The 115,343-nt window shown below is 38.3% G+C and carries 90 protein-coding genes and 3 riboswitches (1 of these 93 running past the window's edge); of the genes, 34 read left to right on the forward strand and 56 right to left on the reverse strand.

Translation table 11 applies throughout. From position 1 onward, the window contains the following. Positions 1-521: 521 nt before the first annotated feature. A complete protein-coding gene (locus AC27GZ_RS11705; protein ID WP_487095271.1) occupies positions 522-3,650 on the forward strand; it encodes a S8 family serine peptidase in 3,129 nt (1,042 codons plus the stop codon). Between the two features lie 457 nt (positions 3,651-4,107). Here the strand turns inward: AC27GZ_RS11705 and AC27GZ_RS11710 are convergent, their stop codons facing one another. Beyond that, positions 4,108-4,632, reverse strand: a complete 525-nt coding sequence (locus AC27GZ_RS11710; RefSeq protein WP_487095272.1) for a PEP-CTERM sorting domain-containing protein — start codon at positions 4,630-4,632, stop codon at positions 4,108-4,110. Between the two features lie 201 nt (positions 4,633-4,833). Then, entirely contained in the window at positions 4,834-5,616 is a 783-nt protein-coding gene (gene pssA / locus AC27GZ_RS11715; RefSeq protein WP_487095273.1) for a CDP-diacylglycerol--serine O-phosphatidyltransferase, read from the reverse strand. Positions 5,617-5,734: 118 nt separating this feature from the next. Between pssA and AC27GZ_RS11720 the strand changes: the two genes are divergently transcribed. Next, entirely contained in the window at positions 5,735-6,193 is a 459-nt protein-coding gene (locus AC27GZ_RS11720) for a DUF4124 domain-containing protein (protein ID WP_487095275.1), read from the forward strand. Positions 6,194-6,305: 112 nt separating this feature from the next. Here AC27GZ_RS11720 and clpB read toward each other — a convergent pair whose 3' ends face one another. From clpB to rluD, 3 genes are all read right to left on the reverse strand, one after another. Beyond that, entirely contained in the window at positions 6,306-8,876 is a 2,571-nt protein-coding gene (gene clpB, locus AC27GZ_RS11725; RefSeq protein WP_487095276.1) for an ATP-dependent chaperone ClpB, read from the reverse strand. 110 nt (positions 8,877-8,986) lie between these two features. Continuing rightward, on the reverse strand, positions 8,987-9,793 hold the full coding sequence (pgeF, locus tag AC27GZ_RS11730) for a peptidoglycan editing factor PgeF (RefSeq protein ID WP_487095278.1): 807 nt from the start codon (positions 9,791-9,793) through the stop codon (positions 8,987-8,989). A gap of 1 nt (position 9,794) precedes the next feature. Beyond that, positions 9,795-10,769 carry a 23S rRNA pseudouridine(1911/1915/1917) synthase RluD gene (rluD, locus tag AC27GZ_RS11735; RefSeq protein ID WP_487095279.1) on the reverse strand — a complete coding sequence of 325 codons (975 nt, stop codon included), beginning with the start codon at positions 10,767-10,769 and terminating at the stop codon, positions 9,795-9,797. A 179-nt stretch (positions 10,770-10,948) separates the two neighbouring features. Between rluD and AC27GZ_RS11740 the strand changes: the two genes are divergently transcribed. Further along, on the forward strand, positions 10,949-11,710 hold the full coding sequence (locus AC27GZ_RS11740) for an outer membrane protein assembly factor BamD (RefSeq protein WP_487095280.1): 762 nt from the start codon (positions 10,949-10,951) through the stop codon (positions 11,708-11,710). A 62-nt stretch (positions 11,711-11,772) separates the two neighbouring features. Here the strand turns inward: AC27GZ_RS11740 and AC27GZ_RS11745 are convergent, their stop codons facing one another. Continuing rightward, positions 11,773-12,111, reverse strand: a complete 339-nt coding sequence (locus tag AC27GZ_RS11745; protein WP_487095281.1) for a P-II family nitrogen regulator — start codon at positions 12,109-12,111, stop codon at positions 11,773-11,775. A gap of 133 nt (positions 12,112-12,244) precedes the next feature. On the opposite strand from AC27GZ_RS11745, the gene nadE reads away from it, so the two are divergent. The 3 genes from nadE (at position 12,245) to AC27GZ_RS11760 (ending at position 14,516) form a co-directional block, all read left to right on the forward strand. Next, entirely contained in the window at positions 12,245-13,075 is an 831-nt protein-coding gene (nadE, locus tag AC27GZ_RS11750) for an ammonia-dependent NAD(+) synthetase (RefSeq protein WP_487095283.1), read from the forward strand. A 109-nt stretch (positions 13,076-13,184) separates the two neighbouring features. Continuing rightward, positions 13,185-13,808 (forward strand): GspH/FimT family pseudopilin, encoded by a 624-nt coding sequence (locus AC27GZ_RS11755; protein ID WP_487095285.1) that lies wholly within the window; start codon positions 13,185-13,187, stop codon positions 13,806-13,808. A 96-nt stretch (positions 13,809-13,904) separates the two neighbouring features. After that, entirely contained in the window at positions 13,905-14,516 is a 612-nt protein-coding gene (locus tag AC27GZ_RS11760) for a GspH/FimT family pseudopilin (protein WP_487095286.1), read from the forward strand. 74 nt (positions 14,517-14,590) lie between these two features. On the opposite strand, the gene AC27GZ_RS11765 is transcribed toward AC27GZ_RS11760, so the two are convergent. The 12 genes from AC27GZ_RS11765 to murJ all read right to left on the reverse strand — a co-directional run bounded on the left by AC27GZ_RS11765 (position 14,591) and on the right by murJ (position 29,455). Beyond that, a complete protein-coding gene (locus AC27GZ_RS11765; protein ID WP_487095287.1) occupies positions 14,591-14,914 on the reverse strand; it encodes a TapY2 family type IVa secretion system protein in 324 nt (107 codons plus the stop codon). A 1-nt stretch (position 14,915) separates the two neighbouring features. Beyond that, on the reverse strand, positions 14,916-15,320 hold the full coding sequence (locus tag AC27GZ_RS11770) for a type IV pilin protein (protein ID WP_487095289.1): 405 nt from the start codon (positions 15,318-15,320) through the stop codon (positions 14,916-14,918). A gap of 35 nt (positions 15,321-15,355) precedes the next feature. Next, positions 15,356-19,054 carry a pilus assembly protein gene (locus AC27GZ_RS11775; protein WP_487095290.1) on the reverse strand — a complete coding sequence of 1,233 codons (3,699 nt, stop codon included), beginning with the start codon at positions 19,052-19,054 and terminating at the stop codon, positions 15,356-15,358. A 46-nt stretch (positions 19,055-19,100) separates the two neighbouring features. After that, positions 19,101-19,622 (reverse strand): PilX N-terminal domain-containing pilus assembly protein, encoded by a 522-nt coding sequence (locus AC27GZ_RS11780; RefSeq protein WP_487095291.1) that lies wholly within the window; start codon positions 19,620-19,622, stop codon positions 19,101-19,103. Next, the gene (locus tag AC27GZ_RS11785) at positions 19,616-20,611 is read right to left on the reverse strand and encodes a PilW family protein (protein ID WP_487095293.1); all 996 of its coding nucleotides are present in this window, start codon (positions 20,609-20,611) and stop codon (positions 19,616-19,618) included. Before AC27GZ_RS11785 ends, AC27GZ_RS11780 begins: the two co-directional genes overlap by 7 nt. Positions 20,612-20,649: 38 nt before the next feature. Then, entirely contained in the window at positions 20,650-21,198 is a 549-nt protein-coding gene (pilV, locus tag AC27GZ_RS11790) for a type IV pilus modification protein PilV (RefSeq protein ID WP_487095294.1), read from the reverse strand. 677 nt (positions 21,199-21,875) lie between these two features. Then, positions 21,876-22,805: a 4-hydroxy-3-methylbut-2-enyl diphosphate reductase gene (ispH, locus tag AC27GZ_RS11795; protein ID WP_487095296.1), complete on the reverse strand. Its 930-nt coding sequence runs from the start codon at positions 22,803-22,805 to the stop codon at positions 21,876-21,878. Between the two features lie 63 nt (positions 22,806-22,868). Then, a complete protein-coding gene (fkpB, locus tag AC27GZ_RS11800; protein WP_487095298.1) occupies positions 22,869-23,306 on the reverse strand; it encodes an FKBP-type peptidyl-prolyl cis-trans isomerase in 438 nt (145 codons plus the stop codon). Beyond that, positions 23,306-23,821, reverse strand: coding sequence for a signal peptidase II (lspA, locus tag AC27GZ_RS11805; protein WP_487095300.1), 516 nt, complete (start codon positions 23,819-23,821; stop codon positions 23,306-23,308). Before lspA ends, fkpB begins: the two co-directional genes overlap by 1 nt. Continuing rightward, positions 23,814-26,672 (reverse strand): isoleucine--tRNA ligase, encoded by a 2,859-nt coding sequence (gene ileS, locus AC27GZ_RS11810; protein ID WP_487095301.1) that lies wholly within the window; start codon positions 26,670-26,672, stop codon positions 23,814-23,816. The genes lspA and ileS overlap by 8 nt, the downstream gene beginning before the upstream one ends. 60 nt (positions 26,673-26,732) lie before the next feature. Next, on the reverse strand, positions 26,733-27,659 hold the full coding sequence (gene ribF / locus AC27GZ_RS11815) for a bifunctional riboflavin kinase/FAD synthetase (protein ID WP_487095303.1): 927 nt from the start codon (positions 27,657-27,659) through the stop codon (positions 26,733-26,735). A gap of 197 nt (positions 27,660-27,856) precedes the next feature. Next, the gene (gene murJ, locus AC27GZ_RS11820; protein WP_487095305.1) at positions 27,857-29,455 is read right to left on the reverse strand and encodes a murein biosynthesis integral membrane protein MurJ; all 1,599 of its coding nucleotides are present in this window, start codon (positions 29,453-29,455) and stop codon (positions 27,857-27,859) included. 272 nt (positions 29,456-29,727) lie between these two features. Between murJ and rpsT the strand changes: the two genes are divergently transcribed. From rpsT to AC27GZ_RS11835, 3 genes are all read left to right on the forward strand, one after another. After that, entirely contained in the window at positions 29,728-29,988 is a 261-nt protein-coding gene (gene rpsT, locus AC27GZ_RS11825) for a 30S ribosomal protein S20 (RefSeq protein ID WP_487052279.1), read from the forward strand. Positions 29,989-30,172: 184 nt separating this feature from the next. After that, positions 30,173-31,888 (forward strand): dipeptidyl-peptidase 3 family protein, encoded by a 1,716-nt coding sequence (locus tag AC27GZ_RS11830; RefSeq protein ID WP_487095307.1) that lies wholly within the window; start codon positions 30,173-30,175, stop codon positions 31,886-31,888. 136 nt (positions 31,889-32,024) lie between these two features. Continuing rightward, positions 32,025-33,632 carry a GMC family oxidoreductase gene (locus AC27GZ_RS11835; RefSeq protein WP_487095309.1) on the forward strand — a complete coding sequence of 536 codons (1,608 nt, stop codon included), beginning with the start codon at positions 32,025-32,027 and terminating at the stop codon, positions 33,630-33,632. A 93-nt stretch (positions 33,633-33,725) separates the two neighbouring features. Here the strand turns inward: AC27GZ_RS11835 and AC27GZ_RS11840 are convergent, their stop codons facing one another. Beyond that, complete coding sequence (locus tag AC27GZ_RS11840; protein ID WP_487095311.1) at positions 33,726-35,522, reverse strand: acyl-CoA dehydrogenase C-terminal domain-containing protein; 1,797 nt, start codon at positions 35,520-35,522, stop codon at positions 33,726-33,728. 196 nt (positions 35,523-35,718) lie between these two features. After that, positions 35,719-36,144 (reverse strand): DUF3010 family protein, encoded by a 426-nt coding sequence (locus AC27GZ_RS11845; RefSeq protein ID WP_487095313.1) that lies wholly within the window; start codon positions 36,142-36,144, stop codon positions 35,719-35,721. Between the two features lie 132 nt (positions 36,145-36,276). Between AC27GZ_RS11845 and AC27GZ_RS11850 the strand changes: the two genes are divergently transcribed. Both AC27GZ_RS11850 and AC27GZ_RS11855 read left to right on the forward strand, forming a co-directional pair. Beyond that, a complete protein-coding gene (locus AC27GZ_RS11850; RefSeq protein ID WP_487095845.1) occupies positions 36,277-37,002 on the forward strand; it encodes an SDR family NAD(P)-dependent oxidoreductase in 726 nt (241 codons plus the stop codon). A gap of 15 nt (positions 37,003-37,017) precedes the next feature. Next, positions 37,018-37,911 carry an amidohydrolase family protein gene (locus AC27GZ_RS11855; RefSeq protein ID WP_487095315.1) on the forward strand — a complete coding sequence of 298 codons (894 nt, stop codon included), beginning with the start codon at positions 37,018-37,020 and terminating at the stop codon, positions 37,909-37,911. A 9-nt stretch (positions 37,912-37,920) separates the two neighbouring features. On the opposite strand, the gene AC27GZ_RS11860 is transcribed toward AC27GZ_RS11855, so the two are convergent. Continuing rightward, on the reverse strand, positions 37,921-39,096 hold the full coding sequence (locus AC27GZ_RS11860; protein WP_487095317.1) for a mandelate racemase/muconate lactonizing enzyme family protein: 1,176 nt from the start codon (positions 39,094-39,096) through the stop codon (positions 37,921-37,923). 96 nt (positions 39,097-39,192) lie between these two features. After that, a complete protein-coding gene (locus AC27GZ_RS11865; RefSeq protein WP_487095318.1) occupies positions 39,193-39,963 on the reverse strand; it encodes a class II aldolase/adducin family protein in 771 nt (256 codons plus the stop codon). 145 nt (positions 39,964-40,108) lie between these two features. On the opposite strand from AC27GZ_RS11865, the gene AC27GZ_RS11870 reads away from it, so the two are divergent. After that, positions 40,109-40,867 carry an NRDE family protein gene (locus AC27GZ_RS11870; protein ID WP_487095320.1) on the forward strand — a complete coding sequence of 253 codons (759 nt, stop codon included), beginning with the start codon at positions 40,109-40,111 and terminating at the stop codon, positions 40,865-40,867. A 163-nt stretch (positions 40,868-41,030) separates the two neighbouring features. Further along, positions 41,031-41,483 (forward strand): DUF4389 domain-containing protein, encoded by a 453-nt coding sequence (locus AC27GZ_RS11875; RefSeq protein WP_487095321.1) that lies wholly within the window; start codon positions 41,031-41,033, stop codon positions 41,481-41,483. A 28-nt stretch (positions 41,484-41,511) separates the two neighbouring features. Here AC27GZ_RS11875 and AC27GZ_RS11880 read toward each other — a convergent pair whose 3' ends face one another. After that, the gene (locus tag AC27GZ_RS11880; protein ID WP_487095323.1) at positions 41,512-41,685 is read right to left on the reverse strand and encodes a hypothetical protein; all 174 of its coding nucleotides are present in this window, start codon (positions 41,683-41,685) and stop codon (positions 41,512-41,514) included. 85 nt (positions 41,686-41,770) lie between these two features. On the opposite strand from AC27GZ_RS11880, the gene AC27GZ_RS11885 reads away from it, so the two are divergent. From AC27GZ_RS11885 to AC27GZ_RS11900, 4 genes are all read left to right on the forward strand, one after another. Continuing rightward, complete coding sequence (locus AC27GZ_RS11885) at positions 41,771-42,997, forward strand: threonine/serine exporter family protein (RefSeq protein ID WP_487095325.1); 1,227 nt, start codon at positions 41,771-41,773, stop codon at positions 42,995-42,997. 9 nt (positions 42,998-43,006) lie between these two features. Then, complete coding sequence (locus AC27GZ_RS11890) at positions 43,007-43,657, forward strand: TetR/AcrR family transcriptional regulator (protein ID WP_487095327.1); 651 nt, start codon at positions 43,007-43,009, stop codon at positions 43,655-43,657. Between the two features lie 231 nt (positions 43,658-43,888). Beyond that, complete coding sequence (locus tag AC27GZ_RS11895) at positions 43,889-45,961, forward strand: M13 family metallopeptidase (protein WP_487095329.1); 2,073 nt, start codon at positions 43,889-43,891, stop codon at positions 45,959-45,961. A 155-nt stretch (positions 45,962-46,116) separates the two neighbouring features. Beyond that, on the forward strand, positions 46,117-46,311 hold the full coding sequence (locus tag AC27GZ_RS11900; RefSeq protein ID WP_487095331.1) for a (2Fe-2S)-binding protein: 195 nt from the start codon (positions 46,117-46,119) through the stop codon (positions 46,309-46,311). Positions 46,312-46,491: 180 nt separating this feature from the next. On the opposite strand, the gene AC27GZ_RS11905 is transcribed toward AC27GZ_RS11900, so the two are convergent. After that, positions 46,492-47,493 carry a hypothetical protein gene (locus tag AC27GZ_RS11905; protein ID WP_487095333.1) on the reverse strand — a complete coding sequence of 334 codons (1,002 nt, stop codon included), beginning with the start codon at positions 47,491-47,493 and terminating at the stop codon, positions 46,492-46,494. A 479-nt stretch (positions 47,494-47,972) separates the two neighbouring features. On the opposite strand from AC27GZ_RS11905, the gene AC27GZ_RS11910 reads away from it, so the two are divergent. Beyond that, the gene (locus tag AC27GZ_RS11910) at positions 47,973-48,668 is read left to right on the forward strand and encodes a hypothetical protein (protein ID WP_487095335.1); all 696 of its coding nucleotides are present in this window, start codon (positions 47,973-47,975) and stop codon (positions 48,666-48,668) included. Positions 48,669-49,125: 457 nt separating this feature from the next. Here AC27GZ_RS11910 and bfr (AC27GZ_RS11915) read toward each other — a convergent pair whose 3' ends face one another. Beyond that, on the reverse strand, positions 49,126-49,593 hold the full coding sequence (bfr, locus tag AC27GZ_RS11915) for a bacterioferritin (RefSeq protein WP_487095337.1): 468 nt from the start codon (positions 49,591-49,593) through the stop codon (positions 49,126-49,128). A 20-nt stretch (positions 49,594-49,613) separates the two neighbouring features. Beyond that, positions 49,614-50,099: a bacterioferritin gene (gene bfr / locus AC27GZ_RS11920; RefSeq protein WP_487095339.1), complete on the reverse strand. Its 486-nt coding sequence runs from the start codon at positions 50,097-50,099 to the stop codon at positions 49,614-49,616. A gap of 145 nt (positions 50,100-50,244) precedes the next feature. Continuing rightward, positions 50,245-50,425: riboswitch (cobalamin riboswitch) on the forward strand. A 34-nt stretch (positions 50,426-50,459) separates the two neighbouring features. Between bfr (AC27GZ_RS11920) and AC27GZ_RS11925 the strand changes: the two genes are divergently transcribed. The 5 genes from AC27GZ_RS11925 (at position 50,460) to AC27GZ_RS11945 (ending at position 55,901) form a co-directional block, all read left to right on the forward strand. After that, entirely contained in the window at positions 50,460-51,293 is an 834-nt protein-coding gene (locus AC27GZ_RS11925; RefSeq protein ID WP_487095341.1) for an ABC transporter ATP-binding protein, read from the forward strand. Next, positions 51,286-52,272 (forward strand): FecCD family ABC transporter permease, encoded by a 987-nt coding sequence (locus AC27GZ_RS11930; RefSeq protein WP_487095343.1) that lies wholly within the window; start codon positions 51,286-51,288, stop codon positions 52,270-52,272. The genes AC27GZ_RS11925 and AC27GZ_RS11930 overlap by 8 nt, the downstream gene beginning before the upstream one ends. A gap of 35 nt (positions 52,273-52,307) precedes the next feature. Beyond that, complete coding sequence (gene cobO, locus AC27GZ_RS11935; protein ID WP_487095345.1) at positions 52,308-52,907, forward strand: cob(I)yrinic acid a,c-diamide adenosyltransferase; 600 nt, start codon at positions 52,308-52,310, stop codon at positions 52,905-52,907. A gap of 59 nt (positions 52,908-52,966) precedes the next feature. Continuing rightward, positions 52,967-53,842, forward strand: a complete 876-nt coding sequence (locus tag AC27GZ_RS11940; RefSeq protein ID WP_487095347.1) for a cobalamin-binding protein — start codon at positions 52,967-52,969, stop codon at positions 53,840-53,842. 19 nt (positions 53,843-53,861) lie between these two features. After that, positions 53,862-54,032, forward strand: a riboswitch (cobalamin riboswitch). Between the two features lie 36 nt (positions 54,033-54,068). Continuing rightward, positions 54,069-55,901, forward strand: coding sequence for a TonB-dependent receptor domain-containing protein (locus AC27GZ_RS11945; protein ID WP_487095349.1), 1,833 nt, complete (start codon positions 54,069-54,071; stop codon positions 55,899-55,901). Positions 55,902-55,932: 31 nt separating this feature from the next. Here AC27GZ_RS11945 and AC27GZ_RS11950 read toward each other — a convergent pair whose 3' ends face one another. Genes AC27GZ_RS11950 through AC27GZ_RS11960 form a run of 3 tightly spaced genes read right to left on the reverse strand, consistent with a single transcriptional unit; the run spans position 55,933 to position 63,006 of the window. Next, on the reverse strand, positions 55,933-58,524 hold the full coding sequence (locus tag AC27GZ_RS11950; protein WP_487095351.1) for a reprolysin-like metallopeptidase: 2,592 nt from the start codon (positions 58,522-58,524) through the stop codon (positions 55,933-55,935). A 49-nt stretch (positions 58,525-58,573) separates the two neighbouring features. Beyond that, positions 58,574-61,786, reverse strand: a complete 3,213-nt coding sequence (locus AC27GZ_RS11955) for an efflux RND transporter permease subunit (RefSeq protein ID WP_487095353.1) — start codon at positions 61,784-61,786, stop codon at positions 58,574-58,576. A 2-nt stretch (positions 61,787-61,788) separates the two neighbouring features. Beyond that, positions 61,789-63,006, reverse strand: coding sequence for an efflux RND transporter periplasmic adaptor subunit (locus AC27GZ_RS11960; RefSeq protein WP_487095355.1), 1,218 nt, complete (start codon positions 63,004-63,006; stop codon positions 61,789-61,791). Between the two features lie 372 nt (positions 63,007-63,378). Between AC27GZ_RS11960 and AC27GZ_RS11965 the strand changes: the two genes are divergently transcribed. Together AC27GZ_RS11965 and AC27GZ_RS11970 are read left to right on the forward strand one after the other, a co-directional pair. After that, positions 63,379-63,852: a tellurite resistance TerB family protein gene (locus AC27GZ_RS11965; protein WP_487095357.1), complete on the forward strand. Its 474-nt coding sequence runs from the start codon at positions 63,379-63,381 to the stop codon at positions 63,850-63,852. A gap of 52 nt (positions 63,853-63,904) precedes the next feature. After that, entirely contained in the window at positions 63,905-64,768 is an 864-nt protein-coding gene (locus AC27GZ_RS11970) for a CvfB family protein (RefSeq protein ID WP_487095359.1), read from the forward strand. A 119-nt stretch (positions 64,769-64,887) separates the two neighbouring features. Here AC27GZ_RS11970 and AC27GZ_RS11975 read toward each other — a convergent pair whose 3' ends face one another. From AC27GZ_RS11975 to dapA, 10 genes are all read right to left on the reverse strand, one after another. Further along, entirely contained in the window at positions 64,888-65,010 is a 123-nt protein-coding gene (locus AC27GZ_RS11975; RefSeq protein WP_487095361.1) for a hypothetical protein, read from the reverse strand. A gap of 163 nt (positions 65,011-65,173) precedes the next feature. Next, entirely contained in the window at positions 65,174-66,223 is a 1,050-nt protein-coding gene (locus AC27GZ_RS11980) for a M14 family metallopeptidase (RefSeq protein WP_487095363.1), read from the reverse strand. Further along, entirely contained in the window at positions 66,220-67,701 is a 1,482-nt protein-coding gene (locus AC27GZ_RS11985) for a glutamate-cysteine ligase family protein (RefSeq protein WP_487095365.1), read from the reverse strand. The genes AC27GZ_RS11980 and AC27GZ_RS11985 overlap by 4 nt, the downstream gene beginning before the upstream one ends. Positions 67,702-67,885: 184 nt before the next feature. After that, positions 67,886-68,440 (reverse strand): class I SAM-dependent methyltransferase, encoded by a 555-nt coding sequence (locus AC27GZ_RS11990; RefSeq protein WP_487095367.1) that lies wholly within the window; start codon positions 68,438-68,440, stop codon positions 67,886-67,888. Between the two features lie 31 nt (positions 68,441-68,471). Beyond that, the gene (locus AC27GZ_RS11995; RefSeq protein ID WP_487095369.1) at positions 68,472-70,994 is read right to left on the reverse strand and encodes a TonB-dependent receptor; all 2,523 of its coding nucleotides are present in this window, start codon (positions 70,992-70,994) and stop codon (positions 68,472-68,474) included. Between the two features lie 89 nt (positions 70,995-71,083). After that, a complete protein-coding gene (locus tag AC27GZ_RS12000) occupies positions 71,084-71,404 on the reverse strand; it encodes a hypothetical protein (RefSeq protein ID WP_487095371.1) in 321 nt (106 codons plus the stop codon). A gap of 72 nt (positions 71,405-71,476) precedes the next feature. Continuing rightward, positions 71,477-72,619 carry a succinylglutamate desuccinylase/aspartoacylase family protein gene (locus AC27GZ_RS12005; RefSeq protein ID WP_487095372.1) on the reverse strand — a complete coding sequence of 381 codons (1,143 nt, stop codon included), beginning with the start codon at positions 72,617-72,619 and terminating at the stop codon, positions 71,477-71,479. A gap of 25 nt (positions 72,620-72,644) precedes the next feature. Continuing rightward, positions 72,645-73,871 carry a PLP-dependent decarboxylase gene (locus AC27GZ_RS12010; protein ID WP_487095374.1) on the reverse strand — a complete coding sequence of 409 codons (1,227 nt, stop codon included), beginning with the start codon at positions 73,869-73,871 and terminating at the stop codon, positions 72,645-72,647. Between the two features lie 82 nt (positions 73,872-73,953). Next, complete coding sequence (locus AC27GZ_RS12015; RefSeq protein ID WP_487095376.1) at positions 73,954-74,703, reverse strand: 2,3,4,5-tetrahydropyridine-2,6-dicarboxylate N-succinyltransferase; 750 nt, start codon at positions 74,701-74,703, stop codon at positions 73,954-73,956. Beyond that, positions 74,700-75,674, reverse strand: a complete 975-nt coding sequence (dapA, locus tag AC27GZ_RS12020) for a 4-hydroxy-tetrahydrodipicolinate synthase (protein WP_487095378.1) — start codon at positions 75,672-75,674, stop codon at positions 74,700-74,702. The genes AC27GZ_RS12015 and dapA overlap by 4 nt, the downstream gene beginning before the upstream one ends. Before the next feature lie 113 nt (positions 75,675-75,787). After that, positions 75,788-76,048, reverse strand: a riboswitch (Lysine riboswitch). 187 nt (positions 76,049-76,235) lie between these two features. Here dapA and AC27GZ_RS12025 point away from each other — a divergent pair. The 3 genes from AC27GZ_RS12025 (at position 76,236) to arcA (ending at position 79,900) form a co-directional block, all read left to right on the forward strand. Beyond that, a complete protein-coding gene (locus AC27GZ_RS12025; RefSeq protein ID WP_487095379.1) occupies positions 76,236-77,294 on the forward strand; it encodes a methyltransferase in 1,059 nt (352 codons plus the stop codon). A 133-nt stretch (positions 77,295-77,427) separates the two neighbouring features. Further along, positions 77,428-79,089 (forward strand): ATP-binding protein, encoded by a 1,662-nt coding sequence (locus AC27GZ_RS12030; RefSeq protein ID WP_487095380.1) that lies wholly within the window; start codon positions 77,428-77,430, stop codon positions 79,087-79,089. 106 nt (positions 79,090-79,195) lie between these two features. Beyond that, the gene (gene arcA, locus AC27GZ_RS12035) at positions 79,196-79,900 is read left to right on the forward strand and encodes a two-component system response regulator ArcA (RefSeq protein ID WP_487095382.1); all 705 of its coding nucleotides are present in this window, start codon (positions 79,196-79,198) and stop codon (positions 79,898-79,900) included. An 11-nt stretch (positions 79,901-79,911) separates the two neighbouring features. Here arcA and AC27GZ_RS12040 read toward each other — a convergent pair whose 3' ends face one another. Further along, positions 79,912-80,247 (reverse strand): Hpt domain-containing protein, encoded by a 336-nt coding sequence (locus tag AC27GZ_RS12040; RefSeq protein WP_487095383.1) that lies wholly within the window; start codon positions 80,245-80,247, stop codon positions 79,912-79,914. Between the two features lie 375 nt (positions 80,248-80,622). Here AC27GZ_RS12040 and folE2 point away from each other — a divergent pair, with 375 nt between their 5' ends. The 3 genes from folE2 to AC27GZ_RS12055 all read left to right on the forward strand — a co-directional run bounded on the left by folE2 (position 80,623) and on the right by AC27GZ_RS12055 (position 88,003). Continuing rightward, on the forward strand, positions 80,623-81,546 hold the full coding sequence (gene folE2 / locus AC27GZ_RS12045) for a GTP cyclohydrolase FolE2 (protein ID WP_487095385.1): 924 nt from the start codon (positions 80,623-80,625) through the stop codon (positions 81,544-81,546). A 445-nt stretch (positions 81,547-81,991) separates the two neighbouring features. Continuing rightward, entirely contained in the window at positions 81,992-86,452 is a 4,461-nt protein-coding gene (gltB, locus tag AC27GZ_RS12050) for a glutamate synthase large subunit (protein WP_487095386.1), read from the forward strand. A 123-nt stretch (positions 86,453-86,575) separates the two neighbouring features. After that, the gene (locus AC27GZ_RS12055) at positions 86,576-88,003 is read left to right on the forward strand and encodes an FAD-dependent oxidoreductase (protein WP_487095388.1); all 1,428 of its coding nucleotides are present in this window, start codon (positions 86,576-86,578) and stop codon (positions 88,001-88,003) included. Positions 88,004-88,346: 343 nt separating this feature from the next. Here AC27GZ_RS12055 and AC27GZ_RS12060 read toward each other — a convergent pair whose 3' ends face one another. From AC27GZ_RS12060 to AC27GZ_RS12120, 13 genes are all read right to left on the reverse strand, one after another. Next, positions 88,347-90,419, reverse strand: a complete 2,073-nt coding sequence (locus AC27GZ_RS12060) for a TonB-dependent receptor (RefSeq protein WP_487095389.1) — start codon at positions 90,417-90,419, stop codon at positions 88,347-88,349. A 419-nt stretch (positions 90,420-90,838) separates the two neighbouring features. Continuing rightward, on the reverse strand, positions 90,839-91,426 hold the full coding sequence (locus tag AC27GZ_RS12065) for a gluconate 2-dehydrogenase subunit 3 family protein (RefSeq protein ID WP_487095390.1): 588 nt from the start codon (positions 91,424-91,426) through the stop codon (positions 90,839-90,841). Further along, a complete protein-coding gene (locus AC27GZ_RS12070; protein ID WP_487095392.1) occupies positions 91,419-93,152 on the reverse strand; it encodes an FAD-dependent oxidoreductase in 1,734 nt (577 codons plus the stop codon). Before AC27GZ_RS12070 ends, AC27GZ_RS12065 begins: the two co-directional genes overlap by 8 nt. Before the next feature lie 231 nt (positions 93,153-93,383). Further along, entirely contained in the window at positions 93,384-94,922 is a 1,539-nt protein-coding gene (locus tag AC27GZ_RS12075) for a Na+/H+ antiporter NhaC family protein (protein WP_487095394.1), read from the reverse strand. After that, positions 94,912-95,430 carry a type 3 dihydrofolate reductase gene (gene folA, locus AC27GZ_RS12080; RefSeq protein WP_487095396.1) on the reverse strand — a complete coding sequence of 173 codons (519 nt, stop codon included), beginning with the start codon at positions 95,428-95,430 and terminating at the stop codon, positions 94,912-94,914. The genes AC27GZ_RS12075 and folA overlap by 11 nt, the downstream gene beginning before the upstream one ends. A gap of 91 nt (positions 95,431-95,521) precedes the next feature. Continuing rightward, complete coding sequence (gene feoB / locus AC27GZ_RS12085) at positions 95,522-97,675, reverse strand: ferrous iron transport protein B (protein WP_487095398.1); 2,154 nt, start codon at positions 97,673-97,675, stop codon at positions 95,522-95,524. A gap of 30 nt (positions 97,676-97,705) precedes the next feature. After that, positions 97,706-97,930 carry a FeoA family protein gene (locus tag AC27GZ_RS12090; RefSeq protein ID WP_487095400.1) on the reverse strand — a complete coding sequence of 75 codons (225 nt, stop codon included), beginning with the start codon at positions 97,928-97,930 and terminating at the stop codon, positions 97,706-97,708. A gap of 258 nt (positions 97,931-98,188) precedes the next feature. Next, complete coding sequence (parC, locus tag AC27GZ_RS12095; RefSeq protein ID WP_487095402.1) at positions 98,189-100,489, reverse strand: DNA topoisomerase IV subunit A; 2,301 nt, start codon at positions 100,487-100,489, stop codon at positions 98,189-98,191. Between the two features lie 193 nt (positions 100,490-100,682). Further along, positions 100,683-101,957 carry a GGDEF domain-containing protein gene (locus tag AC27GZ_RS12100; RefSeq protein ID WP_487095404.1) on the reverse strand — a complete coding sequence of 425 codons (1,275 nt, stop codon included), beginning with the start codon at positions 101,955-101,957 and terminating at the stop codon, positions 100,683-100,685. Continuing rightward, positions 101,948-103,873 carry a diguanylate cyclase gene (locus AC27GZ_RS12105; RefSeq protein ID WP_487095406.1) on the reverse strand — a complete coding sequence of 642 codons (1,926 nt, stop codon included), beginning with the start codon at positions 103,871-103,873 and terminating at the stop codon, positions 101,948-101,950. Before AC27GZ_RS12105 ends, AC27GZ_RS12100 begins: the two co-directional genes overlap by 10 nt. A 419-nt stretch (positions 103,874-104,292) precedes the next feature. Further along, positions 104,293-105,573 (reverse strand): TRAP transporter large permease, encoded by a 1,281-nt coding sequence (locus AC27GZ_RS12110; protein ID WP_487095407.1) that lies wholly within the window; start codon positions 105,571-105,573, stop codon positions 104,293-104,295. Positions 105,574-105,575: 2 nt separating this feature from the next. Further along, positions 105,576-106,142: a TRAP transporter small permease gene (locus AC27GZ_RS12115; RefSeq protein ID WP_487095408.1), complete on the reverse strand. Its 567-nt coding sequence runs from the start codon at positions 106,140-106,142 to the stop codon at positions 105,576-105,578. After that, positions 106,117-107,079, reverse strand: coding sequence for a sialic acid TRAP transporter substrate-binding protein SiaP (locus tag AC27GZ_RS12120; protein ID WP_487095409.1), 963 nt, complete (start codon positions 107,077-107,079; stop codon positions 106,117-106,119). The genes AC27GZ_RS12115 and AC27GZ_RS12120 overlap by 26 nt, the downstream gene beginning before the upstream one ends. A 224-nt stretch (positions 107,080-107,303) precedes the next feature. On the opposite strand from AC27GZ_RS12120, the gene AC27GZ_RS12125 reads away from it, so the two are divergent. Both AC27GZ_RS12125 and AC27GZ_RS12130 read left to right on the forward strand, forming a co-directional pair. Beyond that, positions 107,304-107,777, forward strand: coding sequence for a (2Fe-2S)-binding protein (locus AC27GZ_RS12125; RefSeq protein ID WP_487095410.1), 474 nt, complete (start codon positions 107,304-107,306; stop codon positions 107,775-107,777). Next, a complete protein-coding gene (locus tag AC27GZ_RS12130) occupies positions 107,777-110,020 on the forward strand; it encodes a xanthine dehydrogenase family protein molybdopterin-binding subunit (RefSeq protein ID WP_487095412.1) in 2,244 nt (747 codons plus the stop codon). Before AC27GZ_RS12125 ends, AC27GZ_RS12130 begins: the two co-directional genes overlap by 1 nt. A 356-nt stretch (positions 110,021-110,376) precedes the next feature. Here the strand turns inward: AC27GZ_RS12130 and AC27GZ_RS12135 are convergent, their stop codons facing one another. Then, complete coding sequence (locus AC27GZ_RS12135) at positions 110,377-111,519, reverse strand: hypothetical protein (RefSeq protein ID WP_487095413.1); 1,143 nt, start codon at positions 111,517-111,519, stop codon at positions 110,377-110,379. 251 nt (positions 111,520-111,770) lie between these two features. Here AC27GZ_RS12135 and AC27GZ_RS12140 point away from each other — a divergent pair, with 251 nt between their 5' ends. Then, entirely contained in the window at positions 111,771-113,192 is a 1,422-nt protein-coding gene (locus tag AC27GZ_RS12140) for a hypothetical protein (protein WP_487095414.1), read from the forward strand. Between the two features lie 195 nt (positions 113,193-113,387). Here the strand turns inward: AC27GZ_RS12140 and parE are convergent, their stop codons facing one another. After that, positions 113,388-115,280, reverse strand: coding sequence for a DNA topoisomerase IV subunit B (gene parE, locus AC27GZ_RS12145; protein ID WP_487095415.1), 1,893 nt, complete (start codon positions 115,278-115,280; stop codon positions 113,388-113,390). 30 nt (positions 115,281-115,310) lie between these two features. After that, positions 115,311-115,343: the 3' end of a YqiA/YcfP family alpha/beta fold hydrolase gene (locus AC27GZ_RS12150; RefSeq protein WP_487095416.1), read on the reverse strand. 585 nt of this gene lie beyond the right edge of the window; 33 of the gene's 618 nt are visible here — the last part of the coding sequence; its start codon lies off the right edge, out of view; the stop codon is at positions 115,311-115,313.

The raw sequence follows: 115,343 nt of genomic DNA on the forward strand, positions 1-115,343 counted from the left end.
CTTTATCAAAGGATCAAGCTTTATTTTATAACTTTTATTTGTTCGAAGAATAATTGAACTATGTGTTGCTATATCCAACAACAAACCAACAACAAACCAACAAAAGTATTGATACCATTTGTTCTGTCAGATTATTTTACACATTTCAGGATGTCCTGTTCCGAATAATATATTGTATCTTATAAAAAGCCGCCTTAACCTTTGAATTTAAATTGGTATATTCAAATGTTTGCCAAAATAGATTCATTTTTGTTTACTTTATTTTTATTTTATTATTTTTAATATGTAAAAAATATTTACATATTTATTACATTTACAAATATTCCCCACCACCTTTAATTCCTTTATTTATTTACTCATCACTTACAACCACAAGCCGTTGTTAACATAAAATCAACATAATTATAACAAGGGCATTATTATTGCTTGTAAATATCGTCTCGCTTAATTAGCCGAGTATTTAGTTCTTCAAAATAATTCAGCTACATATAGTGATGAAATAACAATAAACGGAGATAAATATGCAATTCAAAAGATCCATTCTAGGAAGCCTCATTACCGTTGCAATTACAGCTGGTAGCTCTACAGCCATAATAGCCAACGAAGTAAGTGGTGATTCAAGTAAGTTCAAGAGTACAGGAAGTGTTTTACAGTCAAAACAAAAAGCCTCAACTTATATTATTCAAATGAAAGGTAACACCGCAATCGCTCAAGCTGAACTACTAGGGGAGTTACTACCTTCCAATCAGTTAGTTGCGAATACTGGTAATCGTTACAATGCTAAAACACCCGCGATACTTGCATATACTAAAGCTATGGAAAACAAACAAAAACAAGTAGCAGGAAGTATAGGTTCAATAAATATTATTCATTCTTTTAAACATACTTATAATGGTTTTACAGCCAAATTAAATGCGAAACAAAAGCAACAACTAGAGAGCCACCCTGAAGTTATAGGTGTATGGGAAGATAAACTTGAATCGATTAGTACATCTAATACTCCTGAATTCCTTGGTTTAACCGGCCCTGGTGGCCAGCATACTTCAGATATAAAAGGTGAAGATGTAATTATTGGTGTTATAGATACAGGTATTTGGCCTGAAAATCCAAGTTTTGAGGATGATGGTTCTTATTCTGATCCTGCAAGTATAGGCTGGCAGGGTACTTGTGAAACTGGTACTGATGAAGAGTTTTCTTGTAATAATAAACTCATTGGTGCTAGATATTTTGATTCTAGTTTTAAAGCTTCTTACGAAATTCAATATGATTTAGGTGAGTTTGATTCACCTCGTGACGCTGACGGTCATGGCAGTCATACGGCAAGTACGGCTGGTGGTAATGAAAGTGTATCGGCTGTTTTATCAGGATTCCCTGCTGGCACTGTTTCAGGAATAGCTCCTCGTGCACGTATTGCAGCTTATAAGGCATGTTGGAACAGTGATTATGTTAGCCCTGAAGGCGTAAACGAACGTGGTTGTTTCTACGGTGATACCATGGCAGCTATAGACGCTGCTGTAACTGATGGTGTTGACATTATTAATTATTCAATTGGCGGAAGTCTAACCGATTTAACTATTCCCCCTACGGCATCCATGCTTAATGCAGCCGCTGTAGGAGTTTTTGTTTCAGTGTCTGCTGGTAATAGTGGCCCTGATGCTGAAACGGTTGGAACCCCAGCTCCATGGGTGACGAGTGTTGCTGCTTCAACATACAATGGGACTTCTATTCTGTTTGGAAACGAATTACAAATTGATAGTGGCGATTTAACTGGCAATACAATGCTATCTATCCCTGCGGGCTTTGCTCCCGATGGTATAGGGTTAAGCGGCGATTTAGCTTTGGCTGAACCTCTTGAAGCCTGTAATGAAGATCCTTTGACTAATGCTGATGACTTGAATGGGAAAATTGTCGTTATTGCACGTGGAACTTGCGCATTTACTGAAAAGTTCATTAATGCACAAAATGCTGGTGCCGTAGGGGTAATTATTTATACCTATGATGGCACATCACCTTTTGAAATGGGTGGTTCTGATCCTGCTGTTGCAATTCCTGGCTCTATGGTTTCACATAATGATGGCATTGCTCTCGCCGAAAATATTTCAGGTACATCAGTAACTTTCACTGATATCTTTACTTCTGATGAGGCTGAAGAAATTGGGAATATGATGGCATCATTTTCATCTCGAGGGCCTAATTTAAATACTTACGATATCATTAAGCCAGACATCACTGCGCCTGGTGTAAGAATATTAGCTGCTACTACTTCTGCACCAATGTTTGGTGCGCAAGGGGAAACCTTTAAATATCTGCAAGGTACTTCAATGTCTAGCCCGCACATCGCTGGTTTAGCAGCATTATTTAAAGATTCAAATAGTTCATGGACTCCTGCTCAAATAAAATCAGCATTGATGACAACAGCTCGTCAAGACTTAACCAAAGAAGATGGTATTACTCCAGCTGATCCATTTGATTTTGGCTCAGGTCATGCAGACCCTGTATCAGCATTAGATCCAGGTTTGTTGTTTAATACTGAATTAGCGGATTACTTAGCCTTCTTATGTGGCCAAGACGAAGATGCATTTGTTTCAGCCTATGGCGTTAGTTGTGCTGATTTAAGTGGTGCCGGTTTTACAACTGATGCAAGCCAGTTAAACTTACCTTCAATTGCGATTGCAGAATTACTTCAAACTGAAACGGTATACAGAACAGTAACCAATGCGACAGATATAGCTTCTTCTTATATAGCTTCTATTGAAGCTCCTTTAGGTTTTGAAGTATCTATAAACACTTTTGATGCTTCAGGCGTTGAAACTGATGGTAGTACTTTAGATGTTGAAGCGAGTGGTAGTGCAAGCTTTGGAGTTACTTTTACCCAAACTGAGGATGCTGAAGTTAACAGTTGGGCTTTTGGTGCAATAACTTGGACTGATGCAGCAGGCCATTCAGTTCGTATTCCACTAGCAATAAAAGCCATTCCAACCATGAAAATTGATGTACCAGAAGCTATATCAGGTGAACTACGTCGTGGTCGCTACCGCTTCCCTGTACAGATGCTGTATTCAGGTAAAACATCTATTGATTATGCTGGTTTAGTAGCACCTTTCGGCGTTGCAGGCGGTGTTGAGCAAGATCCTGATTCAAGCTTTAGTTTTAATGAAGCTGGTTTAGGTACACATTTCTTCCACATCCCAGAGGGTACCAAAGTAGCTCGCTTTAGCCTAGTAGATGGCTTAGTTGGTGATGGCTCAGGTGCAGCAGATCTAGATATGTATGTATACCGTTGTGATCAATGGTTATGTACGCTAGTAGACTACTCATTTAATGCCGCTTCAAATGAAAATGTTATCCTGGTTAATCCTGAAGGGAGAAGTAACATTGATGTTGGTGATGTGTATTTAGTGTGGGTACATGGATATAACACTGCGGGTGTTAGTCCATTAGATTACACTATGTTAGGTTGGGTAGCTGAGGGAGCTGACAGTTCAACTCGTATCATCTCTAGTCCTAGAGCAATCAACGGACGTTACAATTTTACGACTGTTCTAACCCGTGGTTTAACACCAGGCGTTGTATACATGGGTGGTGTAACTTACTATAACAATGAAGGTGATGCTGAAGGTACTACAGTACTTGAATTAGTTAACCCTTAATTTAACAATTATTAGCTCGACTAATAGCATTATCAAAGCCACCTTCGGGTGGCTTTTTATTCTCTTCAATAGCTTTTGAACTAACAAAATCTTAATGAGTAACCTCTTCAAATTGCATGAATTTCAACCAGCTAAAGATTAATAATTAACAATCTCTATAATTCTTTTTTGTTAGCATTAAGGGAAAGAGCTACACAACCGCAACTTTAATACAGCTGTGATACTAAAATAGTAACTAGCCAAATTAGTTAAAGAAGAAATAGTACAATATTCTTAACAAAAACTACTTCGTCTGCGTAGCTCTAGTATGCCCAAGATTACCTTGTGGTTTGTGGTTTGTGGTTTGTGGTTTGTGGTTTGTGGTTTGTGGTTTGTGGTTTGTGGTTTGTAAGAAAGGCAAAAAAAAGACCTTACCTAAGTAAAGTCTTGTTTAGAATCTACTTTGTAGCTTAGGAGATTATTTATTAATCTTACGGCGATTAGCGAAAGCTAATAAACCAGTAAGTAATAAAATTAAAGCACTAGGTTCTGGAACAACAGTAACATCACCAAATGCTAAAGCACCGGCATTATATAAATCCTCATCAACAGTATAAAACGAGTAAGTTATACTATCATCAGGAAATGCAGCATCGATGTACCCTGCAAAAGAATAAAAACCAAATAGCATGACGTCAAAATCTAAAGACTGAATACCCGCGTACCAATCAGTTGGATCTACAACGGCTGAAAAAAAGTTCCAATCAGGATCGAAAGGGTCCATTTCATAACCATAAAAACTAAACGACTCCCAATTACCAACGGAATCAAATTCATCTAAATTATCAACGTTTATGGTTACATGACCAATTGAAACAAATTCTTCAACATCATCAAAGATAGTATCGAAAAGTATTTCTTGTGAGATTAATGTTGCATTTGATACACCAGAAGCGAATAGAGAAAAGACTAAAACAACGCGTAAAGCTAATTTATTTAACATGTTACTTCCTATTTTATTTGTTATTAATTTTTAACTGCAAAAAAATTGCGACAGTAAGATAAAGCAATAACTATTCCTACATTTTTTTTACATTAAAAACCAATAAGTTAACATTTGTCACCAATAAAAATAACAATTTTATAACATTCCAAACTGTAAGTGTAAAAAAATACGACACTTAGTAAAGGTAAAGCAACTCAATTAATCTTTATTAAAGTCAGCATCATGTTTGTCATCACCAACTACATGTTCTAATTTTATTTGCTTAACTGATCTGAACGTTGTCACTGGGCCAGAGCAAGCATAAAGTACAAATATCCCCATTAATAGTTCAGCTGGACTTGAGGCAACAATTACAAACACTAAGACAATAAGAAGCACTGCAATAAAGTTGACTTTTCCTTTCCAATCAACTTCTTTGAAACTGTTATACCTAAAATTACTTACCATGAGTAAACCACTAATAATGGTAATTACACCTACAATATAGCCATAGTCATGTCCATTAAGTTGATATTCACTTCCAACCCAAATAGTGCTTGCGATAACACCAGCAGCTGCAGGGCTAGCTAAACCTTGAAAATAACGTTTATCGGCGCTACCTACTTGTGTATTAAAACGTGCTAATCTTAAAGCGGCAGCTGCTACAAAGACAAAAGCGGCCAACCAACCAAACTTCCCTAAATCTGAAAGAGCCCAATTATAAGCAACAATGCCAGGAGCTATACCGAAAGAAACCATATCTGCCATAGAGTCGTACTCTGCACCAAATTCGCTTTGCGTATTGGTCATTCTGGCAACCCTACCATCTAAACCGTCGAAAATCATTGCGATAAAAATCGCAATAGCGGCACTTTCAAAGTGCCCATTCATTGAAGAAACTACTGCATAAAAGCCTGAAAAAAGTCCTGCTGTAGTTAATAAATTAGGAAGTAAATAGATTCCTTTATTGTTTGCATTATCTGCATTTTGTTTATTTGTCATAATTTATTTATTATAAAAAGAAAAAACTAATTGAATATCTTGCTAATTTACCATAAGTTGAAATTAGAGGTATAGTGCTCTTATACTTAAGTTATTCATTTGCAATAAAGGAACTTATATGAATATTCGCCATTCAGCTCCCATACTTATTCTGGCTGCTGTGATTTTTAGCACGAATGTCATAGCCAAAAACATTGCCATCTACCGCTGGGTCGATGAAAATAATGTTGTCCATTTCAGCCAGCACCAGCCTATGGACGATAAATACTCACAATTAACCACCTTTGCAACCTACGAAGCAAAAGACACGACACAAACGCAGCAACCAGATACGGCATTATCGGTTCGTGAGCAAATAGAGCAACACGAAAAGCACCAAGCCGAAATAGATGAAAAGAATAAAGAAATTGCCGAAACTAACTGTAAAGCGGCTCAAATGAATATGAAAATGTTGAACTCTTTTGATCAAGTGATGATTAAAGATGCCGAAGGAAAAAACCGAATATTAACGGATAAAGAGAAAAAAGAACAAATTGCGCTAAGTAAAAAGCATACAGATCTTTACTGTAAAAGCTAACCCTTTCAATAAGTAACTTATAGTCATTAGGTTAAGTATTTCAATGGGTATAACTTTAAAAAGCCATCAACTTCATGAAGTTGATGGCTTTTTTCTTACTATTTTTTAGTCATCAATTAAAAACTAAGCTGTCGCCATCTACATCAAGATGTATTTGAGTACCTGGTCTGTAATCACCTGCCAGTAGCTTTTGAGCTAATGGATTTTCAAGTCCTTGCTGTATTGCACGTTTTAATGGTCTAGCTCCAAAAACAGGATCAAAACCAGCTTGAGCTATCAAAGCCAATGCCTGTTGACTCACTTTTAGCTCTAAATCTTGTTCAGCTAAACGCGCTGACAAACTTTGTATTTGTATCTTAGCGATTTTTTCAATTTGCTGTTCAGCTAATGGATGGAATACTACGGATTCATCTACACGGTTAATAAACTCAGGTTTAAACTGATGAGATACTTCTGCCATCACCTGCGCTTTCATTTGTTGATAATGACTTTCTCCACTTAATTCCTGAATAATGTCAGAGCCAATATTCGAGGTCATGATAATCACGGTATTTTTAAAATCTACCGTACGACCTTGACCATCTGTTAAGCGACCATCATCAAGCACTTGTAGTAAAATATTAAACACATCACCGTGAGCCTTCTCTATTTCATCCAATAAAATAACCGAGTAAGGCTTTCTACGTACCGCTTCTGTTAAATAACCACCTTCTTCATACCCTACATAACCAGGAGGAGCACCAACTAACCGAGCGACTGAATGTTTTTCCATAAATTCAGACATATCAATACGAATAAGGGAGTCTTCACTGTCAAATAAAAAGTAAGCCAGTGCTTTGGTTAACTCAGTTTTACCTACACCTGTTGGTCCTAAAAACATAAAAGAGCCAATAGGTTGATTCGGATCAGCTAAGCCCGCTCGCGAACGCCTGATAGCATTAGATACGGAAGTTACCGCCTCTGTTTGACCAATCACACGTTGATGTAATTCATCTTCCATGTGTAATAATTTATCACGCTCTTGCTCAAGCATTTTTGCCACAGGAATACCTGTAGCGCGACTTAACACATCGGCAATTTCAACATCAGTTACCTTGTTAGCCAATAAGCTCATATCCTGCATTTCCGCTTGACTGGCCAGATCTAGTTGCTTTTCTAACTCAGGCAATTTACCGTATTGCAGCTCTGACATACGATTTAAATCACCATTTCGTCGTGCTGCTTCTAAATCAATACGTGCTTGCTCTAATTCCTCTTTAATCGTTTGTGTTCCATATAATGCCGCTTTTTCAGTGGTCCACACCTCATCTAACTCATCATACTGTTGTTGTTTCTCACGAATTTTGTCTGAAATTTCGGCTAAACGCTTTTTAGAAGCATCATCAGAATCTTTTTCTAACGCTTTTTGCTCTAATTTTAATTGGATTAAACGGCGCTCCAACCTATCGAGATCTTCAGGCTTTGAATCCATCTGTAAACGAATACTTGAAGCCGCCTCATCAATTAAATCGATTGCTTTATCAGGAAGTTGTCTATCACTAATATAACGATGAGACAAAGTCGCAGCAGCAACAATAGCGGGATCGGTAATATTCACCGAGTGATGAAGCTCATAACGTTCTTTTAAACCACGTAATATCGCCACTGTATCTTCAACTGTAGGCTCATCCACCAATACTTTTTGAAAACGGCGCTCTAATGCAGCATCTTTTTCAATATATTGACGATATTCATCTAACGTTGTTGCGCCGACACAATGTAAATCACCTCGAGCAAGTGCAGGCTTTAACATATTACCAGCATCCATAGCGCCGTCGGTTTTTCCTGCCCCAACCATAGTGTGTAATTCATCAATAAATAGAATAATCTGCCCTTCTTCTTGGGCAAGTTCATTCAGAACGGCTTTCAAACGTTCCTCAAATTCACCACGATACTTAGCACCAGCAACTAATGCGCCCATATCTAATGATAAAACTCGTTTATTTTTCAAACCTTCAGGTACTTCATGATCAACAATACGCTGAGCAAGTCCTTCAACAATAGCTGTTTTACCCACACCCGGCTGACCAATTAAAACAGGATTATTTTTTGTCCGACGTTGTAAAACTTGTAAAGTTCGACGTATTTCATCATCTCGACCAATCACGGGATCAAGCTTTCCCTGCTCTGCACGCTCGGTTAAATCAACGGTAAATTTTTGAAGTGCTTGACGAACGTCTTCGGCATTTTGATCCTCAACTTTTTGACCGCCTCTAATATGCTCAATTGCCGCTTTAACTCGCTCTGTATTTGCTCCCAAAGAGGTTAAAATTTTGCCAAGCGCCCCTTTGTCATCAATGGCAGCCAACAAGAACATTTCAGATGAAATATATTTATCTGACATTTTCTGCGCCTGCTTGTCGCAAAGGTTCAGTAGTTTTCCTGAGGCTGAAGAAAGCTGAACATCGCCATCATGATCAGATATTTGTGCTAATGAATCTAACCCCTGTTCGACTTTCATTCGCAATGTATGAACGTCAATACCGGCACTTTTTAATAACGGAATAATTGAGTTGCCATTTTGATTTAGCAAGGCCATCATCAAGTGTAATGGCTCAATAAACTGATGGTCTCGTCCCAAGGCTAATGATTGTGCATCAGCAATAGATTCTTGAAAAGACTGGGTAAATCGATCTAAACGCATAAACTTTCTCCTGCCATGTTACTGGTCTTATGAATTACTTTACTTAATAGATTAGGACGAAGGTGGTATTTTTCAATAGAAAGGTAACTACTGTTTTGATTTATCACAAATTATCGAATACAAATTAAACTTGCCATTCGCCCAGTAACAGCATTTTTTCGATAAGAATAATATTTAGTCGGTTGAGAAAAAGTACATTCAGGTAAAGTATTTATACTGCTAACACCTAATTGAGTAAGCTGTATTTTGGCAATAGCGTGCAAATTGGCGAGGTATTTACCTTTACCATGCTCTATAAATGCATGGGTAAATAATGAGTTTTGAGCAATAAACGCCGCTTTGACTTCCTCACCAACTTCAAAAGCTGAAGGACCAATACAAGGCCCTAACCAAGCACAAATATCACTGGTCTGAGTCTTCATTTTTGCTATGGTATGACGAATAATATTGCCCGCTAAAGGGCGCCAGCCACCATGTATGGCAGCAACTTCATCCCCTTGCTTTGAAGACAATAAAATAGGTAGGCAATCTGCAGTCATGATGGCTAAACAAATGTTTGCTTTATCCGTAATAGAAGCATCAGCCACAATAGGCTTTGGGCTAACATCAGTGACATTAACAACTTCACATCCGTGAACTTGATCCAACCATTGAATTTTTGAATTGTAAGGTAAAAAAGCGTGTAATTGTTGACGATTTTTTTGAACTTGCTCAGCAACGTCACCTACATGAAGACCTAGATTAAAGTGCTGATAGGGAGAGTCAGTTTGCACACATTCATTAACAGGAGATAAACGTGTTGTTTGTATCGCCAATACTTTTTCATCTATAGCAGCATAACGCTCAGATAAAAGCGCTGACGTTGCAAAACTAACCGACTCAATAGCCGAGTCTGTTAGCTGATTTTTACTATGCAAATTAGTATTCTTCTTCGGCATTTAGTTTAGTGTCTTGCTGCAAGACTTTGACTAATTCTACAAAGTCCGCAGGTAAATCCGCATGCCAAGTCATTAACTCCCCTGTAATAGGGTGATATAAAGACAACATTGCAGCATGCAAAGCTTGGCGTTTAAAACTACGCAGCATAGCCAACAATTCAGGGGTGGCATTTTTCGGGGGTCTAGGTCTACCACCATAAACAGGATCACCCACTAATGGATGAGTAATATGTGCCATATGCACACGAATTTGGTGAGTTCGTCCTGTTTCAAGGCGTAAACGCAAACGTGTGTGCAGCCGATATTTTTCCAACACTCGATAATGAGTGACAGATGGACGGCCTGAAAAGGTAACCGCCATATGAGTACGTTTTGTGGCATGTCGACCTATGGGTTCGTCAACAACTCCGCCAGCAGTCATTAAGCCATTTGTAATAGCTTCATATTCACGCGTAATCTCTCGCAACTGTAATGCTTCAACCAAGTTTGTTTGCGCAGCGATTGTTTTGGCTACCACCATTAAACCAGTGGTATCTTTATCAAGTCGATGCACAATACCTGCACGAGGTACCACATCTAATTCTGGGCAATGATGTAATAGTGCATTTAATACTGTGCCATCAGGATTGCCAGCACCAGGGTGAACTACCAGCCCTGCAGGTTTATTGATAACTAAAATATCATCATCTTCGTAAACAATATTTAGCGGGATATCTTGTGCTTCAAAGCGCTCTTCAGATTCAACTTCTGCATTGATAGCGATTACTTCTCCGCCATACATTTTTTCGCGTGCACGTGTTAAAACTTCACCATTCACCGTCACACTACCCGCCAAAATCCACTCTTTTAAACGTGAGCGTGAATAATCAGGAAACATTTGCGCGATTGTTTGGTCTAACCGTTTACCTAAACATGATTCAGGAACGGTATCTTTATGTTGAATAATTTCAGCCATTAAACTCTCTTTCAATTTTTAACAGTGTGCAAGTCATTGTGCTAGCGAAAGTGCTAGGTTAGAATGCTTGTTATCATTGTTGCACCACAAGTATATGAGTTCATTTTACCCTTTTTATTAGGGGCTTTCATACTTATTTAATTTCAAATATCGTATATATAGGCTTAACTGCAAAATCTATGGAAAAATTAACAATAAAAATATTACTCACTGTATTAGCATTTTCATTAACGGCTTGTTCTTCTTCTGATAGTGATGAGCTAGATAAAGTACCAGACAAATCAGCACAAGCTTTATTTACTGACGCAAGAACCTCGCTAGATAACGGTTTATACCAAAAAGCAATTCAAATACTCAGTGCGATAGATTCTCGCTTTCCTTTTGGACCTATATCTCATCAAGTACAACTTGATTTAATTTATGCTTATTACAAGGTCGGCGATGCAGATCAAGGTATAGCGTTAACGGACAGATTCCTACGTTTAAATCCTAACAATCCTAATATTGATTATGTGTATTACATGCGCGCTTTAATCAATTTAACGACTGAAGAAAACTTGTTTCAGGATATGGCAGGCATAGATAGATCGGATAGAGATCCTACCGCTGCACGCGATGCTTTTAATGATTTTAGACGTATTATTACCGACTACCCTGACAGTAAATATGCGGCGGATGCACGTAAACGTATGATTGCTATTAAATCACGTTTAGCAAAATATGAAATTGCTGTTGCTAAGTTTTATTTAAAACGTGAAGCTTATGCTTCGGCGGCAAATAGAGGGCGTTATGTAGTTGAATATTTTGCCCCAAGCCCTGAGGTTGAGCCGGCGTTAGAAATTATGATTGAATGCTATGATGAGCTAGGTTTAACTGATTTAAAGAAAAATGCACTGCAAGTGCTGGCCGCAAACTACCCTAATAATTCCTTAGTGAACTAAAAAGGTTTTAATCTTTATCAAAGTAGCGAGTTATGAGCCTATAACTCGCTACTAACAATTAGTTATATTGCCTCTTGGTCTTCTTCTGAGGTTCTGATACGAATAACACGCTCAACATCAGTTACAAATATTTTACCATCACCAATTTTTCCAGTTTGTGCTGAATCAATAATCGCAGTAACACAGCGCTCAACATCTTCTTTAGCTATAACTATTTCTACTTTTACTTTAGGTAAGAAATCTACCATGTATTCTGCACCACGATAAAGCTCTGTATGACCTTTCTGTCTACCAAAACCTTTAACTTCAGAAACTGTCATACCTGTTACACCAATTTCTCCAAGTGCTTCTCTCACATCATCCATTTTGAAAGGTTTGATTATGGCTTCTATTTTTTTCATCGTAATTCTCTGTTTAGGCATTAATATTTAGTATTACAGCCTGTTTAACGTCAATTATCAATATCCAACTAGGCTTTTATTTTGTTAAACTAATGTTTTAATCGTATTTCACCTAATCACCTAAGGGAGCTTTATGGATCCGCAAACAATCATTGATGAAATGAAAGTGAAACCCGAAATTGATGTTCAATTTGAAATAAAACGCCGCGTAGACTTTATCAAGAAAACCTTAAAGCAATCTGGATTAAAAAATCTAGTGCTTGGCATCAGTGGCGGGGTTGATTCTTCAACATGTGGACGCTTAGCGCAACTCGCTGTTAATGAATTAAACAGTGAAAGTGAAGAAAATTATCAATTTATAGCAGTTCGTTTACCTTTTGATGTACAAGCCGATGAAGATGATGCGCAACAAGCCATCAGTTTTATTCAACCAAGTCATTGTGTAACAACTAATGTACTAGATGGCGTAACTGGCATTAATAATGAAGTACTTTCAGCGCTTGATGATGCAAACTTGTTATCAGCTAGTAAAGCTCAAATTGATTTCTCTAAAGGCAATGTTAAAGCACGCACTAGAATGGTCACTCAATATCATATTGCCGGTATTTTAGGTGGTTTAGTCATAGGTACAGATCATAGTGCTGAAAATATCACTGGCTTTTTTACTAAATGGGGTGATGGTGCTTGCGATTTAGCACCACTTTTTGGTTTATCGAAACGACAAGTAAGAATGCTCGCTGCTTCATTAGGCGCTCCAGCTATTCTTATAGACAAAGCACCAACGGCAGATTTGGAAGATTTAAAGCCAGGTAAAACCGATGAAGATGCTTTAGGGATTAGTTATAATGAACTTGATGACTTCCTTGAAGGCAAGGCGGTAAGCGAAGATATTCAAGCCCATATTATTGATATATATTTAAAGACCCAACACAAGCGTCAACCAATTCCAACAATTTATGATTAAGCCAATTCATGATTAAATCTTAGTGTAAGGCTAACAAGATTGTTGTATTCAAATTAATTAGCATAAAGTAGAAAAATCCATTTTTATTGACTATACCTAGGAATCAAGGATGTTAACTAAAAATGGATTTTTTATGTTTAATGCTAAACTAACTGCCCCACTACGCCTTTCTCTATTAAAAGCTAAAGCTTTCACGCTTATAGAGTTAATGGTCGCAATTACCATCACGTCTATTCTTGCAACGCTTGCTGTCTTTAATTTTGATAAGTTTATTGTACAAATGCGTGTAGATAATGAAATATCGCAATTGTACAGAGCAATACTGTTGACTAGAAATAGTGCCATTAATGCCGGTTATAACGCTATATTATGCCCATTAGATATTAGTGCTCAATGTACAACGCAATGGCAAAATGATTTAACTGTCTTTATCGATATAAATAATAATAAACAGTTTGATAGTAATGAGGGGGAAACCATTGTTAGTATCAAGGACGCTATAGCAGAAGGCGATAGACTCCTATATGGAAAAGGTAGGAATAAAATAACCTTTCAACCCACTGGGAAATTGAGTGGTTTAGCCAATGGCACGTTCAGGTATTGTCCTAAAACTCATCAACAAAATGCCCGAGGTATTATTGTTGCTCGCTCGGGTAGGGTTTACCAATCAAGTGATCTTAATAATGATGGTGTAGATGAAAATAGAAACTACCAACAAATCTCTTGTGATTAAATCTATATTGATGTGTTCAAAAAACAAGCACTAGCAGCTTGAGTGATAAAATGCTATAAAGTATAAAATTCCAAGCAGTATTTAGTGGGTTATATCATGGCTAACATTCAAGTAAAACAGCATATCAAAATGCCTCCAAATTCCTCTCAGGTACATAAAAGCAAAGGCTTTACTTTAGTTGAAGTAATGGTTGCTATTGCGGTAGTTGCTATTCTTTCTGCGATTGCTTTACCCAGTTTGAATAACTTTATAATACAAATGCGCGTTGATAATGAAATTACTGAAATGCAACGTTTACTATTAACAGCAAGAAATATGGCAATCAATACGGGGAAAAATACCACCGTATGCCCACTAACTAATGGTACTTGTACAACCAACTGGCACAATGAAATAAGTGTTTTTACCAATGATTCAAATGATGTTTCAACCAATAATGCCTACGCTGCCCCCGATGAATTGATTAAAATAAAAGAAGCTATTAAAACCGGCGATAAGCTTCAATTTGCTAATACTAGTGTTATTTATAGACCTTCAGGGCAATTAGCTACAGCAAGTGGCACATTCAATTATTGCCCCAAAGGTGAAGCAGATGAGTCAAGAGGGATTGACCTTTCAATCTCAGGACGAAGCTACTTAAGCTCTGATACAGATGGTGATGGTAAAGATGAAAACAGAAGTGGTAATGAGATTGCCTGTAGTACTTAAGATCGAGCAATTGGGTGAAGAAGTCAATTTTATAGCTCTTCACCCTTCACCTTATACTTATGGAAGTATCACAACTACCGAGCTGTTTCACCATCAAATGATTTTGCTTTACTACCCGTAAAATTATCGTCTAATAAAGCACATTCATGGGTTTTAAAAATACTCGCTTTTTGCTTTGTACCAGTTAACTGAACTTGCCTACCTACAATTGCTTTTGGTAAACCTGAGAGTTTTTTGGCTGGAATATTCCAAAATGTCACCATCTCTCCACCGCCCGCTAATTCAACGAAACATTTAGCATCTACTGTTTTCTTCTGATGGGAAGAAGGCTTAGCTTCCACATAAACACTCAATGCTGCTAATAAAGTTAACGGTAGTACTTTAATGAAGCTTTTCATACTATTTCTCCCAACAGGCCGCAGGAGCTTTAACTCCTAACTCATTAATTGTTAACGAAGTACAGCCAGTATCACTAGCCTGACTCCCTTTTGCATCAGCGGTTAATGTAAAAGATGTCGCACTAGATGCAGTAACCGTAATACTATAATTTTCTGAATCTGTGATATAAGGGTTAGCTAAACCCAACTTAGAGGTATCTGAGCCATAAGATCTTGAATCTACAAACAATTGCTCTTGCAAATTTGCCAAACGCATCAGTTCTCTTTGCCCTTCACTTCTATTAGAACGTTTGACATATTCAGTATAAGAAGGGTAAGCAATACCTGCTAAAATACCCACAATAGCAACAGTGATCAATAACTCGATTAAACTAAAACCCTGTGTTTTACCTTGCTTTTTATCCATACGAAATCCTATTAAACTTATTGCTTTCACACATACTAATTATCTTCAGTTACGTACAAATAAGTACGCATAGTTTTTAACGAGAAATCGACCGGAATAATCTCATCTCCAACGATAATATCGCCTAACGCATCCGATTTAGAATCATTTGGATCCTCAGGCAATACGATTAATGTCGGTGCGCCAAGCAGTTCACTATTTATCTCAATGAAGCGAGGATCATCATTACGTACGTTTTCAACAATTTTATGCTTCTTAAAGCCTAATGCTAAATCAACCGCTAATAACGAGCCAACACCAGATGGTGGCTTACACCCTTCTAGATCAGCAGCAAATGCTGGTGGTGTATATGTCGTAAAATAGGCTACACCATTTATCGCTAACGCTTCAGCAGAGGCTTTTTCACCACTTCTTGGCAAGTCTATATACCAACCTGACTTAGCACTGACTGCTAGCTGTAAGGTGTCTAACTCTTGTGTCGTCATGCTCGCCATATCTTCAAATGGATCATTACTATAATCATACAAATCCGTTTTATATATGGTATCAGGTGTAGGCGGCGTGGTTGACTCACTAAACGTTTGAGACTTTATATATTCATCTTTGATCATAAATACTGTATCTTGCGTATCTTGACCTAGCGGGTTAGACCTGTCACCACTACCAATAAGAATGGCATCATAAGGGACTTCTTGATGAACACTAATAGTTTGTGTCACCCCATTTTCATCAACAATTTGTGTTTCAACCGTTTCTGAAATAAATGTTCTAACTATGGATGGCTCATAAAAGAAGCGTCTATCATTTAAGTTATCAGTACCACCTAAACTGGCTAATTTAAATACTGAGAAGTCGGCAATATTATCTTCTGGCATATCTACCCGCCAAACATTACCGCCCGTATCACCTACATATATACGATCGGTTAAACCGTTACCACTACTATCAAGTAAGGCTATACCTGCAGGAATAGAATCTGTGCCAGCAAAAGTAGTATCGCCACCTGACGGTGCCATACTCCACAATAATTTACCGGTTTTTGCATCAAGCATATACACTGCATTGCCTTTAGTGTCAGCCGTTCCTGGGCCCGTTTTGTCTTTATTAGTATCATATCCACCACCAATAAAAATCACTGGGCTAGCCACATTGCCAGAAGTGTTTAGTTTTGAATAACCTATTTTGGGTTTAGACCAAGACTGACCTAATAAACTAAAACCTGCAGTAGCATTATCAATTTTCCACATGAGTTTAGGTGCAACATCTGGGTTACTAATATCTAAAGCATAATAAGAGCTGCCACCTCGACGTAACCCAAAAAATATCCAAGCAGTATCACTACCATTTATGGTGCCATCGCCATCAATATCATTTAAAAGAACGGTTATTTCACCATCTATTCCATATACCTTATCCGCTGAAGAGTAGTTATCACGTAATGCTTTAATATTACTAACAAACTCTTTTGGCATAAAAGCCCAGTTTTCTTTTACTGTATCGCCACTATCTTCAAACATATGTAAGGCACCAGCATTAGTGCCAACAATAATTCGAATACTGCTACCATAATTCACTACTAGTGGTTTTGAATGTAAAGGATCACCAAAAACATCGCTGCGCATATCTGTGGCGCTATCGTCATCATCTTCTTTATCGACATCCATGCCTCTAGCCCAATTGATCATTAAATCAATTTCACTACTTTCAATGTCGTTGCCATCAGCATCAGTAGCACCTGCAACGCCAAGCTCAGCAGCCAAACCAGCCTGATCAGTAAATGCCGCTTCCAAATTAGTGCGATTATAAGTGATAAGATCATTACCATTACCATTATCTAAATATAAGGTTCTATCACTTACTTCTTTTGAACTATACCAAGAAGCAACACCACCTTTTGCAACCGTATCACCATCAATACTTGGTGACCAATAACTGGTAACCGTAGAGCAAAAGGTTCTCACGCCATCGGCATCTTCACAAATAGCTTGCACACCACCTATACCAGTAAGTTCACCATTAACGGCTTTATATTTCTTTAAATTGCCTTGCCAGCGAGGGCTATTTTGAGGATCAAACATTGCATAATAAACAGAGTCAAGAGTTTGGGTTCTATCAAAGTTATTCGCAGCAACAGAAGCAGAGGTTAAGGTATCATTACCCGGCTCAAAACCACCTAAAATCTTAATTAAGGCTTCAGTTAAATCTAAGCCATCTTGAGCGTAAATAAAGTCACCTTGACCGCGTGAAGCAGTTTCTTCTAATAACGCTATTGCATCATCAGCACCTGTACTAAATGCGATAGTATGAGTTCTAACTGTTTGAATGCCTTCCAAGTTTGGATTAATGTCAAAATTACTCATCCAAGAAGCAAGTGCAGGTAGGTAACTATTACTACCATCATCTGTATATACATCATTATTAAAGCCATCGATGCCTTCATCTGTAAAGGAAACATCAATCATGACAGGATTGCCACTTTCATCAAAAACAGGGTAAAAAGCATCTGTCTCAGCATCATATTCTGTTTTTTGAATTTTAGAGCTTAAACTGGTAATTTTAGCATCTGCGCCATGATCATTTGTTGGTTCACCATCGGTAATTAAAATGACATGCGATACACTACTCGCACAATTACTAAAAGGAGAAATGTAATTGCTACCTGATTCTACGTCTTCATCCCTGGGTGGTGTGTTTTTAACGTAGCTTGTACCACGACGACTTCGTACAGTGATATCATCATCACCAAAATCAACAGCACCGCCAGAAAAATACTGATTCGCTTCATACAGTGACTCACATAAAGGTGTCCATGTTTCAGGCGTGAGTTCATCATTAATAACGTCAAGTAAAGTGGCTTTATTCGCTGCGGTCATTTCTCTTATGCCAATAGCTATACGACCACCGTTACCATCATCAGAAGCGTCACCTTGATTGTAATTAAAGACTTCTAGGCCAAAATCGACAGACGGGGTAGTATTGATTACACCTGTGATACTTTTTTGCGCAGTTTCCATTCGAGTTTCAGTAACATCTGTCACATTTTGTCTATGATACCAACGTAAATAATTAGCTGTATATAAAGTAACATAGCTACCGGATGCCCAGTCAATATTAGTACTTTCAACATCTGTAGAGTGATATACAGGATTTTGCTTAGTACCTTCGCCATCTACTGGGTAACCAGCATCAAGTCCATCAGCATTAACGGTAGTCCCAACATTAACTACATTACCTGCACTATCTTTGATATAAGCATCATCTTCACAATCTATAACTTCAATATTCAAACCATTATTTTCTGGCATTTCAGTCCACGAACCACTATTGCCTTTATAGGTATATTCTCTAAGGTGACCAGTATAGAAGCCATATTCATCTAGCAAAGCTTTAGAAGTTTCACAACTATTTATAGCGGCCAAAAAGCGCCTAGCATCACTAGGGCTATCAGGAATGGTTGAGCTTCCATCAGCAGTGCCCACTTTGAAGTAGGTTGCAGCATCTAAATAGGCATGCGAACTCCCCTCTGCAGGATAAGTAACAGAAGGATCGTAAGAATCGGCAACAGTGTGAGTGGTACCCATACTGCCTGAGTTATCAAAAATAATCAGTACTTTCGTACTCTTTCCTGATTCTCTCACAACATCACTAACATACAATTCTATGTCTTCTGCAAAAGAAGAAGATACTGTAAATATTAATAGTGTTAATAACGTTACTGTAATAAATTTTTTCATGATAAACCCCAAATTTACAATCTCTTAGCACATTAAAATGAATATTCTACTTTAATAAGTGCTGGGCGATGCCTGAATTAACTTCCACCGTACTCGTTTTATTACGGCCATACTTTCGGTTAATTTGTATTGCCAAAACATTACAGGTAAAAACCTGTGCCGAAGAAGCAGACCTTGAATGGGGGCAATCTGCTTCAAGTTGAAACTGGTTATTGGCAAGATCAAGCGTTGCCGCATTAATATCACCACTTTTATTAGTATTAGTTAAATCTGCAAGAATATTTTTTGCGCCATCTTTAAACGTAGCAACTGGCTTAGCAAAACCATTATTGCCTGTACCACCTGTAACTTGTTTAAAGATATATTCATCTACTGCACTAACGGCTTCTTGATCCGCAACTAGTTTTTCTTCACTCGCACCAGACATTTTCATATCTGTGGTCGTATTTTGCATTAATGCAGAAGCAACTGCAGTTAAGGCAATTAAAAAAACTAAAGAGACGACTAAAACCACCCCTTGTTGTTTCTTAATTTTCCCAATCTGACAAAATTTATTCACACTTACCATGAGTCAACCCTCGCATTATACAAAGTCACCGTTGAGCTAAATAACAAACGCCTGAAATTATCATTAAACTCAACTGACAAGTCACCTAGTTGGTAGGTGTTATTATTGGTGTACTTACTGTCTGGCATGGCACTACGCGCTAAAACAAATATCTTAACGGCTATAATTCTGGTGCCACCGGCGTTATCCCATAAGGCAGTCATATCATCTGCAGGAATAAAAGCATCAACTTGCCCATAACCTGCCGCCTCAGGATCAGTATCTGCATCATAGCCATACATGAATCGAATCATCTCAATGCCATCAATAATAGGAGAAAAAGACATTTGCGTGGTTAATTGACCTTGCATCAAAACCGGCACAGTAACATTTCCTTGTGTTTCTTCCCTAACATAATAAACATGATGCTGATATTGCCAAACTCTACCATTTTCAACCGTAGGCACAGCCCCACTGCCAAATAAAGTACCCGAGTTAGTATTGGTGATTAAATGGTAATTCCCCGCAGGGGCTACCGTTACTGGCGTACCATCAGCTTGAACTAGCTCTGAGGTGACAACTCTTTTCAATTGGATCAAATCAGAGCCAAGCTTTGCATCATCAAAACAGCCCATAGGGTCGTTACTTGTTACTGTCTCTCCCCATAAAGTGCGGAAGTTCCCTACCGCTAAAGGAAAAGAAGCGTTATTTACTCCTCCACCATTACAATCATTACCTGGGGCTCCCAATGCGTGGCTAATACTTGAAAGGTCAATACTGCCAGTATAATCTCCCCAAAAATCTTGTTTAGAAATATCATCGGTGAGTACACTCATCGCAAAACGACCATTTTCTTGAAGCTCACCAAAACCTGTCGTTTCACTCGTTGTTGTACGCATACCCACAAAAATACTTAACACACCAGCAAATATCACCAAGCCGATAGCTAAAGCAACAAAAACTTCTAGTAAACTAAACCCTTGCTGATGATTACGATTTATTACATTCATGAAATACTTTTTCTCACAATTTTAGTTGAAGTACAGCACTAATAGATAAATGCTTCCACAAGCACTTGTCTTCGGTTATCACCCGTACTACCACAGTTTTCAGTACTACCATTGACTAAACTTTCTCTTCCTTGCCAAGTGATAACAACAGTAACAGCATTATTGACCACACTAATACATGCTCTAGAGTCAACTAATCCACCGGCATTATTATTACCATTTTTTACATCAGCGCCCATTAACGCCGCTTCCCATTCGTACTTATCATTATCTGACAACTCTATTGCGGTACAAAGACCACCACTTGTTTTACAACGATTACTTGGTAATGCGTTTAATGTCGCGCCATAATCTGTACCAGCATAATTTGCTAACGCGTCAGCATCATTACTACGCATTCTTTCTATAATATCTTGCGCCAAACTTGATGCTAATGATCTCTGCATCGCATCAAAGCTGCCTTTTTTAGCTGTAGCCTGCATAGCGACAGCACCCAGAATACCTGTAACCATGATCACCAAAGCGACCAGTACTTCAATAAAAGTCATACCATGTTGCTTAGAAAAGCTGCTTTTACGTTTATTCATGGATGTTTACCTTGCGCATTAGTCTTAGTATTAATTGTTAAATATGAATATGTCATCGAATCTTGAGCCTGTAACAAAACAGATAAAACAACATTACCACCTTGTAAGTGGCGCATAGCCAACACAAGTGATAAGTATAAATTTAGGGGGGCATTGTTTGAAATTTTTTTTAACACGTTAGCGTTCTTGATTACGCAACTTAGTAACAATAAACTATTTTTGAACGCAAGAAAAGCTTGAGTCGATTTTGCCTTCGCTTCAGACTCAAAAAAGAAACCATATGTGTTAAATATCACCTGTGTGAACTGCATTAACCCATACCTTATTGCTGTCCATAAAAATGTCCGTAAACTTGTCCCTGTACCTGAACCAAACGCGATTAGCTAACTCTTGTAAGGTGATGATAACGACTTAAAAAATAATAATGGGTAACAATTTTACTTATTTAGTTAATCACTTTAACCCTGATATAAGCAGTTAAAATAACTAAAATAGCAAAGTTATAATTGTACAGCTACCACAAAAGTTATTTTATTGAAACTAAGTACAATAAAACCAACAAATTAACTTAAAACTGCATTGCCTGACTATAATTAATAGTAAAATCTACAAGTAAAAGTTTCCTACTTTTCTCTTGAAGAAACAACCAAAACGGTTAAATTATAGACACTTTAAGACTAGCGCAATTCTGCTGGTACTGCAAATACAATGTTTTCTTCACGGCCAGGGTATTCATTAACTTCATGACCTCCCAAGCTTTTTAATGTCTCAATAACTTGCTTAACTAAAATAGCTGGAGCAGATGCCCCCGCAGTAACGCCAATTTTATTAACGTTATCAAGCCAATTATTATCAATATCATCTGAGGTATCAATAAGGTAAGAGGTTGTGCCTATTTTCTCAGACACTTCTCTTAATCTATTAGAATTTGAACTATTTTTAGCGCCTACAACCAATAACAAGTCTACTTGGCTCGCAATTGCACGAACCGCATCTTGACGATTTTGTGTAGCATAACAAATATCATCTTTTCGTGGCCCTTCAATATGTGGGAATTTCGCTTGTAGGGCATCAATAACATCTGAAGTATCATCGACAGACAATGTAGTTTGACTACAAAAATACAGTTTTTCTGAGTTTTTAACTTCCAGTTTTGCGACATCAGCTACAGATTCAACCAAATAGATGCCCGCTGAATCACTATCATATTGCCCCATAGTACCTTCAACTTCGGGATGGCCAGCATGGCCAATAAGTACACATTCAATATTTTTACGACTAACACGAGCTACTTCCATATGTACTTTAGTCACTAATGGACAAGTGGCATCGAATACTTTTAAATCTCGTTGTTTAGCTTCATTGCGAACTGCCTTAGATACGCCATGAGCACTAAAAATAACCGTACTGTCATCAGGTACTTCAATAAGCTCTTCAACAAAAATTGCGCCGCGCTCTTTCAGGCCATCAACAACAAATTTGTTATGTACCACTTCATGACGCACATAGATAGGTGCGCCAAATAAGTCTAAAGCTCTATCAACAATACTTATTGCTCGGTCTACACCAGCACAAAAGCCGCGAGGGTTTGCTAAAATAATTTCCATAGATTTCTCGTCGTAAGCGAAGTTCACACTTCAATTTTAATATCAGCGCGATTAAAGCCTCGCCTATAAAATTTCAACTAAATCGATAACAAATGTTACTGCTTGCCCTGCTAAAGGGTGGTTAAAATCAACAGTCACTGAGTTGCCACTTACCTCTTTAATCATACCGGGCAATTCACCGCCAGGTTGAGTGAAGGTAATTATATTTCCTACTTTCGCAGGCACATCTGCTGAAAACTTATCAATATCCATGTAATGGATATTGTCAGGGTTAGATTCACCAAAAGCATCAATCGCTTCAAGGGTAAACTCTTTACTTTCCCCTTCTGCAAGACCTAATAACTGTGCTTCAAATGCAGCAGAAATGCTTTGATCACCCATAATGATTTTAGCAGGTTTATTATGAACTTTAGTACTATCAGCAGCAGAGCCATCACTTAACTTCATGGTGATATGCACTAAAATACTAGAGTCTGGTTGAATAGTTTTATTTGCTGTCATTATTTCTCATCTCTTTTAATATCTGCATCATTGCTTTCTTCTGCAATAAAAGACTCTAATATCATCAATGCTGCGCCAATAAAAATCATCGAATCTGCCACATTGAAAGCAGGAAAATGGCTGCCGGACCAATGAAAGTCAATGAAGTCAATCACATAACCAAAAAGAGCTCTGTCAATTAAATTTCCCATTGCGCCACTTAACATTAAAGCAAAAGCAATACTTATCAAGGTTTGAGATTTAGGCGTTTTGGCAAGCCAAACAATAAAAACAATGCTAGCGATAGTTGCAATAGCGGTAAAAAACCAACGCTGCCACCCGCCTTGATCCGCTAAGAAACTAAATGCGGCACCTGGGTTATGTACATAAGTAATATTAAATATTGGCAGTACATTAATAGATTCATACAAGTTAAATGAACCTGCTACCCAATGCTTTGTTACTTGATCAACAACTAAGCATAGGAGCGTCAGCCAAAGCCAACGCAAACCTGTTTCAGTGAATAGTTTAGGCATATTTTCTTTGCTCACCGTCACCATCTACATTGGTCACACAACGACCACAAAGTAATGGATGAGATTCATCACTACCCACATCTTCAGTTACATGCCAGCAGCGGTCACATTTTTCGCCGTTTGCCGGTGCAACACTTAACCATAATCCTTCAACATCAGTAGCGTCTGCATTGTCTGGAAGCGAACTTGAATCAGCAACCACTTCAATACTTGCTTTTGAGGTAATTAATACAAAGCGTAATTCTTCACCTAAAGAAGAAAGTTTTCCAGCTAAATCAGCAGTCGCATACAAAGTCACTTGAGCTTCAAGCGCTTTACCCACCACTTTATCTTTACGAGCAAGTTCTAATGCACGGTTAACCTCAGTGCGCACTAATAAAATCTCACTCCAGTAATCATTATCTAATTCCGCCTCTTCAGGCATAGTTGCTAAACTATCAAACCAAACGCCCGTGAATACAAATTCATCACGCTCGCCTGAAGCAGGTGTTGGTAATGCTTGCCAAATTTCTTGAGCAGTGAAAGACAAAATAGGTGCCATCCATGCGGTCATCGCTTCCGCAATTAAGTACATCGCCGTTTGACAAGAGCGACGCGCATTAGAGTCAGATTTAGCTGTGTATTGTCTATCTTTGATGATATCTAAATAGAAGCCACCAAGCTCTGTAGTACAGAAGTTCATTAACTTATGTACTACCACGTGAAACTCATACTCGTTATACGCTTTGATGATCTCTTCTTGTAAATGGGCCGCTTTATCGACAACCCAACGATCTAAAGCTACCATATCTTCAAAAGCAACAGAGTGCTGTGCTGGCTCAAAACCATTTAAGTTTGCAAGTAAGAAGCGTGAAGTATTACGAATACGGCGATAAGCATCGGCTTGACGCTTAAAGATTTCATCCGAGACAGTAATTTCTTGTGTGTAGTTAACAGACGCTGTCCATAAACGTAAGATATCTGCACCTAAAGTTTTAGTGATACTTGATGGTGTTACCACATTGCCTAATGACTTAGACATTTTATGACCATTAACATCAACGGTAAAACCGTGAGTAAGCACTTGCTTATACGGAGCTTTACCTGTCATGGCAACAGACGACATCATTGAAGACATAAACCAACCACGGTGCTGATCTGAGCCTTCAAGATATAAATCAGCAATGCCATCAAACTCTTCTCTGGCATTTATCACTGAGTAATGCGTGGTACCAGAATCAAACCATACATCAAGTGTATCAGGCACTTTAATAAAGTCCGCTGCATCATCACCAAGCAGTTCACTGGCATCCAAATCAAACCAGGCTTGAATACCTTCTTTCTCAACACGCTTGGCAACATCTTCAATTAACTCGATGCTACGTGGATGCAATGCACCAGTATCTTTATGAATAAATAAGGCAATTGGCACACCCCAAGTACGCTGACGTGAAATACACCAGTCTGGGCGACCTTCTACCATTTTTTCAATTCGGCTTTGACCCCAGTCTGGAATCCATTGTGTTTGCTCAATTTCTTTGAGTGAATCACTACGTAAATCTTGCTTATCCATCGCGATAAACCATTGTGGTGTCGCACGGAAAATAATTGGTGTTTTATGACGCCAGCAATGAGGGTAAGAATGCTCAAACGCATGATGATGCATCAAAGCACCTTTTTCTTGAAGTACTTCTACAACACTCGCATTGGCTTTAAAAACATGCTGCCCAGCAAATAATGGCGTATCTTCAAGGTAAACACCATTAGCGCCAACCGGGTTTGCTACTTCTAAATCGTATTCTTTACCGACAACAAAATCATCAACACCATGACCAGGCGCTGTATGAACACAACCTGTACCAGAATCAGTAGTAACATGTTCACCTAAAATAGCTGGTACGGTAATGTCATAGAATGGGTGCTGTAATTGAACGTGCTCTAACGCCGCTCCCTTACAAAAACCTAAGGCATGATATTTTTCTATGCCAAATCTATCCATACAGGCAGACACAAGATCTGAAGCAAGAATTAAACGTAATTTCCCTTCTTCCCCATTGGGTAAAGTATCACATTGTACTAAGGTGTATTCCACTTCAGGGTTGAGAGAAACTGCGCGGTTTGCTGGTAACGTCCACGGGGTAGTGGTCCATATGACCATACCAATTTGACCTGTACCCACATGACCTTCAGGGTGTGAAAATTTATCAGCAACACTGTCATCAATCACATCGAACTTAACATCAATTGCTGGCGAGTGTTTATCTTTATACTCTACTTCGGCTTCAGCTAATGCTGAGCCACAATCTGTACACCAATGTACTGGTTTAAAACCTTGTTGCAAATGACCGTTTTCAGCGATTTTGCCTAAAGCACGGATAATGTTTGCTTCAGTATTAAAATCCATCGTTAAATACGGTTTTTCCCAATCGGCAAAAATACCTAAACGTTTGAAGTCTTCACGTTGGCCATCAACTTGCTTTATCGCATAATCACGACATTTTTCACGAAACTGCGCTGCCGTCACTTTATGACCCGGCTTACCTACTTTTTTCTCAACCATTAATTCAATCGGTAAACCATGACAATCCCAACCCGGTACGTAAGGAGAGTTAAAATCTGACAAGGTTTTGGATTTAACGATTATATCTTTTAGTATTTTATTAACCGCATGACCTAGGTGAATATTACCATTAGCGTATGGAGGGCCATCATGCAAAATAAATGATTTTTTACCTTTTTTCGCTGCACGAATTTTTCCGTACAAATCTTTAGCAGCCCAATCTTTGAGCATGTTAGGTTCACGGTTTGCCATATTACCTTTCATCGCAAACGATGTAGCTGGCAAGTTTAAGGTTTGTTTATAATCACTCATTTAAATCATTATCCGGTTATTTAAATATTTCAAATAGTTAGGTTACTAACCTAACCAAAATTACTTATTGTTTAATACGTGTTTTGCTTGTTCACTATCTATCTTAATTTGCGCCGTTAATGCCGCTAAATCATCAAACTTCATAACTTGACGAAGCTTCTTAATAATGATGACTTCAATACATTGACCATAAAGGTCATTATTAAAATCAAAAATATGTACTTCTAATTGTTGCCTAACACCTTTAACGGTAGGTCTTGCACCGATATTAGCGACACCATCATAACTGCCTAAAATAGTTTTTACCCTAACGGCAAAAACACCACTTAAAGGTGAATTTCGTCTTTTTAATAACACATTTGCAGTGGGGAAACCTAATTTCCTACCGCGCTTATCACCATGAAATACCTTACCAATAATTGAATAAGGTCTACCCAACATGTTTTGTGCGTCGGTTAAGTTATCTTGTTCAAGCGCCTGCCTAATAGCAGTACTACTCACCCTGCAATTTTCCATTTTGCAACTGGCTGTATCTGTAACATCAAAACCAAAGGTTTTCCCTGCTGCTGATAACATGGAAAAATCACCTACCCGATTTTTACCAAAATGAAAATCATCACCAACAATTAAATGCTTAATACCTAGCTTCTTTACTAGTAAATCTTCAATAAATTGCTCTGCACTTTGACTAGCAAATTTAACGGTAAAATTAACACAAATTAGGCGCTGTACACCTAACTCAGCTAAAAGTGCATATTTATCACGTAAACGACACAACCTTGCTGGCGCTTTATCGGGCGCAAACAATTCTTGTGGTTGCGGCTCAAACACCAACACGGCAGGAACACAATTGAGTGCCTTAGCCTTAGCAACGAGTGACGAAATTACCCGTTGATGCCCTTTGTGAACACCGTCAAAATTACCAATAGTTAACACGCAGCCGTGATCTTCTGGTCGAATATTATGTATTCCACGGACAAACTGCATTGCTAATTACACTACCTATTACCAGTCAAAAAATTAAGGGATTACACGCGCGAATATCTTTGTTCTGCTGGCTAATTATCTATTCCAGCAACTAACTCGTTTAAGCGCAAAAACCTATCTTCAAACTGTTATCAAAATAAATCGCCGAATTATATATTAAAGAGCAATAATAATCAGTACTTCGGCCATTTTTATTTTTAGCTTTTTACTTTAAAGTCTCGAAGGCGAACACCGAGTAAGAAGATTGTTAAAAAGTAACTCAAACAACCTGCGCTAATACATATAATTAACTGTACAATTTGCTCAACAAAACTTAGAGAGAGCCAAACATTAAACTCATAAGATAATTGATACACAACAAGGGCCATAACACCTGCCGCTAAAACAAGCTTGCTGATAAAAATCTTTGTCGCCTTGGATAAGTGATACACTTCAATGGCTTTTAACCCTCTATATAGCATCCAAGCATTTAAGGTCGCCGACAGTGTTGTCGCTATCGCTAAACCGACATAACCAAAAAAAGGCGCTAACATTAAGTTAAAAGCCATATTAGCCACCATAGCTTTAATGCCTATTTTCACCGGCGTTTTGGTATCTTGCCTTGCATAATAGCCCGGCGCTAATACCTTGATAAACATAAAACTTAACAAACCAGAAAGGTAAGCAAATAGTGCCATTGAAACTTGAAGAACATCAGTTTGGCTAAACTCTCCGCGCATAAAAAGCACCATAATAATAGGTTGAGCTAACACCATCAGCCCAGCTAAAGCTGGCCAACCAAACAAGCTAATTACTTTGATGCCCCAATCAAGCGTATCACTAAATTGTTGAGAGTTATTTTTACTGTGCAATTTAGATAGGCTAGGCAATACTACCGTGGCAATACCAATGCCAAATAAACCAAGTGGAAACTCCAATAATCTATCAGCATAATAAAGCCAGCTAATTGAGCCCGTTATTAAAAAACTAGCAATTAAGGTATCAAGCAATAAGTTAATTTGAGTGACAGATACCCCAAATAATGCTGGCACAATTAATTTTCGAATTTTAGTCACACCATGACTTTTCCATGCCCAACGTGGTTTAACTAATACACCTGCTTTATATAAAAAAGGTATTTGAAACAAAAACTGAATTAAACCACCTAAAAATACTCCCCACGCTAAGGCATAAGCAGGACTTTGCGTATATTGCGCGCCATAGACGGCCATTAATATAATGGCAATATTGAGTAGTACAGGTGTAAAAGCAGCGACAGCAAAACGCCCTAGCGTATTTAAAATAGCGCCAGCAAGGGCGGTAAAACTGATAAACCACAAGTAAGGAAAGGTGATTTTTAATAAACTCGCCGCTAGTTCAAACTTTTCACCACCTATGCTATCAGCACCATTGTTTAGCCAATCAACAAACCAACCACCACCAAATAATATAACAAAGATTGGTGAAGCCAACATGCCAAATAAGGTAACTAGGGTAATAATGACACCTAATGTTCCTGAAACTTGAGCAATTAAATGGCGAGTTTCATCTAATATGATCGCTTGATTTTGTTCTGCATTTTCTTCATCTTTAGTGTGATATTCGCTCAATACCGGCACAAATGCTTGTGCAAATGCCCCTTCTGCAAAAAGCCGCCTAAAAAAGTTGGGGATTTTATTCGCAAACAAAAATACATCTGCCATGATGCCCGCACCCATGACATTAGCAATAACGACATCACGTACTAAGCCTAATACACGAGAGATCAAAGTCATAACACTAACAATAAGCCCTGACTTAATTAACTTTTTACTCAAAAATACATCCCTCGATAACTCAGGTAATAAAATAAACAACAAATAAAGCGTATTATGTAATGATTTTGCCTACATAAACAATGTATACTTGTCACGTTCACAACATATTTGGTTTGCTGCTCAAATTAAATGGCGCCAACAAGATTCTTTACGATTGCCTTCTAGAATTTTTTACTAAATAGCAATTAAAACATTTGACAAGCAGCTTAAAAACAGGCATATTTCGTCGCCTTAAATTTAAGCTTATATTTTACATACTTTAGGAGTTCACCTTGGCTAACTCAAAGCAAGCTAAGAAGCGCGCAGTACAATCTGAAAAGCGCCGTCAAAACAATGCAAGTCGTCGCTCAATGATGCGTACTTTAGTTAAAAAAGTACTAGCAGCTATTGAAGCAGGTGACAAAGAAGTAGCAACAAAAGAATTAGCTGCTGCTACACCAATTTTAGACCGTTACGCAACTAAAGGTCTAATTCATAAAAACAAAGCAGCTCGTAGTAAGAGCCGTTTAAATGCTGCTATCCAAGCACTTTAAGTTTTTATGAAACTTTACCTTTTAGGTAAATAAAAAAGCCGACTTATGTCGGTTTTTTTATGCCTGAAAATCACAAAACAATAAAGTTTACACTCAAACAACACTTTTCTTAAGTCACTCTATTGCACTTACATATAAAATTTTCTAGTCTCTAAGCACTTAATTTATTGGAATGCTTTGAACTATGCGAAACCTACAAAAACTGCAGAATATAAAACAACTCACCAAAATTTCCTTCGCTATTATACTGGCGACAACTATCACCGCATGTAATAGCGAAAAGCAGCTAAGTTCAACAACTAGCACAGGTAAAACAGCAATAACTACAGAAACGCCTCCAGCTCTAATACCAGAATTTAAAAACCGATTAGATATCTATAAAGAAGTCACACTTTCTGCAGACCTTAGCCATTTGTCTGATAAGCAAAAGCAAATGCTCTCATTATTAATCGACGCTTCTACCATTATGGATGATCTTTTTTGGAAACAAGCCTTCCCCTATGATAAAAAAGCTTTTTTAGCTGCCATTAAAAATGAGCAAGTCCGTCGCTTCGCAGAAATCAATTATGGCCCTTGGGATAGACTCAACGGTGATAAACTCTTCTTAACCGAAAATATTGCTAAAGCACACGGTGCTCAGTTTTACCCTAGCGATATGACCAAAGCAGAATTTGAAAATGCTTCTCTTGTCGATAAAGAGGGTTTGTATTCAGTAATCAGTCGTGATGATGAAGGACAACTAATCTCCATCGCCTATTCTGAAATATACAGTGATGAAGTAAACCGTGCAGCGGCAATTTTAGAAAAAGCAGCCACTTTTGCCGAGGATAAAGAGTTTGCTAATTACCTAAAAATGCGTGCTGAAGCATTACGTACGGATGAATATCAAGCGTCTGATTTCGCTTGGATGGACATGAAAAACAACCCTATTGATGTTGTTATCGGTCCCATTGAAACCTATGAAGATCAACTTTATGGCTATCGTGCCGCTTTTGAATCTTATGTATTAATTAAAGATTTATCTTGGAGTGAAAAACTCGCCAAGTACGCTCAATACTTACCCGAGCTGCAAAAAGAATTACCCGTTGCTAAAAAATATAAAGCAGAAGTACCTGGCTCTGATGCGGATTTAAATGCTTATGATGTTATTTATTACGCCGGTCACTCAAACGCTGGCAGTAAAACCATCGCTATAAATTTACCTAACGACGAAGAAGTTCAACTACAAAAAGGCACTCGACGTTTACAACTTAAAAACGCCATGCGTGCTAAGTTTGATGCCATTATGCTGCCTATCGCTGAAACCTTAATCGTACCAGAGCAGCGTCAAAACGTAACTTTTACAGGCTTCTTCGCAAACACCATGTTTCATGAAGTTGCTCACGGATTAGGTATTAAAAATACCATAAATAACAAAGGCACCGTTCGCCAATCTCTAAAAGAGCACGCCAGTGCGTTAGAAGAAGGCAAAGCCGATATATTAGGTTTGTATATGGTACGCCAACTTCTTGAAAAAGGCGCTATTGATGAAGGAAAGTTAGCCGATTATTACACCACGTTTATGGCTGGCATATTCCGTTCAGTGCGTTTTGGTGCAAGTTCAGCTCACGGTAAAGCTAATATGGTTCGCTTTAATTACTTCCAAGAAAGTGGCGCTTTTAGCCGAAATGAGCAAGGATTATATCGCGTAAATATGGAAAAAATGACCGCAGCAATTGACTCACTTTCTAAGTTAATACTTACCTTACAAGGTAATGGTGATTACCAAGGTGTAGATGAGTTAGTCGCTAGCAAAGGCTTAATTAGTGAGACATTAGCTGCTGATTTAGCCCGTTTAGAAGCTGCCAACATCCCGGTAGATATTGTCTTCAAACAAGGTAAAAATGTTTTAGGGTTATAAAAACAACCTATCAAACTTAAACTTAGGTAAAGCTTATCAATGCATTTTGATAAGCTTTTTTATTGTCCGCTTGAAAAGACGCTATAGATACTCCATAGTGGTCTGACCTACTAATAAACAAAGATAAAAATACGCTATGAATAAGTTTGATTTCATCATTATTGGCGGTGGCTCTGCAGGTTGTGTTTTAGCAGATAAACTATCAGCCTGTGGTCATTATCACGTTTGTTTATTAGAAGCGGGCCCAAAAGATACACACTGGAGCATTCATATGCCCATAGGTGTTATCGAATTAATGAAAGATAAAGTGCTTAATTGGCAATTTAACTCCGCCCCAGAAACCGCACAAAACAATAGGCAAATTTTCAATCCTCGCGGTAGAACCTTAGGTGGAAGCAGTGCCGTGAATGCTATGCTTTATGTGCGCGGACAAAAAGAAGATTATGATCACTGGGCGGAGCTTGGCAATGAAGGCTGGTCATTTGATGACGTTTTACCTTACTTTAAAAGTACCCAACATCAAGAGCGTGGAGAAAGTGAACTACATGGCATCAATGGCCCACTCAATGTTGCAGACTCTCGTTCCAAACCGCCTATTTGTGACGATTTCATTCTTGCTGCGCAACAAGCAGGCTTTCCATTCAATGATGACTTTAATAGTGAAAATCAAGAAGGGGTTGGTTATTACCAAGTTACCCAGATAAACGGCCAACGATGTAGCGCCGCCAAGGCTTTTTTAACGCCCAATTTACATCGAACGAATCTCACTGTCATCACGGATGCACACGTACAAAAAATCCTTGTTGATGAGCACAAAACAGCAACAGGTGTTCGTTATAAAATAAAAGGGCAATGCCATGACATTTTTGCCAATAAAGAAGTATTGCTTAGTGCAGGTGCTTTTAATTCTCCTCAATTATTAATGCTTTCAGGCATTGGCCCTAAAGATGAATTAGCTAAGCATGATATTCCTTTGGTGCATGAGCTAAACGGCGTTGGTAAAAACCTTCAAGATCACCCTGACACTGTCGTAGTTACTTACCATAATCGCGATGATTTACTGGCCATAAGACCGAAAGCAATGGGCTGGTTATTCACACAAGCACTAAAGTATTTTAAAAGAAAACGCTCAGGAATTTTAACTTCAGTGGTAGCAGAAGCGGGCGGTTTTGTGAAATCAACAGCGAGTAAAACAAGGCCTGATTTACAATTACATTTTATTCCTGCCGCCTTTGATGATCATGGCCGAGATTTAAAAATGTTACTCAACTATGGCATCTCAATTCATACCTGCTTATTGCGTCCGAAAAGCCGTGGCAGCGTTACTTTATATAGCAATAACGCTAGCGCCCACCCCAAAATCACCTTAAATATGTTAGCCGATGAAGCGGATCAAAAAACAATGATTGAGGCGGTTAAAGTTGCCCGCTCAATTTTATCTCAACCCCCATTATCAGAAAATAATGGCGAAGAAATTTTCCCTGGTAAAAACACACAAACCGATGAAGAAATCCTTGAATTTTTGAAGAACAAAGCGAATACCATTTATCACCCAGTTGGTACCTGTAAAATGGGCAATGATGAGTTAGCAGTTGTCGATAATCATTTGCAAGTTCACGGTATCAAGCGTTTACGCGTCATAGATGCTTCCATTATGCCAACCCTGATCAGTGGTAACACCAACGCCCCCACAATCATGATCGCCGCGAAAATTGCTGATAACATTTTAGCAAAGTACCAATAACGCATACTTTAAAGCAAAATAATAACAATAAAAAAAGGAGCCATCGGCTCCTCTTTAAATGAGTTATATTTTTAGCGCTTTAGCGATACGACACTAAAAAGCAAAATCATCAGCAGCAAGTTCCATCATGGATTCGGCGCCATTTTCAACACACGCCGCATGCCCATTTGCCCGAGGTAAAATACGCTTAAAGTAAAAGCGAGCTGTTTTGATTTTAGCTTGATAAAAAGTCGCATCGCCCTCACCTGCCGCTAATTTATCTTGTGCCACCTTAGCCATCTTCGCCCAAAAATATGCCAACGTTAAGTAACCAGAGTACATAAGATAATCAACTGAAGCAGCTCCTATTTCGTCAGGATTTTGCATAGCTTTTAAACCGATGCTTTGAGTCATCTTCTGCCAGTCACCGCCAAAGGTCATGATAGGTTGAATAAATTCTTGCATCGCTTCATTATCGGCATTCGCGACACAAAAGCCCGTCACTTCTGCGCCAAAAGGTTTTAAAATTTCCCCTTTAGAGCCAAGGATTTTACGTGCTAATAAATCCAATGCTTGAATTCCGGTTGTGCCCTCATATAAACAGCTAATTTTGGTATCACGCATTAACTGCTCCATGCCCCACTCTTTGATGAAACCATGACCACCAAACACTTGAACACCATGACTAGTGCACTCTAAGCCTAGCTCAGTTAAAAAAGCTTTCGCAATAGGTGTTAATAACGCGAGTTTTGATTCAGTTGCCGCTTTTTCCGCTTCATCAGTGCTAGCGTGACCAATATCTACCAATTGTGCTAAATAGGCCACCAGTGCTCGGCCACCTTCGGCAATAGATTTTTGCGTTAATAACATGCGGCGAACATCAGGGTGAACGATAATAGGATCTGCCGGGCCATCAGGGTTTTTAACGCCGGTTAATGAACGCATTTGCAATCTGTCTTTTGCATAAGCTAATGCCCCTTGAAAAGAAGCTTCAGCAGCAGCTACACCTTCAGTTGCAACCCCTAATCTTGCCGCGTTCATAAAGGTGAACATGCAATTTAAACCACGATTAACTTCACCAATTAAATAACCTTTAGCGCCATCAAAGTTAATCACACAAGTAGCATTGGCATTGATACCCATTTTATGTTCGATTGAACCACAACTTACTGCATTTCTATCAACGATTTCACCGTTATCAGCGACATTAAATTTAGGCACAATAAATAATGAAATCCCCTTACTTCCTTCAGGAGAACCCGGAATTCTGGCAATAACAATGTGAACAATATTGTCAGATAAATCATGCTCGCCTGCGGAGATAAATATTTTTGTTCCAGTTAAGGAGTAACTACCATCATCATTTGGCTCAGCTTTAGTACGTAACATACCCAAATCAGTACCACAATGAGGCTCCGTTAAACACATGGTACCCGTCCAACTACCTTCCACTAATTTAGGCATGAAGATGGATTTTTGAAGCGCACTCCCATGCTCCTCAATAGTAGCCAATGCGCCATGGCTTAACCCCGGATACATAGCAAAGCTGTGATTAGCGCCAGAGAATAGTTCTGAAATGGCAGTATTTAAAGAATGAGGCAAACCTTGACCACCAAAATCTACATTTTGAGCTAACGTTGGCCAGCCACCTTCTACATATTGTTGATAGGCTTCTTTAAAACCATCAGGTGTCGTTACTTCACCCTCGTTCCATGTACAACCTTGTTCATCACCAATTTGATTAATAGGCGCAATCACTTGCTCAGTAAATTTTGCTGCCTCAGCAATGATGGCATCAACCATATCAATACTTGCATCTTCATAGCCTAGTTTTTGATAGTGACTTTCACAATCAAGTAGCTCTTGCATAACAAATTTAATATCTCTAATCGGCGATTTATATTCAGGCATTGCTCTCTCCAATAACTTTTCTAAGGTTTAGTCGTGACCAAATCAACTGGTCGGACTTCAAACATGCGTTTGATTAAATCATGTTATTAAATTTTTAGCAAAGAAAATTTAATTGGTATTACTTAGCAATAAATTTTTCTACTAGCAAAAAAAAAAGCCACTCATAATGAGTGGCTTGTTGTTAACTCGCTAAAGCTTATTTAGTTTCTAAATAAGCAAATACTGTACTAAAAGCTTGCTCTTGATACTGCTTTAAACCCGTATCTCGAAAATCGATATCTATTTGGCTCTTGGCTAATTCTTTTTTAATAAAACTCGCTGATAAAATTTCTACATTTAAGTTTTGTATGAGCTGAATAGCAGCCTCAAGTTTAAAGCCAACAGGGCCGCCTGCAAATTTACCTTTTAGTGCTCGGCCTTTAATAAGCACATGAGTCACACCGTAATCTTCCATAAGTTTAGCGAAAGTAAATTGAAATTTTTGTACTTGTTCAGCATCACCTGCATTATCTAAACTTACTTTTTGAACACGTGTATGAGGAATATCATACAAGTTATTTTCTTTCGACATAATACAAATAATTGCATCATTACCTTTTATTTCAACACCACATGCTTTCATGGAAAACTCTCAATAAACTTAATTAATTGCAGTATAACGAAATAATAGCCAGAAGAAAATGGAACTCGCTGGGTGATAGCGGTATGATTTACGCTAAATAGCTAACAGAAAAGAAATATTTACGTGGCAACAATGAAGAAAGTTTGCATTATTACCGGCGGTAGTTCAGGCATTGGTTTAAGTATCATGGCGTTATTTTTAAAAAATAATTACAAGGTGTTTAACTTAGATTTAACCCCCTCTTCGCTAGGCGAGTTCCGCCAATGTGACGTAACCAACACACAACAAGTGACTGATATAATTAACAGCATAAGTCAGCAATATATTATTGATGTTTTAGTATCAAATGCAGGCATTCACTTTTCAGCCACGATAGAAAACACCTCTGAAGCGGATTTCGACAAGGTATTTAATATCAATGTTAAAGGCGCTTATGCTGCCGTAAAAGCTGTTTTACCTAACATGAAAGCAAACAAAAATGGCGCGATAATTCTGATGTCATCTGATCAGGCGCTTGTTGCTAAACGAAATTCATTTGCCTACAACCTAAGTAAAACCGCATTAGCTTCTATCGCAAAAACGACAGCTTTAGATTATGCCGCTTTTAATATTAGAGCCAATGCCGTTTGCCCAGGCACTATCGAAACACCTTTATATCATCAAGCAATTGATAATTACTGCAATAAATCCGGAGAAGACAAAGCACAAGTCCATCAAGAAGAAGCGCGTTTACAGCCGCTAAATCGCTTAGGACAACCTGATGAAGTGGCTGAGTTGGTTTTATTTCTCGCCAGTGAAAAAGCCACATTCATTACCGGCAGCTTACAAGTTATTGATGGTGGCTATACCGCGCAATAAAGGTAAGTTAACCCTATGAAAATTATTGATCCACATGTGCATTTATTTGATATTGAACAAGGTGAATATCAGTGGTTAAGCGCTGAAAACCCACCTTTTTGGTCTGATAAACAACGAATTCATCACACATATACTGAGCTTGATTTAACACTTTCAGCGCCTTTAGCACTTACTGGTTTTGTGCATATTGAAGCGGGTTTTGATAATAATAAACCTTGGCGAGAACTCAGTTTTCTTTCCAAGTCATGCGGTAAGCCTTTTAAGGCTATAGCTAATATAGACTTAAGTGCGAAGAGTGAAGACTTCAAACAGACCTTAGCAAAACTAATATCCCAACCATCCTTCGTTGGTGCTCGCCATATTTTAGATGATGACGCCGTTACTTTATTAACTAACAAGCAAGTACTTACAAACCTTAAAACCCTTAATAAAGTAGCGAAAACTCAACCGCTTATTTTTGAAACACAATTGCCGTTATTGGTAACCTCAGCGGTTAAAGCCTTGAACCAACAGATTACTCAAAATAGTCACATAACCTTTATTATTAACCATGCAGGGTTTCCACCTATAAGCGCACAGTCAGAGGAATGGCAGCGTTGGCAGGTAAATCTGCAACAGCTGTCAAAAATGAGCAATGTCGCTGTGAAATGCTCAGGCTGGGAAATGATAGACAGACATTACCAAAGCCACTGGCTTAATAATAACCTTGAAGTGGTATTTAACTTATTTGGCGAGCAAAGAGTTATGCTAGCGAGTAATTTTCCGCTATGTTTGTTTAGCCAAAAAAGTTACCAAGATTATTGGCAATCACTCATTAATAGTGATTTTTTTCAGGCGCTATCCAAACAACAAAAAAGCGCATTGTGTTATGACAATGCGCTTCGCTATTATCAACTATCTGTGACTTAGCTAAGCAAGTTATTTTATGACCACATGAGGTGAGCGTTTTACGACTTCGTCATTAAGCTCTATACCAATACCTGGCACTTCCGTTACTTGGAAGAAGCCATCAACGGGTTGAGGATCTTGTAAACATAACTCACGGTTCCAGTCTTTAATCGCATAAGTATGATGCTCATGAATTAAAAAGTTAGGAATAGCTGTTTCTAAATGTAACGATGCCGCGGTTGCAACAGGGCCACCACAAACATGTGCTTGTACACGAATATCGTAAACATCTGCATAATCGCAAACTTTTTTAGCTTCGGTAAAACCACCACAGAGGCCAACATCAGGCTGCAGTACATCAATACTCTGTGATTCAAAATAAGGACGTACATCCCAACGGTGATATAAACGTTCGCCGCCAGCAATAGGTACATTAACCTTATCTGAGACTTTTTTATGTACAGCAGAGTTTAAGTAATTCACCGGCTCTTCGTACATCATACAGCCGACTTCTTCTACCACGGCGCCCATTTGAATAGCCGAGGCCGCGCCCATTAAGGAGTGTGATTCGAAAATAATATCGACATCTTCACCAACAGCATCTCTAATCGCACGTAATCGATCCCCAAATAAACGCATTTGTGGCTTGGTAAATAACTTAGTGCGATCAAACGATGAACTGCCATCTTTGTTATAAACGATAGGATCCACTTTAACCGCATCATAGCCTTCACTCACGGCTTTTAATGCTGCTTGTGCATATTCTTCAGGCTCAATCAATTTGGAAATTTCACTATCCCAATCAAATTGTAGCTGACTCGCATAAGTGCGTAGTTTGTCATTCACCTTACCGCCAAGTAATTGGTATACCGGCACTCCTAAGGCTTTAGCTTTGATATCCCAAAGCGCAGTATCTATTGCACTCATTGCAGCATACAACACAGGTCCGCCGCCTAAGCCCCAGAAACTTTCTCTGAGCATACGTGACCACAACAACTCAGTATTAAAAGGGTTAAAGCCAATTAATACCGCTTCAGAAATTTCCTTTAGCATTGCTGCCGCTGCACTGTGTCCCCAGTCGTAGGCTAAACCTGCCTCACCAACACCACTAATGCCTTCATCAGTATGGATACGTACAAAAACTGGATTCCACGCCGGACGTTTTGGGCAATGAATATCAAATACTTCAATATGGGTAATTTTCATCTTGTTCTATCACTCTTTAATTTATTTGCGATAATAGGAATTTGCGAATTATCTATCTGCGCATTATTTATCTGCGAATTGTTTACCTACAAAATACTAATCCGCAAAATCTGGATAAGCTCTTGCTACCCGACGCACCATAGCAGGCCACGCGGTTTCTCCACCTGTTTTACCCGTATGAACAATATTCGCTTGTGCTTTAATACCATCAACAATGCTTTGAGGAGCAAAAATAGGTTTCATACCTGTCGCCATTATTTGTAATTGTACCTGACAAGCACGTGTTAAATCATACATATGCATAAACGCGTCACCAATCGTTTTCCCTAGTGTCATGGCGCCATGATTACGAAGCAGCATAAAATTTGCGTTTCCGAGATCTTCTTGTAGCCGTAACTTTTCATCATGGTTAACCGCTAACCCTTCATAACCGTGATAGCTTATTGAAGCCAACGCAAACATAGAATATTGGCTTAGTGGCAATAAGCCTTCTTCAAGGCTTGCAACGGCAATAGTTTCATTGGTATGTACATGTAATGCACACATGTCATCATGACGAGCTTCATGCACAGCACTATGGATAGTAAAGCCTGCTGGGTTTATTTCAAACGGGCAGTCTTGATCAATAATGTTGCCATCAATATCAATTTTAACTAAGTTTGACGCTGTTACTTCTTCAAAAGCCAAGCCAAAAGCATTAATTAAAATATGTTCAGTTCCAGGAATACGCGCCGAAATATGCGTATGGATAAGATCGTCCCAGCCATGCATGACCATCAAACGATAGCAAGCTGCTAAATCAACACGCACTTGCCATTCAACCTCTGACACTTTGCCTTTTAGACTAACTTTTGGAATTTCAAACATTGTCTTACCTTGTTATACCTTGTCATACTTTATGAATAGGTTAGGAGTGTAAACTTACTTTTAATAAATTTTACCTGAGCTAGCACTGGGTATAAAGAAAGAGTTACCATAAGATATAATTTCATATCAAAAAAGCGTTGTTTATATGTGCATTTTATTTTTTGCGATAAAGCAACACCCCGACTACCCTGTCATCATTTGTGCAAATAGAGATGAATTTCATCAAAGACCAACGAAAGCCATGCATTGGTGGCCGGACAAAGAGTATCGTTCAATATTAGCAGGCAAAGACTTACAAGCAGGAGGCACTTGGCTTGGCTTGAGTAAGCAAGGTCGCTTTAGTGCCTTAACTAATTATCGTCTGCCGCAGCTATTTGATGATAATAAGCCCTCTCGAGGCAATTTAGTCTTAAAAGCTTTGTCTATGCCAGATAGCGAGATTCTCACTTTACTTCAACAGTCATCACAAACATATAATGATTTTAATTTAGTGTTTGGCTCATTAAATCAGCTAAGCTGTTTTGACAGTGTCACTCAAAAAGTACAACCACTTAGCTCAGGCATTCATAGTTTATGTAATGGAGCACTCGATGATATTTGGCCCAAAATGGCACTAGGTCAATCACAGCTTGCCCAAACTATAAAAACACAACCACTCGATATCGACGCGCTATTTACCATTATGCGTAATAGCAGCCAAGCGGAAGTAGAAGATTTACCTAAAACGGGTATACCAAAAGATTGGGAACAATTACTCAGTGCTATTTTCATCACTTCAACCGAATACGGAACTAGAACCACCAACATTATTACTCAAGATAAGCACGGCAAAGTAACTGTTTTTGATCGAACTTTTAACCCAGAAGGTGTCTGCATAAAAACGCAAAACTTCACAACGACATAATATGTCAAACAAACCACATCTTGAGAAAATTGACCATTATTTAGCTTTTGCATAAATAGACAATTGAAACAATATGTATAAGCAACTGATAATTAAATGTATTTTAAATGGCATCCTCTTTGCTCTATCTATATTGTAATTAATATCGTAAAAGGAAAGTCCTATGAAATACAGTGAAGATAAAGATACACAGAATACTGGCAATAACGAAACACCAGTTAATGAAACACCCGTTACAGACACAGTTAACGAATCAGTCAATGAATCTCAATCAGCTCAGCAACATACTGAAAACAAAAGTGAAGATCATACTGTAAATAACGATGAAAAAGAGGCTGGCTTTGAAAAAACATGGCATAACAAAAATGCCTTTAAACGTGGTATTGCCATGTTAGGTTATGGTTTTATTGCAGGCTTTGTTCGTTTAGGTATCACTATTATTGCCATATTTCAGTTTCTATCATTATTATTTGCTGAAAAGCCAAACCAACCCTTAGTGAAATTTGGTCAAAACTTGAATACTTATTTGTATCAAATTAACCAATTTTTAACGGTTAACTCTGAAATGTATCCATTTCCATTTGCTGACTGGCCTGACTCAGCAGTTAAGGAATAAGCAGTTAAGGGGCCAGCTTAACGTTAAGTTAAACCAAGCCTTTAATTAACGCGGCAAGTAAAATAACAAACACTAAAATCCATGAAATTTTACTATATTTTGCTTGCTGCTCAGCGCTCATTGGTTTGCCAAAGCGCTCACCTAAAACCACCATTAATGCCACTACAGCAAAAACCATGGCAAGTATGATTAATAATGTCATTTTTATCCTTGAAAAATTTTACAATTGCTAGAAATACATTAACATAGCTTACCGGCTTTACTTATCTTTTATATTGTATTTTTCTATGACACATGCAGGTGACTTCTACCAAAAACGTCGATTTATTATTCGACTTGGCAAAGCATTACACAAGTTAGGTTCGACTTCTTATCGTTTGGAAGATAACTTACTTTCAATCGCACGATTTTTAGATATTCGTGCCTCATTTATCATCACACCAACTGCATTAACTTTCATCTTATCTGACGAAGAAGACGAGCAACAATACAACCATTTAGTACGTGTGACCCCCGGTGAAATAGATTTAGGCTCTTTAGCAAGAATTGATGAATTAGTGGATGAGCTTATCAATGGTGAACGTTCACTGACCGAAGCGATAGAACGACTCAATGAAATCAATGCTAAGCCGCCACCTTACGGCAATATATTAACCTTTTTCGCCTTTGGTGCTTCAAGTGGCGCGTTTGCCATGTTAATGCACACTAGTTGGCATGATGTTTTTTGGTCAACCATTCTTGGGTTCGTTGTCTTTTTATTCGTTTTATGGGCTGAGCGATCTCGGCGAGTCACTGAAATGTTAGAGCCTATGGCAACGTTAACAACAGCCATGTTAGCGTCCCTCATATCGTTATTTGATCCCAGCATTAATATTCCCATGGTGATTTTATCCAGTATTATCGCTTTTATACCGGGTTTATCGTTAACGGTAGGGTTATCCGAACTGGCTGCAAGGCATTTAATGGCAGGTACAGCACGTATTATGGATAGTGTTATGGTGCTATTCAAACTCTATTTTGGTGCAGTACTCGGCATGGCGCTAGGAAAATTACTTTGGGGAGAAGTGGCCTTCATTGCCCCTGACACTATGCCGGTATGGACATCTTGGTTAGCGGTGACTTGTTTATCAATCTCCTTAGTTATTTTATTTAAAGCTCGATTAAAGGATGCCCCATGGGGAATTATTGCTGGCTATATTTCTTTTAGCGTAAGTATTTGGGCGAGTAACTATTTAGGTGTGGCATTAGGTGCGTTTGTCGGCGCTTTTGCGTTAGGCATTTACAGTAACTTATTTTCACGAATTATGAGCTTACCTTCATCCATAGTGCGCATTTTAGGTTTAGTTGTCTTGGTTCCTGGATCAAAAGTTTATATCGGATTAAACAGTCTAGTTTCAGGTCAAGATATGCTGGCAGTAACGGATTTAGGTTCACAAACCTTTCTTATTTTTATGTCGCTTGTCGCCGGAATTATCTTTTCAAATGTTGCAATGCCTCATGTCAAAACCCTATAGCTGTTACCAATGACCATGAAAACAACAGATGATAAAAACAAAAGCACTCGCTATCACCATGGTGACTTACACAGTTGTTTAATAGAAACCGCCACCATGATGATTGCAGAAGAAGGCATAGCAGCATTGTCACTGAGAAAATTAGCGCTGCGAATTGGTGTGTCGCGCACTGCTGCCTATCACCATTTCAAAGATAAAAATGATCTCCTTTGCGCTATAGCTGCGCAAGGCTTTACTGCTTGGCAAAAACAAGCTGAAAATTTATTTACCGACCCCCAACAAAATGATCGAGAAAAATTCCAAAATTTTGTTCATTATTATGTACATTTTGCGACACAAAACGCCGCAATTTATCAACTTATGTTTGGCAGCACACTTTGGAAACACACAGATAACCAAGATCAAATAGATGAAAAAAGTAGTGAAAACTTAAAAAGTGTTGCTTACCCTAGTTTTCAATATCAAGTTGAAATGATCAAATCATGGCAAGCGCAAGGTATATTACCAAAGTCTGCTTCTTCTTTGCGTTTGGCACAAGTGACTTGGGCAACATTACATGGTATTGCTCTGCTTGTAATTGACGGTATTTATGCCGATTCAAGCCAAGTGGATGAAATGTGCCAATGTGCTGTTGACCTATTTTTAGCTAGCGCCTCCTAAAAGTAATTCCTAAAAGCAATGTTAGCAAAAATCACGTACTTACCACCTACAAATTATTACTCTCAACTACAAATGTAAACAGATGTTTCATCGGCTAGAATTTTTATTGGATTCCCCGTAGTATCGAGAAATGGTGCTTTTCTTGCCGTAATAAATAATTTAACTAGCTATATTATTTATACCTTGATGAAAGTACTCACGATAAATAATACAACAACATGGAATTATATAATGAAAGCGATCATAACAAGCGCTGTTTGCTCTTCCTTACTGCTATTAAGCGGTTGTAGCAATAGCGACAATAACAGTGCAAAAGCACAAAGTAATGTTGAAGCACCACAAAAGACCACATTAGCCTCAGGTATTGAGCAAGCCAATATAGATAACTCTATTCGCCCACAAGATAACTTTTACCGCTATGTTAATGGTGGGTGGATGAACAGTCATGAAATCCCAGGTGATAAAACTGCCATAGGTTCATTTTACGACTTACGTGATCAAGCAGATAAAGATGTAAAAACTATTATCGAAGAGCTTGCCGCTACTGAAAATTTAACCATGGGCTCAGATGAGCAAAAAGTTGCTGATATTTACCGCTCATATATGGACAACGAACGCCGTAACAATGCCGGTACCACACCAGTACAACCTATTTTAGATGTCATAGCTAATATAAAAAATAAAGACGATTTAGCAAAATTTTTCGGTACATACTCAACCGTAGGTATAAATAACCCGTTAGCCTTGTACATTAGCATTGATGCAAAAGCGTCTACTAGTTATGCCATTCATATTTGGCAAAACGGACTTAACTTGCCTGACAGAGACTACTACTTCAATGAAGCAGAGCGTTTTGTTAGTTTACGTGAAGGTTATGTTAAGCATATTGAAAATATGTATAACTTAGCCGGCCTAGGCCAAGGAGCTGAAGCGGCTAAAAATATCATGGTATTAGAAACTAGCCTTGCAAAACATCACTGGACCCGAGTACAAAGTCGTGACAGTGAGAAACGTTATAATAAATTTGCTACATCAGAGTTGAACAAATTAACAGACAAATTTAACTGGCAAGCATTCTTAGCCGCTGAAAATGTTGCTAGTCAAAAAGATATCATTATCAACCAACCTGACTTCATAGAAGGATTTGGTAAGGTTTTTGATGAAACATCCATTGATGTATGGAAACAATACCTAACTTTTAACACTTTAAGTGCTTTTTCAAGTTATTTAACAGCCGAAATTGATAATGAAAATTTTGACTTCTTTTCTAAGCAATTAAGTGGCAGAAAAGAGCAAAGACCACAGTGGAAACGTGGAGTGAGTGTTGTTAATTCCAACTTAGGTGAAGTCATTGGTAAAGTATATGTAGCTCGACACTTCACACCTGCTGCTAAATCACGCATGAGTGAGTTAGTTGAAAATTTACGCAACGCCTATGGCTCAAGTATTGATGAACTCACTTGGATGTCAAAAGACACCAAAAAAGCAGCACATGTTAAGCTTGCCGCGTTCACACCTAAAATTGGTTACCCTGATAAGTGGGAAGATTACTCAAGCTTAACCATCAAGTCTGATGACATTGTCGGTAATATTATTCGTTCACGTAAAGTGTCTGCCGAAAAAGAAATCGCTAAACTTGGCGGCCCAATCCGCAAATGGGAATGGCATATGACACCGCAAACGGTTAATGCCTACTACAACCCTCCTGCAAACGAAATTGTATTCCCTGCAGCAATATTACAACCACCATTTTTTAATATGAAAGCGGATGATGCCGTAAACTATGGTGGTATTGGCGCTGTTATAGGTCACGAAATGGGCCATGGTTTTGATGACCAAGGAAGTAAATATGATGCCGAAGGTAATCTTCGTAACTGGTGGACAGAGCAAGATTTAGCTGAATTTAAAAATCGCACTAAAATACTTGTTGAGCAATATGCTAACTATAAAGTCTTTGATGACTTACACGTAAACGGTGAATTAACTTTAGGTGAAAATATTGGCGATTTATCTGGTGTAACAATCGCTTATAAAGCCTATAAAGCGTCGCTCAAAGGTAAAGAAGCGCCAGTTATTGATGGCTTAACAGGTGATCAGCGATTCTTCATGGGGTATGCACAAATTTGGCGTTCGAAAATTGTTGAAAAATCTATGCGTAACCGTGTAGCGACAGACCCTCACTCACCGGGCGAGTTCCGTGCACTTGGCTCACTTTCTAACATGAATGAATTCTATGATGCATTCGATGTTAAAAAAGGCGACGCTATGTATATTGCACCAGAAAAACGAGTAAAAATCTGGTAAATGATACAAAAACAATAATTAAATGATTAAATAAAAAAGCAGCTTCGGCTGCTTTTTTTGATCCTAAACAAAGCTTTAATAGAATTGATATTGATAACCACTCTCATTTGCATTAGTATAATGCGTATTCGTTAATATCATTTTCTGTTTTGCTTATGTACGTATGTATTTGTCACGGTGTAACTAACACACAAATTGAAGCCGCAGTAGACAACGGCGCCCACACCATGAAACAACTGAGTGGTGAATTAAAAATTGGCTCACAATGTGGTAAATGTTGCCAATGTAGCAAAAAAGTCTTAAACAACAGACTCATGCAAATTGCTGAAGCAGAGCCTAAAATTGCTTAATATTGCCAATATAGTTTAGTCAGCACCAGCATTTACCTCTTCAAAAGTTGAGCTTTAAATAAACGGATGAATTAAGCATCTTATCAAGATAGCAATAAGCCTTTACGGTCATTCACCTAATTGCTTTCCATGTTTTAAAAATACCATTAAGTGACCGTAAACACTTAAACAGCTAACTTATTACATGTTATCAAATAGCAAATAGCTGCTATTCCAGTCATCATAATTTCGGTGTTCTATACCAAGTTCATCAAGCTCAATTAGGGCTTCATCTGAATATACCGCCTTTAATATTTCCAAAGCTGAAATATAATCCCCATGAGATTGGAAAAAGTTAGATTGACCATGACTGTTCATTTCTTCTTCATAATAAGGGTAAGCTCTGATAAGTGCTCTTTCTGCTTCATTCCAGAAAAAGCTAATTACTGCAATGGTTGCTTCTTCATTGATTGCCTTGTAAGTATCACTATAATTAATACGCGCTGATTTTAAGTAGTATTGTAAATAGAGCATCATATCGACAATACCGTCAACTTGAAATGTATAAAAGGCCTCATAACTCAAATGATGTTTATCAAAGCCTGACTCAATAAAATCTAACTGAAAATGACCGTCACCTATATAAGCAGATAACTCATCTAATAGCGTTGTAAATCTATTCCCATTAACCGTTTTTGACATTTCTATATAAGCAGCATACCTACCCCTAGCTTTTAGATTTTCAGGAAGTGTTTCTTCTACAATGCTGTAGCTTACAGTCTCACTACCATATAGAGATGTAATATAGAATTGGCCATTATAAAAATATTGATTGAATTGAGTTACTGAACACCAAGGAGAACGGAGCGAGATTTTATGGTGAACCTCATGAAGTGCTAAACTAAGTGAGCCTCCTTCAATATTAACCCAATTCATATAATCTTCAGGGTAAGTTAAAAAAACTTGATTAGCATAAGTTGGACTTACAGATTCTAATACAGATTGGACATCTATCAGTTGCTGATTATTCAAATTCGCATCACTAGCAGATAAATTAGTAGAATTAAGCTGCTTACATTCTGAATCATTAGGTCGCTTCCAAGTCGAGGATGGGGATTTATCTTTTGAACTCTCGCCCCCACCACAAGATGATACGAAAAATGAGATAGCAATAACTTGGCTAAGTTTGATTATTTTTTTCATTTTAAAATCCATTTTATAAATAAGATAAGTGTCTGCAAAGTAAATAAATTAACAATGCAATTTACTTTAAACAACCAAAAGAGATAAAAATCCTGAAGAAACAATAGCATGATGCCTTGTTGTCATACAAGTAACTGAAGATAGAACAGTCAGCAGTGAGCTTAAAACTAGCGCTGAAATTTGGTAATAATTTGAATAAGTCTTAACTTGAACTGCCAAATTTGATTTCTCGAGCAGAATCAAATCTGACAATGAATGGCTAATTAGTGCCAACAGCGTAAGTGAATATAATCCCTTAAAGTTAGCCTTGATGGTCTGTTGTGCCACAAAAGCGGTCATAGCAATATTTAAAAATATGGCTCTTACAGTGCTGCCATTAGCGTTAATATCAACAAATAGAAAGACTATTGTTTAAAGTTGCACAGCTTTATTGATTCTACTATCCTATTAATTCTTATAAAAAAATCAAGTTGGATATAATGTTTCTTCGCAGACTTTCTCAACACCTAAAAGAACAAAGCTGGCTTGCGGTTACCTTAGATTTTCTAATAGTAGTTTTAGGTATATTCATTGGTCTACAAGTAACAAATTATTCGACTGTTCAAAAAGAGAAGGCATTACTGAAAGAAAAACTAACAATCTTGTTAATCGAAACACAAGAAATAATAACTGAATCTGAGGCTTTACCGATTTTTCTAGAAAAATTGATTATCGATTCAAACACACTATTGAAAATAACAAAATCCTGTAGAAAAAGTGATGAATTTAATATGCTCCTTACTTCTCTTGCTAGCTATAGCTCTATGGGAGAGAGTGCTCGGTTGAGTGTTGATGATTTAGAGCAACATTCCCCATTATTAACTAGTGCGTTTCGTAAGCAATTAAGATCATATAAAAGTAATATTGGCACCTTAATTAATCACAGTTCTGCCAATACCCAACTATTGACAGATTTTCATTTATTAAAAAGCCCGTATATTGGTATGAGGGGGACTGATTTAACTTTGACTTTAAATCAACCGATAGAAGAAATTTGCACTAAACCTGATTTTTACAAGTATATTTTGTTACCTAAAGTTATGGCTGAAGTTGAATTAGGATTAATAAATGAATCTCAAAAACTAATTAACGCCTTTCAAAAAAGTATACAGAGTGAAATTGAAACCCTGAACTAACTTCTACTCTTTATAGGCATAAAGTTAATGTTCAACAATCGAATATTCACAGGCGGCAATGAGCTTGAAGCAGACCGTCAGGCAACTCATTCCAACTTCCGTTGCTCGCTCATAGCGGCCTGTCAAATGAAATACTAACTTATCCATCGAAAATGTAAGATCAGATATGAGCTACTACAAATAATTCTCTAAGAAGAATCCTTTTTTTTACGCATAAAATTAATGCCAGCAATAGGTTCATTGCTGGCATATTTTTGTGTGCGATTAATTCAAAGACAAAGTTAATGGACTAGATTAAAAATAAACTACTCCCCTTACCCTTCAAAAAAGTAGAGTTATTTCCTTAACTATCTCATTTTCAACTAGGCTAACTTCTCTATTAAATTCTCTATTAAACTTCTCTATTAAACATAATTAAACATAGCTATTAAACTTAACTGACTAATCCAACTAAACGTTAAGACATCATCGATTGTATATAATTTTCTAATCCGGCATTATCAATTAAGTACTGCTGTGCTTCAATCCAGTCAATTTGCTCTTCAACATTCTCAAGTAAATCTTCAGCACAATCTCGACTAATATAGTCTTGCGCTAGCTCACAAGCCGCTATAACTTCTTGTAATACCGCTCTAGAGTTCAATTCTAAATCTAAATTTGCTTGTAACATTTCTGGCGCATTTTCACCAATATACAAACGGCCTAAATCCTGTAGGTTTGGTAAACCTTCTAAAAAAAGTATCCGCTCAATTAAGTCATCCGCTTGCTTCATTTTTTCAATTGAGATCTTATAGTCAGCTTTATTTAATTTATCTATTCCCCAGTTTTTATACATTCTGGCATGGAGAAAATATTGATTGATCGCCACTAACTCTACAGCCAATGCTTTATTTAGTAATGCGATAATATTTTTATCACCTTTCATGACAATACTCCTCGCTATGCTTAACCCGCTGGTTGGCTACCCATTTGTGACTGAATATAATTATTGAGCCCAATCTTATCAATTAGCCCAATTTGTTTTTCAAGCCAATAAACATGATCTTCTTCAGTATCTTCTAATAGCTTGGTAAGCATTTCCCGACTTTGAAAGTCCTGCTCAGCTTCACATAATGTAATAGTTGCTTTTAACGCTGCCACAACTTCCATTTCCAAAATAAGATCATTTTTCAACATAGACGGCACGTCTTCGCCAATAATCAGGTCTCGTCGGTCAGTTAAATTTGGGGTTCCTTCTAAAAATAAAATCCGCTTAATAAGGGCGTCAGCATGGGTAATTTCTTCCTGCATCTCATGATCAAGCTGCTGATAGAGCTTGTCTAATCCCCAATCGTCATACATACGTGAGTGGGTAAAATACTGGTCAATTGCTGCTAACTCATTTTTTAATAAGCCATTTAAGCTATCAATAACTTTTTGATTACCTTTCATTTTATAACTCCAATCGTTAATACTATTGTTGACTCATTAAGTGTAGTTGAATATCACTATTCTACAATTTGTCCCGCATCAAATTTTCACCATGAAACCGAAAAATTTTTACTTGTCGTGTGTTACTACACTTATTTAGCCATCTAAACATCTAAAGCTTGCAGCTAACCATAAGACAAGGTAAACTTCTTCTCGTTCTAGGGAATGGGGTGCCTTCAATTGCAAACTAGCAGTTGACGAAATCCTCAACTGTACCCGCAACTGTGAGTCGTCACCTTAAAATGGTAAACGATAAGTCAGATACCTAGTTACTACACTATACAACTCAATGCATTGCGTGCGGGAAAACACCAAACTTTTATGTCAACACAACTACAAGTAAACCAACTTAATTGGTTGGTGAATCACAAAAATATTTTAAAAGATATTTCCTTTGACGTTAGTCAAGGCGAGGTGATTGGCATAATCGGTCCAAACGGCGCAGGAAAAACCAGTTTATTGCGTTGTATAACCAATCAAGTGAAGCACAATGCTCATTCAAAAATCTCTGGCAGTATCCGCCTAAAAAATAAAACGCTACAGCACTATAGTGCTAAACAACTGGCACAATACTTTGCCCTTGTCGCGCAAAAATCTGAGCCTATTTTTTCACTCACTGTTATAGACATTGTAAAAATGGGCTTATTGCCTCATCAAAGCTTATTCGCTATCGATAGTGATCATGACAAAGCACAAGTAAAGGTAGCCTTGAAAAAAGTCGGTTTGGCTGATGAAGGCAATAAAGTCTTCAGTCAGCTATCAGGCGGCGAACAGCAACGAGTGCTCATTGCACGTGCTTTAGTGCAGAAAGCACAAATTCTCATTCTTGATGAGCCAACAAACCATCTTGATGTTTATTACCAACATCAAATATTACAACTGGTAACACAACTCAATATTACCGTCATCATGACAGTGCACGATCTCAACCTCGCCAGCCAATTTTGCCAACGGTTGTTATTACTCGATAAAGGTCAATTGATTTGTGATGGTAGCCCACAAGAAGTGCTTAACGAAACTCAGCTACAGCAAGTATTTAAACTGCCTTGTACTCTAGAACAAGACCCCATAACCGAAAGGCCTAGAGTCTATTTTTCTCTGCCGCAGCAAAAAGACGTATCAGCAGAAATAACCGTAGGTGACAGTAATGAATAAACTAACAATAAAAATAGCAATACTGAGCATTTTTGTGTTTATTTCTTTACTTGCTGGCTTGAATTTTGGGCCAGCGAATTTTACCTATAATGAAGTTTTCAACTGCTTGCTTGGTAATTGTCATAATCAAATTAGTGAAATGGTTATTTGGCAAGTCAGAACGCCCCGCGTATTAGTGGCTCTGGTGGCAGGTATGGGGCTCGCCATCGCCGGTGCTATTTTACAAAACACTACACGTAATCCCTTAGCAGACCCTTACTTGTTTGGTATCGTATCTGGTGCCGGTTTAGGCGCGACTATTGCGAACTTAGTATTAACTGACGAGCTCAGTATTGCCCTTCCTCTTGCAGCATTTTTAGGCGCATTATTTGCGATAACCATAGTCGTCTTCATCGCCAATATCTTAAAACGAACAGAGCAGTTACTCCTTGCAGGTGTGGCTGTATCTTTTATGTTAGCCGCTGTTACTCAGTTTATATTGTATTTTGGCGAACCCTTTGCCACCAACAGAGTCATCTTTTGGTTAATGGGAAGTCTTGCCCGAGTAGAAATGAGTAACTTTTATATCATTGCCAGCATGTTATTAGTTGTCACTATTACCATCATCGCTTTGCATCGACATATTGATGCTTTACTTCTTGGTGACGAAAGTGCCGCAAGTCTAGGCGTGGATGTAGATAAATTAAGACTATTAATGCTGGGGATTTGTGCTGCTATCACCGCAACCATTGTTGCTTATTGCGGTGGAATAGGCTTTGTCGGCTTAATGATCCCCCATATTGTTAGGCATTTGATTGGCGTTACCACACTAAAACTAGTGCTAGGTAGCGCACTTATTGGCGGCTCTTTTCTAATTTGGGTTGATATAATCGCCCGTACAGCTTTAAACGACGCTGAAATTCCTATTGGTATTATAACTTCAGCACTCGGTAGTGTTTTCTTCATCTTTATAATGATCCGTAGTAAGAGGCTCAACTAAAGGTATCCTAATTTCTAAACGCAAAGTGTAAAACTATGACAGATAAAAAAAACGCACAGCATAAAAAACGTATGCAATCAGTAAAAGAGAAAGTCGATCAACGCATTAACAATGCTCAAGAAGAGCGCGGCTTACTGATTGTTATTACCGGTAACGGCAAGGGTAAATCTACCTCAGGATTTGGGACTATTGCCCGAGCTGTTGGTCATGGTTTAACAGCTGCCGTTGTCCAATATATTAAAGGAACATGGGCATGTGGTGAACGCCAATTACTTGAAAATGCTGGTGTTAGCTTTGATGTTATGGCCACAGGCTTTACTTGGAATACGCAAGATAAAGAAAAAGATACCCAAGCTGCTCAACAAGTGTGGCAACGAAATAAAGCCTTACTGGCGGATGAAAGCATCGATGTAGTATTACTCGATGAAATGACTTACATGATTGCCTATAAATACATTGAGTTAGATGAACTTATCACGGCATTAAAAAATAGACCTAAAAATCAGCATGTTATCATTACTGGGCGAGCATGCCATCGAGAAATTATCGAACTAGCAGACACAGTGAGTGAAGTGCAATCAATCAAGCATGCGTTCGACAATGGCTTAAAAGCTCAGAAAGGCATTGACTGGTAGCAAATCAATAACAAGTGAATAACGTCTAGACGGAAATTACAGCTTGTAAGAGTGCAAATATGACTAAAATAACGCAATATCTGATAACGCTAGCACTGTTAACTATTAACTTTACTAGCACAGCAAACACCGATTCCGAGGCGAAGGCGAAACCTAGTATTATCGCCCTTTCACCACATATAGTAGAAATGCTGTTTGATATTGGTGCTGGCAAACAAATTATCGGCACTACTGCTTTTGCAGACTATCCAGTGCAAGCTAAAAGCATCCCTGTTGTCGGTAATTATCTACGCTTACAAATCGAGAAAGTTATCGCTTTACAGCCAGATATAATTATTGCTTGGAAAAGCGGTAACCCAAGTGATGATCTAGCCCGCTTGCAACAACTCGGTTTTAATATTGTTTATTCACAACCGCACTCGTTTGCCGATGTTGCTAAAGAAATGCGCCTGTTTGGCGAGTTAACAGGTCATAAAGCACAAGCTGAAAAAGTTACCCAAGAGTTTTTAGCTAAACTCAATGACATAACCCTGCAATATCAAGGTAAAACTAACCTAATCGGCTTCTATGAGTTATGGTCTAGACCGTTAACAACAGTCGCTAAAGGAAGTTGGCCACAGCAGTTTTTATCTATATGTGGTGTTGAAAATCCTTTTGAGCAAGTTATAACGCCTTATCCACAAATAAATATAGAAAAGGTACTGCAAACGCCAATACAAGTCATTATTCAACCGCTTTCTGAAAATCAAACCGATAAGCAAGGTTTTAACTGGCAAGACTGGCCAAGTATTCCCGCGGTTAAACATAACAAAATTATTCAACCTGATGCTGATGCCATGCACCGTATGACAGTGCGCAGCCTCAAGGAATTACAAAATTTGTGCGCAGACATAGATGATATAAGAGAGTGGCTGCAAAACAATAACGCGCTTTAAATTCCCTTAAAAGAAAATAAAGCATATAAACATTTTAGGTGCTGATCCTTGAAATCAAGATATATCAGTGAAACGGGAAATAGGTGCATACCAACTAGGTATAACCCCTATACTGCCCCCGCAACGGTAATAAGTGCAACATTCTAAATGCACTTTCAGTCCGGAGACCGGCCTAAAATCAAATTAATTATTGTAAGTACGGTGGGTGCTTATAGTTGAGGACAACATGAAAAAAACACTTTTAGCTTTAACCATAACGAGTACTTTTACATCAGGCTTAGCCTTCGCAAACACCGCACAAGACAGTGTAGACGAATTAGAAACCATAGTCGTTACCGCTAACCGCACACCACAAAACCAAGCAGACCTTCTTAGCAGTGTCAGTGTAATTACGCGTGCTGATATCGACATATCACCTGCTAGCTCAGTGGCTGAGCTATTAAACGAAGTGAATGGCTTACAAATATCCCAAACGGGTGGTGCGGGTCAAACAACGTCATTATTTAGTCGAGGTACAAACGCTGGTCACACGTTAGTGGTTATTGATGGACAACGCATCAGCTCAGCAACACTAGGGCAAGTAGCTTTTGCCAATCTCAGCGTTGAACAAATAGAACGTATAGAAGTAATTAAAGGCCCTCGTGCTGCGCTATGGGGCTCGGACGCTATTGGTGGCGTTATTCAAATATTTACCCGCCAATTAGGCGCAGGTGAAATCGCTATAGATGCAGGGTTAGGCAACCAAAAGCAGCAGCAAGCAAGTATTAGTGGCGCTATTGGTCATGGTGACGGTTCAACCACCTTTACTGCCTCAACGAAATCAAGTGACGGTTATGATGTTTACGATTTAGCTGAAGATGATGATGACGGTTACAGTCGTGAGAATCTATCTGTGATTGGCCAGCAACAACTGAGCAAGCAATGGCAAATTAATTGGTTAGCTAAATATAACCAAGGTGAGACTGAGTATGATAGTGCTTTTGGCGGTGCAAACGAAAGTTCATTTGATGCCTTGCAATGGCAACTATCAGCGAATCAAACTAATGGCGATTGGTATCAGCAGTTATTTGTAGGCCAGCAAAAAAATTCCAGCACCACCTTTGGTAATGGTATTAGTGAAGCGAATAGCAGCACGTTTGAAACAGACCGTTTACAAGGCTCTTGGTTAGCAAGCTATCAGTTTACTGAGCAATTAAACTCTAGTGTTGGTGTTGAGCTTATCAATGAAAAAGTTGATACCCAAACAGCTTATACGGTTGATGAACGTGACATTCACTCTGCATTTACTCGTTTAGCTTATGATAATGACTCATTAATTTTAGACGGTGCACTTCGTTTTGATGATGTTGAAGGTATTGATAGCGAAGTTACCTATAACCTCAGTGCTGGCTTTCGTTTTGCTGGAAGTTCTCTAGTTAGTTTAAATATTGGCAGCGGTTTTAAAGCACCTAGTTTTAACGACCTTTATTACCCGAATGATGGTTGGTCGTACGGTAATCCAGACCTAAAAGCTGAAACTTCTGATAGCATAGAGCTATTATTAAAAACCAGTGTTGTGGGTATTGATACTGAATTAAGTATTTATAACACTAAGATTGATAACTTAATTGAATGGCAACCGGATGAAAACTACGCTTATCATCCAGTTAATGTTAATGAAGCTGAAATTGATGGTGTAGAACTGACTCTATCTACCGAGTTACTCGGTTTAAACCATAGAGTACAGCTGAACTATTTAGACGCTAAAGATAAAGTAACTGATGAGCCATTAATTCGCCGCGCTAAGCAAAGTGGTAGTTATCAAATTAGCCAAACATGGGAAAGTTTCAGTTTACTTGCCAGTGTCAACTATCAAGGGGAGCGTGAAGATAGCCAATGGCCAGGTACGGTGACTTTACCTAGCCATACAATTGTCAATGCGAGTGCTACCTATCAGCTAGCCTCAGACTGGACTCTTGGCCTAAAAGTGAACAACATTTTTGACAGAGACTATGTCACTAATAATCACTATGTTGGTCAACCTGCTCAATACTTATTCACGGTTAGCTACCGAAATTAAGTCTTAATAAAACACTGTACTAAAATGCCTGTTACTTTGATCTGCTCCTAGTGACAGGCATTTTTATAGTTTTGAGCAAAATAACCAAGCTCAAAAACAACAACCAAAATACACTCCCTGAAGAACTCGACTTGTTAGATACCTCTGAAACATCCGAAGGCTCGCTAACACCTGCTTCGACATTAATAGACACAATAAACACTTCACTACTTAACGTGCCTTTATGGCTAGTTATGCCAACAGAAAGCTCACCTGAAAAATCACTGTTTGGTGTCACGGTATTACCTGAAACAACATAATTATCGCCACTATCGAGTGTAAAAGACGTTGGCATTTCACAGTCATAAGTAAACATACTTGATGTGATGGTTAAGCTTTCACCTTGATTTATCGATAAAGTTTGTTGCTCAACAATAGCAATTTCTTCCGCGGTAGTCGGTTTATTAATAGTAAAATTACCACTATTAATAGCGAAAAAGATATTGTCAGAACAGCTCACTTTCACTCTTGCTAATTGAGTATTAATGTCACTAGAACAATAGTCATTTAAAGAAACCTCTCCAGCACCGTTATTAGTAATATTACTGGCTAAGGTACGTGAAAAGTTATTTCCACCATCACTTGATAACAATATATCCACCGATACACAATTAATTGGATTGTGATCTGTATCTGCCACCTGCCAACTTACCTGCTCACTGTTATTAGACCAAACGGCATCGCTTAAAGGGCTATTAATAGTAAAAGCCTCACCTGTATCAACAACGGTTATTTCATTAGCATCAAAACTAACACCACCTTCTCCATCACGTACCAATAATCGAAAATTCATTGCTCTATTGGTTGTCGGTAGCACTTCGCCGATAACAGCGGTATCGGTTAGAATACTCTCAAGTCTAGGGAAAACTCTTGTTCCATGACTAACAGGCTCCCAAGCTCGAAATAATGGTCTTGAACCGTCATCAACTTGCTCTGAGCGAGAACCACTAGCGGGACCTAAATCAAATTGCTGCCAACTATAGGTAAGGTTGTTGCTATCTACATCGGTAGCACTCCCCGTTAACATAAAGGGCGTGTTTGCAGGGATGGTATAATCTGCGCCAGCATCAACAATCGCTGTATTATTGTTTTCTCCCGTGACAACCCCACAATGTTGACCACCACCTTGTGTGATAAATTCATTCACTTCATCAATTGAGCGACTATGAAAAAATGCATCTGAGTGATCTTGTAAATTTTGACTACCGCAAATTCCGGCATAACTCATAATCGTTGAACCACTCCCCACTTCATAGGCTGATGCCGAATAGCGATTGCCGGCACAGGATCCCGCACTACCATTAAAAGAGTGGGAAGCGCCAAATTGATGTCCAATTTCATGGGCAACATAATCAATATAAAAAGCATCATTATTTGGTATCTCTGAGCCTGTCACCCCATCCCCTTTATATTGATCATGACAAACGGATTCTAAAACCGCTAAACCTCCACCACCTGTACCTACCACATGACCTATGTCATAACTGTCACTGCCAATAATGTCATTGATGACTTGGGTATTCACATCACCATCATTACTGTTATTTTCAAAAGGGTCAGTATTGGCGTCAGTAAAAATAAGTAAATTATTATCAGCCACCAACTCCAACTTTATCGCTAAATCTCGCTGAAAAACTTCATTAATTCGATTAATTAAAGTGACAATTTCTGCCATGGCGCTATCAACATTACCGCCATTAAACTCTGTATATTCTGCCGCCGCCGATATGGCTAGTCGGAAGGTTTTAATACTACTTTGGCTTGGTTCACTTTTAGCCGCGATTGTCTGCTGAGATTTTATGAGATTACTATTGTGACGATTTCGAAGCGAAGGGTTACGTAAATTCTGCTTTGGCGATTTAAATTGAAATTGCTCTCTATTAACTAAAGTCCCCTCTTTTCCCCAGTAACTTTGGTAACTTTCTTGCTCAGAAAAACTTCGCACTAACCGAGTTGGCTTAATATTGCTCTCCTGCTTTGCAACTTTAGCAGGATGAGTTACTTTACTGATTAGCGAGGTTTTCGGTTCAACAAAAACTAACTCACCTTGATAATAAAACATGCCATGAAAACCGTTAGGGGTGATATCAAATCGACCACGGTTGTTGGCATTATTAACCGCTACACCGACAAATGTTTTAATATCAGGATAATCCTGCATAAGCTCAGCAGCCATAATACTGTTAGGCGTTAAGGTAAAATCAACTAACTCACCGTTAGGTAAAGGAACAGAAATAACGAAATTTTCACCTTCACTCAATAACAAAGTTCGCAAACGATGGCTGTCTACGTTATATGCTCTAATGCCCGAGTGAGTTAATTTGTTTGAATCAGTTAGCCTTTCAACCATAGCAACTTCTTGCCAGTGCCTAAATTGACTTAGGGTATTATCAGCATTGGCTATATTGATATGGAAAAAGTAACTCAGCAGAGCTAGCCAACCCAAATAATTGCAGCTTAAATACTTGCGACTTAAGTTCTGGCAGTCTAATAAGTGAAAACAGCGTTTACTTAACAGCTTGATCATTAAAATATCAATTCTTATATTTTCAGGTTCATAAATAAAGGTTAGTGCTAAAGGCATAAAAAAACCACCGGTTAGACGGTGGTTTTGAGTTCAGCGAAACAAAGCACTAACTTGATGGCAGCTCTTGCGGCTCTTTAACCGCATCAATACGTTGCGGTGTTTTCTTTTTTCGTTTAAATAAGCCACGTAAATCTTCAATAATCATATATAAACTTGGAATAAACACTAAGGTTACAATAGTCGCGAATAATACCCCAAACGATAATGATACTGCCATTGGAATAACGATTTGCGCTTGAGCACTTTTTTCAAAAAAGATAATCGGAACCAAGCCAATAAACGTTGTCAATGACGTCAGTAATATAGCTCGAAAACGTTTAGTTCCTGCATGTATTACTGCATCTTTAAGACGTTCACCTCGTTTTCTAGCCTTATTAACATAATCTACCATCACCAGTGAATCATTCACTACCACCCCTGATGCGGCTAATATGCCCATAACAGATAAGGCACTTAAATCCATGCCAAGTATAAAGTGCCCCATTACAGCACCAATAATACCAAAAGGGATTACAATCATGATCATCACGGCTTGAGAATAAGATTTTAATGGTATGGCTAATAATGAGAAGATAACCATTAATGAAATAACAAAGTCTCTAAGTTGATCATCAACGCTGTCCATTTCCTCTTGAATACTACCCGATAGCTCACTTTTCACGCTAGGAAATTGTCTCAATAACTCAGGCATATAGTTATCACGAATATCTTTCGCGATTTCAAACGGCTCAACTTGCTCTGCATCGACACTCGCCCAAACATTGACTGTTCGGTTACCATTTTCACGACGAATACGGGTTACACCATCTGTTAAGGTGATATTAGCCAACTGTGATAAAGGCAACTCTGCACCATTAGGTGCTTGAATCAAAACATCTTTAACATGACCGACACTACTGCGCTGCTCTAATGGATAACGCACCATCACTTTAATTTCTTCACTATCACGTAGAATTCGCTGTGCTTCTAATCCGTAAAAGCTATAACTTACTTGTGATGCAATCTCAGCTAAAGTTAAATCCAAACTATGGGCTAGTGGTTTTAAGTCGAGCTGGACTTCTTTTGCACTAGTTTGACGAGAATCGTTAACATCGCCTACACCTTTAAGTGAATTAAGCTTAATTTTTAGCTCTTTCGCTGCAGCTAATAGCTGAGCATCATTAGTACTTTCTAACCTAAAGGCTACATCACCATCATCACGACCACCACCAAAGAGGTTATCACTGATATTAAGCGATTTAACGCCGGGATAATTAGGAATAGCTTGACGCCATAACTCGGCTAACTCAAAGGTATTAATGACTCTTTCTTCTGGAATAACAAGTTTAACCATAACGCTACCACTGGTGCGGTTTCGCAAGTCTACCTGCATATCAGCAATCATGGTTGACCCATATTGTGCTTGAATATCCTCATCCACTTTATAAACAATACGTTCTATATTAAGTAGTGTATCTAAGGTTGCCGTTTCAGAAGCATCAATATTCATATCGACAGTTATACGTGGAAAATCGTGCGGTATTTTAGGCTGACCAATAAAGCGGACAAAACCGCCGCCATACAAGCCTGCACTAACTAACATTAAGCTGATAAAAAACATGAGTACAGCATAACGATACTCAAGACAACGAGCTAAAGCTGGACGATAAACGTTTTCAATATATTTCTTCAAATTCACATCAACCCAGCGACGAACTCTATCAATTGGGTTTTTGGGGTTAAATTCCTTAATTTTCATCTTCACTAAATGCGCTGGCAAGATGAGCTTTGACTCGATTAAAGAAAATATCAAACATAAAACCACAACAGCACCAATCGCTTTACCAAATGCTGATGAAGGGCCTTCACCGAATAAAAAGGGCACAAATACTGCGATAGTGGTTAATACCCCGAAAGTGGCCGGCATAGCGACACGTTTAATACCACGAATAACGTTATCAGTAGTATGACCGTGTTCTTCTATTTCATCATGAGCGCTTTCCCCCATAACAATGGCATCATCAACCACAATACCTAATACCAATATAAAGGCGAATAAGCTGATAACGTTAATCGTAACGTCAACAAACTCCATGGGCATAATTAACAAAGTACCTAGGAAACAAACTGGTAAGCCCATCATTACCCAAAACGCTAAACGAACACGTAAAAAGAGTGCCAACATAATGAAAACTAAAATAGCACCACTCTTCATGTTGTCTAACATCATGTTTAAGCGACCTTCAAGGTAATAAGTCATATCAACCCATACTTCTAACTTAACGCCTGAAGGTAAAATTTCAGCTTTCTTATCAACATAATTATCAATGATATTAGCAACATCGGTGATGCTTTGATTATCAGCTGCGCCAACAAATAACGTTACTGAGTTTTTACCATTAAATTTCGAATATTGAAGACCTTCTTCAAAGCCATCAACAATAGTTGCTACATCACCTAATAATATTTTTGTACCATCTTCTAAGGTGATAAGTGGAATAAGTTCAAACTCGTGGCCGCGATATGCTTGGTTTTCAACACGTAAATTAATATAGCCATTTTCAGCACGAATTTGCCCTGCTGACATGTTACGAGAAGAACTACGTACCGCATTGGCTACTTCTCTAAAGCTTAAGCCGTACTCTCTAAGTTTATCTTTACTGACTTCAACCGAAATCTCGTAACCTAAGCCACTGTATAATTCAGAGACATTAATTCTAGGTAACTGCTGAATTTCATGATGAACTTTTCTACCTAACTCTTTCAATTCAACGTTAGTCAAATCACCATATAAGCTGATATACATGACTTCTTGAGTAAATTTTTCACGTTCAATTTTGATACGCTCCATACCATCAGGAAAGCTCGGAATGGAGTCAATTGCAGATTTTACTTCCTCTAATACCACTTGCGGATCATAATCTAACTCAACCTCAAACCAACCGTTTGAATAACCTCGATTTGAGTAGGTAATAACGCGTTTAAGCCCTTGTACTGACTTCAACGCTTCTTCAATTTTAATTGTGATACCTTCTTCCACTTCTTGAGGAGCAGCCCCAGGATAAGGCGCGGCATAAGAAATCCAATTAATTTTCACTTGTGGAAACATTTGTTTATCAATAGTTTTTATTGTTAAAAAACCGCCTAACAAAATAAAAACCATCAGTAAGTTTGCGGCAATAGAGTTACGCGCAAACCAAGCAATCAAGCCTTTGTTGGTATCAATACTCGCATCAACTGCCTTATCTTTGTTGCTGCTACTTTCTTGAAGAGTACTCATGCTTACTCTCCTTCATTGTCATTGCTAGCCACTTGCGTATCTTTAGCGCCTTTAAGCTCTTCTTCGCTCTCTAACACTTCATCTTTAATGCTATCTGCTAAAGCGAGCTTCATGCCATCAACAGGGTAATCTAATGCTGAGATAATTAACTGATCGCCATCAAGTAAGCCTTTAGCAACTATCACATTCTTACCTTGTTCGCGAATCACCTCAATCGGTGCGTAATGAAGTTTCGAATCACTATCTAATAAAGCCACCGTATCATTAACGACTAAATAGCGTGGAACAACACTTGCCGACGCTACTGACTGGCCGATTATTTCAGCTTTAACATAAGCGCCAAATCTTAAAGGGGCATGATTGTTTTTTGAAATGATTTGATAAGGGTCTTGAATTTCAGCCACTAAATAGCTCATACGGCTTTTATCATCAATAACCCCTTCACTGCGAGCTATATTCGCTTGCCATTCAACTTCAACGCCAGCAAATACGCCTTTTAAGTTAACCTTGGCGAACTCGCCTTGATCCACTAAATACTGCAATTGATTATCGGCAACAGGTAAACGTACTTCTGCTACCGAGGTACTTAATAATTTACCAATCTGTGTTCCAGTACCCACAAAAGAGCCTAAGCCGATCATTCTACTCTCGATCATAGCATCATAAGGCGCTCTAATTTCAGTACGTTGTAAATTACGTTCAGCTCTTAAAACAGCAGCTTGCGCAGCTTTTACGCGTGCGAGCTCTTGTGCTAATTGTGGTTTACGTAAACTTAGTTCAGTAGGTGAACTATCGGTTATTTTTTTCCATTCTTGCTCGGCAACTTTACCGTGAGCCACTTCTTGCTCTAACGCTGCTTTGGCTGATGCCATACTAGCCTGAGCATCAATTAGTGCTGCATGGTAATCATTAGGATCAATACGAGCTAGCAATTGATCTTTTTTAACCAAGCCACCTCGAACAAAAACCTCGTCTAACTCCACTATTTCACCGCTAACTTGTGCAACTAGTGTGGTTTCATATTTAGGTTTAATTACCCCATAAGAGTCAACATGTAATGTCATCGGAGCAACAACAATATCTTTAACAGCCACTATTGGAGTTGTATCAACTTTTTCTTTTTCTTCTGGTGGTTTTTTCATGCTTGAAAAACCAATTAAAGCAGCAACTCCTGCTGCAAGAATGGCAATAGGGATTATGATTTGTTTTTTACTAGCCACAGTTTTATTCCTCTTGAATTCAAATGTGCATATTTAATTTTTAGAATATAGCTAACTTATCACTATGTATAGTCAGCATATTTTATAGGGTAAATGATATAGAATTCCCCGCTGCAAACTATTACAAAGTTGTAACCGTGTATTTCAATTTGTGCGCCTATTTGTAAAAAACAAGCAAAAAACTTAATATTCAAACATTATAAACAATAAAATCAAACAGTTATAACGAAACATTTAAAAGACTGCTTTTTATTTTTAATTGTCATACACTGGCACTGATAGTGTGGAATCAGCCTATTTCGCCAATATTTTTGTTTTTCACAAAATAAAGTTGTCAAATTAACCACTTATTTTCTATTACTAGGAGGTTGTATGCTCAATAAAATTAACCGCTTTTTTAACACCTTGTTAGCCACTGAAAATGCAGAACAAGATGATGCTCTTTCAATTGAAATTGCATGTGCTGTATTACTATGCGAAGTGATGCGTGCTGACAGTATATTCACTAGCAAAGAACAAGATGAGCTAAGCGCTATTTTAGCTGAACACTTTGATTTATCATCGCAAGAAGTGGAAGATATTTTAAAACAAGCCTTTGAATTAAGTGAAAATGCCAATGATTTTTATCAATTTACTTCAAAGCTTAATCAATATTACTCACTTGATGAACGCATTAAAATAGTCACCTTGTTATGGCAAGTTGCTTATGCTGATGGAGAGCTAGCCAGTATTGAAGAGCATATCATTCGAAAAATAGCCGACTTGTTGCATTTACGACACAACGAATATATTGCGACCAAGATAGCTGCTGAGCAGTTTCACAGTACCGCCTCTAGTGATAAATAGCTAAATCAGGTAAACTAGCCGCTGAATTATCCCCCTAAATATGGCGTCCTACATGACAAACTCACAAAAACACTCTGCAAACACTCAAGCAGAAATTGGCAAATACAATACACTTACTGTGGTTGCTGTTGCAGACAATGGTGTTTACCTTGATGGTGGTGAATTAGGTGAAATTTTATTGCCAAACCGTTACTTAAAAAGTGATTGCCAAGTCGGTAGTTGTGTCGAGGTTTTTGTTTATTTAGATTCTGCCGATCGTATTATCGCCACAACCGAAAAATCGCTTGGGCAAGTGGGTGAGTTTGTGTCATTAAAAGTGGCGCAAGTAAATAAAATGGGCGCTTTTTTAGATTGGGGCTTACCAAAAGATTTATTAGTGCCCTACAACCAACAACACACAAAAATGGAAGAAGGTAAGTACTACTTGGTACGCATTTTTCTTGACCAACACACAGATCGTATTGTTGCTTCGAGCAAGCTTGATAAATTTATCGATATTTGGCCAGCTGAATATCAGCAAGGTGATAAAGTAAAATTAGTTATAGGTGGCAAAACTGACTTAGGTTTTAAAGCGATAGTTAACGATTTGCACTGGGGCTTATTGTACGACAATGAAATTTTTCAACCATTACGTATTGGTAAAAAAGTTGATGGTTATATTAAACAAGTTCGTGAAGATGGTCGCCTAGATCTGATTCTCACCCGTGGTAGTAAAAATAAAGTTAACGACTTTGCTGAGCAGTTATTAGCTCATCTAGCTAAAAATAATGGCTTTAGTCCGTTACATGATAAAAGCTCACCAGAGCTGATCCAAAAGACATTAGGCGTAAGTAAAAAGACGTTTAAAGCGACAGTGGGCAATTTAATGAAAAAAGGAAAGCTAACCATTGAAAAGAATGGAATAAGATTGAAGTAGCCGCTATTTAATTAGCCATTAAATATTAAAAAATATTTAATGCACTCACCAACTACTTCAATAGTATTTTAAACTATTAATCTTGCTAAACTTATAAAATTGCTTAGCTTACAAATAGCTTAGTTTAAAATAGTAAACCAACCCATCAACATAGGTAATAACGGCATTGCAAGTAATGCAACAATCGCTGTTGCTAAATGACGTTTTGAACTAGCATCTTTAAAATCTTCATTGTGTGACATCTTGACTACTTCCTAAAATGGCAAAAAAACGAGCGCATTCTAACCAGTAATCTAAGTTAAGCATAGTTTTATTTGATCTATATCAAATATAAATAGAATTGATGTTTGTGTGATTTTTATTTTTGCTTTATAAACAAAAACTTACAACGTAAGCAGATCACCATTAATTTGCTTCAATGGTGGCTTCAATAGTGGCATAAAAAAGACAATCATTAGTAGCAATATCAGGATCTGTTGTTGCCATAAAAATTTGCAAAGACTGTTTGGTAAAAATGCAGCCATTTTTTAAGGTGAACATATCATCTAATTGCTCTTCGCCCTGCTCATTTTTGACTGTAAAGGGAAGTTTATTTCCTCCTTCATACCAACCAATAAATTCCCCTTTCGGTGTCAATTGGTTATTTAATTGTTCAGTATCAGTTCGTAAAGTAACATCTGCTGTAGGTAAATGATGATGAGCAAAAGCAACGCCAAGGCTAGGTAATAACTCAACTCTAAAGGGATGTTTATGAATATCAACTTGGCTAGTTTGACGATCAAAAATATTATCTTCACCAGAAAATTTTACTAAGCCAGAATAAGCTAATTGGTGTGACTGTAATTGACTGGCACCACCACATTCAACAGTCACTATAGAAGTCGAAAAGTTTTGCTCCATAATAGCCCCAACTCTAAGACCGGTTAGTATCACTTTATTGGTGAATAGTGAGATCAAAGCTAATGCTTGTTTACTCTCATCAATTGAGACACCAAAAGCTGGGCTTTGACCTGAAGTATTATGTAAATCAATGACAGCTTCAGGGTTAACAGCGTTAACCTCCTGTTTGATTAACTGTGCTCGCTCAACAATATCGCGATGTTTATGATGATGTATTTGTTGACTGGCAAAAAAACGATTTAAATCTTGCCCTAATATTAAATAACGGTGTGAAAATTCTGGTGATAACTGCGCAGCTTCAACATTACACAGAATAAAACGCATATTAACTGCAGGCTGTTGTCCTTTCAACAGCCACTGATGAAGGGCAATAAAACCTGAGGGCTCATTACCGTGAATTAAGGTTGTGACTACCCGACTTCGGCGAGTGTCCTCACCTTTTATATCAATAACACACAAGCCACTGAGTTGCCTTAAAAAAGCCAACGGTGTTGGTGCTATATTTTCTATATCAGCTTCTGTGTAGTAACTAACTTGATTAACAAATTGATTCATCGCCAGCATTGCTCCCACTCACTAATAGGCTGACCTGACAGTTGGTTTTGGTAGTAAATTGCCAACATCTTTTCGCAGGCTTTATCATTACTTAATGATTGACGTAAATATCGTAAAGTGTTCTTCGCCCAACTACCTCCAGTGACCCCAACTGAAAGCCGATTGCTTATTATCGCTAAATATTTATCACGCTCTTCTTTATCAACTCCTAGACTTGTTAAGCCGTCATCAGCGACGATTAACATATCGTCTATGACTTGCCTTATTGGCACTTCCACCGGTTTATTCTGATAGTTTTGTGGCCATAAAATTGTCGCATCTAAGCCATTTTTAGCAGCGCGATAAAAATTATAATGAGCAAATTCGAAAGGAATGCGTGACAAGTATTGCTCAACCCTATCAGACAGGCCAGCTGCCATACCTATAGTAAATGCAGCATTGGCTGCCATATCAAGTGCTGTAGGGCCTGCTGGAAGTGCTCTAAACTCAATACGCACATGACCTTTACCCGCAGGTGAATAAATAGGACGATTCCATGGCCACGTTGTGCCCATGTGTAAATCAAGCTCCGCCAACTCAGGGTTTTCACCTTCAGCTAGCTTTTGAGCTGGAAATAATTTCGGCATGATAGGTTGATATAAATTTACCGTTTCTGAAAATAACTCCCATGCCCCTTTTCTAACCCACCCATGTCCGAATGTAACGCGAGCAGGTTCACGCCAATTATTATCATCAGGAATGCGATTATCAGTAGACTGTTTAAAAAGCGCCACACGTGTCTCATCCCAGGCACAATTACCTAGAAAAACCCCTGAGTTTGCAGCTATGGCCAAAGACATTGGTAAGGTAAGTTGCGCGGCATTAAAGACGTCGGGAAATTTATTTTTTTCTGTCATCAAGTGCACTTGAAAAGAGGTATTTGCTCCTTCAGCGCACAACTCTGAGGTATAAAAATCGATAGATTCATCACCATCAATGTGGATATGAAATGGTTGCCCTTTCAGTTTAGTCAATTCGCGGGCTAATAATTTATACCTGCCTAGCTCAGTCATATAGTGGTTAGACAAATGTGCTTCTTTAAGTGTCGGTAATATACCTATAGCCACAGGGCGTGTATCTAGCTTTTCGGCAACAGTATTTAAATGGACAAATTTAGTGATGATTTCTTGGGTGATTTTGCTAAAAGGTTTTCCTTTGGCTTTAACAGCCTGCAGGTTGAGCTCAATATTGTATTTATTTAACTCAGATTGAAACTGCTTATCATCAAGCAGTGCCAGCAACTCAAGATTAATAGGGCTCACTTGCTGCTGAGCATCCATTAAGTATATTTCTAACTCAGCCCCTATATATAAATCACCTGTACCAAAGTCAGGTTTTTGCATAACACGGTTTAATTCATCGAGCTGATCATGAATACGACGATTAAACTGCAGATAATCGTCAGCACTAAAAACTTGCTCTGAAATATCACGCCCCATATTAGCTCCACTTACGATGAATAGACCCAAAAGCCATTGCTTGAGTGTCAATATTAACTGAGATGAAACAACTATATATTCATAGTATGACTAGAATTTTGATGACGCAATGCCATCAGCAACCTAGTTAAACTATCATTGCGCTAAGTCATATTTTCACAGCATTTTTTGGGGGATAGGTAAGCTAACTAGGTTTTATGGCAACAAGTTGCGCAATGGCTTTAGAGGTACCATCAGCATTAGCAACAACACCTTCAAAGCTGTGTAATATTTGCCAGCCTTTGAAGGTATTTTCCAGTTCATTAGCAATGAGCAAGAAATCAGGGTTTTTAGGGCGACCAAATTGCGCTTGTTGCTCAGTGAAGGTTTCATAAATAATCAAACCACCTGGCGCTATGGCAGCTTTGATCTGATCAAATAAAGGACGGTGTAAATAACGAAAAACCATAATTGCGGCAAAGTTTTTACCCGCTAAAGGTGCAGTATTAGCTTGCTCAAAATCAACTGGCCAATAGGTGGCTAGTTTGGCTTTTTCTTCACTGTCATGATGTAAAGAAAGCTCTACCTCGGTAAGCACTTCTTGTCGAACGTCAGCAAAGGTGGTTGCAATATTATTTTCAATTAAATAAAGGCCATTTCGACCAGCACCACACGCTAGATCAAGCACAGAGTTCTGCTGCTCTGCGCTAATATACTGTAGCTTTGCTAAGTATTTTTCTAACAGTGGTGAATGCTGCACGTTAAAATGGCCTTAGTTCACTGAAGAGTATTTAAAAGCTACCGCGAATACCAATACTGAAATTTCTTCCAGGTAATGGCGCATCGTCTTTTAAGAAAGAGCTATGCACAAACGCAACTTCATCTAATAAATTTTGCGCTTTAACGTATAGCACAATGTCATTATCCATGATATTGATGCCAATATTACTCAAGTAATAATTATAGTTAAAATCAAGTAAGGTATAAGCGGGTGTTGAAGTTTCTAACGAAGCAACATTGTCTTGCTCGAAATAATGATTTAGCGATACTTCACTTTCAAAGCTTTCACCTTGATATGTTAATGACGAACCAATTCTCATTGGTGGAGTACGCGGTAAGTAACCGCCATCAACTAACTTAGCGTTAATATAGTCACCAAAAACAGACACTTTTAATGGGCTTGAAATCTGATAAGCAAATTCAGCTTCTAACCCATACATTGCAACATCTTCTTGTTGATAAATTAGAATAGGTAAGCCTTCATGTTCATCGTGTTCTTCCTCATGAACATCATGGTCGTCATGTCCACCTTCAAACACTAACCCCGTATCTTGCTGAAAGTAAAAATCATTTACTCGGTTATAAAAAGCACTAACAACAAAGCCAAAGTCACCTTCAAACTTACGCCAAGTTAAGTCAATACTGTACGAGGTTTCAATTTCAGGTGCGTGTTCAGCTAACTCGACATGGATTTCATCACCGTGTTCTTCATCATGATCATCATGATGGTCTTCGTCATGGTCATCTTCCATATGTAAATCAAACATGGCACCAATTTCAAAGGTATTAGTACCAATATGAGGACCAAATGAAAATAGCTCAGCTGCTGAAGGAGCACGTTGAGAAAAGGCTACTGACAAGCCTAAGTTATAACCGTCTTGATAGTCCCAAACAAAACCCGCAGAAGCGCTAACAGGGGTAAAATCTTGCTGCTTAAATGACACTAATTCTTGATCATGGTCGTCAAAACCAATTAAAGAATCATCAGCATTAAGTGTAACATGCTCTACCCTAGCACCTAATTGTAGAAGGACGTCACCAAAGTGCTTCTCTTCTAACCATGCAACGGCAAAGCTATCTGTTTCTGATGGCGGTGTAAAAGCTTCATCACCAATAGCTTCGAAGTCGGAGCTTTTATAATGCAATGTCCAAGCACCATGCCAATCTTTATAACTTTGATGGTATAAATCAACTTTCAGCTCATTACTTTTATTAGTAAATGTTGTACCTACCATGCCATCTTCAATTTCTTGATGTTGATAATCAGTAAAAGCATATTTAGCGGCAAGTTGTTCTATAAAGGCATTATCAAAGCTTATTTCAGTTAATAACTGAAATCTATCTTGCTTCATCTTAGCTTGGGTGCCTATTTCTTCCTCATGATCATCATGCTCTTCTTCACCTTCTTCGTCCTCTTCTTCATGGTGAGCATGACCTGGAATACCATACTCTTTATCTAACCTGCCATAAGAGAAACCAAAAAATCCGTCATCAAATAAATAGCTTGAGCCAATAGTGAAGCCACTTGATTTAGAGTTACTGTTCGCTAACGTACCATCACTGTGCTCTTCATGCTCGTCTTCCTCATGTTCACCTTCATCATGGTCTTCCTCTGCATGCTCTTCTTCAACATGAAAATCTTTTGGTAACTTATAGTTGCCAGCATCACGCCAGAAACCATCAAGGTGGACAGCAAACTCTTCACCGCCTATTTCTAAACCTTTTTGTATTGAAAGTGCGGCCTGTTTTTCATCAGAAACATCGTTATATTGTAACAACCAATCAGCCATGGTTTCATTTGAAGTAGGTATGCGATTATCAACCACATTAACCACACCACCGATAGCACCACTGCCATAAAATAAAGTCGCTGGGCCACGTAATACTTCAATTTGTGTTGCAGTACTTGTTTCTGCTGATACAGCATGATCAGCTCCAACACGGGAGGCATCACCGGCATCTAAGCCATTTTGCGTGATTAAAACTCTTGGTCCATCTAAACCACGAATAATCGGGCTACTTGTCACTGAACCATAAAAGCTTGAGTGTACGCCCACTTCATTTTTTAAGGTTTCACCCAGTGTAGACGCTTGCTTTAATTTAAGCTCATCACCAGTAATAACATTGACAGGTAGTGCTGACTCTATTGTTGATGAGTGTAATGGTGTTGCATAAATATCAATAATTTCTAATACAGAAGGTGATAACGCTATTTTTAAACCAGAAATACCTTCTTGTTTTAGGGTTATAACCTGGCTGTTATGAGAAAAGTTTTTAGCGCTAGTATGTAATTCTATTTTTCCCGCTTTAAGCTCTGATAGCGTAAAAAAGCCTTGTTTGTCACTAGTTACTTTTTTATCGCTGCCATGAATAGATATTATGGCTTCACTGATAGCTTTCCCTTGAGAGTCGACTATTTGCCCTTTGATATTTTGAGCGAATGCTAATGAGCTAGTTGTTGCTAGGGTCGCCAATGATAATGTACATGCACTCGCAAGCTTACTTACAGGCATAGGGATATTTTTTAAAAACATGATGTATTCCAATAAAGTGTATAAGTCGCTTAAACTAGGCTCTTTCTTTTATGAGCCTATAAAAAATAAACGAGATGATATTTGTAAAACTATTGAAATACAGGCGGCGCTCTTAATTGAGGTTGAATAAAATAAAACGTTTTAGCTTGCGTTGTTTTTGTGTTTTGAACTTGCAGACAATAACAAGCTTCAAAGGGAGCTTTTATACTTGGAAATTCTTCTGGAGAGCCTATACCTTGATGGCATATATAACACTCTTGTTGCTCAGCATTTACAGTGTATTCGGTTAAGTGATCAGCATGAGCAAGCGTCGATGTTAAAAAAAACAACACAAAAACCACGAGTGCAAAAGCATTCATGGTTGGTTTATTTTTAAGTGCGCTTGTATAAGCGCGAAGAAGTAGACTCATCACAAGTGTTATAATATAACAAGTGTGATGAAGCATCAATATTAAATAGTGATAAAGTTTCTGACTAAAATACTAAATTTCGAAATAATCAGTGAAGACTTTATAAAGCTCTGTCCCTTGATTCACACTGGCAGAAGCAAAATGCAAAATAGGCAACACTGCTTGATCTAAACAAATATTGTGGAGCGGGTTGCCATCACCATAGTTATCCATACGTAAAATACGCGCTAACGGCTTGCCTGCAGGTAAGGGTTCACCAAATTCAGCTAAATAATCCACCATGCCACCCATGGGAGCATACAAGGCTTTGTAGTTTTCAAGATAACAGGCAAAACGGGTCATTTTTTTAGGGGTATAATCACTGCTATTAATAACACCTTTATGCTGCAAATAACTTAAAATACCTAATGCATCTTGGTGAGCTACATCAAGGTCAATCTGCTCTTGAGAGCCTAATTCAACGGTAAAACTTTCTTTAGCAAAAGCACCTTCGCCCATTACTACATTCCTTCCACTTGCTTGAAAAGCTTGTTGTAAGCTCCACCAAGGACAGAAAGTCGCTTCATCCATTGCGCCATCAAAGTCATTAGGGATTAATATGGTATGGGGAATATCAAAAAAATTTGCACTAGCTTTAGCATATTCTGGACAGTACAAATGCTTACTTGATATCGGACCGGTATGTAAATCAAGGACTATATCAGCTTGATGTGCCATACGCTGCAATTGATACGCAATACGTTGGCCTGTAGTTAGTCCCCAAATATTATGATCAAGCTTTTGCTCGATTTGATCTACTAATAACTGTTGAAAGCGTGTGGCAATTTCAGCATCACTGGCATCAATATTCTGCTCGGCAAATGGCTCGATAACGCTTTGATCAAAATGGTACATTCGATTCCAATTAACACCTGTTATTGGATCAAAACGGCCAAGGGTATACTCACCATTTTTATGATTACAACCAACAGGGTTAGCATACGGCACCAAAGTAATATTACCTTTGATATCACAATGCTTAAGAAGCTCGAGTAACTGAAAAATTACCGCATTACCTTGCACTTCAGCGCCATGCATATTCGCTTGAATATAGACATTTGGTGCACTTACTTGCTGACACTCATAAGTATAAACAGGTACAGTTAATGTTGCGCCACTGGCCATTTCACCAACGTGCATAACTGTTTTGTTAAAAGCATTTGTGTTAATTGTCATTTGTGTACCTTATTTACTCGCTATTCTACGCTAAATAAGAGCTAGCAGCTTGTGCAGCTCTTACCTCAATCAATTCGCCTTGTTCAATCACATATTCTGCAGCTAATTGATGACATAAGAAAAATGGCATACTTTCGGTAAAACCATAAGCACCACAATAACCAAAAACGAGCTTATCACCCACTTCAACATCATTAGGTAAAGGTAAATGTCCCAACTTATCCATGCTTGTACATAACGGCCCATGTAAATCAAAGTACTGTTCACTCGCTTGTGATTGACGAAGCAAAGCCACAGGGAATGGCTGATCAGTTATTGCCGGACGAATAAGGTGATTAATACCCGCAGCTAACACGAGTTGCTCTTGTTGGTAATTCATTTTTTTATCTACAACTGGCACCACATAATAGCCACATTCTGCTACTGCAAAGCGACCTAACTCAAGCCATAGCTCTTCAACGCCAGCTTGTGCTTTTATATCTGCTAGATCGGTAATAATTTGCTGCCATGACAAGGTGCTTCCTTCATCAAGGTAATCAATACCTAAGCCACCACCTAAATCAAGAACCTTCAAATCCATACCGATACTGCTGGCTAATTGCGTCAGAGGTGCAACCATTTGTCCCCAGAGTGAATACATTTTTTCATTGCTGAGCATGTTCCCCCATTGAAAAATATGTAAGCCACAAATATCTAATTTTGGATAATCGCTCACTTGCACACTTTGCCATTCTTCAACAGACAAACCAAAGGGCGTTAAGCTATTACCGCCTAATGGATTTTTCTCACCATCAGGCCACTGTAACTGCACTCTTAAAAGTACCGTTGGTTTGATATCGACATTTTGCTCAATAACCACTTCATTTAACCAAGTTAATTGATTAAGGCTTTCTACCACAAACGTTTGCACCCCTTGTTTTACAAAAGCACTTAGTTGTTTTTTTGATTTGGCGGGGCCGGTATTAAGAACACGTTCAGGGCTAATACCTTGGGCTAGCACTTGTGCTAATTCACCTGAGCTAGCAACATCAAAATCAAAACCTTCACTATCAAGGGTTTGAATTACTTTTGACAATGGATTCGCTTTTACCGCGAACCAAAGCTTGATCACATCTTGTTGCTGTAATTGAGCAAGATGTTGCTTTAAAGCATCAAGTTGATAAACAAAATAACCTTGCTCATCTTCTGGCGATTGATGAGCAAGCAAACTTTTTTCAATTCGGGTGTCAAACCAAGTGGGTCTTGTGGTCATAATGATTAATTAATTCGGTAATATAAATACAATTTACAAGGTTACTTGCTGCCTGACTATCGTCAGGCAGCAAAATAATAAGTTATCGAAGGATGCTTTCCAGCTCGAGTGATGCATCACTTTGCTCATCACGATACTTAACGATAAGTGCACATGCCATGTTTAAACCTTGCTCTTTCGCCCACTCGCCTTTTACTGGACGAGTTCCCGGAACAACAACAGCACGCTCAGGAATTTCAGCTCCTTTTTCGCGCATCTCTTGATTAACACAATCATAAACAGGTACTGATTTTGATAAAGTAACACCCGGTGCTAATACCGCGCCTTTTTTAACAACAATGCCTTCTACAATAACAACACCAGCACTTAAAAAAGCATCATCTTCAATGATAACTGGACTCGCGCCAATTGGCTCTAATACACCACCAATTTGTACTGCCGCTGATACGTGAACATTCTTACCAACTTGTGCACAAGAGCCAATCAACGCATGGCTATCAACCATAGTACCGCTATCAACATAAGCACCAACATTAATATAGGCTGGTGGCATGATGATCACGCCCTGTGCAACATGAGCGCCAGCGCGTACTGATGAGCCACCAGGTACTAAACGCACACCGTCTTCTGGTGTAAATTGACGAGCTGGTAAATTGTCTTTATCAACAAACCCTTGGTAGTTATCACCAAAACTTACATTAACGCCCGCTTTAAAAGCCGCTAAAATGCCTTGTTTCACTTCAACATTGGCGTGCCAATTGCCGTTTTCATCTTGATTTGCAGCACGTAGAGTGCCGGCTTCTAACTGTGCGATTACATCTTGCCAGTTCATGCGATATTCCTATTTTCAACTGTAGTATTAAAAGAAGTTTGATTAGCTTGTGCTAACCATTGATTAATTTGTTCATCTAAGGCCAATAGCTCTGTGCTGTCTGTTAACTCTAAATGCGTTAATGGCGGGCGAAGGATTGCTGTAGTAATATTTTTTTGCTGCTGCATCAATACTTTAACAGGTATAGGATTAGCAACACTAAACAGCGCCTCAACCGCATTATTCCATAACGGGAACATAGTTTCTGTTTGCTCCGCTAGGCATAAATGTACATAAGTGTTTGTCGCTTCAGGCCATGCATTAGCACACACCGAAACTAAGCCTTTAGCGCCTGCAGGCACTAAATAAGGCAACATGGCATCTTCGCCACTGTATAAGGTGATATCTGGGCAGTATTGGCGATAACTTAAAAACTTATTCAGATCGCCGCTTGCTTCCTTCATTGCCCAACAATTTGGATGGTTTTGTATATTCTGCACCGTAGTTATAGGTATTTCTACACCACTTCTCGACGGTACGTTATATAACATACAAGGAAATTTTGAAGCATCTAATAAAGTATTAAACCATTGTGTTTGTCCAACAACACCTGGTTTTGCGTAAATTGGTGTTGCCAATAAATAAGCATCAATAGCTAAATTGTTACAGCGATTAACCCACTGAGTTTGCTCAGCTAAATTATAACCACCTACAGCAACCATAATAGGTGTATTAAGTGCCAATTCACAAACAAACTCAACAATGTTGATTTGCTCATCTGTGGTTAACGCTAAACCTTCGCCGGTACTGCCTAATAATAAAATGCCATTGCCCGCTTTTGCTTGTGCAATCGCGATACGTTTTAGACTGTCATAATCTACTTGATCATTGTCAAGAAAAGGCGTGACTAACGCTGTCCACAATGGGTAAGCATCAAGCTCGGTTTCAGCGCGACTTTGGTGAGATACATTTATAGGGTGTTGTAGATTCATTGTTCACGAACTCATTATTTAGCGCTATCTATTAGCAACTTAGTTCGGAGAACTTACAGGCGTTTACATGAGGCGAGAATAAACACATTGCTGTATTTACTGGCTTTTATGCAAAGGCCAGAAGCTCTCCACTCAATTATTCACTCAACTTTACTGAGCTTATAATAGTGACAGTCGTTGGGATTCAGCCCACTCTTATTAGTTTTGACTCTATTAAGAAAACGACCGATAAATACCTCATCAAATAAGTATTTATCTCGGCGTTAATCCCCCTCATTACCATTAACAAAGTTTGATCTTTGTGTGAAAAAAATATCAACTGATTGATATGGCCACAATGGTAACTACCTGGTTAACGCTCCTCTTCTGACCCCTTTAAAATTTAATGATTTTCAACAATCACCAAATTGGAATTAGGGACATGGCTATTTAAGCATTTTTCCCGCTTTAGAGTCAATGCTCTTTTCTTAGAAATAAGGCTTTAAAGGATAATAATAGCCATCAATATTTGCATAACGTAGAATAGCAACTTCTAAGCGTTACTAATGTTTCTACTTTTATATGTCTATATCAAAATCAGCGTTAACTAATATCAGCCAAGTTTTATTGCGTAATAGCGAGTTATTAACAGCCAAAACCCCATTATTTGTTAATTTAGTCAATGATAGCTTTATTGATAGTTATATGGCAGAAAACCCTGAAGCGCGTATTAGCTGCTACAACACAAATTATATTGATTACGTCGCTATTAAAAGTAGCTATAAATCCACTATAGAAACTAGTTTTACTTGTGAATATCAAACAAAGATAAAGCATGATTTAGTGATCATAAATTTCCCCAAAAGTAAGGATGAACTCGCTTTTACCTTGGCTATGCTCGCCCCTTATTTAACTACTGATGCAAAAATACTACTGGTAGGTGAGAAAAAAAGCGGCATTCAATCAACGCCAAAACTGACCAAACACTTTTTAAGTAACTGTCAGAAAATAGATGCTGCCCGCCATTGCTTGTTATTTGCAGGCACAGTAAACCAAGCTTGTTTAAGTCAGCCATTTACACTAGAAGATTGGTTTAAGCATTATCAACTAACAATCGATAATATTGAACTCACTATAGCTTCATTACCCGGTGTTTTCAGTCAGAAGAAACTTGATACTGGTACAGCAATATTGTTAAAGCATTTGCCTGAACATATGCAAGGTAAGGTTTTAGATTTTGGCTGTGGTGCCGGCGTAATTAGTTGCTTTATTGGTAAGAAATTCCCCGAGACAGAATTATCATTACTCGATGTTAGTGCGTTAGCTATTGCATCATCAAAGCAAACGCTTTCACTTAACCAGTTATCCGGCCACGTTTTTGCTTCAAATAGTTTATCAATGCTAACGGGAGAGTTTCAGCATATTGTTTCTAACCCTCCGTTTCACCAAGGCACAAAAACAAGCTACCAAGCCACTGAAGATTTTCTTCGTGGTATCAATACTCATATGAACAATAATGCGGATATTACCGTGGTTGCCAATAGCTTTTTACAGTATCTTCCAATTATGACACAACATATAGGATCGACTAAAACACTTACCAACCAGCAAGGGTTTAATATTTACTACACTAAACCTTAGTAAGCATTAATTTCGCTATTAACCCTTTGACAAAATGCGTGCTGAAAAGCTAAAAGTAACCACAGCTTAAATGATTACCGTTTAATTACCTAACAAACTTGAAATATTAAAAATTATCAACGATTCTAAGACTATGAATTCAAAAATTAACTTTACTTCAATTCGGCAACTTTTATTTTCGCGTATTCTCGTTGTCATTTCATTAATACTGTTAATTAGTTTTATCAGTATTATTTACGTTGCTAATGAGCGTGAGAAGTCACAATTAAAAGAGAATACTTTGTCTTGGGCAAAAGCGTTAGCTCAGCTAAGCACCTCTTATTTAGTCAACAATGATGCCGATGGTTATAAAGGTTTACAACAAGATTTCAAAAATGCCATTACCAGCCCTTATATCAATTATGTTCATATCTACACCCATGTTGATGATACCAGTACTGACAATATAAAGTTTTATGCAAACTTCAATAAAAACAGTAACTATCCTTCTATTCCCGATAAAACAAATGAAATTAGCAGACTCATTGAAACGAATAAATTGGCAGAGCTTATTTTTCATAAAGGTCACTTAGACCTTTTTATTGCAATAGAACAAGAGCAGCAAGTTTATGGCTACTTGTATATTCAAACCAGTTTAAAAGATATTGATAATTACATCGATGAAATAACCTACCTGGCACTATTTGCACTGTTAATTGCCCTTATTTTGTCGATAATTATCGCCTTTAATATTCAAGGGAGAATAAAACAACCAATCAACTCAATACTTGAATCTATTAAGCAAATTTCACAAAATAAAGACTTCACACAAAGGCTAGATAAACAACCCATTATTGAACTTGATATTGTAGCTCAAAACATCAACTTATTACTCAATAGAGTTCAAAAACACATTAATATACAAAATGATAAGTACCAGCAAGCTTTACTAGAGAACAATAAGTTAGCCGAAAAAGTTACTGTCAGAACCGATGCATTAAAAGAGTCAAACCAAGAGTTAGTTTCAACGTTAGAAAAATTGCACCAATTTCAAGGGCAGTTAGTTGAAAATGAAAAAATGGCCTCTTTAGGAGATATGGTTGCCGGTATCGCACACGAAGTTAACACCCCTATAGGTTTAGGTGTTACTGCCTCTTCATTAATGACAGATAACCTTAATGATATTAAAGAAGCATTTGAGAATAAAACTCTTAAATCGAGCCAACTCAATAAGTTTTTAACCCAAGGTGAAGAAAACGTCGGTATTATTAATCGTAACCTTGAGCGAGCGGCAAAATTAATATCAAGCTTTAAGAAAGTAGCTGTTGACCAATCAAGCGCCGAAACCCGCCAATTCAATGTGAAAGAATTACTTGAAGAAGTGATTTTAACGGTAAAAACCAAACTTGATGAACATCAAGTTACGGTAACATTAGACTGTAAAAGTCACTTAACTGTAGAAGGTAAACCTGGCGCTATCAGTCAAATTTTAATTAACTTGATTCTCAATTCGATTATTCATGGTTTTGAACAACAAGTAGGCGGCCACATTAAAATATCCATCATGTATTTAAGCCAACAACTGCACGTAAACTATCATGATGATGGAATAGGTATTGATGACAAGATTAAAACTAGAATTTTTGAACCATTTACCACCACCAAACGAGGCAGTGGCGGCAGTGGCTTAGGTTTGCACTTAGTTTATAATTTAGTCACTCAAGCGTTAGACGGTCATATTGACTTCAACTCTACGGTAGGTGAAGGCACAACATTTGATATAACTGTGCCGGTTTTACTTATATCCGAACAATAATAAAAAGAATTTTATCTATTTGTGCAAGATTATTGTTATTTAATACATACTTAGTTAACATAGTTAATTAAATGTTAATAGCCCCCTAAAGTATAATGGAAATAGAATGGATAATTACCAAATCCTTATTGTTGAAGATGAAGACGTAACTCGTTTTAATTTACGCAATTTATTTGAGGCTGAAGGGTATCAAGTCTTTGAAGCTGTTGATGGTGAAAGTATGGCCGACATGCTCAAGCAACAGTCAATTAACCTTGTTATTATGGATATTAATTTACCCGGTAAAAATGGCTTATTACTTGGCAGAGAACTCGCCAGTAACAAAAACTTAGGACTCATTTTTTTAACAGGTCGCGATAGCGATATAGACAAAATATTAGGGCTAGAAATCGGTGCGGATGACTACTTAACGAAACCATTTAACTCCAGAGAGTTAACCATTAGAGCCCGTAATATTTTAAATCGTATAGGTCAAGTTAGTAGCGATACTGAAGAGCAATCTGTCATCACTTTTAATGGTTGGACATTAAATGGTAACTCCCGTGAAATGACTTCACCAAACAATAATATTATTGCTATCCCACGAGGAGAATATAGAGCATTAAGATTATTGATCAAGAATTCAGGGCAAATTGTTTCCAGACAAGACCTTATTAAGGAAATGACAGGCAGAGATTTACGCAGTAACGACAGAACTGTTGATGTTACCATACGTCGATTACGTAAACACTTTGAATCTGATCCAGGCACACCTGAGTTGATTAATACCATCCATGGTGAAGGTTATCGTTTTGTTGGCCAAACAGATTAGCCCTTAATTTATTAGCTACTTTCTAACCAGTCATGGAAGGCTGAAATAGCCTGTTTATTTTGTTGAAAAAGCTCAGTTAATAACTGAGCTTTTTCTGTTGAAGGCGCAACAGATTTCTCCATCATAACTAACTGAGCATATAATGATTTAAAACCGACACTCCCTGCAGCACCTTTCATCTTATGACAGTGCTCTTGCCATAAACCTTCCTCTCCATTCGCTAAAGCCGCTTCAATATCAGCAAGGTAAATCATTGATTGTTGTTCATACAAGGTAATCATTTGCTCGATAATTTCAGTACTTAAGCTTTGCTTATAACCGTTTAACAACTCAAAATCCAAATGCATAAATTTATTACTTCCCTTTTCTAGCTCATTAAGTAGGTGTTCATTACCATAAAGTTAAATCATTAAATTAGTGCTATTAGTTTAACAACTTTTCATCGCAAGTGAATAACACCGCCTACTATCCTAATACAGCTTAGTAAATTATAAAAAGGTTACACTGTTCAAAAAAAGAGAGTGTACTAAAGTTCCAACAGCGATCGAGGTAACGCCTTGTTATTACAAGACCTTAGCTTTTTTTATTTTCTCATAATATCAATAATGATTAGTGTTTAAAAATAAGATAGAATATGCGCCCTTGAATTTACTTGTTGTGCGGTTACTTAGCTATCATCGCACAGCCCTAGTTAAGTAACTATAGCTTAAAGCGGAGTCATAATGACGACAACGATGCCCGATATTGCCAACCATACTACAGCCCAAACAGAGGGAACATTAGACTGGGTTGGCATGAGTAATATTGAAATGCCAATCATGGTATCTTCTAAAGGTGAAAACCAACGTATGGTTTCAGCCCATGTAGATGCATTTGTAAACCTAAAAGAAGCGCAGGCTAAAGGCATACACATGTCACGCCTCTATTTATTACTTGATGAATTATCTTGCAGTAGCATCCTTAATTATCAGAGCCTAGTCAGCTTACTTGATGGCTTTATCAGTAGTCATAGCGATTTAAGTGATCAAGCAAAAGTGGTGTTTAACTTTGAATATCACCTACGCAGAAAGTCATTAATTAGCGGCAAAGAAGGCTGGAAAGCATACCCAATAACCTTGATAGGCCACTTAAACCAAGGACAACTTTCTGTAGAGATGTCTATTGATGTCCGTTATTCGTCAACTTGTCCATGTTCTGCTGCTTTAGCCAGACAGTTAATACAAAAAGCTTTTCAAGAAAAGTTTTCTGGCACTAATGCTGATTTAGACACAGTTCACGAATGGCTGGGTACCACAGAAGGCATTGTTGCAACTCCACACTCACAACGCTCTGTTGCTGAAGTTAAAGTAAAGTTAAACAATAGTAGTTGTGATTTCCCTATTACTGAATTGGTAGATTTAATTGAAAACTCTTTACAAACTCCTGTGCAAGCAGCTGTGAAACGTGAAGATGAACAAGAGTTTGCTCGTTTAAATGGTCAAAACCTGATGTTTTGTGAAGACGCCGCTCGTCGTTTACAGTTCACCATGAACCAAACTCAAGAGTTTGATGATTTTTGGTTGAAAATAAATCACCTAGAATCACTCCATGCTCATGATGCTGTAAGTATTACCACAAAAGGCATTGCTGGTGGTTATCTGCCATAATAGTACATATCCATAGCGTTAACGATAAACAGTGTATTTCTCGTTAACGCTCGCTTTTTTTTAGCTCCATTCATTGCTAACAATCAATAATACGCTCGTATATAGCAATTGAATAAATAACGAAAATTCTCTTAGATATACCACTACGAAAAATGTAGTAAACTTTCACAAAAAACGATAAAGATCCAACAAATAAAAGATAACTAATAAGAAAAAACTAATAAAAACAAGACTTATTATATTTAAATAGTGTTTTCAAGCAATTAGAGCTTCAAGTGCATGTAAATAAATTACGAGCAAATGCTCTATTTTTATTGACCTTTTGACGATAAATGAGTAATCTAAATAGTCCATCTTGGTAAAAAAACGGGATAGTTATGCACTTTTTTCATCCCTTTATTCTTTTTGTTCTGTATACCAAGTGGCTTTTTATTAGGAGAGAGTAATGCAGCTTTATGATCATAGCGTTCAACGCGAAAATTGTGGTTTTGGTTTAATAGCCCATCAACAAGGTGAAACAAGTCACAAATTAATTAAGACCGCTATTTCAGCCCTTGATCGCATGCAACATCGTGGTGGTATTGCTGCTGATGGTAAAACAGGTGATGGTTGTGGTTTACTATTACAAAAACCTGATAGCTTTTTCCGTGCAGTTGCTGAAGATAACGGCTGGAAGCTAGGTAAAAAATATGCCGTTGGTATGGTCTTTTTAAATACCGACCCTGTGCTAGCTGCCTTATCGAAAAAAATTCTAGAAGAAGAGCTAACCAATGAAAGCTTAACACTTATTGGCTGGCGTAGTGTGCCTATTAACACCTCAGTATTAGGTGACGCCGCTATCAATAATATGCCAACTATCGAGCAAATTTTTGTTGATGCTCCTCCAGGCTGGCGTAACCGTGATTTAGAACGCCGTTTATATATGGCTCGTCGCCGTGCTGAAAAACGCATTGATGATGATGTGTTTTATATCGCTAGTCTTTCATGTCTAGTTACCATCTATAAAGGCTTAATGATGCCTAAAGATCTATCTAATTTTTATTTAGATCTGGCCGATATTCGTATGCAAAGTGCAATTTGTGTATTCCATCAACGCTTCTCCACAAATACATCACCACAATGGCATTTAGCACAACCTTTCCGCTACTTAGCGCATAATGGTGAAATTAATACCATTAATGGTAACCGCCAATGGGCGCGTGCTCGTACTTATCGTTTCAAATCTCCTTTATTGCCTGATTTACAAGATGCAGCGCCTTTTGTAGGACAAACTGGATCTGACTCTTCGTCGCTAGATAACATGCTAGAATTATTCCTAGCTGGCGGCATGGATTTATATCGAGCTATGCGTTTATTAATGCCACCTGCATGGCAAAACAGTACATTAATGGATGATGAATTACGCGCATTTTATGAATTCAACTCAATGCATATGGAGCCATGGGATGGACCGGCCGGTGTTGTAATGACCAATGGTCGCCATGTAGCCTGTAACTTAGATAGAAATGGTCTTCGCCCTGCCCGTTATGTAATTACCCGTAATGGTTTTATTACCCTTGCTTCAGAAGTTGGTATTTGGGACTACGGTGAGGATGAAGTTGTTGAAAAAGGCCGTGTTGGACCAGGTGAAATGCTTGCCCTTGATACATACACAGGTAAATTATTTAGTTCAAATGACATCGACAATGATCTAAAAGAACGTCATCCATACAGAGAATGGTTAAATAATAATGTTCGCCATTTAGTCCCTTTTGATGAGTTAGAAGCTAACCAAATTGGTACACGTGTATTTACTGATGCTGAAATGCAGCAGTACCATAAAATGTTTAACTATAGCTATGAAGAAATTCAACAAGTTATTAAAACACTCGCTGAAAATGGTCAAGAAGCAACAGGCTCAATGGGTGATGACACTCCAATGGCTGTATTATCTAGCCAAGCACGTACTTTATATGACTATTTCCGTCAACAGTTTGCTCAAGTAACCAATCCACCAATCGATCCGCTACGTGAACGTTATGTAATGTCGCTTGGCACTTGTATTGGTCGTGAGCATAATGTTTTCAATGAAACTTCAGGCCATGCTGATCGAATGATGTTTTCTACACCAGTACTTATGTACACAGGTTTGAAACAACTACGTGAGCTTGATCCTGAGCACTACCGCTCTGACACCCTAACACTAACCTACGATAGTGATGAAGGTTTAGAAGCTGCGATTATTCGCTTATGTGACGAAGCTGAAGACTTAGTACGTAACAAAAGTACTGTTATCCTAGTGCTTTCAGATAGACAAATTCACCCAGGGTTATTAGTTATTCCTGCGGCTATGGCAGTTGGGGCGGTACAAAAGCGCTTAGTTGACCAACAACTACGTTGTGACTCAAATATTATTGTTGAAACAGCGTCAGTACGTGACTCTCATCAATATGCCGTGTTACTTGGTTTAGGCGCAACAGCTATCTATCCTTACTTAGCATTTGAAACAATTGAGCAATTAGTTGAGCAAGGGCAAATTGAATTAAGCGCTCGTGATGCAGTGGTAAATTATCGAAATGGTATCAATAAAGGACTACTTAAAATACTCTCTAAAATGGGTATTTCTACTATCGCAAGTTACCGTTGTGCCGGCTTATTTGAAGTTATCGGCTTAAACCAAAATATCATGGATTTATGTTTCAGCGACTTACCTAGCCGTATTCAAGGCGCTGACTTTGAGGATATTGAACAAGACAGTATAAACCTAGCTCGTAAAGCATTTTTACCACATCAAAAAATGCGCCATGGTGGTTTATTAAAATATGTACACGGTGAAGAATATCATGCCTTTAACCCTGACGTTGTAAACTACTTACAACGTGCAGTACAAACAGGTAACTATGATGACTATCGTCAATATGCTGATGAAGTCAATAACCGCCCAATTGCAATGCTTCGAGATTTATTAACGTTAAAAGATGATTGCGAAGCCATAGATCTTTCTGAAGTTGAAAGTGACAGTGAAATGTTTAAACGCTTTGACTCAGCAGCAATGTCTATTGGTGCACTAAGCCCAGAAGCTCATGAAGCTTTAGCCATTGCGATGAACCGATTAGGTGGTTTCTCAAATTCAGGTGAAGGTGGTGAAGACGAACGCCGTTTTGGTACCGTGAAAAACTCACGTATTAAACAAGTTGCCTCTGGCCGATTTGGTGTAACTCCACACTACTTAGTCAATGCTGATGTATTACAAATTAAAGTAGCACAGGGTGCTAAACCGGGTGAAGGTGGCCAATTACCTGGTGATAAAGTATCACCATTAATTGCAAAACTCAGATACTCAGTGCCAGGGGTAACCTTAATTTCACCTCCGCCACATCATGATATCTATTCAATTGAAGATTTAGCACAGCTAATTTACGACTTAAAACAAGTTAATCCAAAAGCGGTTATTTCAGTGAAACTTGTATCAGGTCCAGGTGTAGGTACTATCGCTGCAGGTGTTGCCAAAGCTTATGCTGATTTCATTACAATTTCTGGTTATGACGGTGGTACAGCAGCTAGTCCATTAACCTCAGTTAAATATGCTGGTTGTCCATGGGAGCTAGGTTTAGCAGAAGCACATCAAGCCCTTGTGACTAATGGTTTACGTCATAAAGTACGTTTACAAGTAGATGGTGGCTTAAAAACCGGTACAGATATCGTTAAAGCGGCAATATTAGGTGCTGAAAGCTTTGGTTTTGGTACTGCACCTATGGTTGCTTTAGGCTGTAAGTTCTTACGAATTTGTCACTTAAATAACTGTGCAACAGGTGTTGCTACTCAAGATGATGTCTTACGTGAACAGTTCTTTAAAGGCTTACCTGATCAAGTAATGAATTACTTTAAATTTATTGCTCATGACGTACGTGAAATTCTTGCCCAACTTGGTGTTAAGAGTTTAACTGACATTATTGGCCGAGTAGACTTATTAACGCAAGTTGATGGTATAAGTGCAAAACAGCAAAAATTAGATTTAGCGCCAGTTATTGCACCTGTTGTAGCAGCTGAAGATACAGCACTACATCAAACAGAAGAAAACAACCCATTTGATAAAGGCGAGTTAAACCAGAACATGTTAACTGCTGCACGCAATGCGGTTGCGCATTCAAGTGGCGGAGAATATAGGTTTACTATTCAAAATACTGATCGTTCTATCGGTGCTAGCCTGTCAGGTGAGATAGCTCGTCAACATGGTGACCAAGGCATGGCAGTTTCGCCAATCACAGTACATTTATCTGGCACAGCCGGACAAAGTTTTGGTGTTTGGAATGCTGGCGGATTGAATTTAATTCTTACTGGTGATGCTAACGATTACGTAGGTAAAGGTATGACTGGCGGTATGATCACCGTTAAGCCACCAAGAGGCGTAGAATACTCAAGCCATAAAACGATGATCATGGGTAACACTTGTTTATACGGCGCTACCGGCGGAAAACTCTATGCTTGTGGTCGTGCAGGTGAACGCTTTGCTGTGCGTAACTCAGGTTGTCATGCTGTTGTAGAAGGTACTGGTGATCACGCTTGTGAATATATGACTGGCGGTATTGTCACTATCTTAGGTAATATTGGCGTTAACTTTGGCGCCGGTATGACAGGTGGTTTTGCTTACGTACTTGATGAAGCTGGCGATCTTGATATTCGTTTAAACAAAGAGTCTATCGAAATGTTAGACGTAGACGACTTCGCAATCCATCAAGAACATTTACGCGGTATTATCAATCATCATTTTGAAGAAACGGGTAGTTTACGTGCTCAAGAAATCTTACAAGATTTTGATAAATTCGCACCATTATTTAAGTTAATTAAGCCAACAGCTACCGATGTAAAGACCTTGTTAGGTCACCGTAGCCGTTCAAGTGCTGAATTACGAGTACAAGCACAATAATAAATTCAGGTAGGAAAAATACCTACGAAAGTGCAATGAGAAGAAATAATTATCAATTTATTGAAACTAGGCATAAAAAGACACTAGTCACTAATAAGATTGATTGATAAGGAATAAAGCCCAATGAGTAAAAATGTTTATCAATTTATTGATGTAAAACGAATCGATCCAGCAAAAAAGTCTATCGATGAGCGTAAAATCAACTTTGTTGAAATTTATCATCCGTTAAGTAGTGAGCAAAGTGAAGGTCAAGCGGATCGCTGTTTAGATTGTGGTAACCCATATTGTGAGTGGAAATGTCCTGTCCATAACTATATTCCTCAATGGTTAGAGTTAGTGACTGAAGGGAAAATTTTTGAAGCTGCAGACTTATGTCACCAAACAAACAGCTTGCCTGAAATGTGTGGTCGCGTATGTCCACAAGACAGACTATGTGAATCTGCTTGTACATTAAATGATGAATTTGGCGCCGTCACTATCGGTAATATTGAAAAACATATTACTGATACTGCTTTTGCACAAGGCTGGAAGCCAGATTTATCAGCTGTCATTAAAACAGGTAAACGTGTCGCTGTTATAGGTGCTGGACCTGCAGGTCTTGCGTGTGCTGACGTGTTAACACGAAACGGTGTTGATGCTGTTGTTTATGATAGGCACGCACAAATTGGCGGCTTATTAACTTTTGGTATTCCATCATTTAAATTAGAAAAAGATGTTATCCAAAAACGTCGTGAAATATTTGAAGGTATGGGCATTGAGTTCCGTTTAAATACCAATGTTGGTGTAGATGTCAGTTTTGAGAGTATCAGTGACGAATTTGATGCAGTATTTCTAGCCCTTGGTACTTACAAAGACATGAGTGGTGGTTTTGAAAATGAAGGAGCTACAGGTGTATATAATGCTTTAGACTTCCTAATTGGCAACACTCAAAATGTTATGGGTATTACTGCAGAGCAATCAAGCCAAGTTAAGCCTTATGTAAGCTTTGAAGGTAAAAAAGTGGTTGTACTCGGTGGTGGTGATACGGCGATGGACTGTGTACGAACCTCTATTCGCCAAGGTGCAACAGAAGTCACATGTGCTTATCGTCGTGATGAGGCCAACATGCCAGGCTCTCCTCGTGAAGTTCAAAATGCTAAAGAAGAAGGCGTAAACTTTGCCTTTAACCTTCAGCCACTTGATATCGCTGTTGATGAGCAAGGTAATGCTATTGGTGTTAAGTTTGTTAAAACACAATTAGGCGCACCTGATGCAAACGGAAGACGTAACCCTGAGCCAATTGCAGATAGCGAGTTTGTGATGGAAGCTGACGCTGTGGTTATTGCTTTTGGTTTCTTACCTAGCCCGCCACAATGGATGGTAGATGCTGGTGTTGAGCTTGACTCTCGTGGCCGCGTACTAGCTACAGATAACAGTGATTTTGCCCTTCAAACCAGTAAACAGAATATATTTGCTGGTGGTGATATGGTACTTGGCTCAGATCTAGTGGTTACCGCAATTGACCAAGGTCGTAAAGCTGCAATTGGTATTCTAGATTTCGTTACTGCTTAAACAGGCTTAATTGTTTTAAAAAACGACTAAGCCCTACCCGTTCTAAAAGTTGTTAATGGCTTTTAGAACGGTACAGTCGATTTACTCTGGCTGCTTTTTTACAACCCTGTGCGTCTAATCTACAGATAAATACAATCTCAAATTTTGTTTACTGTTTTATTGAATCTTACGATACTCTACAAAAGTGAAACAGCGCTTATAGAGGCTTATACTGCTCCAAAAAACTCATTACCTTGACGCTTCGTATCAAAATTACCGCGAGTAGGTAATTACTCCCCACGACGCTTAATTTACAACTGACAAACGCCCTATATTGTTTATGTTATTTAAACAGAATTCGACGTTAAAATTGGAAAGTGAGATTAATACCTAAACGCCTTGGTTCTTCTGGGCTGAATACATTGCCAAAGGGAATAGAGTTGGCATTGCTAAATTTAACCTCATCCAATAAATTTTTGAACCATAGTTTCACCTGCCAATGCTCCGAGTTACTTTTCCAATTGACCGAGCCATTCCACATATACAATGCTTCTTGAGTACTCATTTTAGCCGCGTCAAAATAATATTCGCTGTTGTAACTTAAAGAAGTACTTAAGGTAAACTCACCCAAAGGACTATTTTTGGTGTATGTGCCGGCAAGGTTAAAACTGATTTCCGGGGTACGAAACAAGGTAAGTCCATTAATGGTTAACGGATCAATGTAATTGCCACCATCTGGATTCGGTGTTGCAAATGGCACCCCAACAATTTCATCGTACTGTCCGTCAATAAAAGCCATGTTACCTATAAGGCGAAACTCGCTTGAAACAACAAATTCAGAGCTTAATTCAACTCCAGCTATACTGGCTTGTGCCGCGTTAAATAGTATATTAAAGGCCGAGTCTCCTATAGTCTTATTCCCTTGTACTTGTAAGTCTTTGTAATCGTAGTAAAAGGCAGCAAATTCCAGATTAATCCTATCATTAAGAAGAAGTGTTTTTAAACCGACCTCCGTAGCGTCTAAAACCTCAGGTTGAACGGGGTGGTCATTGAAAGGAGATACATTGAATAGACCCGCTTTATAGCCTCTATTTTGTGAGGCGTACAATAAAGTGTTTTTATCGAACTGATAACTCAATGCTAAACGCCAGGTAACTTTTTCCCAGACACCACTTGCAGAGCCATAGACTTCATTGACAGGCAATTTTTCTTTAAAAAAGTACTGCTTATCAATAACTTCTCGTTTATCATGATTATATCTAATACCCGTTGTCATCTTTAATTTGTCTGCCAAAGGAAACTCAGATTGAGCAAATATCGCCCACGCATTGGTATTTGCTTTCGTATCTGACAGTCGAGTTTGAGTGGTTATTAACTGAGTATCGGGATATAGATATTTGGAAGTTTCATCCATTAGAAACAATCCTCCTATCCAATGGATCTTGTCAGCCAATGGTGACATTATCTGCAACTCTTGCGTAAATGCATCCGCCGAGGTATGTACCTTTCTCAATGCTCGATCCAGAGGTGTCCGATCACCGTCTTGCACTATTTCGGCACCAGTATGGCGCTTTGCTGTTATGCTTTTTAGCCTCCCCCAATCAAAATCTGTTTCAATTTTTACACTCACACCGTACTGGGTGTTTAAATTTTCATGATCAATATTACCCGTAGTATTGTAATACCCTTGAAATAATTCCGTTTGCGTAAAACTGTTGATAGAGCCTGGGGCATACAACAAGGCAACACCTGTCATATCTTCGATTTTGCTATAATCCGCCGACATTTTTATATCAAAACCACTTAACTTGCCTTCAAACTTTAATTGGGTTGATACCGTATCGCTGTAAAAACTATCTGAGCCAGTCACTACATTTGAGCCAAATCCATGGTGACTTGAATAATAGGATGAAATCAGTCCATTAAAATCACTATTCACTGGCCCAGATAGACGCAATTGAGCCTGATTGTAACCATAATCACCTACCCCTAATTGAGCCATATAAGACGGATTTTCACTGGCTGATTGGGTTTTTACATGTACAACTCCAGCGGTTGCATTTCGACCAAACAGCGTCCCCTGAGGCCCCTTAATCACTTCTATCAATTCAGAGTTGTATAAATTAAAAAACAAAGCAGAAGTCGATGTAAGATAAACATCATCAATATAAAATGCCACTGGGCTTTCACCACCAGCTGCACTGTATGATGCCCCTACACCCCGCAAAAAAGGGGCAGCAGCAGCTAAACTTTGGGTAAAGGTTAGGCTTGGTACCATCCACTGCAAATCTTTGGACTGTTGTGCATTAAATGTTTGCTGAACTTCTGAAGTTAGGGCAACGATCGAAATAGGAACTTCATTGATTGGTTGCTGATACTTTTGCGCTGTTACTTGCACAACCTCTACGCTTAACAACTCTTCTAAACTTAATTCCAAGTAGTCTTCTTCTTCGGAATTATTGGCAGCTGCTGAAAACGACAAAATCCAACAAAATGTAAAAATCCTACATAAGGGCATGACTCAGGGAGTTAACTCCAATTTACAAATAAAGAAAGGTAAACGATAACACTATAGGAGTTAAGTAAGAAAATATCAATTTTCGACTTATTTCAAAAAGTTTCATTCTGAGAAAAACCTAGTTACTTCCTCACTATACGTGAGTATAAAATAACTAATGAAAACTATTGAAAATTTTTCTTTATAAAATTAGGTGGATAGCCACTTAGTAAGCTGGCATAGCTTTGCGTTCGATATGCTAGAGTATATGCTGCTAACCCCATCAAAACAGAAGTTGATGGGATTAGCAGCATGAGTAATTATTAAAATCGAATATATAATAAAATTTTACTTTATGGTTACCTTGACCAAATTGCCGGTTTATCCATGCTTGAAAGTTTAACTTCTGCTTTGTATGACATAGGAAACGGATTAAAATTAAGTAAATGTTTACACACATATTCTGAAGTATAAAAACCTGTCATGGTAAAACGTTTGATCAGGTTAATTAAATCAAAATAAGGGCTCGATTGTTGATAGTGTTGTATCAAAAACGACGTTATTTTCGATTCATCCGATTGAATTTCTTGCTTATGTGCCGTTTGATAATACTCCTTGTAAAACGTTTTAAATTTTTGAACTAACTCTGCCAACTCACTCTCTTTAAGGACTTCTTTTATTGCTACTTTTACAAAGTCAGCAATGTTTAAATCGATTAGTCCTTGGGCGTTTATTGGTGCTAGCCCCGCCACTTGAGGTAGGTCTTTAGTTGGGATCAACGTTTCAATTAATAGGCAAAAGAAAGTGTTAACGTCTTCATCAAAAAGATATTCACTTTTAGCTGATAACTTTATTGGTACCTCTGCCCAAATTTGACTAACTTGCGTAGCAGTTAAGCCAACACCTAAACCAAGCAGAGTATGTTTAATAAAGCTGCGTCTATCCATGATTAGCACCTTCGCTTATCTTATAAGTATCGCTATGAAAAGCCCCTAATTTAAACTGAGAGACAGCATGGGCTGCAGCTCGAGCAGTAAAGGCCATATAAGTTAATGAAGGGTTTTGATAACCTCCTGAACACATAAAAGAACCATCCGTTACATAAACGTTCTTAACACTATGAATTTGATTAAATTCATTAACGATTGATGTGCTCGGATCTTTACCCATTCTAGCGGTTCCCATTTCGTGGATAGCTTGCCCAGGAGCACTATTATCATCATAGGGTGTAACATCATCAAAGCCACATTCTGTTAAAATAGCTACCGCATCCTGCTGCATTTTATTACGCATTTTTAGCTCATTGTCACCAAATTGACAATCAAAGACAACGGTTGGCTGCCCCCATTTATCAAGGCTTTGGTAGTCTAAATACATTCGATTACTAGACGTTGGTAGACTTTCGCCAAAGCCTATTAAGGTAACTTGCCAAGGGCCCGGTTTAATCATCGCATCACGGAAAGATTTACCAAATGATAATTCTTTAAAGCCACGGCGCCAATCTCCTCGTGTGGCATACCCTTGATAACCAAAGCCACGAATAAAATTACTCTCTTGGCTGCTGCTCTGCCCGCTTAAATTTACATAACGAGGTATATGAAAACCTACAGGACGAAAACCTTGATAATAATCATCGGCAAACTTATCAGTTGTAGCTCTTGCTCCAACTTTAAAATGATGATCCATCAAATTACAGCCCAGCTCACCACTGTCATTACCCAGTCCATTAGGGAAACGTTCACTACGCGACTTTAATAATAGTGCCGTTGTCGCAACGGTTGAGGCACAGCAAAAGATAATTGGCGCGCTAAAACGTATAGTCTCTTTCGTTTCAGTATCAATGGTTTCAACAGCATACGCCAACTGGCTTTTATCGTCGTATAAGATTTCGGTGGCAATAACGTTAGTTTTAATCGTTAAATTACCCGTTTTATTTGCCGCAGGTAAGGTTGACGATAAACTACTAAAATAGCCTCCTGTAGGACAGCCTCGCTCACACTTTCCTCGATACATGCACGCTTGTCGTTCACCGAATTCTTTGTTTGAAGTTATATGAGCAACTCGCCCTATAGTAAGTTTTTTGTTGGGACTGTTTTTTGCCAAGCTTGAGCGCATGTGTTGTTCAACAACATTTAGTGGCATCGGTGGTAAATACTCACCATCAGGCAATTGGGCTAAACCAAGCTTTTCCCCTGAAACACCGATAAAGTGTTCAACCTTATCATACCAAGGCCTAATATCTTGATAGCTGACAGGCCACGCTACTCCATGACCATCCGTTTGATTAGCAGTGAAATCCTGCTCGCTCATTCGCAAACACTGCCGCCCCCACGTTATAGAACGCCCCCCTAGGTGATATCCTCGTATCCAATCGAAACGCTTTAGTTCTTGGTATGGGTGCTCATTGTCATTAACAAACCAATGTTTATATTCTGGGCGGGTAGCAAAGCCAGTGCGAGCTTGTTTAAATTGTTGTTTAGCAGCTTGATGCGAGGCTATGCCTCTATTTTCGATTTGCCAATTGTGAAGATACGCAGTGGGATAACCTTTGCCATGTTCAATATGTCTGCCACGTTCAAGCAATAAGACCTTAAGTCCGGCTTCTGCTAACTCTTTCGCTGCCCAACCACCAGTAATGCCACTACCTATTACGATAGCGTCGTATGTACTCATAAACGATTTAATGATATAGGTATAAATTTTTTACAAGACTATAAGTTCAAGCCACTTATGTAAAGTTAGAGGGTTTAAAAAAATGAAAACTATGATGGTAATTTTCCCTGCTAATTTCTGCATTAAAAAAGCGTATTTCATCACATATATCTTAGCAACAACAACCGTACTAACGCTCAAAGAATGGGTAATGTTTTCATAATCTCGAAGCACACATGCTGTTTTAAACTTCTAAGCAAATACCAAAACTGTTAACGTCCACAGTATTGCGGCTAACCCTGCCGCATAACTTGCTGGCACGATTTGAGATTTAACATGATCCATCATGTCACAGCCTGTCGTCATTGAACTTAAAATTGTGGTATCTGATATCGGTGAGCATTGATCACCGTACACACTGCCATTTAGCACAGTAGCAAAACATATCATCATAAATAACTCAGGGTTACTTACACCAGAACTCTGTGCAATTGCCCACGACAATGGCATTGCTAATGGAAAAGCAATAGCAAATGTTCCCCAGCTCGTGCCTGTAGAAAAAGCAATAAGCATAGCCATAACTTGCAGTACCACAGGTAACAACCAATAGGGTAATTGCTCACTCAATAATGATATTAAATACAGGCCACCACCAATTTGCTTGCTAATAGCGCCAATAGTGACCGCTAACACTAAGATCACAGAAGCAAGCACTACACCTTTAAGACCATTACCAAAACCATCAATCACATTTCCTAAAGACATGCCCTTAGCTAGCGCAATAAATGCACTGAGCATTAATGCTGCGCCAAACGCCCAGTTTATTTTAGGTGAACCTAAAAACATAAACGTTAAAACAGCAATAACAATTAATGCTACTAAAGGTAAAACAAACTCTAGAACGTGAGCTTTATAACCATCAGGCACATCACAGGTTTGTAGCTCTTTAGTACTTAAGGGCTTTGCGTTAGGCGCATCAAGTTCGCCAGTGGTTGCAGCACGTTGATGAGCTTCTTGAATACGCTTTCCTGAAAAAGTGGTGATATTAAGGCTTAATAATAACGTACCAATAACCGCCAAAATCCCATAAAAGCTAAAAGGTACTGCTGAAAAGAAAAATGCCAGCCTATCTGCCTCGGTCGCTAAAAAAGCAACTCCAGGGACAAACAATAATGCCTGCACATAAGCAGGCCAAGCATTAAAGGCAATAACAATCGCGATAGGAGATGCGGTGGAGTCAACAATATAACTCATTTCTTCATGGCTAATACCCGCTTTATCAGCCAAAGGGCGAACAGTTGTACCGACCAATACAGTACTCATTGTTCCGCCTTGGAAAAATAAAAGTCCTAAAAACCAAGTGACCAACTTAGCTGATCGTTGACCGCGCACAAAATGCTTAACCATATAATCTGCAAACGCTTGTGCCGCCCCTGTTTTTGACCAAACACCTAACAAACCACCCAGAAGCCACAGGTAAAGCAGTAGAATACCGGCAGTGCTCACTTGCGCCATAGAAGGAATTAAGATTTGATCGGTCAGATCATATTGACCCATCATAAATGCGCCTACCGCTATACCACTGATTAATGCCGTCAGAGGCTCGCGAGTAAGCCAAGATAAGATAATAGTAATAAAAGCAGGTAGTAGTGACCACAAGCCATAATGATAGCCAGAGTTAACTTCAATAGGCGCTACGTAAGAATTAACATATAAAGCGGAACAAACGCCAAAAAACAGAATAACTGCAGCAACAAACTGGCAATTAGCAAAGGCTAAATTAGCCTTCATTATTTACTCGTTGATAAACGCAAAAGTCTAAATCATAAGCATTTTTGTCATCGCAAGGACGAAAATCACTACTAACTTTTTCCCAACTTCCATCTTCATAAGATGGAAACTGAGTATCACCGTCAATAGCCGCTTTGATATGGGTTACATACAAACGGTCGGCATTAGGTAAACAATGACGATAAATAGCGCCACCGCCAATCACCATAATTTCTTCTACCGCATCGGTATTATTACTACCATCAACTAAGGCAAGAGCTTGCTCAACCGACGTTACAGTATCAACCCCTTGTGCGGTATAGTCAGCATCTCTTGAAATAACAATGTTTCGTCGCCCCGGTAGTGGTCTTCCAATAGACTCATAAGTTTTTCTTCCCATAATAACAGGTTTACCTAAGGTGACTTTTTTGAAGTAACTTAAGTCAGCGGGTAGATGCCACGGCATATCATTATCTTTACCAATAATATTATTATCAGCAGTAGCAACAATCATTGAAAGAATGGTCATGGAGATCCTAATTTTTTAAGCGATTAACTAACGGCTATTTTAACCTGTAAAACAGCCGTAAATAAAACAAAATTCTAGGATGAAAATCTCCTTAAGAATATGTTGTGACTACAGGAATGGTGAGAACTTTATTTGCTTTATGTTTGAGCCAGAAGTAAATGCCGAAAAAGCATAATACCACTAATGCGATTATCAAGCTTGAAGAGATAGGTGTAACCAACAAGCTACCTATTTGATAACAAATTGTTGCCGTCAAATACGCTAATGCGAAACTCCATAGTGCAGCAAAGCCAGCCCAACGGTTACCCACTTCATTTTTAATAGCCCCCATAGCGGCTACACAAGGCGTATAGAGTAAAATAAATAGCAAATAACTAAAGGCACCTAACTGACTAACAAAAGCTGTTTGCATGATTTGATAGGTGGTTAACTCAACTTCTTGCTCTTGTGCAACCACAGCCAAATCAGTTAAATCCCCCACTTCAATGCCGAGAGGGTCATCAGGTTCAATCCCTAACAAATTCTCCTGAATACTCATAATAGCCTCATGCCAACTATCCATTATTGAAGGTGCCCCTTCTTCATCGCCTGATTGAGGTGAATAAAGATTATTAAAAGTGGCTACCAACACTTCTTTAGCAAAAATTCCAGTAATAATGCCAACACCTGCCTGCCAATTATCTTCTTGAACGCCCATCGGGCTGAGTAATGGTGTCACCACTTTAGCTCCTTGACTTAAGACAGAGTTTTCACTGTCCTGATTGCCAAATGTGCCATCAGTACCAATAGAATTAAAAAAGTTTAGTAAACAGACAACAATAACAATGATTTTACCAGCGCCTTTTACGAAGCTGGCAGTACGTTGCCAGACCCGTTGAACTATCACACTCAGCTTGGGAAATTCATAACTAGGCAATTCCATGATATTCAATGAGCTTTTACCTGAAAGTACGGTTTTCTTTAATAACAGTCCGGTAAAAATCGCTGCAGCAATACCAATAAGATAAAGTAAAAAAACTAAGTTTTGACCATTTTCAGGAAAGAAAGCAGCAGCAAATAAGGCATAAACAGGTAAGCGAGCACCACAAGACATAAAGGGCGACATCATCACAGTGGTAATACGTTCTCGCTCACTATCTAAAACTCGAGTTGCCATAACAGCAGGTACAGTACAGCCAAAACCAACTATCAGTGGTACAAAGGCCTTACCAGGTAAGCCGATTTTCTGCATAACACTATCAACAACAAATGCTGCTCTGGCCAAATAACCCGAAGTTTCCAATATCAGCAAGCCAATAAATAAACAAACAATAACAGGAATAAAAGTCGCAACAGTTTGTATGCCTGCGCCGACACCCTCAACGATGGTTAACAGCCATTGAGGTAAGTCTAGCGGCGCAAGAAAGTGCAAAGGATAAGAAACGAATATTGTGCCGCTGAGAATATCAAAAAAATCAATAAAAGCGCCACCAACATTAATCGCAAACATGAAGAGTAAATACATCATGCCTAAAAATACTGGGACACCCGCGATTGGATGCAAAACAAAATTATCAAGCCGATCACTAAAGTTAATACTATGTGAAACACTAGCATTAGCGCGACTTAACATATCTAAAATATAATCTTGCTTAGCTTGAATACTGGTATTTCGCTCAGAAAAGTCTGTTTTTTTTATTTTATTACAGTCACTTAATTTAGGTAAAGAGTCAGTCAAGCCTTGCTCAAAAACAGCTAAAGCATCAGTTTTTTTGGCGCTTAAAATAAATACCGGACAACCTAGTTCTTCACTTAATTTATCTATATCAAGACTAAGTTCATCTTGCTTATCCACTTTATTAAGCACCACTATCATAGGAACGCCTAATTCAAGTAACTGCATCGTCAAATAAAGCTGTCTCGATAATTGATTAATATCAATAACATTAATCAAACAATCTATATGTTTTTCAGTGATAAACGCTTGAGAAATTGAAAGGTCTTCCCCCTGCTCTCCACGCTTTGTTAATGAACTTAAACCTGGTAAGTCAGACAGTGTTGCAGGTTGACCTTGTAGAGTAATCGACGACTGTTTACTGGCAACAGTAACACCAGAAAAGTTACCTACTTTTTGTTTTTTATCGGACAAGACATTGAATAAGGTACTTTTTCCTGAGTTTGCAAAACCCACTAAAGCAAAGTGTTTATTTTTTAAAGATAATAAAGGGGACTGTTCGTCATGCGAATCAGTATTACAACAACTCATAAAGGAAACTCATAAAAAATTATCAATAGTTTAAAGGCAAACTACTTTTATTTGCTCTGCAACAGAGCGCTGAAGACTTATTTTAGTATTATGTAATTTAAACGCGAGTGGACCATTAAAAGGCGCTTTATGGGCAAGCGTGACTTTAGTGCGTAAAGTAAAACCTTGTTCTAATAATTGAGATGCTAGGGTTTCATCAAGCGGTAAAGCACTAATTTTGGCTACCTGATTTTTACTTAAATCCACTAATGTCATGGCTTCACCTGTCTATTAACACAATTAAATCCTTAATAACCTAAGTACTATACGCAGTTAAAGTTAATGAGAATTACTATTATTAACGATTCTACACAAAGCGCTGAGCACTGACAATGAAAACAATGTTCATAAATAGGGGCTTTTGATAGGGATCAAGGAAGTATTCAAAAAAAACACTTTAAGGCGTAAGCCTCAAAGTGTTTTTGTTTTTAATCAGATGAAAAAATATCACTTATAAAAGTGTTTATTAGTCCACTAATCTTCGCTGCTATCAACTTCTTCTTGAGTTGCCTGTAATGGCGTAACAGCTTCAACAACTACCTTATCTACGCGCTGTAAGCCACGAGGAAGTTTATTTCCTCGACGCCCACGTTCACCACGATAATGCTCTATATCACTAGCTTTTAGGGTCAGTTTACGTTTTCCAGCATGTAAAGTCACCGCTGCGCCTTCAGGGACTATGGCTAATAAGGTTACAAACTCTTCACGAGATTTTGCTCGCGCTGAAGGAATATTTATGATTTTGTTACCTTTACCTTTGCTTAACATTGGCAAGTTTTTCACTGGAAAAACAAGCATTCTCCCTTCTGTAGTAATGGTTAAGCAACAATCGCTATCAATATCGTCAATCGTTTGTGGGGTCATGACCTTAGCAGCAGGCGGCAATGAAATCATCGCCTTACCATTTTTATTTCGTGAAATCATGTCACTGAAAGAGCTGATAAAGCCATAGCCTGCATCACTAACAAGCAAATACTTATCTTCATCGTTTGCCATAACGCAGTGCACAAATGTTTCGCCAGCAGACAAGTTGAAGCGCCCAGTTAATGGCTCACCTTGACTTCGGGCTGTCGGTAACGTGTGGGCATCAGTTGTGAAAGCTCGGCCAGATGAGTCAAAAAATGCTACCGGACGATTACTTCGCCCTTTTGCACTGCATAAATAACTGTCGCCTGCTTTATAGTTCATGGCCGCAGGATCAATATCATGTCCTTTAGCACAACGAGCCCAGCCTTTATCCGAAACAACAATGGTCACTGGTTCACTTGGTACTAAATCTTTTTGCGTTAATGCTTTTGCCTCACTACGCTCGACAAGTTTAGAGCGACGCTCATCACCATATTGTTCAGCCGCTGCCAAAATTTCTTTTTTCATCAGCGTGTTCATACGTGCTTTTGAATTAAGTACTTTTTCTAAATGCTCACGCTCTTTATTTAGTTCATCTTGCTCAGCTTTAATTTTTATTTCTTCAAGCTTAGCTAATTGGCGTAATTTGATTTCTAAAATAGCGTTTGCTTGAATTTCAGATAAACTAAACCGTGACATTAACTCTGCTTTTGGGTCATCAAAATTGCGAATAATTTCAATAACTTCATCAATATTAAGATAGGCAATTAATAAGCCATCTAAAATATGTAAACGAGCCAACACTTTGTCTAATCGGTACTGCAAACGACGACGCACAGTTTCACGACGATATTCTAACCATTCCGTTAAAATTTCACGCAAATTTTTCACCGCGGGTCGACTATCAAGACCTATCATATTGATGTTGACGCGGTAATTTTTTTCTAAATCGGTACTGGCGAATAAATGTTGCATTAATTGCTCAGTATCTACTCGGTTAGAGCGAGGCACAATCACTAATCGTACAGGGTTTTCATGATCAGACTCATCGCGAAGGTCTACCACCATAGGCAGCTTTTTCGCGGTCATTTGTGCCGCAATTTGTTCAAGTATTTTGCCGCCAGAAGCTTGATGAGGTAAAGCTGTAATAACAATATCACCCTGCTCAACGTCATATACGGCACGCATTTTTATGCTGCCTCGACCCGTTTGATAGATTTTTTCTATATCTGATTTCGGGGTAATAATCTCAGCATCGGTTGGATAATCTGGGCCTTGTACGTACTCTAATAAATCTGCAACCTCGGCTTTAGGTTGCTCAATTAAATGCACACAAGCATCAGCAATTTCACGGACATTATGAGGAGGAATATCGGTCGCCATACCAACAGCAATACCAGTTATGCCATTAAGTAAAATATGCGGCAAACGTGCGGGTAGTGTTTTTGGCTCTTTCATAGTGCCATCAAAGTTAGGCACCCAGTCAACGGTTCCTTGACCAAGCTCTGCTAACAGAATTTCACTAAAGCGAGATAAACGTGATTCGGTATAACGCATTGCCGCAAAAGATTTAGGATCGTCAGGCGCCCCCCAGTTACCTTGGCCATCAACCAAAGGATAACGATAAGAAAAAGGCTGTGCCATTAACACCATGGCTTCATAACAAGCACTATCACCGTGTGGATGAAATTTACCTAAAACATCACCAACTGTACGTGCAGACTTTTTATATTTAGCCGCGGCGGATAACCCCAACTCAGACATTGCATAAACAATACGTCTTTGTACCGGTTTAAGACCATCGCCAATATGAGGTAAGGCTCGATCCATAATGACATACATGGAGTAGTTTAAATAAGCTTCTTCAGTAAAGCGCCTTAAAGGAACTTGCTCAACACCATCGGGACTATATTCGAGTACATCAGACATGAAATGATTTTCCTAGTTTCGCTGGCAATATATCAAGCCTAAGCGAATTATTTTTCTTATAAAATTTTATCAACAGCAACAGCTTATCACTTTAAAAAAAATAGCAAAAGTGGAAAACATCATTATTAATGGTATGAATAAGCTATGGTTAAGCTATGATGTTTCCCAGATGACAATTTACGGCAATTTTACCTTATTGAATAAGTCGTCTTTCTTTTTCTTTTGCAATGGTTGCGTAATTTACCATTTGGTTTCTTCCTTGTTTTTTGGCTTGATACATAGCTAAATCCGCAGCATGCAATAAGTCATCAAACACGGCTGTGGTGTCGTTTATATTGGCAACACCGATACTTAATGTAATGGAGCGATCAATCCCTAAGTGAGCAAAACTATGTTGAGAAACTTTTTCAATTACTCTAACGGCAATTGCTCTTGCTTTATCTAAATCGGTATTAGGCAAAAGTACAACAAACTCTTCGCCACCTAATCGCGCAAATACATCTCGAGCACGCATCGTTTCATTCACTAAGTTTGCGATATCGATTAACACTAAATCACCAACTCGGTGTCCAAACTCATCATTTATTTGTTTAAAGTGATCAATATCAAACAGTAAAACACTCAATAACGTTTGTTGTTCAATACTACGCTTAACAAAGCCTTCCCCTTGTTTAAATAACTCTGCTCTATTTAGAAGCCCTGTTAAGCTATCCGTTTTACTCATGAATAATAACTTTTGCCTTACCTTCACTTGACGCAATAAAAGTAAAACAAAAACTAAAATACCACAAAAAATTAAAATAAAATTTCGCTGCTGACTTTCTTTCTGCCTATTCAACTCATCAAGTTGCAAAGCTTTCAATTTATTTTCATTAAGCAATAACTCGTTTGCTTCTTCTTTATGCACTATTTCATATTTTTCAGTGAGTTGAGCTTTGGTTTCATCACGCTGGGCATCTTTATAATCGTTAAATCGATCAATAAATAATTTTTTAGCGTGATACGCGTTTTCAAAGTCATTAGTGGCTACTAAGCTTTCAACTAAAACGAGATATAAATCGGCAAAAACAGGTAATACTAACTGTTGCTCAGCGATATGTACTTCCAAGCCTTTAGCTTGTGTTAATAGCAAAATAACGTCTTGATGTTGCTGAGCATGTTGCTTAACTCTAGCCTGTGTTAATAAAACTAAATACTGCTCGCCAGCATTAAATTGACTTATATCAGCATAGTGTCGCACTAGTTCTTGTTCAGCTTTTAGTGGCGAATGTTTCGAGAGAGCAAGTAAACTCAAGATATCGGGAGAAAGCTCATGACTAAGTTTTTTAACTGTTATTGCACGCTTCGAACCTTGCGGCGATGATTGCTCAATAATGATCTGATCGGCGCTGCTACTTCCAATAACGAGCAGTAAACTTAAGACTAAAAAAACGCCCTTGAGCACAAAACTGCTAGCTATCAACCGCATACTTTATTCCTGCCTTCTGATTTAGCTTTGTACAGCAAGGTATCAGCAACATTAATCACACCTTCAACATTAGCTTTTTCTTGTTTTGATAACTCACTCGTACAGGCAACACCAATACTGATAGTGATATTTACTTTTTGTTCAAGGTTTAGTTGAGATTGCCAGATAAATTCAGCCACTGATTTTCTATAGCGTTCAGCAATAATCAAGGCTTGCTGACGAGAAGTATTGGGCAATAACACCACAAACTCTTCACCACCAAATCGGCCATAAACATCCGTTTTTCGCATCATCTGCACGCCCAATCTTGCGACCAATTGAATAACTTTATCGCCAATAGCATGACCAAACTCATCGTTAATAGGTTTGAAGTTATCAATATCAATCATCAAAACACTCAGGTTTGAGCCTTTGTTTTTGGCTTGGTTAAACACTAGACGAGCGCTTTTCATTAAGCTTCTTCGGTTGGCAATTCCTGTTAGCATATCTATGCTAGACACCTTATGTAAACGGCGCTGCCCTTGTATTAACTTAATTAGTAACCATGCAAATAATAACGCAACTAAAGAAATTGAGATTAAATAATTGCGAAACTGTGCCTGTTCAGCAGCAGCATCTTTTAAGGCCATTTCTTGTAACTGGAATTTATTCTCTAATATTTTATTGTGTAGATCAGCTCGTTTTGCTTCAATTGTTAGGCGAACCTCAGCAACTGAACGGGTATGCTCCTGATTTAACAATATTTTTGTCTGCTCTAATCTCTGCTGTTGTAATTGAAATGCCTGCTTAAACTGTCCTAGTTTAAAATAAGTATCTGACTTTAAATTAATAATACTGATTTTATTTCCCATCAAAAAGCGTCCTAATGCCGCTTTCGATGCGAGAATATTTTCAACTTTCTCTATACTAATTAATGCCTCATCCAAGCGACCAAGCTCGTAAAGAACAAAAGCTTCATCGGTGGTAAACTGCAATTCAATACCTTCACGTTCAATGCTGCTTATATACTGCTTTGCCTTTAATAAATATTGGTAACTTTCTTCAAGCTCCGGTTGTGCTTTTTTTAAAAACGCCCAGGAAAGACCGGAATAGACGCTATACATAATTTCACTTTGCTCATCACCGCCTGATTCTTTGAGAATAGTGTGATAAGTACTGATCGCTTGTTCATACTTTTTGCTACTCAAATGGTTAGTGGCAATATTAACCAATGCATTTAACGATAAAGTGCTTTGATTGGCATTTTTATAATGCTGATAAGCTTGCCTGTAATAGCTCATTGATTGCTGGTTGCGATCTAAATACGCATATAGAATCCCCAACTCTGAGTTCACCGACCCTTTTAATTCTTCATCATCAGTTTGTTTGGCAATGTTGTAGGCATCATGTAATACCCGCAACGAGTTTTCGTAGCTATCCGTTAAATAATATATTGCCCCTAAATTAGTAAGGCCCGTAGCAATTAGTACTTTGTCATGAAAAGATTTAGCTACTTCTAAACCATTTTCATAATCTTGCATCGCTCCCTCTAAATCACCCAAGCTTTCTGCAGCAAAGCCTCGGTGATAAAGTAACTCGGCAATAATAATACTTGGACTAGCAAGTTGTTTAGCTAATGATAAACCCAGGTTTGCGCTTGTCTTGGCCAAGTGATATTGGGCTTGAAAGGTATAAATATCTGCAAGCAAATTATGATAAGCAATTTGCTGTTTAATGGTTAACTCTGCTAAATGCTCTTCATAGCGCTTTAATTGTCGAAACGCAATCAGCGCATTACCGTCAATGAGCTTTTCAATACTAACAATATCATCATCAAAATTAGCTAAAGCGATGGTATTATTAGCAACGCTTTCTCTAAGGCAAAATATAGCTATCAAGGATAGCAATATGATTTTGAATGATAACTGAGCTAACAAAAATACGTCCTGATTTTATAATAATTAACTAACCATAATTAGGCTGTTGCCCAATCAATAACATTAACTAATAAAGTGACGTTGAAAAGCGCTCTTAAGCTAAATATAGCAGAAGCAAATTTTAGTCTGTCTTGACGAGTTAATGATCAAGTCATTAAACATTATCATAAATCATTCTACTATTAATAATATAGTTAGCATTACCCTTCGTAATTTTATTATCTAACTTGAGGTTTGTATAAGTAATTGTGCAACACCTATTAAATCAAACACTTAGGGTTGGTTGATATTTCTAGCGAGGAATTTTTGCTGTATTCAAGGCAAATTTGCGCGTCAATAGCTGGTTTATTGCAAGTAAATTTAACGAAGAAGACAGTAAAAATTACCGCTTAAAACGCTTTGCTTATGCAAATCTCAAGTTATCTATATAAAAGTGTTGGTAACCACATTGAAAGCTGAGGAATAAAAGTAACCAATAACAGCACAATAACCAAGGGGATCAAAAAAGGAATGGTTGCTTTGGCGCACTCTTCAAATGGAACTTTTGAAACCCGAGAAAGCACGTATAGCACCATACCAACAGGTGGCGTTAATAAACCTATCATCAAGTTAAGGATCATAACGACACCAAAATGTACAGGGTCAATACCTAAGCTGATAGCAACAGGCAGTAATACCGGTGTTAAAATAGTGATAGCAGCAATAGTTTCCATAAAGCAACCAACAACAAATAAAATTAACGTGATCAACAATAACAGCGTAGTTTTACTTTCTGTGACCGTTAACATCCAAACTGAAAAATCTTCTGTAAAACGCTGGCTGGTTAAAACCCATGAAAAAATTGCCGCGCCCGCGATAATAAACAAAATAATACTGGTGGTTTCTATCGTTTCCATACTCACTTTAACCAGCTTTTGCCAAGTTAATGTTCGATAAACAACACCACCTAAAAATAATGCATAAACCGTTGCTGCAATAGCTGCTTCGGTTGCGGTAAAAATACCAAATAAAATACCGCCAATAATAATTGCTGGTGTCATTAAGGATAAAAAGGCTGCTTTAAATGTTCCCCCTAAACGCACAACACTAAAGCCGGCATCTTTAGGGTAGTTACGTTTTTTTGCGTAATAGGCCACTAGCACCATTAACGATAGCGCCATTAACAAACCCGGAATAAAGCCCGCCGCAAACAACTGCCCAATAGAGGCTCCCGCCATAACACCGTATATAATCATAGGTAAACTAGGCGGAATAATAGGACCAATAGTAGAAGAAGCCGCCGTGACACCCACAGAAAATCCAGCATCATAACCTTTGTCGCGCATTGCTTTAACTTCTATAGCTCCAAGACCGCCAGCATCTGCGACCGCGGCACCAGACATTCCTGCAAACATAATAGAAGCACTAATATTGACATGACCTAACCCGCCACGCATCCACCCCACCATAGCATTAGCAAAATCAAAAATTCTATGCGTTATCCCTGATGTATTCATCAGTGCACCGGCTAAGACAAAAAATGGAATAGACAATAAAGGAAAGCTATCCATCCCCCCAACCATGCGATGTAAAACTACCAATTCGGGTACTTGGCCATCAACTAAAACAGCAATTAACGCTGATCCCGCTAATGCAAAAGCCACAGGAAACCCTAAAATAATCATCACAAATAACGCTATAAAAAGTACCGCAATAATCATAATTAACTTTCAACCTTATCTGATGAGTGATTTTGTGAACTAGCGGCATCACGCCAAAGTGTTTTCATAAAGCCAATGCTACGTAATATCATGATAAATAAACTACCAAAAACAAAACCATATAAAACACTTACTGGCATGGGCAACGAAGCCATTTTATGGATATGGATAAGCGGTATAATCTGCCAAGCAAAAAAAGCTAAGATCATTAAAAACAATGTATTTATCAGCGCGATAACTTGAAACACGCCCTTAGAAACTTGCTCAGGCAGCCAGCGATGAAATAGCGACACAAAAATATGGCAATTTTTGCGAACGCCCATACAGCTCCCTAAAAACCCTAAACAAACCAACTGATAACGAGCCACTTCTTCAGTCCAACCTAAAGGTGCTTCAAAAACATACCGACTGACAAATTGAGCAAAAACGGTTACCGCTAATAACCAAAACAGAATGAACGCCAACCAGTCCTCAATTTTATATTCTTTAGCATTAAAGCTTTCATCATCATGCTGAAAATCGAATGTTGTATGTTCATCCACATTACTTGATGGCTTGTAAGCGCTCATAAAACTCTACTCCTAAAGATTCAATAACCGCTTTATGCGACGATAAGGTTTGTGCTCTAAATAAGCTTCTATCTACAGCAATAACTTCAACTCCTTGAGTCTGAAACCATGCAACTAATTCCTTTTCTGCTCGGTAAGTATCCGTAGAAACACCTTCTGCGGCCTGCTTAAGAACTCGTTCGAAAATAACTTTGTCTGGCTCAGACAATTCATTCCATAAACGATCGCTGGCAACCGTCAATATGGCACCTTGTAAGTGGCCTGTTAAACTAATGTATTTTTGTACTTCATAAAACTTTTTCGCTTTAATCGTAGGTAAAGGATTTTCTTGCGCGTCAACAACACCTTGTTGAAGTGCTAAGTACACTTCAGAAAAGGCAATCGGACTTGGGTTAGCCCCAACAGCTAAAGGGAACATTTTAAAGATAGTGGCATTTGGCACTCGCAATTTAAGCCCTTTCATATCTTCAGGCGTAGTCACTTTTTTATTAGACGTTAAATGACGCTGGCCATAATAACTATTGGCAACAATATGATTGCCATTAGATGCGGCCTTATACCCCTTAGCAAGATCATTAAAAAGCGCACTATAATTAGCCCGCTGCCAATGTTCAAAATCCCTAAAAACATAAGGTAAATCAGACAAACCTATAGGCGGGTACGTTTGCGCTGCAAAGCTGGTACCGGTATAAATTAAATCGACAGTGCCCAAACTTAAACTTTGGTTTAACTCAGCCTCTTTCCCTAATATAGAGACAGGAAAAACATCAATTTCATACCGTCCCTGTGTTTGCGTTTTGATTTCACCCGCTGCCCATAATGCCCATTTATGCAATGGCTCTGAACTTTCATAAACATGTGCCCATGTTAAATGACGGGCTTTATTTTCATTAGCAACCGCTGATTTTGTTAAATTTAAAATGACAATTGTTAACAAAATAGAGTATCTTATAAGTATGCATCGTAAACAAAAAGACAGATTTACATTAAAAAACAGTAACATATAATGATTTGGTTTTGTTTGTGATTTTTTGTATAAACATTAAGACATCATAAAACAAAAAAATCAACTCATAACAACAAGAGAATTCAGTTATGCTTACCTATGATGAACTATGCTTAGATGTACTTTTAACCTAACCAAGATTGCGGACTAACACTATGCTAAAACTTAATATTAACGATGAAATTCATCACCTAGATGTGCCAAGCGACATGCCTATTTTGTGGGTATTAAGAGATCTACTTAAAAAAACAGGCACAAAATTTGGTTGTGGCAAGGGGCAATGTGGTGCATGTACAGTACATATTAATGGTGAAGCAATACGATCTTGCATTACTCCTATAGTAGTCGCAAAGGACGCTAAAATTACCACTATTGAAGGGGTAAACCCTGGTGGCGAACACCCAATTCAAATAGCATGGCAGGAAAATAACGTACCACAATGCGGATACTGTCAGTCAGGGCAAATCATGAGCGCACTGACATTATTAAAAACAAATGCCTCCCCTACCGATAATGATATCGAGCAACATATGCAAGGCAATATTTGTCGCTGTGGCACTTACCCACGTATTAAAAAAGCAATAAAGCAAGCAGCTAAAGTAATAGCCTCAACACAAGGAGATAAATAATGGATACATTAAAATTATCTCGTCGTGAATTTTTAACTTATTCTGGTATAACAAGCGCTGGGTTAATTCTTGGCTGTAATACGCAAGCATTATCAGCCAATAAATTTGAACAAAGCATGGCCAGTAACAGGTTGAATTTATTTGTTGCCATTCATACCGACAATACTGTTGAAATCGTTAGCCACCGCGTTGAAATGGGGCAAGGGTCTAAAACAGGCATTCCACAAATTATCGCCGACGAGCTTGAAGCGAGTTGGGATAAGGTAAAAGTAATACAAGGGTTGGGTAACAAAGCTTACGGAAATCAAAACACCGATGGTTCAACCAGCATCCGTAAATTCTATAGCAAATTACGTGAAATGGGTGCCTCTGCTCGCTTAATGTTAGAACAGGCTGCAGCCAATTTTTGGCAAATCCCCGTTACTGATGTTTATGCTAAGGACCACCACGTAGTAAATAAGCAAAACGGAAAATCATTATCCTTTGGCGATCTTGCGGAATTAGCCAGTAAGTTACCTTTACCTGAAACTACCAGTTTAACGTTTAAATCACCTGAGCAGTTTAACTATATTGGCAAACCTGTCCCTATTGTAGACTTACATGACATTATCACTGGCAATACCGAATTTGGCATTGATGTAGACATGCCTAACATGCTAATCGCCTCGATTGAACGTTGCCCAGTTATCCACGGTAAAGTCATTGATTTTGATGCCAGCGAGGCGTTAAAAGTGCCTGGTGTTGTTGATGTCATCGCCATGCCAGCAACTCCAGAAACGGTTGTGTATTTTCCCTTAAATGGTATTGCCGTACTGGCAACCAACACGTGGGCTGCGCAACAAGGTAGAAAAGCCCTGAAGATCAATTGGGATTTAGGAAAGAATAAGCAGCAAAACTCTACTGAAAACTTTGAAGTTTTTAAGAAAAACCTAGCTAACGCACCTGAAACCGTTGGCGTAAAAGGTGATGTAAACACAGCGTTTGACCAAGCAGAACAAATCATTGAAGCTCAATATAAAACACCATACTTAGTCCATGCTCCCATGGAGCCTCCAATGGCTACAGCATGGTTTCATGACGGTATTTGTGAAGTGAAAGCTTGCGTTCAAGATCCGCAATCAGTTATGCAGAATGCTGCTGGTTTAATGAAGTTGCCAGTGGAAACCTTTGTGGTTGAGCCCACCTTATTAGGAGGCGCATTTGGCAGAAAATCAAAAACTGACTTTACCAACGAAGCCATCTTTCTTGCAGATAAAACAAAACGTCCCGTGAAAGTGGTATGGACACGTGAAGACGATATTCAATTAGGCTATTACCACGCTGGCGCTATTGAAAACTTGAAGGCTGGGGTTAACAAACAAGGAAAAATCACCGCATGGCAGCAGCAAGTAGCTTACCCTACAATTGCATCAACCTTTAATCACCAAGCTAACAGTCCACAAGACTTTGAGCTAAGTTTAGGTTTTGCCGACTTTGCCTACGATATTGACCATGTATTAATGCAAAAGGCTCAAGCAGAAGCTCCCGTTAGAATCGGCTGGATGCGTTCAGTATGTAATATTCAACATGCTTTTGCCCTGAATAGCTTTATAGATGAAGTTGCTCATCATACCAAAACACCAACCGCTGATTTAATGCTATCGACATTAGGTGCTGATAGAAATATTGACTTTAAAAAAGAGTATGGCTTTAACTTTTCAAATTATGGTGATGACTTTACACGTCATCCCTATTCCACTGTGCGATATCGCCGAGTATTAACAGAGTTAATAGCCAAGACGCCTATAAAAACCTCTTTACCTAAAGGGCAAGGATGGGGAATTGCTGTTCACCGCAGTTTTGTTAGCTATGTTGCCGTCGCTACAAAGGTAGAAGTTAAAAATAACAAGCTCAAGGTAAAAGAAATACACTGTGCAATTGATTGCGGCCTAGCCGTTAACCCTGATCGCGTAGTATCTCAAATGGAAGGGGCGATGATATTTGGAGTATCCATCGCGTTAATGGGAAACATTGATATTGAAAACGGTGCGGTTGTGCAATCAAACTATCATGACTACCCGGTAACCCGTATCAATCAATCTCCCGACATTACCGTGCATATTGTTGGCTCAGGGGAAAACTATCCCGGTGGAGTTGGGGAACCGGGCGTTCCACCTGTAGCACCAAGCATAACTAACGCCGTCTTTGCCGCGACAGGTAAACGCTATCGAGCATTACCATTAAACCAATACTTAACGGTGTAAGTTATGTGCAAAGGTATTAAGCGCTTCAATAAAAACGTTTAATACCTTTGTTTATCTTTAAGTAAATTTAGCTGACTTAGCCATTAGCGTGTTCATAAGGTAAGTTAATGTCTCTTAAAGCATAAAGTGACAAAATTGAATCTCTACAGCCGCTGATTTACTTATATTCATTTTTTCACCTCTTAAAAGTAAACATGTGTATTGTCAAGAACACACCAAAATAAAGCATTTGCTGTCAAAGAATTTAAATTCTATATACTAGCGCTATTTCCAGACTAGTTAAGAGGAATTACTGATGCACAAAGATTAGATTAATTTTTGTGTGATGAGACCGACAGCCTGCCTTGATAATCACACTAATTCTCATTAATGTGATTAACTGCTTGATCACTCCATACTTGGCAGCTCCTCGTCATTTCACTCGTAGCATAACGGCCTATAATTTTACGGCATGTATCTACACTGGTTTTAAGCGCTTGTATATAAACCTTAGAAGATGCTTGTACTTCTAGTATAATGCTCGTATACCTTCGTTCAAAACCTAGAAGCACATCATTGTAATAATCAATTTGAATCCCTATCGAAGCTAAGCACTTCTTTCTATCTTCTAAAAAAAACTTGTCATTACACTGCTTTTCAATTTGTAACCTTTTTAACCTATTATGTTCTGCCTTCAAAGCTGAACCCCGTGCAGGCCCACTAGTTATATCTATATTATCGAAGAAAGGTGAAGGAGCCTCACTTTCAATAGATAACTTCATATCCATTTTTTCTTTAAAAGCCTTGACTGCTATATTGGCATCAATCGTGTTTTCGAAAAATACCAAGTAATTACTCATCGTTTCAAAATACCCTTTTGATGATGCTATGTAATCACTAGCATTCTTTATAAAGTAGCCCGTATAGGCTTTATCGCATTCTTTAATACCGTCTAATTTACACGCCTTTAAATGCAATGCCTTATGTTTTTTAGGAAAGTCTTTTTGTTGGAATCCTTTCGCCAACCCCATACAGTCCAGCGATACTTGACATTTATCGAGCAATTCTTTCAGCTCTTTTTTCTCTATAATTATAGCAGCATCTCTTTCTTTTTTTATCCTTTTAAGCTCAGCTACTTTTCTGGCATGAACAGCATCTTTCTCTTTTTTAATAAGTAATAATTTTTTATCAACTTTAATCAAAAATGAAGACACTTCCCTTGCTAAAGCATCTTTAGAGTTGAAACCAAAAAACACATCAATTTCTGCTCTTGCTTCAATAAACTTTTCTTGCTCAAAGTAAGTTTTCACTTTTAATGCGGAAAGAAGCGCATTGCTTTTGCCTAATAAAGACTCTACTTTATCAATCGCAGTTAAAACGTCGTCATATTGCCCATTATCAAAAGCTTCTTGTGCAGCAAAGAAATAGGCTTTAGCTTGATTGTTTTTTGATGATTGTCCGTAAGAGTGAAATGAAAATACCAGTAGAGGGAAAAGTAATATTAATATTATTTTTTTCATTGATAAATTCCGTTCAATACGCTTTCTATAGACTTAATGAAGTGTCAAATACTTAGCACGAACTTTCGTGTTGCATTTATGTAAAACTCATTTAATACTATCATATACTTGTTAAAAGGCCATTGAATATAATTGCCGTATTTAGTGCAAAAAAGAAATTCCAATGAGTTACATTTTACTCATACTATTTATACGCCATTAACCCCTCCTACAAAATATCATTTCTGTGATCGCAAAATAAGGTCTAAATAATGAAAAAAAATATAGCTCTACTGTTTTTTATGTTTAGTACAATATTGCTACACTCTAAGGTATATGCTGACTGTTCCAAACATAAAAAGAGTTGTATAGGGGCAGGTTGTGAAATGTCTAATGCCAAATACAAGCAGTGCATTAGCGATGAAAAAAATAAAGCGGCAACTTCCACCAACACATCAGGAAGAAGAATTATTGTAAGAGGCTCAACAAGCAGTTATTTACAAGAAGAAGCTTTCAATGGGATTTACTTTGATTTTAATTATCGTTACAAAATGGAGTTATGGACATTGCTCGGTGAGCCTGTAGTCACTTGTAATGTCATTTGGGAGCCGAAAAATAGTGCTTCATATACATTTAAAGATACGACAGATTCAGGTTTATCTGTAAGCGTTCCAATCTCAGAACTCGAAACTATACCAAAAGTAACTGACATAGAGTTGCTGATCCCAATCCAAAAGATCAAAGGAAACTTTACCACCACCAATTACGTAAAATGCGATGGTGGTGCTATGGGTTCTGCTGGAAAAGTGAACTTTACCACGCCTGAAAGCCCTGCATGGGACAAAATTTTGGCAACAAATTCAGGAAAGCTAAGTTCACAAAATAATTTCATCAACCTAACCTATTCATATATTCCTGCTCCTGATGCCAAAACTATAATTAAGAACATGAAAAATAATAATGACGGTGTTGTTATTGATGACGGTGCACAAATTTTAAAAGCTACGTTTAATGTTTCGGCCTATCATGATTGGTTACGAAAGAAGAAAGAAGACGATGGTTTTTGGGAAGGTAAGGAGGAGATTAAAAATAACAATAAAGGTCAAGAAAGTTCAGCTGACGACGATGCTTTCTGGTCAGGAGAAATCGAACAAAATACAAAACAGGAAGTTTCAGATGACGCTTTTTGGGAAGGTGAAACTTCAAATTCGAGTAATGATAGTGAATTTTGGAGTGGCGGTGCACCTAACGACTCAGCTGATTTTGAAATTAAAACGGAAGGTAATAAACAAGGGGTTGTTGCGAAGGGTGGTAAAGTACTTATTCCTTTTAAAGAGTGGACGGTGATTTCGTACAAATCTGGCTTTGCTAAAGTGACTAAGAAAGAAGTGTATCCGGAAAATACACCTCGCTGTATTAAAGAAGGATATGCCTACGACAAGTTTTATGTAACTGTTGATTTAGCTAAAGAAGGACTAGTGGATAAAACCGGGGAATGGCTCACCCCTCCCAGCGACACTATTAGAGCTAACGTCAGAAGAGTAGGTTGGATAGGCCTTACCTTGGGAAGTGGACCTAATGCCGAAGCTCGCAGAAAGGAAGCTCGTTTTAACCGAAGCTGTATTGAACGAATGGAACATGCAAAAGGCCGAATACTTAATGAATATCTAGGCAAAGGTTACGTTACTAAATAGGCTTCAAATGCAATAGTTATTGTTGAAAAAAAGTGCAAACCACCCCTATCTTAAGTGTGTGGTATAGATAAAGACCGAGGGGTTTCACAAGATAATAATGCGAATTTCTGTCTCACAACCATAGGGATGTATGAGAATAATTCCCTATGATTTATAACGAGAAGTATTGACAGGTAATGATTTACGTTACATAAGTTAAACAACAGCCATATCACCTTTGGTTTGCAACCACTCTTTGCGATCACCTGAGCGCTTTTTCGAAAGTAACATGTCCATCACTTCAATAGTCTCACCATGCTCTTCATCAATAGCGGTCAACTGTACTAAGCGACGGGTGTTAACATCCATGGTGGTTTCTCTTAGCTGTAGCGGGTTCATTTCACCCAAGCCTTTAAAGCGTTGAACATTAACTTTGCCACGCTTTTTCTCTGCTTCAATTCTATCGAGTACACCGTCTTTTTCTGCTTCATCTAACGCGTAGAAAACTTCTTTGCCAACATCAATCCGATAAAGTGGCGGCATAGCTACATAAACATGACCTGCTTGAACTAACGGTAAGAAATGCTGGGTGAATAATGCACATAACAAGGTGGCAATATGTAATCCATCAGAGTCAGCATCGGCTAAAATACAAATTTTACCGTAGCGTAATTCTGACAAATCATCACTGTCTGGATCAATCCCTAAGGCAACAGAGATATCATGTACTTCTTGCGATGCAAGTATTTGCCCTGAATCAACTTCCCACGTGTTCAATATTTTTCCACGTAATGGCATTATCGCTTGTGTTTCACGATCTCGTGCTTGTTTGGCACTACCACCAGCAGAGTCACCTTCCACTAAAAACAATTCTGTGCGAGATAAGTCCTGACTGCCACAATCAGTTAACTTTCCGGGTAATGCTGGGCCTTGAGTAATTTTTTTGCGAACGACTTTTTTACTGGCTCGCATACGTTTTTGTGCATTACTGATACAAAATTCCGCTAACGCTTCAGCAATTTCAGTGTGCTCATTAAGCCATAAACTAAAAGCATCTTTCACCACCCCTGTTACAAAAGCAGCACATTGACGTGAAGATAATCGCTCTTTAGTTTGTCCAGCAAACTGTGGATCTTGCATTTTAATCGACAGAATATAGCTACACTTATCCCAAACATCGTCAGGTGTTAACTTAACACCACGTGGGATCAGGTTTCGAAACTCACAAAATTCACGCATTGATTCAAGTAAACCTTGGCGCAAACCATTGACATGCGTACCACCTGCAATAGTTGGGATCAAATTTACATAGCTTTCACCGATACCTTCACCACCTTCAGGAAGCCAAGTAACCGCCCAATCTGCTGCTTCATTTTGAGCTGAAAACGTGCCAATAAAAGGTTGCTCTGGCAAGCTAACATAATCTTTTACTGATTCTTTTAAATAATCAGTTAAGCCGTCTTCATAACACCATTGATACTTTTGATTTTCTATTTTGTCATGAAACTTTATGGTAAGACCGGGACATAAAACGGCTTTAGCTTTTAATAAATGTGTTAAACGTTTAACTGAAAACTTTGCTGAGTCAAAATAGCTAGCATCAGGCCAAAACTTAACGCGGGTACCTGTGTTACGTTTTCCAACAGTACCTGTTTCCGTTAACTCCTCTACCTTCTCACCATTTTCAAAAGCCATTTCATAGACTTTGCTGTCTCTTTTTACAGTAACATCAACACGCGTTGATAAAGCATTGACGACTGAAATACCTACACCATGCAAGCCACCTGAAAACTGATAGTTTTTATTAGAGAACTTACCGCCAGCATGCAGTTTACAAAAAATCAGTTCAACCCCTGAAACCCCTTCTTCAGGATGAATATCGGTTGGCATTCCTCGGCCATCATCAACAATTTCCAAAGATTGATCTTTATCTAACACCACTAATATATTTTGTGCATGCCCTGCTAACGCTTCATCTACTGAGTTATCGATAACTTCCTGACCAAGATGGTTAGGTCGACTTGTATCGGTATACATGCCTGGGCGATGACGAACGGGATCTAAGCCACTTAGTACTTCAATGGAGTCTGAATTATATTGATCAGTCATGGTGTTGTTTCTTTGTATATGTTTTTATTGTCAAATAGTTGTTATTTTTGTTGTGCTTGCAAG

The organism is Colwellia sp. SU-HH00943 (assembly GCF_057546125.1).

Excerpts from the sequence above, each read along its gene's own strand:
- AC27GZ_RS11705 (WP_487095271.1), top strand. The coding sequence starts at position 522 with ATGCAATTCAAAAGATCCATTCTAGGAAGCCTCATTACCGTTGCAATT.
- AC27GZ_RS11710 (WP_487095272.1), bottom strand. The coding sequence starts at position 4,632 with ATGTTAAATAAATTAGCTTTACGCGTTGTTTTAGTCTTTTCTCTATTC.
- pssA (WP_487095273.1), bottom strand. The coding sequence starts at position 5,616 with ATGACAAATAAACAAAATGCAGATAATGCAAACAATAAAGGAATCTAT.
- AC27GZ_RS11720 (WP_487095275.1), top strand. The coding sequence starts at position 5,735 with ATGAATATTCGCCATTCAGCTCCCATACTTATTCTGGCTGCTGTGATT.
- clpB (WP_487095276.1), bottom strand. The coding sequence starts at position 8,876 with ATGCGTTTAGATCGATTTACCCAGTCTTTTCAAGAATCTATTGCTGAT.
- rluD (WP_487095279.1), bottom strand. The coding sequence starts at position 10,769 with ATGGCTGAAATTATTCAACATAAAGATACCGTTCCTGAATCATGTTTA.
- AC27GZ_RS11740 (WP_487095280.1), top strand. The coding sequence starts at position 10,949 with ATGGAAAAATTAACAATAAAAATATTACTCACTGTATTAGCATTTTCA.
- AC27GZ_RS11745 (WP_487095281.1), bottom strand. The coding sequence starts at position 12,111 with ATGAAAAAAATAGAAGCCATAATCAAACCTTTCAAAATGGATGATGTG.
- nadE (WP_487095283.1), top strand. The coding sequence starts at position 12,245 with ATGGATCCGCAAACAATCATTGATGAAATGAAAGTGAAACCCGAAATT.
- AC27GZ_RS11755 (WP_487095285.1), top strand. The coding sequence starts at position 13,185 with ATGTTAACTAAAAATGGATTTTTTATGTTTAATGCTAAACTAACTGCC.
- AC27GZ_RS11760 (WP_487095286.1), top strand. The coding sequence starts at position 13,905 with ATGGCTAACATTCAAGTAAAACAGCATATCAAAATGCCTCCAAATTCC.
- AC27GZ_RS11765 (WP_487095287.1), bottom strand. The coding sequence starts at position 14,914 with ATGAAAAGCTTCATTAAAGTACTACCGTTAACTTTATTAGCAGCATTG.
- AC27GZ_RS11770 (WP_487095289.1), bottom strand. The coding sequence starts at position 15,320 with ATGGATAAAAAGCAAGGTAAAACACAGGGTTTTAGTTTAATCGAGTTA.
- AC27GZ_RS11775 (WP_487095290.1), bottom strand. The coding sequence starts at position 19,054 with ATGAAAAAATTTATTACAGTAACGTTATTAACACTATTAATATTTACA.
- AC27GZ_RS11780 (WP_487095291.1), bottom strand. The coding sequence starts at position 19,622 with ATGGTAAGTGTGAATAAATTTTGTCAGATTGGGAAAATTAAGAAACAA.
- AC27GZ_RS11785 (WP_487095293.1), bottom strand. The coding sequence starts at position 20,611 with ATGAATGTAATAAATCGTAATCATCAGCAAGGGTTTAGTTTACTAGAA.
- pilV (WP_487095294.1), bottom strand. The coding sequence starts at position 21,198 with ATGAATAAACGTAAAAGCAGCTTTTCTAAGCAACATGGTATGACTTTT.
- ispH (WP_487095296.1), bottom strand. The coding sequence starts at position 22,805 with ATGGAAATTATTTTAGCAAACCCTCGCGGCTTTTGTGCTGGTGTAGAC.
- fkpB (WP_487095298.1), bottom strand. The coding sequence starts at position 23,306 with ATGACAGCAAATAAAACTATTCAACCAGACTCTAGTATTTTAGTGCAT.
- lspA (WP_487095300.1), bottom strand. The coding sequence starts at position 23,821 with ATGCCTAAACTATTCACTGAAACAGGTTTGCGTTGGCTTTGGCTGACG.
- ileS (WP_487095301.1), bottom strand. The coding sequence starts at position 26,672 with ATGAGTGATTATAAACAAACCTTAAACTTGCCAGCTACATCGTTTGCG.
- ribF (WP_487095303.1), bottom strand. The coding sequence starts at position 27,659 with ATGCAGTTTGTCCGTGGAATACATAATATTCGACCAGAAGATCACGGC.
- AC27GZ_RS11830 (WP_487095307.1), top strand. The coding sequence starts at position 30,173 with ATGCGAAACCTACAAAAACTGCAGAATATAAAACAACTCACCAAAATT.
- AC27GZ_RS11835 (WP_487095309.1), top strand. The coding sequence starts at position 32,025 with ATGAATAAGTTTGATTTCATCATTATTGGCGGTGGCTCTGCAGGTTGT.
- AC27GZ_RS11840 (WP_487095311.1), bottom strand. The coding sequence starts at position 35,522 with ATGCCTGAATATAAATCGCCGATTAGAGATATTAAATTTGTTATGCAA.
- AC27GZ_RS11845 (WP_487095313.1), bottom strand. The coding sequence starts at position 36,144 with ATGAAAGCATGTGGTGTTGAAATAAAAGGTAATGATGCAATTATTTGT.
- AC27GZ_RS11850 (WP_487095845.1), top strand. The coding sequence starts at position 36,277 with ATGAAGAAAGTTTGCATTATTACCGGCGGTAGTTCAGGCATTGGTTTA.
- AC27GZ_RS11855 (WP_487095315.1), top strand. The coding sequence starts at position 37,018 with ATGAAAATTATTGATCCACATGTGCATTTATTTGATATTGAACAAGGT.
- AC27GZ_RS11860 (WP_487095317.1), bottom strand. The coding sequence starts at position 39,096 with ATGAAAATTACCCATATTGAAGTATTTGATATTCATTGCCCAAAACGT.
- AC27GZ_RS11865 (WP_487095318.1), bottom strand. The coding sequence starts at position 39,963 with ATGTTTGAAATTCCAAAAGTTAGTCTAAAAGGCAAAGTGTCAGAGGTT.
- AC27GZ_RS11870 (WP_487095320.1), top strand. The coding sequence starts at position 40,109 with ATGTGCATTTTATTTTTTGCGATAAAGCAACACCCCGACTACCCTGTC.
- AC27GZ_RS11875 (WP_487095321.1), top strand. The coding sequence starts at position 41,031 with ATGAAATACAGTGAAGATAAAGATACACAGAATACTGGCAATAACGAA.
- AC27GZ_RS11880 (WP_487095323.1), bottom strand. The coding sequence starts at position 41,685 with ATGACATTATTAATCATACTTGCCATGGTTTTTGCTGTAGTGGCATTA.
- AC27GZ_RS11885 (WP_487095325.1), top strand. The coding sequence starts at position 41,771 with ATGACACATGCAGGTGACTTCTACCAAAAACGTCGATTTATTATTCGA.
- AC27GZ_RS11890 (WP_487095327.1), top strand. The coding sequence starts at position 43,007 with ATGACCATGAAAACAACAGATGATAAAAACAAAAGCACTCGCTATCAC.
- AC27GZ_RS11895 (WP_487095329.1), top strand. The coding sequence starts at position 43,889 with ATGAAAGCGATCATAACAAGCGCTGTTTGCTCTTCCTTACTGCTATTA.
- AC27GZ_RS11900 (WP_487095331.1), top strand. The coding sequence starts at position 46,117 with ATGTACGTATGTATTTGTCACGGTGTAACTAACACACAAATTGAAGCC.
- AC27GZ_RS11905 (WP_487095333.1), bottom strand. The coding sequence starts at position 47,493 with ATGAAAAAAATAATCAAACTTAGCCAAGTTATTGCTATCTCATTTTTC.
- AC27GZ_RS11910 (WP_487095335.1), top strand. The coding sequence starts at position 47,973 with ATGTTTCTTCGCAGACTTTCTCAACACCTAAAAGAACAAAGCTGGCTT.
- bfr (WP_487095337.1), bottom strand. The coding sequence starts at position 49,593 with ATGAAAGGTGATAAAAATATTATCGCATTACTAAATAAAGCATTGGCT.
- bfr (WP_487095339.1), bottom strand. The coding sequence starts at position 50,099 with ATGAAAGGTAATCAAAAAGTTATTGATAGCTTAAATGGCTTATTAAAA.
- AC27GZ_RS11925 (WP_487095341.1), top strand. The coding sequence starts at position 50,460 with ATGTCAACACAACTACAAGTAAACCAACTTAATTGGTTGGTGAATCAC.
- AC27GZ_RS11930 (WP_487095343.1), top strand. The coding sequence starts at position 51,286 with ATGAATAAACTAACAATAAAAATAGCAATACTGAGCATTTTTGTGTTT.
- cobO (WP_487095345.1), top strand. The coding sequence starts at position 52,308 with ATGACAGATAAAAAAAACGCACAGCATAAAAAACGTATGCAATCAGTA.
- AC27GZ_RS11940 (WP_487095347.1), top strand. The coding sequence starts at position 52,967 with ATGACTAAAATAACGCAATATCTGATAACGCTAGCACTGTTAACTATT.
- AC27GZ_RS11945 (WP_487095349.1), top strand. The coding sequence starts at position 54,069 with ATGAAAAAAACACTTTTAGCTTTAACCATAACGAGTACTTTTACATCA.
- AC27GZ_RS11950 (WP_487095351.1), bottom strand. The coding sequence starts at position 58,524 with ATGCCTTTAGCACTAACCTTTATTTATGAACCTGAAAATATAAGAATT.
- AC27GZ_RS11955 (WP_487095353.1), bottom strand. The coding sequence starts at position 61,786 with ATGAGTACTCTTCAAGAAAGTAGCAGCAACAAAGATAAGGCAGTTGAT.
- AC27GZ_RS11965 (WP_487095357.1), top strand. The coding sequence starts at position 63,379 with ATGCTCAATAAAATTAACCGCTTTTTTAACACCTTGTTAGCCACTGAA.
- AC27GZ_RS11970 (WP_487095359.1), top strand. The coding sequence starts at position 63,905 with ATGACAAACTCACAAAAACACTCTGCAAACACTCAAGCAGAAATTGGC.
- AC27GZ_RS11975 (WP_487095361.1), bottom strand. The coding sequence starts at position 65,010 with ATGTCACACAATGAAGATTTTAAAGATGCTAGTTCAAAACGTCATTTA.
- AC27GZ_RS11980 (WP_487095363.1), bottom strand. The coding sequence starts at position 66,223 with ATGAATCAATTTGTTAATCAAGTTAGTTACTACACAGAAGCTGATATA.
- AC27GZ_RS11985 (WP_487095365.1), bottom strand. The coding sequence starts at position 67,701 with ATGGGGCGTGATATTTCAGAGCAAGTTTTTAGTGCTGACGATTATCTG.
- AC27GZ_RS11995 (WP_487095369.1), bottom strand. The coding sequence starts at position 70,994 with ATGTTTTTAAAAAATATCCCTATGCCTGTAAGTAAGCTTGCGAGTGCA.
- AC27GZ_RS12000 (WP_487095371.1), bottom strand. The coding sequence starts at position 71,404 with ATGAGTCTACTTCTTCGCGCTTATACAAGCGCACTTAAAAATAAACCA.
- AC27GZ_RS12005 (WP_487095372.1), bottom strand. The coding sequence starts at position 72,619 with ATGACAATTAACACAAATGCTTTTAACAAAACAGTTATGCACGTTGGT.
- AC27GZ_RS12010 (WP_487095374.1), bottom strand. The coding sequence starts at position 73,871 with ATGACCACAAGACCCACTTGGTTTGACACCCGAATTGAAAAAAGTTTG.
- AC27GZ_RS12015 (WP_487095376.1), bottom strand. The coding sequence starts at position 74,703 with ATGAACTGGCAAGATGTAATCGCACAGTTAGAAGCCGGCACTCTACGT.
- dapA (WP_487095378.1), bottom strand. The coding sequence starts at position 75,674 with ATGAATCTACAACACCCTATAAATGTATCTCACCAAAGTCGCGCTGAA.
- AC27GZ_RS12025 (WP_487095379.1), top strand. The coding sequence starts at position 76,236 with ATGTCTATATCAAAATCAGCGTTAACTAATATCAGCCAAGTTTTATTG.
- AC27GZ_RS12030 (WP_487095380.1), top strand. The coding sequence starts at position 77,428 with ATGAATTCAAAAATTAACTTTACTTCAATTCGGCAACTTTTATTTTCG.
- arcA (WP_487095382.1), top strand. The coding sequence starts at position 79,196 with ATGGATAATTACCAAATCCTTATTGTTGAAGATGAAGACGTAACTCGT.
- AC27GZ_RS12040 (WP_487095383.1), bottom strand. The coding sequence starts at position 80,247 with ATGCATTTGGATTTTGAGTTGTTAAACGGTTATAAGCAAAGCTTAAGT.
- folE2 (WP_487095385.1), top strand. The coding sequence starts at position 80,623 with ATGACGACAACGATGCCCGATATTGCCAACCATACTACAGCCCAAACA.
- gltB (WP_487095386.1), top strand. The coding sequence starts at position 81,992 with ATGCAGCTTTATGATCATAGCGTTCAACGCGAAAATTGTGGTTTTGGT.
- AC27GZ_RS12055 (WP_487095388.1), top strand. The coding sequence starts at position 86,576 with ATGAGTAAAAATGTTTATCAATTTATTGATGTAAAACGAATCGATCCA.
- AC27GZ_RS12065 (WP_487095390.1), bottom strand. The coding sequence starts at position 91,426 with ATGGATAGACGCAGCTTTATTAAACATACTCTGCTTGGTTTAGGTGTT.
- AC27GZ_RS12070 (WP_487095392.1), bottom strand. The coding sequence starts at position 93,152 with ATGAGTACATACGACGCTATCGTAATAGGTAGTGGCATTACTGGTGGT.
- AC27GZ_RS12075 (WP_487095394.1), bottom strand. The coding sequence starts at position 94,922 with ATGAAGGCTAATTTAGCCTTTGCTAATTGCCAGTTTGTTGCTGCAGTT.
- folA (WP_487095396.1), bottom strand. The coding sequence starts at position 95,430 with ATGACCATTCTTTCAATGATTGTTGCTACTGCTGATAATAATATTATT.
- feoB (WP_487095398.1), bottom strand. The coding sequence starts at position 97,675 with ATGAGTTGTTGTAATACTGATTCGCATGACGAACAGTCCCCTTTATTA.
- AC27GZ_RS12090 (WP_487095400.1), bottom strand. The coding sequence starts at position 97,930 with ATGACATTAGTGGATTTAAGTAAAAATCAGGTAGCCAAAATTAGTGCT.
- parC (WP_487095402.1), bottom strand. The coding sequence starts at position 100,489 with ATGTCTGATGTACTCGAATATAGTCCCGATGGTGTTGAGCAAGTTCCT.
- AC27GZ_RS12100 (WP_487095404.1), bottom strand. The coding sequence starts at position 101,957 with ATGCGGTTGATAGCTAGCAGTTTTGTGCTCAAGGGCGTTTTTTTAGTC.
- AC27GZ_RS12110 (WP_487095407.1), bottom strand. The coding sequence starts at position 105,573 with ATGATTATTGCGGTACTTTTTATAGCGTTATTTGTGATGATTATTTTA.
- AC27GZ_RS12115 (WP_487095408.1), bottom strand. The coding sequence starts at position 106,142 with ATGAGCGCTTACAAGCCATCAAGTAATGTGGATGAACATACAACATTC.
- AC27GZ_RS12125 (WP_487095410.1), top strand. The coding sequence starts at position 107,304 with ATGCTAAAACTTAATATTAACGATGAAATTCATCACCTAGATGTGCCA.
- AC27GZ_RS12130 (WP_487095412.1), top strand. The coding sequence starts at position 107,777 with ATGGATACATTAAAATTATCTCGTCGTGAATTTTTAACTTATTCTGGT.
- AC27GZ_RS12135 (WP_487095413.1), bottom strand. The coding sequence starts at position 111,519 with ATGAAAAAAATAATATTAATATTACTTTTCCCTCTACTGGTATTTTCA.
- AC27GZ_RS12140 (WP_487095414.1), top strand. The coding sequence starts at position 111,771 with ATGAAAAAAAATATAGCTCTACTGTTTTTTATGTTTAGTACAATATTG.
- parE (WP_487095415.1), bottom strand. The coding sequence starts at position 115,280 with ATGACTGATCAATATAATTCAGACTCCATTGAAGTACTAAGTGGCTTA.